91 protein-coding genes and 2 pseudogenes (2 of these 93 only partly in view) are annotated in these 115343 nt (G+C 72.3%); 38 read left to right on the top strand and 55 right to left on the bottom strand.

Features of this window, described 5'->3' with window-relative positions; genetic code table 11:
* The 7 genes from ACTVAJ_RS03095 to ACTVAJ_RS03065 form a co-directional block, all read right to left on the bottom strand.
* Positions 1-1513, bottom strand: the 5' portion of a protein-coding gene (locus ACTVAJ_RS03095; RefSeq protein WP_470386474.1) for a pyridoxal-dependent decarboxylase. The gene continues 215 nt to the left of window position 1, outside the view; only the first 1513 of its 1728 coding nucleotides appear in the window; the start codon lies at positions 1511-1513; its stop codon lies beyond the left edge, outside the window.
* Between the two features lie 171 nt (positions 1514-1684).
* Entirely contained in the window at positions 1685-2158 is a 474-nt protein-coding gene (locus ACTVAJ_RS03090) for an SRPBCC family protein (RefSeq protein WP_470386473.1), read from the bottom strand.
* 237 nt (positions 2159-2395) lie between these two features.
* Positions 2396-3193 carry an FAD-dependent thymidylate synthase gene (thyX, locus tag ACTVAJ_RS03085; protein ID WP_470386472.1) on the bottom strand — a complete coding sequence of 266 codons (798 nt, stop codon included), beginning with the start codon at positions 3191-3193 and terminating at the stop codon, positions 2396-2398.
* Positions 3194-3335: 142 nt separating this feature from the next.
* On the bottom strand, positions 3336-3476 hold the full coding sequence (locus ACTVAJ_RS03080; protein ID WP_470386471.1) for a GPGG-motif small membrane protein: 141 nt from the start codon (positions 3474-3476) through the stop codon (positions 3336-3338).
* A gap of 139 nt (positions 3477-3615) precedes the next feature.
* On the bottom strand, positions 3616-5835 hold the full coding sequence (locus ACTVAJ_RS03075) for an anthranilate synthase component I (RefSeq protein WP_470386470.1): 2220 nt from the start codon (positions 5833-5835) through the stop codon (positions 3616-3618).
* 306 nt (positions 5836-6141) lie between these two features.
* The gene (locus ACTVAJ_RS03070; RefSeq protein WP_470386469.1) at positions 6142-6924 is read right to left on the bottom strand and encodes a response regulator; all 783 of its coding nucleotides are present in this window, start codon (positions 6922-6924) and stop codon (positions 6142-6144) included.
* Positions 6921-8549, bottom strand: a complete 1629-nt coding sequence (locus ACTVAJ_RS03065) for a sensor histidine kinase (RefSeq protein WP_470386468.1) — start codon at positions 8547-8549, stop codon at positions 6921-6923. Before ACTVAJ_RS03065 ends, ACTVAJ_RS03070 begins: the two co-directional genes overlap by 4 nt.
* Positions 8550-8733: 184 nt before the next feature.
* Here ACTVAJ_RS03065 and ACTVAJ_RS03060 point away from each other — a divergent pair, with 184 nt between their 5' ends.
* The 5 genes from ACTVAJ_RS03060 (at position 8734) to ACTVAJ_RS03040 (ending at position 15618) form a co-directional block, all read left to right on the top strand.
* Positions 8734-9780 carry a tripartite tricarboxylate transporter substrate binding protein gene (locus ACTVAJ_RS03060; protein ID WP_470386467.1) on the top strand — a complete coding sequence of 349 codons (1047 nt, stop codon included), beginning with the start codon at positions 8734-8736 and terminating at the stop codon, positions 9778-9780.
* 14 nt (positions 9781-9794) lie between these two features.
* Positions 9795-10451 carry a tripartite tricarboxylate transporter TctB family protein gene (locus ACTVAJ_RS03055; RefSeq protein WP_470386466.1) on the top strand — a complete coding sequence of 219 codons (657 nt, stop codon included), beginning with the start codon at positions 9795-9797 and terminating at the stop codon, positions 10449-10451.
* Between the two features lie 28 nt (positions 10452-10479).
* Positions 10480-12033, top strand: coding sequence for a tripartite tricarboxylate transporter permease (locus ACTVAJ_RS03050; protein ID WP_470386465.1), 1554 nt, complete (start codon positions 10480-10482; stop codon positions 12031-12033).
* Between the two features lie 16 nt (positions 12034-12049).
* Positions 12050-13042, top strand: coding sequence for a Bug family tripartite tricarboxylate transporter substrate binding protein (locus ACTVAJ_RS03045; protein WP_470386464.1), 993 nt, complete (start codon positions 12050-12052; stop codon positions 13040-13042).
* Between the two features lie 182 nt (positions 13043-13224).
* On the top strand, positions 13225-15618 hold the full coding sequence (locus tag ACTVAJ_RS03040) for a HelD family protein (RefSeq protein ID WP_470386463.1): 2394 nt from the start codon (positions 13225-13227) through the stop codon (positions 15616-15618).
* A 27-nt stretch (positions 15619-15645) separates the two neighbouring features.
* Here the strand turns inward: ACTVAJ_RS03040 and ACTVAJ_RS03035 are convergent, their stop codons facing one another.
* Complete coding sequence (locus ACTVAJ_RS03035; RefSeq protein WP_470386462.1) at positions 15646-16962, bottom strand: DUF4241 domain-containing protein; 1317 nt, start codon at positions 16960-16962, stop codon at positions 15646-15648.
* A 564-nt stretch (positions 16963-17526) separates the two neighbouring features.
* On the opposite strand from ACTVAJ_RS03035, the gene ACTVAJ_RS03030 reads away from it, so the two are divergent.
* Positions 17527-18435, top strand: coding sequence for a hypothetical protein (locus ACTVAJ_RS03030; protein ID WP_470386461.1), 909 nt, complete (start codon positions 17527-17529; stop codon positions 18433-18435).
* Between the two features lie 73 nt (positions 18436-18508).
* Here ACTVAJ_RS03030 and ACTVAJ_RS03025 read toward each other — a convergent pair whose 3' ends face one another.
* Both ACTVAJ_RS03025 and ACTVAJ_RS03020 read right to left on the bottom strand, forming a co-directional pair.
* A complete protein-coding gene (locus ACTVAJ_RS03025) occupies positions 18509-20119 on the bottom strand; it encodes a BCCT family transporter (RefSeq protein ID WP_470386460.1) in 1611 nt (536 codons plus the stop codon).
* A gap of 359 nt (positions 20120-20478) precedes the next feature.
* Positions 20479-21993 carry a DUF4241 domain-containing protein gene (locus ACTVAJ_RS03020; protein WP_470386459.1) on the bottom strand — a complete coding sequence of 505 codons (1515 nt, stop codon included), beginning with the start codon at positions 21991-21993 and terminating at the stop codon, positions 20479-20481.
* 245 nt (positions 21994-22238) lie between these two features.
* Between ACTVAJ_RS03020 and ACTVAJ_RS03015 the strand changes: the two genes are divergently transcribed.
* Both ACTVAJ_RS03015 and ACTVAJ_RS03010 read left to right on the top strand, forming a co-directional pair.
* Entirely contained in the window at positions 22239-24323 is a 2085-nt protein-coding gene (locus ACTVAJ_RS03015; RefSeq protein WP_470386458.1) for a plasmid pRiA4b ORF-3 family protein, read from the top strand.
* Between the two features lie 501 nt (positions 24324-24824).
* Entirely contained in the window at positions 24825-25823 is a 999-nt protein-coding gene (locus ACTVAJ_RS03010) for an HNH endonuclease (RefSeq protein WP_470386457.1), read from the top strand.
* An 88-nt stretch (positions 25824-25911) separates the two neighbouring features.
* Here the strand turns inward: ACTVAJ_RS03010 and ACTVAJ_RS03005 are convergent, their stop codons facing one another.
* The 5 genes from ACTVAJ_RS03005 to ACTVAJ_RS02985 form a co-directional block, all read right to left on the bottom strand.
* Positions 25912-26973, bottom strand: a complete 1062-nt coding sequence (locus tag ACTVAJ_RS03005) for a restriction endonuclease (RefSeq protein ID WP_470386456.1) — start codon at positions 26971-26973, stop codon at positions 25912-25914.
* Between the two features lie 85 nt (positions 26974-27058).
* Positions 27059-27874: a hypothetical protein gene (locus ACTVAJ_RS03000; RefSeq protein WP_470386455.1), complete on the bottom strand. Its 816-nt coding sequence runs from the start codon at positions 27872-27874 to the stop codon at positions 27059-27061.
* A 279-nt stretch (positions 27875-28153) separates the two neighbouring features.
* Entirely contained in the window at positions 28154-29104 is a 951-nt protein-coding gene (locus ACTVAJ_RS02995; protein WP_470386454.1) for a mechanosensitive ion channel family protein, read from the bottom strand.
* A 122-nt stretch (positions 29105-29226) separates the two neighbouring features.
* A complete protein-coding gene (locus tag ACTVAJ_RS02990; RefSeq protein WP_470386453.1) occupies positions 29227-29565 on the bottom strand; it encodes a hypothetical protein in 339 nt (112 codons plus the stop codon).
* A gap of 129 nt (positions 29566-29694) precedes the next feature.
* Complete coding sequence (locus ACTVAJ_RS02985; RefSeq protein WP_470386452.1) at positions 29695-30258, bottom strand: ATP-binding protein; 564 nt, start codon at positions 30256-30258, stop codon at positions 29695-29697.
* A 232-nt stretch (positions 30259-30490) separates the two neighbouring features.
* On the opposite strand from ACTVAJ_RS02985, the gene ACTVAJ_RS02980 reads away from it, so the two are divergent.
* Both ACTVAJ_RS02980 and ACTVAJ_RS02975 read left to right on the top strand, forming a co-directional pair.
* Entirely contained in the window at positions 30491-31351 is an 861-nt protein-coding gene (locus ACTVAJ_RS02980) for a DUF5753 domain-containing protein (protein WP_470386451.1), read from the top strand.
* The gene (locus ACTVAJ_RS02975; RefSeq protein WP_470386598.1) at positions 31345-31587 is read left to right on the top strand and encodes a DUF397 domain-containing protein; all 243 of its coding nucleotides are present in this window, start codon (positions 31345-31347) and stop codon (positions 31585-31587) included. Before ACTVAJ_RS02980 ends, ACTVAJ_RS02975 begins: the two co-directional genes overlap by 7 nt.
* 60 nt (positions 31588-31647) lie before the next feature.
* Here the strand turns inward: ACTVAJ_RS02975 and ACTVAJ_RS02970 are convergent, their stop codons facing one another.
* The 6 genes from ACTVAJ_RS02970 to ACTVAJ_RS02945 form a co-directional block, all read right to left on the bottom strand.
* The gene (locus tag ACTVAJ_RS02970; protein WP_470386450.1) at positions 31648-32181 is read right to left on the bottom strand and encodes a hypothetical protein; all 534 of its coding nucleotides are present in this window, start codon (positions 32179-32181) and stop codon (positions 31648-31650) included.
* Positions 32182-32303: 122 nt separating this feature from the next.
* The gene (locus ACTVAJ_RS02965; RefSeq protein ID WP_470386449.1) at positions 32304-34682 is read right to left on the bottom strand and encodes a UvrD-helicase domain-containing protein; all 2379 of its coding nucleotides are present in this window, start codon (positions 34680-34682) and stop codon (positions 32304-32306) included.
* Positions 34679-41287, bottom strand: coding sequence for a DEAD/DEAH box helicase (locus ACTVAJ_RS02960; RefSeq protein WP_470386448.1), 6609 nt, complete (start codon positions 41285-41287; stop codon positions 34679-34681). The genes ACTVAJ_RS02965 and ACTVAJ_RS02960 overlap by 4 nt, the downstream gene beginning before the upstream one ends.
* 5 nt (positions 41288-41292) lie before the next feature.
* Positions 41293-46254: an Eco57I restriction-modification methylase domain-containing protein gene (locus tag ACTVAJ_RS02955; protein ID WP_470386447.1), complete on the bottom strand. Its 4962-nt coding sequence runs from the start codon at positions 46252-46254 to the stop codon at positions 41293-41295.
* Positions 46255-46256: 2 nt separating this feature from the next.
* Positions 46257-49091 (bottom strand): helicase-related protein, encoded by a 2835-nt coding sequence (locus ACTVAJ_RS02950; RefSeq protein ID WP_470386446.1) that lies wholly within the window; start codon positions 49089-49091, stop codon positions 46257-46259.
* 115 nt (positions 49092-49206) lie between these two features.
* Entirely contained in the window at positions 49207-50244 is a 1038-nt protein-coding gene (locus ACTVAJ_RS02945) for a serine/threonine-protein kinase (protein ID WP_470386445.1), read from the bottom strand.
* 193 nt (positions 50245-50437) lie between these two features.
* Here ACTVAJ_RS02945 and ACTVAJ_RS02940 point away from each other — a divergent pair, with 193 nt between their 5' ends.
* Positions 50438-50575 (top strand): hypothetical protein, encoded by a 138-nt coding sequence (locus tag ACTVAJ_RS02940; RefSeq protein WP_470386444.1) that lies wholly within the window; start codon positions 50438-50440, stop codon positions 50573-50575.
* A 502-nt stretch (positions 50576-51077) separates the two neighbouring features.
* Here the strand turns inward: ACTVAJ_RS02940 and ACTVAJ_RS02935 are convergent.
* The 5 genes and pseudogenes from ACTVAJ_RS02935 to ACTVAJ_RS02915 form a co-directional block, all read right to left on the bottom strand.
* Positions 51078-51854: a hypothetical protein gene (locus ACTVAJ_RS02935; protein ID WP_470386443.1), complete on the bottom strand. Its 777-nt coding sequence runs from the start codon at positions 51852-51854 to the stop codon at positions 51078-51080.
* Positions 51851-53905, bottom strand: coding sequence for a hypothetical protein (locus ACTVAJ_RS02930; protein WP_470386442.1), 2055 nt, complete (start codon positions 53903-53905; stop codon positions 51851-51853). The genes ACTVAJ_RS02935 and ACTVAJ_RS02930 overlap by 4 nt, the downstream gene beginning before the upstream one ends.
* Positions 53895-54755 carry a hypothetical protein gene (locus ACTVAJ_RS02925; RefSeq protein WP_470386441.1) on the bottom strand — a complete coding sequence of 287 codons (861 nt, stop codon included), beginning with the start codon at positions 54753-54755 and terminating at the stop codon, positions 53895-53897. The genes ACTVAJ_RS02930 and ACTVAJ_RS02925 overlap by 11 nt, the downstream gene beginning before the upstream one ends.
* A gap of 118 nt (positions 54756-54873) precedes the next feature.
* Positions 54874-55575 carry a Crp/Fnr family transcriptional regulator gene (locus ACTVAJ_RS02920; protein ID WP_470386440.1) on the bottom strand — a complete coding sequence of 234 codons (702 nt, stop codon included), beginning with the start codon at positions 55573-55575 and terminating at the stop codon, positions 54874-54876.
* A gap of 236 nt (positions 55576-55811) precedes the next feature.
* A pseudogene (locus ACTVAJ_RS02915) lies at positions 55812-56520 on the bottom strand (DUF5710 domain-containing protein).
* Positions 56521-56953: 433 nt separating this feature from the next.
* Here ACTVAJ_RS02915 and ACTVAJ_RS02910 point away from each other — a divergent pair.
* From ACTVAJ_RS02910 to ACTVAJ_RS02900, 3 genes are all read left to right on the top strand, one after another.
* Complete coding sequence (locus ACTVAJ_RS02910; protein WP_470386597.1) at positions 56954-57223, top strand: hypothetical protein; 270 nt, start codon at positions 56954-56956, stop codon at positions 57221-57223.
* Complete coding sequence (locus ACTVAJ_RS02905) at positions 57216-57827, top strand: DUF6879 family protein (protein ID WP_470386439.1); 612 nt, start codon at positions 57216-57218, stop codon at positions 57825-57827. The genes ACTVAJ_RS02910 and ACTVAJ_RS02905 overlap by 8 nt, the downstream gene beginning before the upstream one ends.
* A gap of 191 nt (positions 57828-58018) precedes the next feature.
* A complete protein-coding gene (locus ACTVAJ_RS02900; protein WP_470386438.1) occupies positions 58019-60298 on the top strand; it encodes an ATP-binding protein in 2280 nt (759 codons plus the stop codon).
* A gap of 57 nt (positions 60299-60355) precedes the next feature.
* Here ACTVAJ_RS02900 and ACTVAJ_RS02895 read toward each other — a convergent pair whose 3' ends face one another.
* Positions 60356-61540, bottom strand: coding sequence for a lycopene cyclase family protein (locus tag ACTVAJ_RS02895; protein ID WP_470386437.1), 1185 nt, complete (start codon positions 61538-61540; stop codon positions 60356-60358).
* 76 nt (positions 61541-61616) lie between these two features.
* Here ACTVAJ_RS02895 and ACTVAJ_RS02890 point away from each other — a divergent pair, with 76 nt between their 5' ends.
* Together ACTVAJ_RS02890 and ACTVAJ_RS02885 are read left to right on the top strand one after the other, a co-directional pair.
* Positions 61617-62333: a class I SAM-dependent methyltransferase gene (locus ACTVAJ_RS02890; protein ID WP_470386436.1), complete on the top strand. Its 717-nt coding sequence runs from the start codon at positions 61617-61619 to the stop codon at positions 62331-62333.
* Positions 62330-63904: an FAD-dependent oxidoreductase gene (locus tag ACTVAJ_RS02885; protein ID WP_470386435.1), complete on the top strand. Its 1575-nt coding sequence runs from the start codon at positions 62330-62332 to the stop codon at positions 63902-63904. The genes ACTVAJ_RS02890 and ACTVAJ_RS02885 overlap by 4 nt, the downstream gene beginning before the upstream one ends.
* Here the strand turns inward: ACTVAJ_RS02885 and ACTVAJ_RS02880 are convergent.
* The 4 genes from ACTVAJ_RS02880 to ACTVAJ_RS02865 all read right to left on the bottom strand — a co-directional run bounded on the left by ACTVAJ_RS02880 (position 63868) and on the right by ACTVAJ_RS02865 (position 68659).
* Positions 63868-64872: a DUF5914 domain-containing protein gene (locus ACTVAJ_RS02880; protein ID WP_470386434.1), complete on the bottom strand. Its 1005-nt coding sequence runs from the start codon at positions 64870-64872 to the stop codon at positions 63868-63870. The genes ACTVAJ_RS02885 and ACTVAJ_RS02880 overlap by 37 nt on opposite strands.
* 63 nt (positions 64873-64935) lie before the next feature.
* Complete coding sequence (locus ACTVAJ_RS02875) at positions 64936-65877, bottom strand: phytoene/squalene synthase family protein (RefSeq protein WP_470386596.1); 942 nt, start codon at positions 65875-65877, stop codon at positions 64936-64938.
* Positions 65874-67394: a phytoene desaturase family protein gene (crtI, locus tag ACTVAJ_RS02870; RefSeq protein WP_470386433.1), complete on the bottom strand. Its 1521-nt coding sequence runs from the start codon at positions 67392-67394 to the stop codon at positions 65874-65876. Before crtI ends, ACTVAJ_RS02875 begins: the two co-directional genes overlap by 4 nt.
* Before the next feature lie 107 nt (positions 67395-67501).
* Positions 67502-68659, bottom strand: a complete 1158-nt coding sequence (locus ACTVAJ_RS02865; RefSeq protein WP_470386432.1) for a polyprenyl synthetase family protein — start codon at positions 68657-68659, stop codon at positions 67502-67504.
* A gap of 358 nt (positions 68660-69017) precedes the next feature.
* Here ACTVAJ_RS02865 and ACTVAJ_RS02860 point away from each other — a divergent pair, with 358 nt between their 5' ends.
* Positions 69018-70067: an STM4015 family protein gene (locus ACTVAJ_RS02860; protein ID WP_470386431.1), complete on the top strand. Its 1050-nt coding sequence runs from the start codon at positions 69018-69020 to the stop codon at positions 70065-70067.
* Between the two features lie 43 nt (positions 70068-70110).
* Here ACTVAJ_RS02860 and ACTVAJ_RS02855 read toward each other — a convergent pair whose 3' ends face one another.
* The gene (locus ACTVAJ_RS02855) at positions 70111-70875 is read right to left on the bottom strand and encodes an enoyl-CoA hydratase/isomerase family protein (RefSeq protein ID WP_470386430.1); all 765 of its coding nucleotides are present in this window, start codon (positions 70873-70875) and stop codon (positions 70111-70113) included.
* A 194-nt stretch (positions 70876-71069) separates the two neighbouring features.
* On the opposite strand from ACTVAJ_RS02855, the gene ACTVAJ_RS02850 reads away from it, so the two are divergent.
* A complete protein-coding gene (locus ACTVAJ_RS02850) occupies positions 71070-71801 on the top strand; it encodes an SWIM zinc finger family protein (protein ID WP_470386429.1) in 732 nt (243 codons plus the stop codon).
* Between the two features lie 230 nt (positions 71802-72031).
* Here ACTVAJ_RS02850 and ACTVAJ_RS02845 read toward each other — a convergent pair whose 3' ends face one another.
* A complete protein-coding gene (locus tag ACTVAJ_RS02845) occupies positions 72032-74116 on the bottom strand; it encodes a hypothetical protein (protein WP_470386428.1) in 2085 nt (694 codons plus the stop codon).
* A gap of 394 nt (positions 74117-74510) precedes the next feature.
* Between ACTVAJ_RS02845 and ACTVAJ_RS02840 the strand changes: the two genes are divergently transcribed.
* Positions 74511-75149 (top strand): flavin reductase family protein, encoded by a 639-nt coding sequence (locus ACTVAJ_RS02840; RefSeq protein ID WP_470386427.1) that lies wholly within the window; start codon positions 74511-74513, stop codon positions 75147-75149.
* 67 nt (positions 75150-75216) lie between these two features.
* Positions 75217-75566: pseudogene (locus ACTVAJ_RS02835) on the top strand (hypothetical protein); the annotation flags it as partial.
* Between the two features lie 231 nt (positions 75567-75797).
* On the opposite strand, the gene ACTVAJ_RS02830 reads toward ACTVAJ_RS02835, so the two are convergent.
* From ACTVAJ_RS02830 to ACTVAJ_RS02810, 5 genes are all read right to left on the bottom strand, one after another.
* Positions 75798-76769 (bottom strand): aldo/keto reductase, encoded by a 972-nt coding sequence (locus tag ACTVAJ_RS02830; RefSeq protein WP_470386426.1) that lies wholly within the window; start codon positions 76767-76769, stop codon positions 75798-75800.
* Positions 76769-77167 carry a MerR family transcriptional regulator gene (locus ACTVAJ_RS02825; RefSeq protein WP_470386425.1) on the bottom strand — a complete coding sequence of 133 codons (399 nt, stop codon included), beginning with the start codon at positions 77165-77167 and terminating at the stop codon, positions 76769-76771. The genes ACTVAJ_RS02830 and ACTVAJ_RS02825 overlap by 1 nt, the downstream gene beginning before the upstream one ends.
* A gap of 71 nt (positions 77168-77238) precedes the next feature.
* Positions 77239-77919, bottom strand: coding sequence for a TetR/AcrR family transcriptional regulator (locus ACTVAJ_RS02820; protein WP_470386424.1), 681 nt, complete (start codon positions 77917-77919; stop codon positions 77239-77241).
* 38 nt (positions 77920-77957) lie between these two features.
* Complete coding sequence (locus ACTVAJ_RS02815; protein WP_470386423.1) at positions 77958-78737, bottom strand: hotdog family protein; 780 nt, start codon at positions 78735-78737, stop codon at positions 77958-77960.
* 294 nt (positions 78738-79031) lie between these two features.
* Positions 79032-79562, bottom strand: coding sequence for an SRPBCC family protein (locus ACTVAJ_RS02810; RefSeq protein ID WP_470386422.1), 531 nt, complete (start codon positions 79560-79562; stop codon positions 79032-79034).
* Positions 79563-79627: 65 nt separating this feature from the next.
* Between ACTVAJ_RS02810 and ACTVAJ_RS02805 the strand changes: the two genes are divergently transcribed.
* From ACTVAJ_RS02805 to ACTVAJ_RS02795, 3 genes are all read left to right on the top strand, one after another.
* Complete coding sequence (locus ACTVAJ_RS02805) at positions 79628-80233, top strand: TetR/AcrR family transcriptional regulator (protein ID WP_470386421.1); 606 nt, start codon at positions 79628-79630, stop codon at positions 80231-80233.
* Positions 80234-80457: 224 nt separating this feature from the next.
* A complete protein-coding gene (locus tag ACTVAJ_RS02800) occupies positions 80458-81069 on the top strand; it encodes a hypothetical protein (RefSeq protein ID WP_470386420.1) in 612 nt (203 codons plus the stop codon).
* Between the two features lie 74 nt (positions 81070-81143).
* Positions 81144-82013, top strand: coding sequence for an alpha/beta fold hydrolase (locus tag ACTVAJ_RS02795; protein WP_470386419.1), 870 nt, complete (start codon positions 81144-81146; stop codon positions 82011-82013).
* 47 nt (positions 82014-82060) lie between these two features.
* Here ACTVAJ_RS02795 and ACTVAJ_RS02790 read toward each other — a convergent pair whose 3' ends face one another.
* Both ACTVAJ_RS02790 and aceA read right to left on the bottom strand, forming a co-directional pair.
* Positions 82061-82888, bottom strand: coding sequence for a CPBP family intramembrane glutamic endopeptidase (locus tag ACTVAJ_RS02790; RefSeq protein WP_470386418.1), 828 nt, complete (start codon positions 82886-82888; stop codon positions 82061-82063).
* Between the two features lie 176 nt (positions 82889-83064).
* Complete coding sequence (gene aceA / locus ACTVAJ_RS02785; RefSeq protein WP_470386417.1) at positions 83065-84363, bottom strand: isocitrate lyase; 1299 nt, start codon at positions 84361-84363, stop codon at positions 83065-83067.
* Between the two features lie 220 nt (positions 84364-84583).
* Between aceA and ACTVAJ_RS02780 the strand changes: the two genes are divergently transcribed.
* Positions 84584-86023, top strand: coding sequence for a helix-turn-helix domain-containing protein (locus ACTVAJ_RS02780; RefSeq protein ID WP_470386416.1), 1440 nt, complete (start codon positions 84584-84586; stop codon positions 86021-86023).
* A gap of 82 nt (positions 86024-86105) precedes the next feature.
* Here ACTVAJ_RS02780 and ACTVAJ_RS02775 read toward each other — a convergent pair whose 3' ends face one another.
* Positions 86106-86462, bottom strand: coding sequence for an immunity 51 family protein (locus tag ACTVAJ_RS02775; protein ID WP_470386415.1), 357 nt, complete (start codon positions 86460-86462; stop codon positions 86106-86108).
* Positions 86463-86638: 176 nt separating this feature from the next.
* Between ACTVAJ_RS02775 and ACTVAJ_RS02770 the strand changes: the two genes are divergently transcribed.
* The gene (locus tag ACTVAJ_RS02770; protein ID WP_470386414.1) at positions 86639-87868 is read left to right on the top strand and encodes an acyl-CoA dehydrogenase family protein; all 1230 of its coding nucleotides are present in this window, start codon (positions 86639-86641) and stop codon (positions 87866-87868) included.
* Between the two features lie 111 nt (positions 87869-87979).
* On the opposite strand, the gene ACTVAJ_RS02765 is transcribed toward ACTVAJ_RS02770, so the two are convergent.
* Positions 87980-88540 (bottom strand): barstar family protein, encoded by a 561-nt coding sequence (locus ACTVAJ_RS02765; RefSeq protein WP_470386413.1) that lies wholly within the window; start codon positions 88538-88540, stop codon positions 87980-87982.
* A gap of 2 nt (positions 88541-88542) precedes the next feature.
* Positions 88543-89118 carry a CGNR zinc finger domain-containing protein gene (locus ACTVAJ_RS02760; RefSeq protein ID WP_470386412.1) on the bottom strand — a complete coding sequence of 192 codons (576 nt, stop codon included), beginning with the start codon at positions 89116-89118 and terminating at the stop codon, positions 88543-88545.
* 82 nt (positions 89119-89200) lie between these two features.
* On the opposite strand from ACTVAJ_RS02760, the gene ACTVAJ_RS02755 reads away from it, so the two are divergent.
* Positions 89201-90373 carry an epoxide hydrolase family protein gene (locus ACTVAJ_RS02755; RefSeq protein ID WP_470386411.1) on the top strand — a complete coding sequence of 391 codons (1173 nt, stop codon included), beginning with the start codon at positions 89201-89203 and terminating at the stop codon, positions 90371-90373.
* 208 nt (positions 90374-90581) lie between these two features.
* Positions 90582-90866: a hypothetical protein gene (locus tag ACTVAJ_RS02750; protein WP_470386410.1), complete on the top strand. Its 285-nt coding sequence runs from the start codon at positions 90582-90584 to the stop codon at positions 90864-90866.
* Here ACTVAJ_RS02750 and soxR read toward each other — a convergent pair.
* Complete coding sequence (gene soxR / locus ACTVAJ_RS02745) at positions 90846-91319, bottom strand: redox-sensitive transcriptional activator SoxR (RefSeq protein WP_470386409.1); 474 nt, start codon at positions 91317-91319, stop codon at positions 90846-90848. The two genes, ACTVAJ_RS02750 and soxR, sit on opposite strands and share 21 nt — an antisense overlap.
* A 92-nt stretch (positions 91320-91411) precedes the next feature.
* On the opposite strand from soxR, the gene ACTVAJ_RS02740 reads away from it, so the two are divergent.
* Genes ACTVAJ_RS02740 through ACTVAJ_RS02730 form a run of 3 tightly spaced genes read left to right on the top strand, consistent with a single transcriptional unit; the run spans position 91412 to position 94364 of the window.
* A complete protein-coding gene (locus ACTVAJ_RS02740; protein WP_470386408.1) occupies positions 91412-92047 on the top strand; it encodes a DsbA family oxidoreductase in 636 nt (211 codons plus the stop codon).
* 5 nt (positions 92048-92052) lie between these two features.
* Positions 92053-92982, top strand: coding sequence for an NADP-dependent oxidoreductase (locus ACTVAJ_RS02735; protein ID WP_470386595.1), 930 nt, complete (start codon positions 92053-92055; stop codon positions 92980-92982).
* The gene (locus tag ACTVAJ_RS02730) at positions 92979-94364 is read left to right on the top strand and encodes an MFS transporter (protein ID WP_470386407.1); all 1386 of its coding nucleotides are present in this window, start codon (positions 92979-92981) and stop codon (positions 94362-94364) included. The genes ACTVAJ_RS02735 and ACTVAJ_RS02730 overlap by 4 nt, the downstream gene beginning before the upstream one ends.
* A 196-nt stretch (positions 94365-94560) precedes the next feature.
* On the opposite strand, the gene ACTVAJ_RS02725 is transcribed toward ACTVAJ_RS02730, so the two are convergent.
* A complete protein-coding gene (locus tag ACTVAJ_RS02725) occupies positions 94561-95844 on the bottom strand; it encodes a CynX/NimT family MFS transporter (RefSeq protein ID WP_470386406.1) in 1284 nt (427 codons plus the stop codon).
* Between the two features lie 166 nt (positions 95845-96010).
* Between ACTVAJ_RS02725 and ACTVAJ_RS02720 the strand changes: the two genes are divergently transcribed.
* The gene (locus ACTVAJ_RS02720) at positions 96011-96712 is read left to right on the top strand and encodes a FadR/GntR family transcriptional regulator (protein ID WP_470386405.1); all 702 of its coding nucleotides are present in this window, start codon (positions 96011-96013) and stop codon (positions 96710-96712) included.
* Between the two features lie 78 nt (positions 96713-96790).
* Here ACTVAJ_RS02720 and ACTVAJ_RS02715 read toward each other — a convergent pair whose 3' ends face one another.
* Positions 96791-97558 (bottom strand): RraA family protein, encoded by a 768-nt coding sequence (locus tag ACTVAJ_RS02715; RefSeq protein WP_470386594.1) that lies wholly within the window; start codon positions 97556-97558, stop codon positions 96791-96793.
* A 230-nt stretch (positions 97559-97788) separates the two neighbouring features.
* Positions 97789-98697 (bottom strand): Lrp/AsnC family transcriptional regulator, encoded by a 909-nt coding sequence (locus ACTVAJ_RS02710; protein ID WP_470386593.1) that lies wholly within the window; start codon positions 98695-98697, stop codon positions 97789-97791.
* 501 nt (positions 98698-99198) lie between these two features.
* On the opposite strand from ACTVAJ_RS02710, the gene ACTVAJ_RS02705 reads away from it, so the two are divergent.
* Together ACTVAJ_RS02705 and ACTVAJ_RS02700 are read left to right on the top strand one after the other, a co-directional pair.
* The gene (locus ACTVAJ_RS02705; protein ID WP_470386404.1) at positions 99199-100710 is read left to right on the top strand and encodes an LCP family protein; all 1512 of its coding nucleotides are present in this window, start codon (positions 99199-99201) and stop codon (positions 100708-100710) included.
* Positions 100711-101008: 298 nt separating this feature from the next.
* Positions 101009-101797: a VldE C-terminal domain-containing protein gene (locus ACTVAJ_RS02700; protein ID WP_470386403.1), complete on the top strand. Its 789-nt coding sequence runs from the start codon at positions 101009-101011 to the stop codon at positions 101795-101797.
* Between the two features lie 142 nt (positions 101798-101939).
* Here the strand turns inward: ACTVAJ_RS02700 and ACTVAJ_RS02695 are convergent, their stop codons facing one another.
* Positions 101940-102149, bottom strand: coding sequence for a dodecin (locus tag ACTVAJ_RS02695; RefSeq protein ID WP_470386402.1), 210 nt, complete (start codon positions 102147-102149; stop codon positions 101940-101942).
* Between the two features lie 535 nt (positions 102150-102684).
* Here ACTVAJ_RS02695 and ACTVAJ_RS02690 point away from each other — a divergent pair.
* A complete protein-coding gene (locus ACTVAJ_RS02690; protein WP_470386401.1) occupies positions 102685-102900 on the top strand; it encodes a hypothetical protein in 216 nt (71 codons plus the stop codon).
* Between the two features lie 54 nt (positions 102901-102954).
* Here the strand turns inward: ACTVAJ_RS02690 and ACTVAJ_RS02685 are convergent, their stop codons facing one another.
* Positions 102955-105381, bottom strand: coding sequence for a HEAT repeat domain-containing protein (locus ACTVAJ_RS02685; protein WP_470386400.1), 2427 nt, complete (start codon positions 105379-105381; stop codon positions 102955-102957).
* Between the two features lie 10 nt (positions 105382-105391).
* Here ACTVAJ_RS02685 and ACTVAJ_RS02680 point away from each other — a divergent pair, with 10 nt between their 5' ends.
* Positions 105392-105718, top strand: coding sequence for a zinc ribbon domain-containing protein (locus ACTVAJ_RS02680; protein WP_470386399.1), 327 nt, complete (start codon positions 105392-105394; stop codon positions 105716-105718).
* 310 nt (positions 105719-106028) lie between these two features.
* Here the strand turns inward: ACTVAJ_RS02680 and mobA are convergent, their stop codons facing one another.
* The 5 genes from mobA to moaA form a co-directional block, all read right to left on the bottom strand.
* Entirely contained in the window at positions 106029-106625 is a 597-nt protein-coding gene (mobA, locus tag ACTVAJ_RS02675) for a molybdenum cofactor guanylyltransferase (protein ID WP_470386398.1), read from the bottom strand.
* Positions 106626-106683: 58 nt separating this feature from the next.
* Positions 106684-107871, bottom strand: coding sequence for an RtcB family protein (locus ACTVAJ_RS02670; RefSeq protein ID WP_470386397.1), 1188 nt, complete (start codon positions 107869-107871; stop codon positions 106684-106686).
* Positions 107872-108144: 273 nt separating this feature from the next.
* A complete protein-coding gene (locus ACTVAJ_RS02665) occupies positions 108145-109563 on the bottom strand; it encodes an RtcB family protein (RefSeq protein WP_470386396.1) in 1419 nt (472 codons plus the stop codon).
* Between the two features lie 63 nt (positions 109564-109626).
* Positions 109627-110049 carry an archease gene (locus tag ACTVAJ_RS02660; RefSeq protein ID WP_470386395.1) on the bottom strand — a complete coding sequence of 141 codons (423 nt, stop codon included), beginning with the start codon at positions 110047-110049 and terminating at the stop codon, positions 109627-109629.
* An 81-nt stretch (positions 110050-110130) separates the two neighbouring features.
* On the bottom strand, positions 110131-111138 hold the full coding sequence (gene moaA / locus ACTVAJ_RS02655) for a GTP 3',8-cyclase MoaA (protein WP_470386592.1): 1008 nt from the start codon (positions 111136-111138) through the stop codon (positions 110131-110133).
* Between the two features lie 282 nt (positions 111139-111420).
* Between moaA and ACTVAJ_RS02650 the strand changes: the two genes are divergently transcribed.
* Positions 111421-112254 (top strand): alpha/beta hydrolase, encoded by an 834-nt coding sequence (locus ACTVAJ_RS02650; protein ID WP_470386394.1) that lies wholly within the window; start codon positions 111421-111423, stop codon positions 112252-112254.
* A gap of 58 nt (positions 112255-112312) precedes the next feature.
* Here the strand turns inward: ACTVAJ_RS02650 and yczR are convergent, their stop codons facing one another.
* Positions 112313-113785 carry a MocR-like transcription factor YczR gene (yczR, locus tag ACTVAJ_RS02645; RefSeq protein WP_470386393.1) on the bottom strand — a complete coding sequence of 491 codons (1473 nt, stop codon included), beginning with the start codon at positions 113783-113785 and terminating at the stop codon, positions 112313-112315.
* Between the two features lie 216 nt (positions 113786-114001).
* Between yczR and yczE the strand changes: the two genes are divergently transcribed.
* Together yczE and ACTVAJ_RS02635 are read left to right on the top strand one after the other, a co-directional pair.
* Positions 114002-114631 (top strand): membrane protein YczE, encoded by a 630-nt coding sequence (yczE, locus tag ACTVAJ_RS02640; RefSeq protein WP_470386591.1) that lies wholly within the window; start codon positions 114002-114004, stop codon positions 114629-114631.
* A gap of 464 nt (positions 114632-115095) precedes the next feature.
* Positions 115096-115343: the start of a glycoside hydrolase family 15 protein gene (locus ACTVAJ_RS02635; RefSeq protein ID WP_470386590.1), read on the top strand. 1558 nt of this gene lie beyond the right edge of the window; only the first 248 of its 1806 coding nucleotides appear in the window; it begins with the start codon at positions 115096-115098; the stop codon falls past the right edge of the window.

The following is a 115343-nucleotide window of genomic DNA, read 5'->3' as shown; positions in this document are numbered from 1 at the left end:
TCCGCCCGGCCGGAACGGTGACCCTGGCCAGGGAGTACTTCTCGATGATGCTCTGGACGGGCGCACGGAACCGGACGCTGAGCGTGTGACCGGTCAGGTCGCACTCCAACGGATCCCAGCCCCTCTGCCGGAGCTTGGGGTCCACCTTCTCCCTCAGACACCTCAGGGTGTACTCGGCCCTCTCGTGACAGCTCCTGGCCATCTCCGTCTGCTCCGCGTGGGAGTGCTTGGCGAAGAAGTTCCACAGCACCGCCGCGGAGAAACCGTTGCGCGAACCGGCGAAGGTGGTGTCGGGAGAGCCGACGTAGTCCGCCATGGGCGGCGGCTGGAGCTGGAGCTTGCGCCGGGTCATGAACACCCCGCACGGCCACGGGCAGCCGGGGTACTTGTGCCCGCTGGCCACGATCGAGCTCACACCCGGCCTGTCCAGCCGGAAGTCGAACCTGGGGACCCTGATCCCGGCCTTGGCCAGGAACGGCACGTAGTTGGCGCCCAGCGCACCGTCGACGTGGATCCAGAACCCGTCGCGTGTGATCGTCTTCTCCGTGCCGCCCCTCCTGACCGTGAACTCGCGGTCGTAGAGGCCGTGTTCGGTGAACACCCCGTGCAGTTTCGGCAGCGCCGCCTCGACGTCATCGTAGGCGCCCTTGAAGGTGGTGCCCAGGTTGAGCACGATCACCACGGGATGGCCCTTGCCCGCGAAGTAGTCCACCGCGGCCGCGAGCTTGCCGATGTCGATACTGCCGTCGTCGTGGGAGGGGACCTCGGTCGGCCAGCTCTCGGTGCCCATGACCCGCCTGGCGTCCTTCTTGTAGTCCCGCTCCGGGTCGTTGCCCGTCTCACCGAACGTCGGGATGCCGAGCGTGTGCGCGCTCTTGGCGACCGAGTAGTGGGAGTCCTGCGAGAAGAAGGCGACCGGGGCGGTGGCGTTCGGGTTGTCCTCGACCGGTGCCGCCTGGCCCATGGCCAACTGCGGCACCCGGGTCTGCGCCTCCTTCGGCTCCAGCAGCAGGTACTTGCCGGACACGAAGTCGCGGGCGTTGAGCAGGCCGTAGATGTTGCCCTCCGACGAGCCCATGCTCAGCACGTAGCCCCACGCGCTCTCACGGTCGTTCTCGTCGTGGGGCCTGAGCCCCCACAGGTCGGCGTAGTAGGCCAGCACCGCACGCTCCATGGGCTTGGTGTGGGTGCGCAGGTTGCCGTCCCTGAACGGGTCGCCGATGTTGTTGGTGTGCACCCCGAGCAGTGTGACCAGGTCGGAGCTGACGTCGCTGAGGTTCTGGTTGACCTGGTAGCCGAGGAAGTTGCGGTGGTAGTAGTCGAGGTACCGCTCGAACTCGCCCAGGACCTTGGCGCGCTCCGCGCCGAGCCCCTCGGGTTTGAGCTCGAATCTGGACTCGACCAAATCGGGCGGCGCCTGGTCCGTACGGCCTTCGGCGCTCGTGCCCGGGGCCGCGGTGGCGGTCGGTCCCGTCATCTGTCGGGTGGCCGGGCTGCGCGTGCTGTCGTCCATGTCGTCTCCGGGACGGTGGGAACAGGAAAAATGACCGGCGGAGAAACCGCCGGTCACGTTCATTGCCCCGATGGGGTGCGGCCGCACCCACTGGAACTCAATACCATGTGTAACTTCTCGCAAACCGAACGTGATCATCCGCTCGGGGGGCGCCCGGTACCCCCGCCGGGATCAGGACTCCACGTGTGCCGCCAGGTTGGCCAGGGACGACGTGAGCCCCGCCTCGTGGTCGGCCGGTGCGATCCCCTCGGGGACACCGGTCGCCTCGACGGTCACCAGTGTGCCCCCGGGATGGTCGGCCAGGCTCCAGGTCATCGTCATCGTCCCGGCGAACGCGGGGTCCGGTGCGTCGAACACGGCGCGCTGCACGACCCTCTCCTGAGGCGCCAGTTCGACGAACTCGACCTCGACGACGTCACTGGCCGCCGACGTCTTGCCCCGTCCGGCCCCGGGGTCGTCGTAGGTCAGTTCCATCCGGAACCCTCCCCCGGGCCACGGTTGGAACCGGTCGATCCGCCCGGTCATCCCCTCCGGCGGCAGCCACCGCACAAGCGCCGCCGGCTGGGTCATCGCCGCGTAGACGGCCCCGGCGGACGCCCGGACGAGTCTGGACGCCCGGTCGACGCGCCGCTCATCTTCGACCACCGCTACCTCCCGTGCACGCTCCTCCGTTCCGGCCCACGCTAGCGGGGACCGGCGACGGACCGAGGGCGGCCACGGCCCGGAGGCATGACCCGCGGACACCGTCGCGGCACGGCGGGGAATCCCGGTTCCGTGACCGTGAGGGGAACCGGCCGGGCATCGGTGAACCGGTCCCGTGAACACGGCGCCGCCCGCCCCGGAGCGTCCGGGGCGGGCGGCGCCGTTGGTCAGGCCGGGGGATCAGACCTTGCGCCAGCGGGGCACCCAGGCTCCGTCGGTGACCTCGTAGTCGCCGAACAGCGCGGGCGCCTCCTTGCGGAGGGTCTCGCCGATGCTGTTGAACAGCAGGCGGATCTCCTCCTCCGCGCCCGGAGCCGTGCGCGCCTCCAGCGTGTGGCGCAGGGTCCGTACGTTCGCGGTCCACACCAGCCCGGTGGCGACGCCCTCGGGGGCGAAGCGGCGCATGAACGAGGTCTTGTGCTTCTTCTCCGCGAACTTGACGCCCTCGTCGTCGAGGCCGAAGTGGTCCGCCATCCAGAGCTGGAACTCCTCCATCCTCCGGAGCATCTCCTCGGCGCGCTCCATCAGCTCCGGGTCCTTCTCCGCCCACTCCGGGAACCAGAACGGCAGGTCGGCCAGGCGCACGAAGCGCAGCGACTCCTGCGACACGGCCACGCCGGGGCGGTGGCGGATGAGTTCGTGGGTGAGCACCCGGGACACGTTGTGCAGCACGAAGCTGAAGCTGATGTGCTCCAGCACGGACCCGTGCATGCTCGCCAGGATGTTGCCCAGGTACTGGTCCTGGTCCCGGCGCACGCGGGTCACGTTCGGGTTCAGCCCCGGTTCCCAGGAGCGGTAGCAGAGCCGGCCGGCGAACTCGGCGAGGTTCTGCGGGTCGTTGAGGTGGGCGTCCAGCTCACCGCGGTCGAAGCGCTCCAGCCACGCCTCTCCCCCGACCTCCTGGAGGTAGTCGGCGATCGCGTCGTAGTCCACCTGCGGACTGGCGACCAGACGTACCTGCGGCTCGACCTTCTTCACAGCACCCTCTCCTCATGGCTCCCCGTCCCCGGGCACGCGTCAACACCGTGACCTGGGGATTTCGCGGACCACGGGGGCGTGTACGGGGTTGGGCCGATTGGCCTTCCCCGAGGGTACACGTCCGGCGCCCGAACCCCGCTCCTCAGATGCCGTAGAAGTACCCGGGCGCGATGATCAACCCGACCACGATCGCCGCGATGCCCCAGAGCAACTGGCCGCGCAGAACACCCAGCACACCGCCGACGACGAGGATGAGCCCGAGAACAGTCAGCACGATACCCATACCGGTCCCCTGACCGGGAACGTGTGCGACCAACACCAGCCGGGCGTAACGTTTGGGCCTTGCGGGCCGCGGCCCGCGCGTGAGCCATCCCACGCACGGGCCGCCGCGGACCACCCCGTCGCTGTCGGGGCGGCCCCGGTCAGCCGCGGGCCAGTCGCAGCATCCGCGCCACGATGCCCTCGCCCACGGTCGCCGTCAGGATCGACTCGGGGTGGAACTGCACCCCGTACCACCGCGCCTCGGTGTCCTCGATCGCCATCACCACGGGGTGCTCCCCGTCCAGGACGGCGGTGACGTCGAAGTTCTTCACCAGCTCGGGCAGCGTGTAGGTGGAGTGGTAGCGGGCGGCGGGGAAGGCTTCCTGGCCGCCGATCCCCTCCAGCAGGCGTCCGCCGCAGACGCGCACCGGTCCCGGCTTGCCGTGCACGGGTTCGTCGAGCGTACGCAGCTCGCCCCCGGCGTGCTCGACCATGGCTTGGAGCCCCAGGCACACCCCGAACACCGGAAGTTTCCGGGCGGCCAGCTCGTCCAGCAGCGCGGCCATCCCGAAGTCCTCGGGCAGGCCCGGCCCGGGCGAGAGCACCACCAGGTCGGGCGCGAACCGGTCGAGCAGGGAGGGGTCGAACCCGTAGCGGACGGTGGTCACCTCGGCGCCGTGCCTGCGGACGTAGTCGGCCAGGGTGTTGACGAACGAGTCCTCGTGGTCGACCAGCAGGACCCGCATCCCCTCGCCGGGGAGTGCGGCGGCGGGTCCGCCGGCGTCGTCGGCGGAGGCGTCGCGGGGCGCCTCGGCCCCGCCCTCCCGCTCACCCAGCGCGAGCGTCTCCAGCAGGGCGCGCGCCTTGAGGAAGGTCTCGCGCTCCTCGGCCTCGGGGTCGGAGTCGTAGAGCAGGGTCGCCCCGGCCCGGACCGCGGCCACGCCGTCGCGGATGTGCGCGGTGCGCAGGGTCAGACCGGTGTTCATCGAACCGTCGAAGTTGATGACGCCGACGGCGCCGCCGTACCAGCGGCGCGGGCTGGTCTCGTGCTGCTCGATGAACCGCATCGCCCACGTCTTGGGCGCCCCGGTGACGGTGACGGCCCACATGTGGGTGAGGAAGGCGTCCAGGGCGTCGAACTCGCGCCGCAGGGTGCCCTCGATGTGGTCGACGGTGTGGATCAGACGCGAGTACATCTCGATCTGGCGGCGGCCGATGACCCGCACGCTGCCCGGTTCGCACACCCGCGACTTGTCGTTGCGGTCGACGTCGGTGCACATGGTCAGCTCGGACTTCTCCTTGACCGAGGAGAGCAGCTCCTGGATGTTCTCCGCGTCGCCGAGCGCGTCCTCCCCGCGGCCGATGGTGCCGGAGATCGGGCAGGTCTCCACCCGCTGGCCGGTTCCGGGCTCGCCGGTGACGCGGACGAACATCTCCGGGGAGGCGCCGACCAGGTACTCCCCCCCGCCCAGGTTGAAGAAGAACTCGTAGGGCGCGGGGTTGCGCTCGCGCAGCAGTTCGTAGAAGCGGGCCGGGGAGGAGCAGCGGGCGTAGGTGCGGTGGCCGGGCACGACCTCGAACAGGTCGCCGCGCCGGAACTTCTCCTTGGCCTCGGCGACGATGCGGGCGTAGGAGCCGGGCACGGGCCCCTCGGGGACCTCGGCGTCGACCACCTGCGGGGTCGGCTCGGTGGCGCGCTCAAGCCCGTCGGTGGCGGCCTCGGGGCGGTCGCCGTCGGCGGGGACGGTGAACTCGTAGGTGTAGCGCACACAGGTCTCGCGCTTGCGGTCGCGGACGACGACGGCGTCGGGCAGGTGCAGGACCAGGTCGCGGTCGGCGGGGTCGCGGTCGATGTGCGGTTCGACGGGCTCGAACTGGAAGGCCAGGTCGTAGCCGAACGCGCCGTACAGCCCCAGGTTGGCGTCCTCGGGGCTGCTCATGGCGGCGATGACGGCCCGGATCGCGGTGAAGACGCTGGGGCGGCGGCTGCGCTCCTCCTCGGTGAAGAACTCCCCCGCGTCGGGTTCGGGAACGGTGACCGCCACCCGGTCGGCGTCCCGCTCGCGGTCCCCGTCGGCCCCGACGGAGACCAGCGCGTCGGCGACGACGGGCAGCAGCACACGGCCGCGGGCGTTGAGGGCGGTGGCGGTGACGCGGCGGCCGCGCGCGGTGACCTCCAGGCACGGGTCCACGTACCCCAGGTGCCAGCGGTCGTAGCGGCCCGGATACTCCATTCCGGAGGAGAGGACGCCGCCGCGCCGGTACTCCACCGACCGGACGAGGTCGGTGAGCAGCTCGGGATCGCAGTCGGTGGCGGTGCGGCGGACGGTCACGCCGCCCTGGGTGCGGTACGTGGTGGTCGAGGCGTCGCTGGAGTTCACGGCCGGTCCTTCGGGCGCTGTGTCGGTCGGGTGGGTCACACCGGCCGGGGCCGTGGGAAAAGCAAAACGACCGCCGGTCCGGGGCGGTCGCTGGTCTCGGGTATACGAACCGGGTGCACCGCCTAGGAGCGGCGCCACCACTGGGTGTGACGGGTGGTCTCGGTTCGCATGGCACCGAGTGTAGCGGCTCACGCGGCCCCCGACCACCACCACGGGCGGCGAACGCGGCCCCCGTTCCCGTGCGGGGAGGCCTGTTCCCCGGCACGGTCGCCCCAAGCGCAGCGGAGGACCAAAGCGAACACGACCTCAGCCGCCCAGCCACCGGTAGCGGCGCTCGGGCCGCCCGGCGGTCCCGTACCGCAGCCGCACCTCGGCGCGCCCCTGCTCGGCGAAGTACTCCAGGTAGCGGCGGGCGCTGACCCGCGACACCCCCGTCTCCGACGCGCACTCGGCGGCCGACAGGTCCGCCGCGGCGCCGCCCTCGGACACGGCCCGGGTGAGCGCGGCGCGGACGAGGTCGGCGGTCTCGGGGGTCAGGCCCTTGGGCATGTTCCGGGTGGCGGCGGCGCGCTCCGGCGGCCGGGCGGCCCCGAAGGCGCGGTCGACGGCGTCCTGGTCGGGCGCGGTGTCGGCGGCCAGGTCGCGGCGGAGCCGGGAGTACCCTCGCAGGCGCTCGACCAGTTCGGCGGGTTCGAAGGGCTTGATGAGGTACTGCACCGCGCCGCCGCGCAGCGCCTGGCGGACGGTGGCGCTGTCCCGGGCGGCCGTGATGACCAGGACGTCGACCTCCGGCAGGTCGGTGCCCGCGTCGGGACCGCGCAGGCGGCGCAGGACGTCGATGCCGTTCATGTCGGGGAGGTAGACGTCCAGGAGCACCAGGTCGGGACGGGTCCGGGCGACCATCTCCAGGGCCTCGGCCCCCGTCCGCGCCTCCCCGACCACGGTGAAGCCGGGCAGGCGCTCGACCAGGGCCCGGTGGACGCGCGCCACCATGAAGTCGTCGTCGACGATGAGCGTGCGCACCGTCGGCTCCCCGCCCCGTTCAGCACCGTCGCCGTCCCGGCCGTCGGCGGCTCGGCTCGTGCTCATGAACTGTTCTCCTCGTCGTCGTGGCGGTCGTACAGGACTGCGGTGAACTCGGAGCCCGAGACGGTGACCTCGCCACCGCAGCGCGCGCACACCAGGCTCACGATGGCCAGGCCGAGGCCGCGTTTGCGGCCCGGGCCGCCCTTGGTCGTGTACCCGTGCTGGAACACCTCGTCGGCGAGTTCGCTCGGTACGCCCGGCCCCGAGTCGCGCACGGACACGTGCACCGGGTCGCCGTCTCCGCCGACCACGTCCACCTCCACCCAGGCGGGCCGGTCGGGCCCGGCGTTCTGGGTGGCCGCGTCCAGCGCATTGTCCACCAGGTTGGCCACGACCGTGACCAGGTCGGCGGCCAACTCCTCGGAGAGCTGGCCGAGGCGGGCCTCGGCGGCCACCCTGAGCTGGGCGCCCTGTTCGGCGGCCAGGCTCGCCTTGGCGATGAGCAGGGCGGCCAGCGAGGGGTCCTGGATGCGCTCGGTGACCTGGGCGCTCAACCGGGCGCGGGCGCCGCCGATCTGGCTGACGTAGCGGGCCGCCTCGTCGTACTCGGACAGCTCCAGCAGACCGGAGATGACGTGCAGCCGGTTGGCGAACTCGTGGGCCTGTGCGCGCAGGGTGTCGGTGGTGGTCTTGCTGGCGTCCAGTTCGTGCTGGAGCTCGGCCAGGTCGGTGCGGTCGCGCATGGTGGTGACCGACCCGACCGCGCGGCCCTCGGTCGCCAGCGGCATCCGGTTGAGCGCGACCAGCCGGGCCCCGATGGCCACGACGGTGTCGCGGCCGCGCACCCGCCCGACCAGGACGTCGCGCAGCCCCCGGGGCACGTCGAGGTCGGCCAGCGCGGTGCCGACGCTGTCGGGCGGCAGGTCGAGCAGGCGGACGGCGGCGTCGTTGACCAGGGTGACGCGGTCGTCGGCGTCCAGGCCCAGGACGCCCTCCTTGAGGCCGTGCAGCATGGCCTCGCGGTGCTCCACCAGCCGGGTGATCTGCTCGGGCTCCAGGCCCAGGGTCTGGCGTTTGACCCGGCGGGACAGCAGCAGCGATCCGACCACGCCGAGCACGCTGGCGATGCCGAGGTAGACGAGCAGGTTCGGGGTGGCCAGCACGAGCAGCTCGCCGGGGCCCGGGTAGTCGCTGCCCGCGACGACGACGCCGAGGATCGTCCCGCCCTCGCCGATGACGGGGACGGCGGCGGCGACCGTGCGCTGGCCGCCGACGTCGGTCACCCCGGTCCAGGCGCGGCCGTCCAGCGCGGTGGCCACGCCCGGCAGGTCGGCCTCGCCGGTCCCGTCGACGGGTCCGGGGCCGAGGGTGATCGGGCGCCCCCGGTCGTCGTGGACCACGACCAGGTCGGCTCCGGACAGGGCGCGGATGCTCTCGGCGAGGGGTGCCAGGACCTCCTCGCGCCCGGGATCGCCCAGCCCGACCCGGATGGTGTCGCGGGCGGCGGTGCTCTCGGCGACGGCGAGCATGCGTCTGCTCTCGGTCTGGCGCAGGCGGGCGTCGGACTGGGCGAGGGACACGGCACCCACCATGACCAGGACGGTGACGATGATGCCGAGCTGAAGGGCGAGGAACTGTCCGGCGAGGGTGAGCCGCCGCCCCGGGGTTCCGTCGCCGGCCCCGCTCACGGCCGCCCCGCCGTGGTCGGCGCGGGCTCGGGAGCCGCCGTGAACACTACGAACACAACGTCCGTTACCTCCGTTGTCCGCACAACCATCACAACACTTCTCACTGGTGTTTCCGTCTGTTTGCCTGTGTGTTGCCTCACAAGAGATCCGGAACACACCCGGTGGCATCCCCTACGGAGACACTATGCGGCGCATCACATCCCACCTCCCCTCCACACTCGGTGCCGGGCTGACCCGGGCCCGCGCGCTGCGGCTGGCCGCGGCCGCCGCCGTCCTGCCGCTGGCCCTGGCGGCCTGCGGTGAGAACGGCGGAGGCACCACCAGCGCCGACGGCACGTGGCAGCCGGACGGCCCGATCGAGATCACCGCGCCCGCCGGGACCGGTGGCGGCTGGGACACGCTCGCCCGCACGAGCGCCCGGCTGCTGGAGTCGGAGGGCCTGGTCGACCAGTCGGTCCAGGTGGTCAACAAGCCGGGCGCGGGCGGCGCGATCGGCTGGGCCTACGTCGCGGGCCACGAGGGCGACCCGCAGAAGCTGTTCGTGACCAGCCCGCCCATCCTGCTGGTGCCGATGGCGGGCGACTCCGAGTACGACCACGAGGACTTCACCCCGATCTCGCGGCTGGCCACCGACTACATCGTCTACCTGGTTCCCGCCGACTCGGAGCTGGAGAGCTTCGCCGACCTGGTCGAGACGGTGGACGGGGGCGAGGCCAACATCGGCGGCGGCTCCGCGCCCGGCAGCATGGACCACGTCGCGCTGGCGGGTGCGATCGACGCCGCGGGCGGCAACGCGGCCGCGGCCAGCTACGTGCCCTTCGACGGCGGCGGCGAGGCCATGACCGCCCTGCTCGGCGGACACGTGGACGCGGCGGTCGTCGGTGTCAGCGAGGCCGCGGGGATGCTCGAGGCCGGTGAGCTCCGCGCGCTGGCCGTCTCCTCGCCGGAGCCGGTGGAGGCCATCGCGGACGTGCCCACGCTCCTGGACCAGGACGTCGACTTCACCTTCGACATCTGGCGCGGTGTGATGGCCCCCTCGGGGCTGGACGAGGCCCAGGTCAGCTACTACGAGGACCTGTTCGCCGACCTGATGGAGACGCAGGCCTGGCAGGAGGAGTCGGCCTCGCTCGGCTGGACCGACGCCTACCAGAACAGCGCGGACTTCGGCGCGTTCCTCGACGAGAAGCGCTCCGAGTTCGCCGAGATCCTGACCGAGGTCGGGCTCCAGTGACGACGGAGGACACCATGACCCCGCGCACGACGGGCTCCGAGGGGGCGGCCCCGCTCCGCCCCCTCCGGGGGTCCGCCAACCGGCGGACCTTCGGGTTCGGCAACCGCACGGTGGCGATCGCGCTCGCCGTGTTCGCGATCGGCTACCTGGTCCTCGCCTTCCAGGTACCCGAGTACACGGCGGTGAACGTCCCCGTGCAGCCGGGCACCCTGCCGCGTTGGCTCGGTGTGGTGCTGCTGGTGCTGGCGGCTCTGCTGTTCTTCCAGCGCACCCCGGAGGCGACGGACGACGAGGCGGCCCCGGAGGCCGACGGGACGACCGCCGACGAGGCGGGCACGCAGGACGGCGGTTCGGACGGAGCCGAACCGGGACCCGCGGCCGCCGCGGACGGCGACTCCGCCGGTACCGGCGCGGCCGCGCTCGGGCGGCTGAAGGACCCGCGCCTGGAGGTCGCGCTGTTCGTCGGCGCGCTCATCGTCTACGTGGCGCTGTTCGAACCCCTCGGGTTCGTCCTGTCCACGGCCCTGTACCTGGGTGCGATGACCTTCTACCTGGGCTACCGCCGCCACGTGGCGACCGCCGCGGTCGCGGTCGGCGTGCCCCTGACCCTGTACCTGGCCATGTCCGAGGGGCTGGGCGTCGTCCTGCCGAGCGGGCCGCTCCCGTTCTGACCCCACCGAGGCGAAAGACACCCTCACCATGCTCGACCAACTCGTCCAGGGGTTCGCGGTAGCGATCACCCCGGAGAACCTGCTCTTCGTCTTCATCGGCGTACTCGCCGGCACGGTCATCGGCATCCTGCCGGGGCTGGGTCCGATGAGCGCGATCGCGCTGATGATCCCCATCGCCTACGGTATGGACCCGACCTCGGCGATCATCATGCTGGCCGGGGTCTACTACGGGGCGATCTTCGGCGGCTCCACGTCGTCCATCCTGCTCAACGCGCCGGGCGTGGCCGGTACCGTCGCCACGTCGTTCGACGGCTACCCCATGGCCCGCCAGGGCAGGGCGGGCAAGGCGCTGGCGATCGCCGCGCTGTCGTCCTTCACCGGCGGCACGATCGGCGTCATCGGCCTGATGCTGATCGCGCCCAGCCTGGCCTCGTTCGCGGTCAGCTTCGGCCCAACCGAGTACTTCGCGCTGATGGTGCTGGGCCTGACCGCCGTGGTCTCCCTGGCCGGGCGCAACCTCGTCAAGGGGCTCGTCTCGGCGGTCGTGGGTGTGATGATCGCGCTCGTGGGCATCGACTCCCAGACCGCGATCACCCGGTTCACCTTCGACCTTCCCGAACTGTTCGAGGGCGTGGAGTTCCTCATCGTGGCGCTGGGCGTGTTCGCCCTGGCCGAGGTGTTCGTGATGCTCAACCGCCGCGGCCGGGGCGGCGCCCAGGGCGGTGTCACCTCGCTCCGGCTGAGCGGGCGGGAGATCGCCCGGATCACCCCGCCGACGCTGCGTTCGGGTGTGCTGGGCTTCTTCACCGGCGTGCTGCCGGGCGCGGGCGCGACCGTGGCGTCCTTCCTCTCCTACTCGGCGGAGAAGCGCATCGCCAGGGACGGTGACACGTTCGGTCAGGGCAACCCCAAGGGCGTGGCCGCCCCGGAGTCGGCCAACAACGCCGCCGCCGTGGGCTCGTTCGTGCCGCTGATGACGCTGGGCGTGCCCGGTTCGGGTACGACGGCGATCCTGCTCGGCGCGCTGCTGGTGCTGGGTGTGCAGCCGGGTCCGCTGATGCTGACCGACAACCCGGACATGTTCTGGGGCCTGGTCGCGTCGATGTACATCGGCAGCGCGGTGCTGCTGGTGCTGAACCTGCCGCTGATCCCGGTGTTCGCCAAGGTGCTCAAGACGCCGAAGGCGGTCCTGATCCCGCTGGTCGTCGTATTCTGCGTGGTGGGGGTGTACGGGCTCAGCTTCAGCGTGTTCGACCTGGGCCTGCTGACCGCGTTCGGCGTGATCGGGTTCCTCATGCGGCAGAACGACTTCCCGGCCGCGCCGATGATCCTGGGGCTGATCCTGGGCGGGCTCATGGAGAAGTCCATGCGCCAGGCTCTGCAGATCTCCGGCGGCGACTGGTCGGTGTTCGTGACCGAGCCGATCTCCGCGGGGCTCATCGCCCTGGCGGTGCTGTCGATGGTCCCGTCGCTGGTCCGGGCGGTCCGGGAGCGCGCGGACGGCCGGTCCGCGGCCGGTGCCGGGGCCGTCGGCCCGGGCGCCGGGGAGGACCCCGAGCGCGCGGAGTCGCCGAAGAGCTGACGGAGAGGCGGATCGGATGAGGGGCACGAACCGGCGCGCCGTACTGGCCGCCGGTTTCGTGCTGCCGTTGGCGGCCTGCCTGCCGCTGACCGGCCGCCTGCCCGTGCGCGGCCCCGCGGAGTTGCGGATCATGGTGCCGACACCGCCCGGAGGCGGGTTCGACCACACCGCCAGGACGATCAAGGCGGTCCTGGAGGAGACCGGGGCGGTCCCGGAGGTGACGGTGTTCAACCTGCCCGGGGTGTCGGGGACCGCGGCCCTGGCGCGGTTGGTGTACGAGCGCGGCAACCCCGGCCTGGTCCTCCAGATGGGGCTGGGGGTGCTGGCCAACTCCCACATCGAGTCGGCCTCGCACTCGGCGACGGAGGCCACGCCCCTGGCCCGGCTGATCGAGGAGCCCGAGGCGCTGCTGGTGCCGCCGGACTCGCCGTTCGACACGATCGACGACATGGTGCGCGCCTGGCGTGCCGACCCCTCCAGCGTGCTGATCGGCGGGGGCTCGACCCCGGGGGGCCCCGACCACATGGTGACCATGCTGCTGGCCGAGAAGCTGGGGATCGACCCGGCGGAGGTGAACTACCGCACCTACGACGGGGGCGGTCCGATGCAGGCGGCGCTGCTCAGTCACGAGGTGAACGTGGCGGCGGCCGGGCCGAGCGAGCAGCGCGCGGCGATCGACTCGGGGCAGTTGCGGGTCCTGGCGGTGACCGGCGCGGACCCCGATCCGAAGACGGGTGCGCCGACGCTGGCGGAGGCGGGGATCCCGCTGCACTTCCTCAACTGGCGCGGGCTGCTGGCGCCGCCGGGGCTGACCGGGCCGGACCGCGAGGAACTGCTCGCGATGGTCGCCGAGCTGCACGACTCGGCCCAGTGGCGGGCGGAGCTGGAGCGCAACCGGTGGACGGACGCGTATCTGGAGGGTGCGGAGTTCGCCGTGTTCCTGGCCGAGGAGGAGGAACGCGTGGGTGCGGCGCTGAACCGCCTGGGGCTGACCGGCGGGGCCGACTGAGCGTCGGCGGTCGGGCGGTGCGCGTCGGGGGCTGTCCCGGTGGGAACCGCCGGACGGGGTGGACTCCACCGCCGTCGCGTGTGCGTTCACGCCACACGAGGGAGAATGCGTGCTACGATACGGATTTCGCAATTCCTGAATTAAGCACACAAAAAACCATTCAACTAAAGGATAGCAAGTTGATGGAGCTCCGTCAAGCGGACGCCGCACCGGACCCGACGCCGGACCGCGCCGCGCACCACTCCCCCTCCGCCGAGAGCACGTCCCCGGAGCACGCCGCCCTGGCCGAGGAGCAGGGCCGGGTCAGCGCCATGTACGCGCGGCTGGACACTCTGCGGGCCCACACCGACGACCGGCTCTCCGCCGCCCACCTCCAGGAACGGGCCGGATACGCGGCGCTGGTGGAGCGTGAGGACCGGTCGTACGCGCAGGCCAGGCGCCGCTCCCAGCTGGGCTCGGTCGAGGAGGGGCTGTGCTTCGGCCGGATCGACCTGGCCGCCGGGGACGACGGCCGCGCCGGAGACGACGAAGCCGAGACCCTGTACGTCGGCCGGATCGGGCTGCGCGACGCCGACCACGAGACCATCCTCGTCGACTGGCGCGCCCCCGCCGCCCGCCCCTTCTACGCCGCCACCCCCGGTGACCCGGCCGGACTCACCCGCCGCCGCCACCTGCGGGTGCGCCGCCGCCGCGTCGTGGGCCTGGACGACGAGGTCTTCGACCCCGACGGCCTCACCGAGACGGACCGCCGCCAACTGGTCGGCGAGGCGGCGCTGCTCGCCTCGCTGCGCCGGGGCCGGACCGGGCGGATGGGCGACATCGTGGCCACCATCCAGTCCGAACAGGACCGGGTGATCCGGGCCGGGCTGTCCGGGGCCCTCGTGGTCCAGGGCGGACCCGGTACCGGCAAGACCGTCGCCGCCCTGCACCGGGCCGCCTACCTGCTCTACACGCACCGGCGCGTGCTGGAGCGGCGCGGAGTGCTCGTGGTCGGACCGAACCCGGCGTTCCTGCGCTACATCGGCGACGTGCTGCCCTCGCTCGGGGAGAGCGACGTGGTGATGCGCACGGTCGGCGCCCTGCTCCCCGGTGTGGAGGCGCACGCGCACGATCCGCACGCGAGCGCGCTCGTCAAGGGCTCCACGCGGATGGTCGACCTGGTGCGGGCCGCCGTACGCGACCGCCAGCGCACGCCGGCGGAGGCGTTCGGGTCGTCCGGCCTGCGGGTGGAGACCGACGCGGGCCCGCTGGTCGTGCCCGGCCCCGCGTGCGAGCGCGTCCTGTCCGCCGCGCGCGGCCCGCGGCGAACGCACAACGCTGCCCGCACGTACGTGGTGAACGCGCTGCTCACCGAACTCGCGCGGGCCGAGGCCGAGCTGTTGCGGCGACCGGCCGACGAGGAGGATCTGCCCGTCCACGGACAGCGGCTCTGGCACGAGGACCCGGTGCGCGCGGCGATCGACGCGCTGTGGCCGCTGCTGACACCGCAGCGGCTGCTGGAGGACCTGTTCGCGGACCCCGAGGCGCTGGAACGCGTGGGGGAACGGGCCGGGCTGGACCCCGGGGAGCGCGCCGCGCTGGCCCGCACCCGGGGCGCGGAGTGGACGGTCGAGGACGTGCCGCTCCTGGACGAGGCCGCCGAACTCCTGGGCCGGGACGGCGGCGCCGACCGGGCACGGGCTCGGCGGGAGGCGGCCGAGCGGGCGGAGGAGCAGCGCTACGCCCAGGGCGTGCTGGAGGCCACCGGGCTGTCCGAGGTCAGGGTCTGGGACGGGTCCAAGCTCATCGAGGGGTCGACGCTGGCGGAGCGCCACCGCGACTCCGGTCCCCGGCTGACCACCGCCGACCGCGCGGGGGCGGACCGGGAGTGGACCTACGGGCACGTGATCGTGGACGAGGCCCAGGAACTGTCCCCCATGGCCTGGCGCGCGGTGATGCGGCGGGTGCCCACGCGGTCGTTGACCGTGGTGGGCGACCTCGCCCAGACCGGCAGCGCGATGGGCACGCGGTCGTGGGTGGCGGCGCTGGAGCCCTACGTACGGGAGAAGATGCACGTGGAGCGGCTGCGGGTGAACTACCGGACCCCGGCGCCGATCATGGCGGTGGCCGCCGACGTGCTCCGCGAGGCGGCGCCGGAGGAGGAGCCGCCGGAGTCGGTCCGGGAGGAGGGCGACGCGCCGCGCGCCGTCCGGGTCGGCGGGCCGTGGGCGGTGGAGCTGCCCGCGCTGGTGGCGGAGGAGACCGGGGCGATCGGGGAGGGACGGGTCGCGGTGGTCACGGGCGACCGGAGCGTGGACGGGGCCGCCGCGGCCCTGCCGGAGGCCGGTCGGGCCGGGCGCGGGGGCGACGACCTTCCGGTGGTGGTGCTGACCGCGACCGAGGCCAAGGGGTTGGAGTTCGACGCGGTGGTGGTCGTGGAGCCGGGCCTGATCCTGGAGCAGCCGCGCGGCGCCAACGACCTGTACGTGGCGCTCACCCGCGCCACCCGGCGCCTGACGGTGGCGTACACCGGTGAGCTGCCGCGCGTGCTGGGCCGGTTGGCCGCCCCGGACGGGCACGCGCCCGCCGGGGAGTGAACGGTCCCGGCGGGCGGCGCCGCGCGGTCAGGTGACGGGGCCCGCGGCGGCATCGGCGTCCCCCGCGGAATCGGCGGGGTCGGCGGGTTCGGCGTCGCGGAGGACCCCGGTGTCCACGACCAGCGCCGCCACGTCACCGTCGGCGCCCCGGCCGACCCACACCGGGTACACGCCGTCGCCCTGGCCGGTGGACGCGACCACCAGGTTCCCCCCGCCGAGGGGTTCGGTCAGGGTCCTGGACCACGGTCCGGTCACCTCGACCCGCCCCCGCAGGTCCGGCGGGAGCGGGTGCCCGGGGCCGGAGAGGAGGAGGTGCCCGGCGCCCTGGAGCGCCTCGGCCAGGGCGGGCAGGCCGGAGGCGTCGCACAGGCTGATCACGCCGCCGTCGGCGCCGACCCCGTAGTGGCCGCCGTCGTCGAGGTCGCGCGGGTCCTGGTCGGGGCGCAGGGCCATGTCCCAGCGGGTGACGGGGGTGTCGGCGACGTCCACCCTCACCCCCGCCACCGGGGAGGCGTCGCCGTCCAGACGCAGCACGGACAGCCGGACCGGATGCTCGCCGGGGGGCAGGGCCACCGTCAGCTCCCGGTCGGCGGTCGGGGCCGGGAGGGAGGGGTCGGTGACGACCGCCCGGCCGGTCGGCAGCGCGAGGGTGCCGGCGGGGTGGACCTCGACCGTGCCGACGGCGTCGGACCGGCCGTCCCGGAAGCGTCCCCCGGGGCGGAACAGGGCGTCGACGCCGACCGGGGACAGGGGCTCGGGAGGGCGCCAGGGGGCGGGCACCGGTTCGGGGTCGGGATCCACGGCGTCCACCCGGAGGGCCGGGGCGGCGTCAGCGAACAGGGGGTGCAGGTCGAGCAGGCCGTCCCAATCTCCGAAGACGGGCGCGGGGCGGGCGGTGAACGGCGCCAGGTCGGCGTCCGGCCCGCGGTTGACGTGGCCCGTCGAGCCCTCGAACCCGTAGCGGTACTGGTAGGTCGCCGTGTCCTCGTCGAGCAGCCGGACGGCGATCTCGCGGACCGGTCTGCCCCGTACCGTGCGCTCCCGCGCCGGGCGCCACCGGGCGCGGGTGAGCGAGAGGCCGCCGTGGCTCCGGCGGACGTAGCGGTAGCGGGCGTCGATCCGGCGGTCGGCGCCGAACCGGAGGACCGCGCAGTGGTCGTGCGACCAGGCGACCTGCACCAGCAGGAGCGGGGCGGCCGCCTCGTCGCGGACCAGCACGGCGTACTGCTCGCCCGCGGCGTCGCGGGCGCGGGCGGTGTCCGCGTCCAGGACGCCGACGGGGCGCGCCGCGTCGGCGTCCCAGCCCTCGCAGTAGAGGATGCGGCACGTGTCGGGGGAGGTCATGGCGGTTCCTCGGGGTCAGGGGAGAACTCGCGAGGAAGATACACCGGCACGGCGGCGCGGCGCAGAGCGGGACGCGTGCCGCGCTCGCCGCGCATCCCCCGCATCCGGCCCCCGCCACCGCGGACCGCAGGCCCGGAAATGCCGGAAAAAATGAAATGACGGAAATATACATTCACCGTCAACCTGGTGGCCAGGAATGGACACGTGCGCACGGAATTCGTACCGTGGAACACACGGGGAAGCACCGGCTCCCCACGCGACCACCCCGCCCCGACCGAGACGAACGGCGTTGTTGGGAAAGGGCCGACGACACCCGGAACAGCGCGGAAAAGCCACCTTCGACCAGGCGCCGAGGATGCCGTTGTTCGCACGTCGGCGCGGACCGCACCGCACCGCGAACCGGCCAGGACCACCCTACCGCGATTCCCGCCGACCCGAGCACGCACCCCATTTTGCGGAATCGACCCCGGACCCGGACCACGCATTCCCGCCGCGCAGAACACCCGCGGCACGACCCGGCACGGAAACCGGAACACACCAACAAAAATCATTGGAGGAGAACCCGTGAGTGAACTCGTCACCGTTCTGGGCGAAGCCGCCCTGGACCGGATCACCACCCTGGACGCCCGGGTCCTGGACCTGGACAGCCGGGTGTCGGCGCTGGAGGCCGGGGGCCGGGCACCGGTGGCGGCGACGGGACTGGCGGTCGGCTGGAGGGCGGGCGGCACCTCCTGGCCCCAGGTCATCGACCAGGCCCAGGAGGCGACGGGGCGCCCCGTCCAGGTGCGGCGGGTGTACGACTCCGGCGTCCCCGACTCGTTCTCGGCGTCGCAACTGCGCCACGACAACGGCGTCCGGGTGCAGGTGTGGTCGTTCAAGCCCGCACCGACGACACCGGTCGAGGCCCTGGTGACCCTGTTCTCCTCGATCCCGGACCGGTCGAACGTGTGGGTCGTCCCCCACCACGAGCCCCGGGACAACATGCCGCCCGAGGACTACCACGCCCTGTACCGCACCGTCCACCGGGCCTACACCGAGGTCGGCGGGTTCGCCGGGATCGGCCCCTGCCTGACGAACTGGGGCGTGCGCAACCTGAACGAGCTGGAGTACGCGCTTCCGGAGCTGTCCGACTTCCTGGCCGTGGACACCTACGTCGACCTGGAGGGGACCCCCGAGCAGTCCGCCGGCGAGCACATGCGCACGGCGCTGGAGTTCGCGAACGCGAACGGCCTGGCCTTCGGGGTCGGTGAGTTCGGGGTCGACCAGGACCGCACGGAGGTCTCCGACGCCGACAAGACCGCGTGGATGCGCTCCTTCACCGAACTCGCCGCGCTGGCCGAACACGGGTTGGCCTGGCTGTGCTACTTCCACTCCGACGTGGGCGGCAACTTCTGGCTGGACAACCAGCAGGACCGGGTCGAGGCCTACCGGCACGTGTGGGACGTGTACGCGATGCTGGCGCCCCAGCGCTAGGAACACAGGCGAGGCGTCCGCGCCCGGTCGGACAGGCGCGCGTCCGACCGGGCGGCCGGGTGGCCGGACGGCCTCAGCCCACCGGCGCTCCGGCCTCAGCCTCCCGGGAACCCTCCCGCTCCGAGGGCGCGGACGGGGACCGGGGGGCGGCGACAATGCCCTGCTCGACGGCCATGGCGCGCAGCAGGCGGGGCGTGGTCCACAGCGTCGGCAGCATGATCAGGCCCACCGGAACCGCGGTCACCACGATGAAGGACTGCAACGCCCCGATACCGCCGTCCCCGACCAGGAGCAGCGCCACGGCGGCCAGGCCCATCCCCACGCACCAGACCGCGCGGACCAGCCCCGAGGGCTCGCCCTCACGCATGCTGGAGGCCGCGATGGCGTACGACATCGAGTCGAGCGTGGACGCCAGGAAGATCAGCGCCACCAGGACCGTCAGCACGCCCAGCACCGTGGTCATCGGCAGCGCCTCCAGGATGGACAGCGCCGCCGCGGGCAGGCCGTCCTCGGCGTAGGGACCGGTGATCGACCCCGGGTCGCGCTGCTCCAGCCAGATGCCGGTACCGCCCAGCGCGGTGAACCAGACCGTGGTGACCACCGAGGGCAGGACGGTCGCCCCGACGTAGATGTCGCGCACGGTGCGGCCCCGGGAGATACGGGCGAAGAAGATCGCCATCATGGGCCCGAAGCCCAGGAACCAGCCGAAGAAGAACAGGGTCCAGTACCCCAGCCACACCTCGTCGCCCCGGTACAGGCTCATGGCCAGGAACTCCCGGGCGTGCACGGTACTCGCCTGGAGGTAGAGGTCCACGACGAAGGGCAGCGACGCCATACCGACCACGGCGGCGATGAGCAGCAGGGCCAGCCAGACGTTGGCCCGGCTCAGCAGCTGGATGCCCCGGTGGATGCCGCTCAGCACCGAGATCGCGGCCACGACGGTCAGGCCCAGGATGATCGTCGCCTGGACGGCGTAGGTGTCGGGCAGACCGAACAGCGCGCCGGTGATGTAGGAGATCTGGAGTCCGAGGAAGCCGATCGGCCCCACCGTCCCGGCGACCACGGCGAGCACGCAGCTGATGTCGACGACCGCGCCGATCCAGTGCGTGCGCACCCGCTCGCCCATGAGCGGCCACAGCAGGGTGCGCGGACGCAGCGGCATGCCCTTCTCGACACCGCGCATCATCACCAGGGTGGCCAGCGATCCGCCGGCGGCCCAGGCGACGAAACCCCAGTGCGCGAAGCTCTGCGCCAGCGCGACGGCCGCGCCCTCGGCTCCGCCCGCCGCGTCGGCGTACTGCGGCGGCGGCGAGGCGTAGTGCGCGACGGGTTCGGCCGCCGCCCAGAACACCCCGCCCGCGGCCAGCAGGGTGGTCGCGATCATCGCCACCCAGGTGAACCGGCCGAACTCGGGGGCCTGGGGACCGCCCATCCGGACCCTGCCGTAGCGGGAGAAGGCCAGGACGGTGACGATGACGAAGGTGGCCAGCATCAAAAGCTGCCAGTAGGCGCCGAACCAGCGCGCGGACCAGGCGAAGGCCGTGTCCACGACGGCCCCGACCGTACGGGGTGAGAGCAGGGACGCGAGGACGAAGACGGCCAGGAAGGCGCCGGTCACGCCCGTGACCCAGCGGTCGGAACGTCTGCCTGGTGCGGACGCGCGTGCACGCAGCGTGGAGAACATGGAGTGGAGGAGGCCCCTCGGGTGGAAGCACCGGCGCGCCTGGGCCGGTATCGGAAGGCTCCGGCCGACGTGCCCGTACGGCGTCCGACGGCGACGGGGTCGCAGCGACGGCCGTCGTGTGGAACCGGCACGCGGTGGAGCGGGGCGGGGCGTCGTACGCGATCCGCCGGGCCGTCGGAACGGGCCTGGGGTGGACGGGGCGACCCCGGACACACAGCGGCCCACGCGACAACGAGGCCCCACACTACCGCAGCTCAGCAGGGGTTTCCGTGTGAGCGTGACCACCACCGGCGGACACGGTGACCGACCCCTCGCCGGTACGTGCCCGACCGCACCAGCGGGGGGGCGGGCCCGGGCGGCTACACCTCCAGGGGCCGGTCGATGACCCGGGTGTCGACGACCAGGGCCGCGACGCGGCCGTCGGCGGTGCGTCCCAGCCACATCGGGCAGGGGTCGGCACCGTAGCCGGCGGGAACGGTCACCAGGTTCCCGCCGCTGACGGGCTCGGCCAGGGTCCTGGACCAGCGGCTGGTGTCCGCGGCCCGCTCCCGGGGGTCGGCGGAGGTGACGGGACCGGGGTCCTGCGTGTGGACGATCGCGTGCGCCAGCCGCCTCAGCAGCCACATACCTTTCCGGGTGTGCGCCTCCCCGCCCAGGGAGTCGCCGACGGTCACCGCGAACGTCTGGGCCGTGTGGGAGCCGGGGGCGTCGAGGAAGGCCCGGGCGGCCTCCCCCATCAGCCGGTCCCGGTCCGCGAAGCGCGCCAGCTCCTCCTCCGTGTGGCCGATGACGAGGTGGTGGTCGCGCTCCGGGTCCAGGAACAGTTCGCTCAGGTGCGGCAGGCACGCCGCGTCGCAGACGCCGACCACGCCGCTGCCGCCGTCGACCAGCACGCCGAAGAACTGGCCCTCACCGAGGACGTGGAAGTCCTGGCCGGGGCACAGGGCCATCTCCCAGGAGTCGACCGGGGTTCCCACCAGGTCGGCGACGTCGATCCTCAGACCCGCCACCAGGGCGAACTCCCGGTCCGGGTCGGTGGAACGCAGCACGGACAGCCGCACGGGGTGCTCCCCGACCGGCAGGGCGACCGACAGGGCCTGCCGCTCCGTGGCACCCGCCAGCCCGGAGGGATCGCAGACCAGGACCCGTCCGGTGGGCAGGGCGAGCGTCCCGATGTCGTGCACCTCGATCGTGCCCGCGCTCTTCCACTGCGCGTCCCGGTGCTCCGTCCCCGGCCGGAAGAGCTCGTCGACGCCGTCCGGGGCCAGCGGACCCGGCGGGCGCCAGGGCGCGGGTACGGAAACGGGGTCGGGCTCGACGTCGGCGTCGCTCAGCCGGACGGCCATGCCGTGCAGCCGGGGGTGCAGGGCCAGGAGCTCCTCCCACCGGCCGAACCCGGGCGCCGGGCGGCTCGCGACGGCCACGAGCTCCTCGTCGGGCCGCCGGTTGACGGTGGTGCGGTCGCCGCCGAGGTAGTCGTGGTGGTGGCTGGCCCACTCCGGTCCCATCAGCACCACGGTGGTCAGGGTGAGCCTCCGGTCCGCGTCGGCGCCCTCCGCGGCGGGGTCCGGCCAGCGTCGGCTGTGGGTGAGCGTGAGGCCGTCCTCCTCCCCGCGCGCGTAGCGGTGGTGGGTGCGCCGCTCGCCGTCGGCGTCGAACAGCCAGACCCCGCAGTGGTCGTGCGACCAGGCGATCTCCAGCAGGACGAGCGGATCGCCCCCGGGATCGCGGACGAGGACGGCGTACTGCTCACCGGCCTCGTCGCGCTCCCGGGCGGTGTCCGGGCTCAGCAGGCCCACGGGACGGGCGGCTGCGGGGTCCCAGCCCTCGCAGTAGACGACGCGGCAGAGGGCGGGGGACGCCGGTGAGGGCACAGGGGTTCTCCGATACTTCGCGGGGGTGTGCCAGTGGAACCTATCGCCCTCCTGCGACACGGACGGCCGGGGGCGGCACCGGCCACCTCGTGACCGGTGGCGGCCGTGTCCGTTCCGCGTGCCCCCTGCGCGCGACGCCCGTGTCGTGCCCGCCTCCGTGTCGATTTCCCGAAACCGCCGTGCTCGGCCGAGGCCGACCGCTAGAACTGGGAGCACCGAACCGCAGCAAGCCTCAGGGAGAGGGCATGGCACGCCGCGCACCGTCGCATCGGGTCCACCGACTCATGATCGTCCTCGACGACACCGAACCTCCGGTCTGGCGCCGTGTCGACGTGCCCTCCGTCACCCGCCTCGACGGTCTGCACGCGATCATCCAGGCGGTCATGGGCTGGAACAGCGAGCACCTGCACATCTTCGAGTTCGGCGGACGGCGCTACAGCGACCGGTCCGAGGACTACCACGGGTTCGGCCCGCCCGACCGCGACGAGCGCGCGGTCAGGGTCGGCGACGTCCTGCGGCGCACCGGTTCCCAGGGCACCTACACCTACGACCTCGGCGGCGAATGGCGGCACGTCATCACCGTCGAGGACGTCGGCGACCCCCAGGCCGACACCGCCTACCCCCGGTTCCTGGACGGCCACGGCGGCTGCCCGCCCGAGGACTGCGGCGGCGCCGAGGGGTACGAACACCTGCGCCGCCTGCGCGACCACCCCGAGGAGATCCAGGACGGGCCCCAGGACGAGGCCGAGGAACAGCGGGCCTGGGTGCGGCTGCTCGTCCCCGACGACCTCGATACCGACAGGCTCCGCGAGGGCCTTCGGAGGAGGGTCGGGGCGCTGCCCCTGACCGACCCCGCCGACGAGGCCGCACGCGCCGACCCCGCGCGGCCGGTGGTGCTGCCCCCGGAGGACGAGCTCGCCCGCGCCGCCCTGGACGCACCGCTGTTCCGCGGCGCCGTCCGGCTGGCCCGGTGGACCGCCCCGAGCCGGAAACTGACCGGCACCGGGGTGCCCCGGCCCGGCGAGGCCCGTGCGGCGGTCGAGGAACTTGGCCTGTGGCCGGTGGACTCCGAGGAGGAGGCCGCCGCACGCGCCGAGCGTCTGCGGCACGTCCGTTCGGCCAGGGACCTCCTCGACTTCCTGCTTCCGTGGGAGGCCGCCGTCGAACTGGGCCTGGTCCGGTTGCGGTCCACCACCGCGCGTCCCAGCGACGCGGTCCAGGGGCTGGAGGAGGATCCCGAACGGGTGCTGGGCCTGTGGACGGACCTGTTCGAGTCGGCCGTCGACGGCCCGCCCGTCCCCGACGGGTACTACGGCTCGGGGATCGACAGGTCCGACGTCCTTCCCCCGACCCTGCGCTCCCTCTACGAGGCGCCCGACGGCACCGGTCTCCCGATCGGTGAGCTGGCGCGGGCCCTGGTCCCCCAGGAGAACGGGGTGAGCGCCTTCCCCGCCCCGGAGGCGGAGAGGTGGGAGGGTCTCATGACCGAGATCCTCTACGACGCGGTGCACGAACTCGCCGAGATCGGCGCGGTGCGCCTGACCGACCGCACTCCCCCGCGGCTCACCGCCCTCTACCACCCCGGACACATCCGGTCGCCGATCCCCGACCAGGACGAGGAGGAGGCCGCGCACGCCAGCGGGACGATCGACTGCTCGATCGCGCTCACCCCGCTGGGCCGGTTCGGGACCCGGGAACTCCTGCTCGGCCTGGGGGTCCCGGCTCCGCTCAGCGGCTCCCTGGCCGCGGCCGGGGCGGACGAACTCCTCGACGCGCTGGCGGCGCTGCCCCGGGAGTACCACGCCGCCGAGGTCATGCCGTGGGCGGCCAACCGCACGGCGGAGGAGGCGGTGCGGGAGATCGCGGAGGCCGCCGCGGCGCCCACCGGCCGGGGCGCCGCGCGCCGCGCCCTGGGCGCGATGGTGGTCAACTCGCTGGGTGAGCGGACCGCGCCCGCGCTGCGCGCCCTGCTCGGATCGGACCGGCCGACCATGGTCGGCATGGCCGCCAGCGCGCTGCTCAGTTCCGACGCGCTCACCGGTGAGGAGGGGCGGCGGATGTTCACCGAGCACGGTCCGTGGATGGTCATCGACACCGTCGCGGGACCGATGGAGCTGGGCGAGTACCAGGTCAGCACGTTGTTCGCGCTCAACGAGGAGTCGGACGGAGGGTCCATCGGGCGGATGGTGCTCGAAACCGCCGACGAGCTGTGGCGGGTGGAGCACCCCCAGGCCGTCCCGGCGCTGGAGACCCTGGGGCGGCTGCACCCGGACAAGCGGGTGGCCAAGGCGGCGCGGCGGGCCGCCCACAAGGCCCGCAGCCGGGGGTGAGGCGTGGGGCCGGTAGGGCCCAGGAGGAACAGGGGCTCCGGGCGGTACGACCGCCGCCCGGGCCTTCGGGCTGACGACAGGTGGAGGTCGCATCCGGGCGACCCTGTGGTGGTCTCCTCGCGACCGCCGTTCAGGAGCGAACCGGCCCGCGCCTACCGGCCCAACCGCGTCACCTCGACCCCAACTCCGCGGTTTGCGTTGTGCGCCCGGACCACGACGCCGCGCTGAGTTCTGATGCTTCTTCGGCCCGGGATCGTGCGTCCACCAGCCGCCTCCGCTACGCGATGGCCTTCCCCGACTTCACCATCGGCCCGCACCCTCCGGGAAGAGACACCCGCCGCACCGCACGGTGACGCTGCCCTCTCCCTCGTCATCCTCCCGAGAGCGTCGGGGCGGAAGGCAGCGGTGACGTGTGGCCGCTTCCGGCCATCTGCGGTCATCAGGAGCACGGAACGCCTTTTCGGGCTACCCCGCAAACGCTGATAAGCAATCATGTCGGACATGAAGGCTTTTGTCGGCGTGACCGATCAGGACTGGGCCGAGTTCATCGCGCAGCGCCCCCAGCTGACCGAGATCAACTTCTGGCGGCCCTCGTCAGAGTCCGTCTTCGGGCGGATCGGCCTGGGCGACCTGTTCCTGTTCAAGACCCGCTATCCCCACAACAGAATCGTGGGCGGCGCCGTCTTCAGCGGTTTCGCACGTGTTCCGCTCTCCCAGGCGTGGGCCGCCTTCGGAGAGGGCAACGGCAGGCGCAGCCTCGGTGAACTGCGTGAGGCGCTCAACATGTACCGCGTGAAGGAGAAGAAACCCCCGATCCGCGCCGGCGATGACCCTCTCATCGGCTGCATCATGCTGCGCGACCCCGTCTTCTTCGCCGAAGAGGGAACCTTCCCCCCTCCCCCGGACTTCCGGAAGAACCTCGTCCAGGGGAAGGGCTACGACGGGATCGAGTCCTCCGCCCTGGCGGGCTACTTCGCCCCGATCGTCGAACGTGTGCTGTCCGCGGGCGGGGGCACCCCGGTCGAGGATGCCGCCCTCTCGACCGCCACCTGGTCATACGACGGGCCCACACGCGGCGAGAAGCGCCTCGTACGTCAGCGCCTCGGGCAGGAGGCGTTCAAACTCAGGCTCCTGGACGCCTACGAGGGCCGGTGCGCGATCACCGGGGTCGACGTGCGGCCCGCTCTGGAGGCCGCGCACATCCACCCGGTCAGCCACGGCGGTCTGCACCGGCTCGACAACGGTCTGCTGCTGCGCGCGGACGTCCACAAGCTCTTCGACCAGGGATATCTGGCGATCTCACCCTCGCTGACCGTGCAGGTGAGCCCGCACCTGCACAGACACTCCTCCAACGGGGTGAAGGAGTACACCGGCCTGGAGGGACGACCGTTGGACCTGCCCCAGGCGAAGGCCGACCAACCCGCCCCAGCCGCGCTCTCCTGGCACAGGGAAAAGGTGTTCCGGCAGGGCCCGCACGATGCGGACCGAAGCCCAACGTAGTCCGGATCCGTGCGCTCTCGTCTCCTGCCCGAAGGAACCATGTCAGGGCAGGGAGAACACGGTTCGGGCCGTCTTGGCGACGCCTCTGTCAGCCGGACTCCTCCACGAGGGTCCACACGCGCTTGAGCGGCAGGTCCTTGACGATCTCCTCGGGCAGACGGTCGTAGGTACGGAAGATCGCGTCCATGAGGTCCTTGTCCTGCCAGATCCGCAGGGTGAAGTACTGGTGCCCCATGAGCATGCGGTCGACCTCCCTGGTGACCCCGCCCCAGGCGACGAGGAGGCCGTGGTCGGCGTTGTGCTGGCCCACCGCGCCGAGCAATTGCTGGACGACGGGCGCGCCCACCGGCTTGGCCTCGCTCTTGACCTGGACGACGATGCGCGGCGACCCCAGCCCCAGCGGACCGGTCCCGGCCAGGACGTCGATGCCGCCGTCCGGACCCATGGGGGGAGTCGTGCAGTGGAAACCCTCGGCCGCCAGGACCGCCGCCACGAGGTCCTGCATCCGGTGACCGGCGAAGGTCTCGATCAGGTGGCTGCGCAGCCGGTCGGTGGCCTGCTGCTCGATGTCGAAGGCCACGGCGGTCACGTCGCTGGTCTCGCCCTCGTCGGCGTCGCCGTTCGGTTCGGCACCCGGCACGATCCCCTTCCCCGTACGCGCCCCGGGGTCGCTCCCCCGCCGGGCGACCTGGTCGATCCGCCACGCGCCGTCGTTGCGCCTGACCTGGCAGACGGTGAGAAAGGCACCGAGCGAGTACAGCAGGTCCTGGCGGACCGCGGAGCGGGGGACGTCGTCACGCAGCCACTCGACCCGGCGCACGTGGCGGCATCCGGACTCGTTCGCAGAGCGGTACTCGTAGTCGCCCGTGACCCGGCCGACGGCGATCGCCGACCGGGTCTTGAGCGGAAGCACGATGAGGTCGCCCAGCTGGATACGGGAGCGGAACGCCCAGAGCTGGGCCGCCAGGGTACGCAGCCGGTTCTCCCCGTCCGTCGGGAAGGCGCGGGAGAGGAGCTGGAAGACGTCCTCACGGGAGCCCGCGGGGCAAAGGTCGGGGACGCCCGTGAAACTGACGGCGGCGCAGCCGTTCTCCAGGGCCCACGACTCCCACTCGCCCTTGGACCCGGCCCGGACGATCCATGCCCTCATATACGCTCCCGTGTCGGTGCTCGGCCCCAAAGGTCTACCACGCGACACCTGTGTGGGGACGCGGTTCGGGCGAGCCCAACGGGTGCTAGGACGCGGGGCCGCCCCGGTCCGGAACCGGCCTCAGGACTTCCTGCCCCCACAGCCAGCCGGGTTCCAGGTTGACCCCGAGCGTCCCACCCAGGGTGTCCAGTACCAGCGGGCGGAGAGCGCACTGGGCGACCCTGGGGTGCCCGCCGGTATCGGGGCAGATGAGCACCGCGAGGACGCGTGAGCCCAGGGCCAGGGATCGCGGATCGGCGTCGAAGAGCCATCGGAAACACGCGCAGAGGGATCCGAGGGCGACCACGGCCAGTTCCGTCCGCGCCCGGTCCCAGGAAGGAACATCCCAGCCCTGGAACAACGCGTCCCGGGCGGCCTGCGGCACCCGGTCGAGTTGGTCGGCGCCCAGGTCGAGCGCCCTCGCGATCTCCACGAGCAGGTCGCACCAGAAGTGGCCGACGATCGCCTTTCCGACATCGGCGAACGCGGGATCGGTCGCGGCGCGCCGCGAGGCGTACCGGCGCAGGTCCCGGTCGAAGACCTCGCCGTGGAGTCCGGCTCCGAGTTCACCGATCCGCTTCCGTGTCGCCGCCTCGTCCGCGAGCCAGGCGACCAGGGCGGCGAGGACCACGGTTCCCCCGGCCCGCTGGAGGTACAGGGCGGGCGCCCTGCGACCGTTGTCCCTGTGCCGCCTCCTCCGCTCCCACCACAACCGTTCGGCGGCCTCACCCAGATCCCTGATCGTCTCCGGGTCTCCCCCCGCACGCGCGAGATGGCCGGGCCATCCGTGTCGGCTTCCTCCGCAGGCGGTGCAGACACACCTGGGCCTGGTCGCCAGTTCACACCGTTCACTGTGACGCACGAAACCTCCGCGGGGGTGGCGGTGAATCGAACACACCGCCACCCACAGTGACCCCACGGAGGTGGAACCCGGTACCCCGGATGCGGTCAGTCTGCGGTGTCCGGTCGGAGAGGGTTCCCTGACCGCGAGGGGACGTGTGGGGAGGTGTCGGCCTTGCGCGATGACGTCCAGGACGAGCCCGGTGGCCGGGCTCGGGCGGGAACACGGCGATGGCCGCGCACGCCTGTCCGTCGTGCGCGGCCATCGCGTCGCGGCCCCTCGCCGTGGCGAGCGGACCCGTCAGGCGGTGGAACCGTCGTCGGTGCGCATCCAGACGGTGCGCTGGGGGAACGGAATCTCGATTCCCGCGGCGTCCAGGGACGCCTTCACGCGGCGGCGCAGTTCACGGGTCACGGCCCACTGCTCAAGCGGAACGGTCTTGACGACGAAGCGCACGACGACGCCGTCCGCGTCCAGCGACTGCACACCCCAGATCGACGGGTCCTCCAGGAGGACGCCCTCGAACTGCGGGTCCTTGCGCATGCTGCGGCCGGTCTCCTCCAAGGCCTCGTAGACCTTCTCCAGGTTGGACTCGTAGGACACGGAGACGTCGAGGACGGCGCGGGCCCAGTCCTGGCTGTCGTTGCGCACCCGCTGGATCTCACCGTTGCGGATGTGCCACAGGCCGCCGTTGATGTCGCGGACCTGGGTGAGCCGCAGACCCACGCTCTCGACCGTGCCGACCGCCTCGCCGAGGTCGACGACGTCACCGACGCCGTACTGGTCCTCGATCATGATGAGCATGCCGGCCAGGTAGTCGGCCACCAGGCTCTGGGCGCCGAAGCCGATCGCCAGGCCGACCACGCCCGCGCTGGCCAGCAGGGGGCCGAGGGCGATGCCGACCTGGTCGAGGACCATCGCCAGGGCCGTTCCCACGACGACGATGGTCGTGAAGCTGCTGAGCACCGAACCGATGGTGCGGGCCCGCTGCTGGCGCCTCTCGCTGGCCCGGGACGCGTCGCGCTGGAGGACCGCGGGTCCCCGGGCGGAGCGGTTGGGCGCGTTCTCCCCTTCGGAGGGCTGCAGGAGGCGTTCCACGGCGCGGGAGATCGCGCGCCTGGCCACCGCCCGGACGATCAGCGCGCCGATGATGATGAGGAGGATCCGCAGGGGGACGCCGACCAGCAGATCGAGGTTGTCCTGAAACCATCCGGGGACGGCGGCCGCCTGCTCGACGGCTTCACTGTTCACTTTGATGCTCCACTGGGTTGGACGGACATAGGCGACGATCGACGTAGAACGTACTTGTGGTTCTCCGCACAGGTCAAAGCCGGTGAAGCGCAGCTCTGTGTCGTCACCGGGATCGCAGCCGTTCAGAGGCGGACCGGGGCTCGTTCGAGGAGACGTGCGAGGGATTCGGGCTCGGGAGCCTCAACAAGGCCGCTGGGGCCCGCGATCCAGTAGGAGAGCGTGGACTCCCCGAACCAGATGAGCAGGTGCGGGTGGCGGGCCTGGAGGGAGGCCGCACGCAGGTGTTCGCGGGCGAACTCCGCGCGGTGGCCACCGAGGCGCGGCAGCCGTGCCGCGCGACCGCGACGGCAGGAGGGGTGCGCGCAGGACAGGCAGAGCGGGCCGGGGACCGCGCCGGATCGGGCGGAGGAGTCGGGGAAAACGTCGACGGGTGGGCGGGGTGCGGGGATAGGATGCGTCATCGATCCTGCTTTCTCACTTTGGTCAGTTGGAAACAGGGATTGGTGGGCCCGGAAGAGCGCGGCATCGCTCTCCCGGGCCTCTGTCGGTTCTGTCGTGATGACTGGCGGCCGAGGAGCCGGGGTGTCCTGCTACCGCGGGTCGTTCCAGTGGCTTCCGGCGAGGTCGTAGGCGAGGAAGAACCACACCTGCCGGTGTCCGGTGAAGCCGTTGTCACCCCAGTCGGTGGCCAGGGCGTCGACCAGGGCCAGGCCGCGCCCGGATTCGGCGTCGGGGTCGAGCCCTGCGGAGTCGGCGACCAGGTGGTGGCTGCCCGCCTTGTCCCGGGTGTGGGCTCGCCTGGCTCCCTCGTCGCGACAGGTGAGGTGGAGGCCGTCGCGGCGGCGCACGCACCGCAGCGTGTAGAACCCGAACCGCTCCCCCGACCTGGAGTGGCACAGCGCGTTGTTGGCGAGCTCGGACCCGAGCAGAGTGAACACGAAGCGGTAGTCCTCGTCCCGCCCGGCGGCGCAGGCGTTGAGGAACGCACGGACCAGCGGCATGTACTGGGGCGAGGAGCCGAAGTCGTAGCGGCGGGTGCGGTAGTGGGGGCGGCCGGACCGGTGGTTGAAGTAGTGGCGGCAGCGGGGCGGGACGAGCTCGCTGAGGGAGACGGTGATCTCCGGCAGCACGGGCATGGGGGCGGTTGCGGGCATGACGAACAGACTCCTTGCGTGCGTGGAGCGGACGGGGGTTCGGTGTGCCCGCAGGGGTGAGACCTTCGCGTTTCCCGGGCAGCGGGAAGGGGCACGGCGTAGCCTGACCAGCACCAACATCGTTGACGCTCAGTGAGATGCCGATCACTGGCCACGCATCCATCATGTGACAGAGATTCTCCAAGGTCAAGCTTTCTAGAGAATCTCCATAACGCCTTGGTAGGTTTGCCCTATGAAGCGCTCCTTCAGCCCCACCATCAGGCGTCGACGCCTCGCCCGCATCCTGCGCGACCTCAGGGAGGCATCCGGAGACACGCTTGACATCGCTGCGAAGAAGTCAGGCGTCCCACGCGCAACCCTCGGCAAGATGGAAACCGCTGGCCTCAAACGCATCCGCCCTGCACATCTCGATGCGCTCGCCAAGCTCTATGCAGTGGACAAGGACGCGTGGGAGAGCATGCACCAGCTCGCCAAGGACGCATCCGAACCGGGCTGGTGGTCCAAGTACAAGGACGTCTTCAACTCCAGCGGGCTCCCGTCCTTCGAGGTCGAAGCCTCCTTCATCCGCACCTACGAGGCCCAGGTCATCCCCGGCCTATTGCAGATCCCTGACTACACTCGCGCGGTGTTCATGGGAGCGAACGCCTACTCAGAAGAGCGCATCCAGCGCCACATCCAAGCACGCATGGAGCGGCAGGAGATCCTGGAGCGGCTACACCCTCCCGAGTACGCGGCGATTATCGACGAGGCCGCGCTCCGCCGCCATGCGGGCGGGATCGAAACCATGCGGACACAGCTTGAGCACCTCATACACATGGCGACCAGGGCCAACATCGCCATTCAGATTCTGCCGTTCTCCGCAGGCATGCACGCTGCCAACCTCGGAAGCTTTCAGATCATGGAGTTTCCCGAGCCCAGCGATCCCACTATCGGGTACGCCGAGACTCCCACCTCGACCCTGTTCGTGGAGGGCACCGACGAGATACGCCGCTACGATGCCATGTGGCGTGAGGCCAGCAGCGCGGCGCTCACTGTGGCCCAGTCCGTAGACTTTATTCGCGATGTGGTCGCATCACTAGAAGGTGGATCGTGACAGAGCTAGTGTTCCGGAAGAGCAGCTACAGCGGCGCAGGAGAGAACTGTGTAGAAGTCGCGCACATCCCCACGGGCTTCCGGAAGAGCAGCTACAGCGGGCAGGCCCCGAACTGCGTCGAGGTCGCCGACCTGCCCTGCGGTGCGGCCGTCCGGGACTCGAAGAACCCCGCCAAGGGCCACATCCCGTTCCCCGCCCGCGAGTGGGACGCCTTCCTCACCGCTGCCCGCCGCTGACCTCCGCTGACAAACACCAACGGCCCCGGCTTCCCTTCCGAAACCGGGGCCGCCGCACGTCTACCCCGACGCGACCGGGCGGATCCTCTCCAGGTACTCCGGCACCGACTCCCCCGGATCCTCCGCGACCCGGTCCAGCTCACCGGTCAACAGGTCCGCATCCGCCTGCCCCAGCCTCAGCAGAGGCCGACGCAGCCGGATCGCCCACGCACCGGCCCGTGTGTCGGGAAACGCCTCCAGCCGAGACAGGAGTGGTACCAACTCCACCCCCGTCCGGTACGGAGCGACCTTCTCCACCCGGAGGTCGCAGCCGCGGGTGAAGTCCCGTCCGGCGATGGTCACCGGCTCCTCGTACTCCCGCACCGGCGAGGTGACCTCCGCCAGACCGATCAGCCTCGTCCGGTCCCGCGTGGGGTTGTGCCAGCATCCCCGGGTCGTGAGCAGGATCAGTTGATCGCCCACGCCCAACCGTTCCACCTCTCGGCGCCGTCGCGCCGGAAAGGCCATCAGCGAGTTCCGCAGCACCCACGCCACGGCCTCGCGCTCGCTGAGGATCAACAGGTACGTGCTGACGGGATCAGGTTCTGTGTTCATGCCCGCACCAGAATCGCACACCGGAACCCCTGAGCGGCCCTCACTGACGACCGCTCCGGCCGGGTGTCCCGTCCTCACGAGGCCACCTGACCGGAGCGGTCGTCACCGCCGTACCCGGACCGCTACAGCAGCGCGCCCGGCGGCTTGAACAGCCCGTCCCCCAGCTCGGGCGACTCGTCCGCCACCCGCTTCGCGCTCGTGGCCGCCAACTCCGCCGCGTTCGGCGGCAGGAACCGGCTCGGCTCGGCGTGCCAGGACACCAGCAGCGAGTCCCGCGCACGCGTGGCCGCCACGAACAGCAGTGACCGCGCCTGCTGAAGCTCCTTGCGGTACCGGGGACCGTCCGTGTCCCTGTACCGCTCCACGTTCGCGTTGGGCACCAGCCCGTCCGCGACACCCGCGATCACCACGTGCTGGTACTCCAGCCCCTTGTACCGGTGCAGGGTGCCCACGTGCACGGACTCCTCGTGCCCCTGCGGCGGCCCCTCCGAACCGAGCGAGGCGGCGCGCACACCGGCCCGCACCAGCTCCCGCTCCACCTCGCCGACCATGTCGCGGGTGGGCACGGCCACGGCGATCGACGTCGCCCTGCCCTCCTCCTGGGCGCGTTCGCGCAGGCCGCCGACCCGCTTCACCAACGCCCCGATCTCGTCCTCCCACGTGGCCGCGCCGTGGAAGTCGGGGCGCGGCCCGCGCAGCACCGACCGGTACCCGCGCAGCGTGTCGGTGCCCTCGTCCAGGTCGTCCCAGGTCTCCTCACCCAGCAGCCCGAGCGCCGAACCCAGGATCTCCCGGGTGGTGCGGTAGCTCAGGGTCAGCCGGGAGGACCGCCCCACGATGTTGATCCCCAGGCTGCCCAGGGACACCTGGTTGCCGTAGATGCGCTGGTGGGTGTCGCCGACGAGGAAGATGTCGTCGTCCTTGCGGTCGACCATCGCGCGCAGCAGCGTCCAGTGGGCGGGGTTGAGGTCCTGGGCCTCGTCGACCACCACGTGCTCGTACCGGAACCGCAGACTGGCGTAGGACTGGTCCATCCGGTGCAGCATCTGGCCGCCGTGCTCGGCCTCGCGTCGGCGGTTCTCCGCGATCTTGTGGGCCCGGTCGGTCTCGGCCTGGGCGGCGGCCTCGGCCACCTGGCGGAAGGTCCACAGGCCCTTCTCCTGGAGGCGCATGGTGAACCGCTCGACCAGCTGCCAGATCTGCGCGCGCTGCGCGCGGCTGACCCGCTGGCCACGTCCGGCCCGGCGGGCGCGGAAGTACTCGGCGCGGGTCCGGGCCCCCTGGCCGAGGATCACCTCGCTCCACTCGGCGTTGAGGAAGTCGGCGTCCCAGTCCTGTTCCCCGAGTTCGAGCAGCATGTCCCGCCACTCGCGGAGCACCTGGGCGTCGCCGACCGTGCGGCGGCGCTGGCGTCCCTGGCCGGACTCGTTGACGATCCGGGAGGCCAGCTGGTCGATGTTGACCACGTCGACCCGGTCCAGGAGCTGGGGTCCGCCCAGTTCGCTCAGGCGGGAGCGCAGGTCGGCGGCGAGGTTCTTGTTGAACGTGGTCAGCAGGACGGGCTTGGTGACGCCGGGGCCGAGCCGGTCGACCAGGTACTTGACCCGGTGCAGGGCGACGATGGTCTTGCCGGTGCCGGGGCCGCCGCTGACCCGGGCCGGGCCCTTGTAGGTGCGGCGGACGAGCCTGCGCTGGGTGGGGTGGAGGAAGACCTTCCACGCGGCGAAGTCGTCCTCCAGGATGACCTGGAGATCGGTGTCGGAGGTGGTGACCCGGGTGGCGGGGCGGGCCAGGGCCGCGGAGTAGTCGGTGGTGTCGACCGGTTCGGCGGCGGCGACGGGTCGGGTGACCTCGTCCATGACCTCGTCGTAGCCTCGGCCGTCCGCGAGGGCGAGCAGGACCTCCTCGGTGTGCCGGGGGGCGTACTCGACCAGGCCGAGGAGCCGGGTCTCGGTGGTGATCGACAGCGCGAGGGAGACCAGACCGTCCGCGACGCCCAGGTCGCGGAGCTGGTCGGCGGTGTAGTCGGCCAGCAGGGGTCGGGGCCGCGGCTCGGCGGACTCGGGCTCCGCTTCGGCCGCCGGTTCCTCGGGCCGGGCCGGGGCGGCCTGGACGGGAGCGGGCTCCTCGGCCGGTTCGGGTCCGGTCGCCTCGGCCGAGGCGACGAGGTCGAAGATCTCCAGGGCACCGGTCACCTGGTTGATCTCGAACCGGAACCGCTCCAGGTGCTCGTAGACCTGCCCTCGGGGGCGCAGGGCCACCAGGATGTAGTCCTGCCCGCCGACGTGGAACAGGATCGCCCGGTAGTCGTCGGTGACCCGTGCGGAGAACAGCCGGTCGTGGCCCTTGAGCGCCTTGAAGCGGAGCCCGGGGGCGTCGGGGTTCTCCCGGAACTTGTACTGGAAGTCGTACAGCGCGCCCTTGACGTTGCGCGGGAGCTTGCGGATCTCCTTGTCCGCCTTGTCGAGCAGCCTCAGTGTGGCCTTGTCCTGCACGCTCATCCCCTCGCACTCGTCTCGTCGTCAGCGGCCAGTATGCGGACCAGTTCGGACACGTCCCACCGGGCGGCCTCGGCCACCTGCCAGCCGTCCTGGGCGTAGGCGGCCTCTCCCCGCTCCTTGTCGGTGGGGTTGCCGTGGATCTCCGCCGACAGCACCACCGCCACCTTGTGGTCGGGCCAGGCGAGTTCGGCGGGCCACAACCCGCCGCCCAGCTCGTAGCCGACCTCGGGGGCGGGCACGCCGCGGTCGGCGAGTTTCCTGGCCAGGCTGTTCAGGCCGGGCTCCTCCGGGTCCATGAGCTCGTTGACCTGGACCCAGGCGGGGTCGATGGTGATCTCCACCGCGGGTTCGCCGGTATCGGTGCCGGCCCCGGACGCCGCGCTCTCGGAGATGGTCTCGACGAGGGTGGCCAGCCCCTCCTCCAGCTCGCTGGACTGGGCGCGGGTGCTGACGAGGGTGTCGCCGAACAGCTCCTCGGTGACGTCGTCGTCCATCGGCTGCCGGGCGATCGTGTCGTCGAGTCCGTCCCCGCCGACCGCCGACAGCACGGACACGTCGAGCCGGTCCAGGGCGCTGAGCGCGAACTGTCCTCCGTCGCCGCCCTCCGCGGCGAGGAACTGCACGAGGTTGCCCCAGTACAGCCACGCCTTCCACCGCTGCCTGTGCGCGTCGAGGTCGGCGGTGAGCGCCTCCGGCCGGTCGTCGAGGACCGTGAAGGCACTCAGAGCGACCTCCTTGTCCTGGCGGGCCATGACCACCAGTGCGCACCCGGCGTCGTCGGTGCCTCGCACCAGAGCGCACCCCTTCCCGGGCAGCGGCCCCGGCATCGGTTCACCGCGCAGCACGGGGACGATGTGCGGGACGACGTCGATCGCTCCGCCGCGCGTGTTCTCCGTCCCGGGCTTGCGCATGATCCCGGAGACGGCCATCTCGACCCGCTTCCTCCACGCCTCTCGGTCAGGGGCGCCGAGATAGCAGAACAGGGCTTCGGCCGGGCTGTTCCACACCACCGACGCCAGTTCCTCGGGGTCGCCGCCGCGCTTGCGGTAGGCCTCCCGCAGCGGTTTGCGCACGTTGAGGCCGTACGGCGGCCAGACCGGGTGTTTGACGTCCTTCTTGTCCAGGTGGTCCAGGTCGTCCCAGGTGAGCTGGAAGACGGTGATGCCGTGGGCACGCAGGCGGGCGCGCTTGTCGGCGTCGTCGGCGATCCGGTTGTGCTCGGGGGAGGCGTGGTAGGTGTAGCCGTCCAGGTACACGGCCACCTGTTCGCCGCTGGTGTCCAGTCGGCGGAAGACCACGTCGGGTCGGGTGAACTTGATGGTGTTCTGGAACAGCACCTGCCAGCCGACGACGTCGCCGTCCGGGCCGACCAGGCGCAGGGTGCCGGTGCGGCGGCCGTCGACCCTGCCGCCGAGTTCGAACGAGCGGCCGGAGCCGGGCACCCTGGCCCATCGCTGGAGCGCGCTGAGGAAGCGCGCCTCCAGTTCGCTCTCGACCTGGTCCCAGAGCGAGATGTCGTCGGTGCGGGCGATGCTGTCGGTCCGCCAGTCCTGGAGGAGGTCGTCGAGCATCTCCTCGGCCAGCGCCCGGTCGGCGTAGGGGAAGCCCCGGTCGTTGACGTGGGCGAGCAGGCAGCGGTGGCAGGCCGCCCGGCCCTCGCTCTCCTTGCAGGGGCACTCGGCGACGACCCGGTGGGCGGCGGTGAGGATCTCGCGGATGCCGTCGGCCCCCGAGCGCGGGTTGAGGTAGCCGCTGCCGCCGGGCAGGGTGTCGTGGATGACCAGGTAGCGGCGCTGGTGGCCGGTCTCCCGGTCGGGCATGGTCGCGATGGTGGCGTCCAGGTGGTCGAGGGACCCGCCGTAGACGCGCGCGAACCCGGCCATGAGCGCGGCCTTGAAGCTGACGATCCGCTCGTCGGTGTGCACGGTGGCCACCGGCAGCAGGATGCGCAGCGCCTCGGTGCGCAGGGTGTGGGCGAGGACGATCCGCTCGTGCTCGACCCCGTCGCCCCGGCGCTGGGGGCACCACGGCCGGTGGTAGCCGGGCCGGGCGTCGTAGGAGCTGCCGAGCAGGTCGCTGACGGCCTCGCGGGGCTCGTCGGCGGTGGCGCCGCCGCAGGCGCGGCACACGTGGAACGGGGTGGGGATGACCTCGTTGCCCGCGAAGGTGGTGGTGGCGGTCCGGTTCATGCGCAGCGCGCCCAGGTTGAACCGCCGGATCACGGCCTCGCGGGTGAACTCCACACCGAACACGCGGCCCGCGTGCCGCCAGGCCCCGGGGGCGATCGCCTCGTCGGGGATGTCCACGGCGGTGACGGTCTCGTAGTAGACGCGCTGGCGTTCGTCGTGCTCGTCGCGGATGAGGGCGTCCTCGCGCCGGTCGCGCGCGTAGACGCGGGTGGGCTCCAGCACCCGGTACAGGCTGCCCCGGTCGGCGATGACGGGGTTGTCGCAGCGCGGGCAGGGCGAGGTGTCCGCCGCCGCGTTGGAGGTGCGCACATACCCGCAGGCGGGGCAGACCCGCCAGTCCCGCCAGGCGGGTCGGTGCATGGAGCCGATGTCGAGGCCGTTGACCTCGTGCCGGTAGCCGCGCACGTAGTAGTAGTTGCCGGGGGCGAAGTCGGTGAGGGCGCGCACGGCGGGGCGCCGGTACTCGCGCACCTCGCTGCGGAACTCGCGGTCGCCCTCAGCGCTGCGCTCGTCCCAGGTGAGGGTGGCCTCCAGTTCGGTGGCGCTGTCGACGAGGGAGTAGTTGGGCAGCAGTCCGAGGTCGATCAGCGCGCCGTGGGCGCTGGTGCGGCCGATCTCGCCGATGCGCTTCTGCACGGCGGAGCGTTCGGCGCGCAGGGCGCGCTTGCGGCGCTTCTGCTCGGGGTCGGAGTCGATGAGGGCGTCGATGGAGGCGCTGACGGTCTCGACGCGTTCGCGCAGGTCGCGGAGGCGTTCGGCCCAGACCTCCTCGATCCGGGCGACGGCCTCCTTCAACCCGACGGCGGCGTAGTGGCGCAGCTGGTTGGCGGCGTCGTCGTCCACGCCCCGCCCGGCCCCGTCGAACAGGTCGAGGAAACCGGCGACGAACCGGTCGCCGTGGGCGAGGGCGCTCTCGGTGAAACCGCGCAGCCAGCCCACGTCGCCGAAGAGGTCGGCGGCGCGGCCGGGCAGGGCGGGCACCCCGGGGAGTTCGCCGCGGGCGGCGAGGTCGAGCAGGTGGGCGGCGTACTGGCGGCGCAGGATCTCGACGGCGGAGGGAAAGCTGCCGGGCGGGGCGATCTGCCCCGCGATCATGTCGAGGGGCTCCTCCAGGTAGTAGCGTTCGCGGGCGCGCCGACCGACGAGGGTGAGCAGGAAGGCGTTGCCGGAGCGGCGTCCGGCGCGACCGGCGCGCTGGACGTAGTTGGCCGGTCCGGTCGGCAGCGAGCCGAGGATGACGGCGGACAGCGCGCCGATGTCGATGCCGAGTTCGAGGGTGGGCGTGGCGGACAGGACGTTGGGGTCGGTGTAGCGGGTGCCGCGCTTGAACGACTCCTCGACCCGTTCGCGCTGGGCGCGGGTGAGCTGGCCGGTGTGCTCGGCGGTGGTGACCCGGAAGGGCTCGGCCTCCCGGTAGAGGCGGCGGTAGTAGTCGTCGACGAAGCGGCGGTCCTCGTCGATGGTGAGGCGGCCGGTGCAGCGGTAGCGCGGGCAGGCGACGGCCTCCCAGTCGGCGGTCTCGTCGGGGTGGACGGTCTGGCGCCAGTTGCACACGTGGCAGCGCAGGCCGCCGCTGATGACCGCGTTCTCGTCGGCCAGGGCGCGAACCTGGACGTGGCCGGGGGTGAGCCCGTAGACGCGGGTGGAGCCGTCGTCGGCGGTGGTGCGGGTGACGACGCCCTCATCGTGGAGGAGGTCGAGGAGCCGGCCGAGGTAGCCGGTGGCCATGTCCGGCTTGACCTGGAGGCAGCGCACGGTCCAGTCCTGGTACCAGTTGCCGCGCCCGGCGATGGAGTCGAACTCGCTGCGTTCCTTGCGCTGGTCGGTGAGGAAGCGCGGGGCCGGGAGCCCGCCGCCGCCCTTGGGCTTGGGGAAGGCGGGCATGCCGTCCGGGCGCTGGCCCCAGATGGTGCGGAAGCGGCGGGTGCCGACGTTCCTGATCCAGGGCTCCAGCCAGTGGTGGCTGATGCCGCCGCGGGTGCGCAGGCGTTCGAGGAGGCCGCGCACGTAGCCGCGGAGGACGGCGGGGGCAGGCCGTCCGCCGAGCTGGGCGCCGCTGTGCTGGAGGACGTCGGCGGCCAGCTCGGCGATGTGATCGGGCCGGTCGAGATGGACCCGGGGGGCGCAGGTGCGGGTGAGTTCGAGGGTGCGGCCCTGGCGGGAGCGCAGGCCGAACTCCAGGACGGCGGTGAAGGCGAGGCGTTCGCCCACCAGGTCCCACTCGCGGGTGCCGCCTGCGGACTCCCCGGCCAGGAGGCGGTCCATGCCGGGCAGGTCGTGCATGTCCGGGGGGACGACGCAGGCCAGGTAGGCGGGGTCGGCGGCGCGTTCGACGGTGTCGGCGATGAGGTCGTTGAGGTCGACCGGGGTGCCGTCGGTTGGGAGTTGGGAGGCGAGGAGGGAGCGGGCGGAGAAGGTGTAGGAGCGGTTGGAGACGAACCCGGCGCGGTGGGCGGCGTCCTGCACCGAGTCGCTGAACATCAGCGTCCTGGGGGTCTCGCCGTCGTGGGCGAGCTGGCCGCCGGTGAAGAGTTCGGTGACGGCGACCGAGGCGAGCGCGGCCAGGCCGGAGCCGAGGAAGCGGGTGCCCTGGTCGGCGTCGCAGGCGGGGCAGCGGTCGCTCTCGGCGTTGCGGAAGGACTCCTTGGTGTGCGCGATGTCGGCGAGGACGAACACGCCGTCGAGGTCTCCGGCCTCGTGCTTGGCGATGTCGTCGGCGTCCACGGGGCGCACGTGCGAGCCGGAGGCGCGCAGGACGAGGGTTCCGGCGGGGTTCTGCGCGGCCTCGGCGCGGGTGGCGCGGATGAGGGGGCGCAGGTACTTCTTGCTGGCGATCGCGCTGCGGTAGATCTTGTCCGGGTCGGTGACCAGGTCGGCCGGGGAGGACTCGGGGGAGATCGCGGCCCAGCCGGAGCGTCCGCAGTGGCGGCAGTAGACGGCGGGCAGGCTGACCCGGCCGATGTTCGTGGTGGTGGTCTCCGCGCCGAGGGCGGGGAGGGTCTCGCCGTGCCAGGCGAAGGAGGGTCGGTCGGCGACGGCCCGGAGGAGGCGGGAGACGGAGCGGACCCACATGTGGGACTCGATGGTGACCAGGGGGCGGGCCTTGTCGCCGTCGGGGCCGTCGGGGTCGCGGGCGACGGAGAGCAGGGCGACGTAGCGGGCGAGGGCCTCGGCGGTGAGTTCGGGGGCGCTGCGCAGAGCGCGGCCCCAGGCGTAGGCGCCCCGGTCGGGGAGTTCGTCGAGGATGGCGGTCATGGGGGCGACCGATCCGTCCAGGATGCCGAGCACGGCCTTGGTGAGGATGTGCTGGCGGAGGAGGCCGCCGAGTTCGCGCGGGGTGAGGTCGTCGCGGCCGGTGAACTCGCGCATGATGCGGCCCATGGCTGCGGGATCGCCGTGCGGGTCGGTGATCCGGCCGACCACGACCGGGTCGGGGACGGGGAGGTCGTATTCGAGCTTGGGGATGAACTCGTCGATGGCCAGGCGGTCCTCACCGACGACCGAGTCGGGGCCGAACTCGGTGGCGAAGACGGTGGCGGCGACCTCGCGGATACGGGCTCCGGGGTCGGTGGGGGTGGTGCTGTTCGCGGCGTCCGGGCCGTCCTGGCCGAGGGTGGCGCTGGTGGCGACCGGGCAGATGTCGCCGAGCGGGCGGCCGGGGCGCGCGTTGCCGGTGGCGGCGGACAGGCGGCGCAGCAGCATGGCCACGTCGGTGCCCTGCGCGCCGTCGTAGGTGTGGAACTCGTCGACGACGACGTAGGTGAGCGCCGCGTCCTTCCACAGGGGCAGGTCCTGCTCGCGCTGGAGGAGCAGGTCGAGCATCTTGTAGTTGGTGATGAGGATGTCGGGGCGCTGGCGGCGGATCTGGCCCCGGGCGGTCATCACCCGGTCGTAGCCGGTCTCGGGGGTGTCGCCGATGTAGAGGCCCACGGTGACCTGGGAGAGGGCGGGGTCGGCGAGGTAGTCGTTGAGCCGCTGGGCCTGGTCGGTGGCCAGGGCGTTCATCGGGTAAAGCAGGACGGCCTTGATGCCGGTGTTGCCGTTGGCGCGTTCGCGACGGCAGTGGTCCAGGAGCGGGATGAGGAAGGACTCGGTCTTGCCGGAGCCGGTGCCCGTGGTGATGAGGGTGGGTTCGGCGGGGCCGTGGAGGGTGGAGAGGCGCTCCCAGGCTTTGGCCTGGTGGAGGAAGGGCGTGAAGGCGGCCGGGCGCCATTCCAGGTGTTCCTGCCACCCGTCGTCGGAAGTACGGAAGGGCGTGCGGACGCGCAGGTAGGGGCCACGGAAGATGCCCTGGACGGGGTCGTTGAAGAAGGCTTCCAGGCCTTCGCGGACGGGTTCGTCAGCGAGCGCGAAGGTGGTGGAGAGGTACTGGGTGATGTTGCGGCGTACCTCGGCGGCGGCGAGCGTGGGCTGCATGGCGATCAGACCTCCCCGTCCCAGGTGCCGTCGCGCTTGGCGCGCTCGACGATCTCGGTGAAGTGGGCGTGGGCCTCGCGGTACTCGCGTTCCCGGTCGGCCTTGTAGAAGGGCGCGGAGTAGCCCTCGGGGATGTCGGCGGGGTTGTTGGTCTCCAGGTACTTCTGGAGCTGAAGGAAGTCTTCCTTCGTCTGACCGTGGCCGAACGCATAGCTGTTCTGAGCAATCCTTCGGCCAGCGGAGTCGAACCACATCTTGGCTTCGCGTTCCATCAGCACCGGATATCGGGCTCGGTAGATCGCAGTGAGATGGTCCTCGGCCATACCAAGCCAGACGGAGACAAGGGCGTCGAGCTCGACGAGGGCCGCGCGCCGCTCCCGATCAGTGCGCAGGGGTGTGCTGTACTCCCAGTCGGAGCTCTCTGCCCCCAAAGGCAAAATCCCGGGCCGGCACACAGCCCAAGTCTCATTCCCCCAAGACTCGTTGTGAAGCTCGCTCCAGAGGGATGCATACGCGTTCGTGAGGCAGTTGAGCCTCATGGTACGCACAAGAAGTGCGGTTTCGAGAGGGTGTCCAGATGCGGGCGCTGGCATCTTATTCGCCTCAGCCACCTGGAGGTGTGAACGACCAGTGATGCGCAGCAGGTAGTCCAGTGGGAGTGAGGCCCAGAAACCGGAATTTAGAACCGTTATTCTGTTGTCCTGAACTTGCATCGAGTTAACAGCGTGCACATGTGTGAGACCAGAAGGAATCACCGAAGCAAAGAGGCTCCGCTCTGTGTTGAACGGAATCATACATCGCCAAGCAAGCCGGAAACGGTTGTCCTCAAATCCTGATAGCTGCACCCCTTCGACCCGCTCAGCTTGAATACGAAGATCTGACATTTGGTAGTTCGCATCAGGAACCACATCTTCAGGAAGGACAGTAAGATCCCAGGAGGACCAATCCTGGTTATTCTTACAAGGATTGTTTGGATACTTAGAGAAGGGGTTTGCCAAACCAAAATGAGGCCCTTGAAGGACAAGTTGCTTGAGTGATTCAACTGGCCCAGTTTCCCGCCAGATCAGCCCTTCCCTCTTCGCATTCGCTTCATGCAAACCACTAGAAATCAGTGGTTCATCCGATTCCAGTCGATGCCTGTATGCCCCAAGCACAGCAACAGCCCCCGACTCTGCCGTAGTCACCGGATACAGCATTGGGTTTCTTTGGGCTTGATCTCCATCGCGTGCAGCCAGCCTCCCCCAGGCCTCCAACAGAGGTTCATCAACGCGAATGACACGTGCCGCGTGGGGCCTGAGATCCCAGGAACCTTCAAATCTCGCCGTGGGTACCTCCCCTTTACCGTCATGCGCCAGAGAAGGAATAACCACCGAGGATGCATACAGCCAGTGGAGACTCTTAAACTTGATCGGTCCAGCCAAGCCGTAAATATGAACACCGAACTCAGTATTACGACTCACCGGATTCTCAAAGGCCCAGTTTCCTACGTTCACGAAGTGGGCATGCACCCTGAGGCGCCGATAGGCCGAAGAACGAAGAGCCCCTTCCCTTGTTCCCCCAAGGTGAGTGTCGGGATGCACAAGACCAGAGATCCCCACGTTAGAAAGATTTCCCCACACACGACACATGAAAGCACGGTAAAGGTCCGGCTGCGTTCCCAACAAAAGACGGTATGTCGCTACACTCGACAGGAACTCACTCAAAGCAGCCACGCCAGAAAGCTCTTCGAGAAAATAATCCAGCTGGGCAAGCGATTGCAGTCGCCCTGCTTTCCTTTCCCGTTTCACCTCGATCGCAGAGTTGGCCGAAAGTTTAAACCAGGGATCAATCTCCGCAAGGGCTCCATCTTCGTCCCAACTGGGCCGAACCCAAGGCGGATTCCCTACCTGAATATCGAAACCACCGCTGTTCGTGAAGAGGTGTGCAAACTGGAGCTCCCAGTGGAAGAAGCCGTGCTGCTCAGCCAGGCGCTCGACCTCGCGCAGCCATGGGAAGGTCTCACCCAAGCGCAGTTCACCCTTCATCCCCATGAGGTCGGGGATCGTGTCCTCTGCATCGTCGAGATCTGACAGAGTCTCGATCTCTCCGAACAGCGAATCAGCCGGGATGTCGTGAGTCCCCAGTAGAGCCTCAGCAAACTTGATCCAGCTCTCTACCTCGGACAGCGGCAGACTCTCCCGCGCCGCGCCAAAGAGCGAACCGTCGCCCCCGACCCCACTGACCTCCAGCGTGTTGCCCAGCCGCTCATAATGCTCATCGCTGCCATCGAGCATCCCGGCTTGCTGCACCGGCCAGAACCACAGCGCGCACCACGCGTCCATCAGCGTCTTGAGCCGCCAGTACGGAGTGCCCTTCTCCGTCAGGTTCGCCAACACTTCCTCACGTGGGATCGCGTTCGCGGGCTGGTCGATCCAGTCAGCCCCGTACACGTCCACATGCCGACTGATCTCCCGCTCCGACAGCTCCAGCCGCCGAACCACCAGCCCCCACAGGAACTCGGCACGCCTCGACAAGGCCTGCAATCGGTCGAATTGAGAAGGCTTCTGGTTCTTCCCACGGCCCGGTCGTTTCTGTGAGGGTGTCTTGCGCATCGCGCGCCGCCACGCGGCCAGCTTCGCCGTGTCCTCCGGCGCGAGCGCCTTGGCCTCCCGCTCAGCCGCAACACTCCCCCACCCCTGCGCGGGCAGCAGGAAGTGGTGGATGTACCCCTCCGGGATCTTTCCGTCCCGGAACGGCACGTCCTCCGGCGCGGACTTGAGCCACTCGCCCTTCTTCACCGTCTCCGGCGAATACAACCTCCGCCCGGCACCGATCAGCGAGTTACCCCGCCGCAGGTGCAGACCGAACCACGGCGCCTGCAACCCCGGGTACATGACGTTCAGCCACAGCGACACCTCCGCCAGCTCCACCGCCGTGCCGTTGAGGTCCACCCCGTAGGCCCGGTGCAGCGCGATGTACGCCTTGACCTTCTGCAACTCCTCCGCGTAGCGCTCGGGGTCCAGCTCCTCGCCCTGCTCGGCCTGCGCCCGTTTGAGGTACTCGGCGGCGACCTGGTTGATCGCCTCGTTGAGGAACGCCCCCGAGCCCAGCGCGGGCTCGCAGATCGTCCACTCCAGCAGCTCCTTCGCCGGGGTGGTCGTCCCGTCCTGGTCCAACCGCTCCCGCAGGGTCAGCTGCACGGTCAACTGGGTCAGCGATTCAGGTGTGTAGTACGACGCACTGGTCTCCCGGTCGCGCCCGGCCAGCCGGTAGACGAACGACCCCGGCCGGTACTTCTTCCGCTCCTCGGTCGGGTTACCGTTCTCGTCCTTGACCCGCACCCACACCTCGTCGGCGTAGTCGTCGACCTTGGAGGCCGGAACCAGCCACGAGCCACCCGACGGGTCGCCGTTCTTGGCCGCCTCGTACAGCTCCTCCTCGGCGATGCGCCCGGTGTAGGACATCAGCCCCTCGTACACCGCGCCCAGCTGGTTGATGCCGAGTTGCGCGTAGGAGATGAACCCGCCGCGCCCCTTCCGGTTCCCGCGCGAGATCATCAGCCGCCGCAGCACCTGGTGCAGGGCCTCGTTGCGCAGCCGGGTGTCGAGCGTGCGGGCGACCGGCTCGTCCGGGTCGTCGGCGTCATCGTCGGGGTGCAGCAGGGAGGTACCGATCAACCGCGTCCGTTCGGGGTCGAACAGGTCGGCGCGCAGCGGCTCGAACCTCAAGCCCTCGCCCTCCGACACCCCCTCCGCCTGGGCCTCCTCATCCGAGAGCATCCGCCCGCGCGGGTTGTGGCCCTCGTTGACCATCCGGAACAGCAGGTCCAGCGACTGGTACAGGTGGGTGCTGCGCCGGGCCTCCTCCCCCACCAGGTCGTTGACGACCAGGTCGCCGAGCCGGGCCATGCTGTACCCGCGCACGTACGCCTCGTCGTCGGCGGGCACCACGCCCAACTCGGGCCGCGCCTCGGCGTAGAGCAGGAACAGGATCCGGTACAGGTAGCGCAGCGACTGGCGGGCCAGCTCGTCGGCGAACGACCGGTTGGACTTCGTTTCGATCCGCGCCGGGTCCGCACCCTGCTCACGCAGCCGGGCGAGCACCTCGTTGGCGATGATCTCGACCGAACGCTGGAGCCCCTCGCGCAGTTCCTTGGACACCCCCACCGCGTGCTGGCGGGAGGCGTCGACGAGCGCGGCGATGGCCTCGGTGCCGCCGTCCTCCGACGGTGTCAGCGCCTGGGCGCCGAAGAGCGCGGCGATCGTGCCGAGCTCCTCGCCCTTGTCGGCGTTGCTGCGGCCCAGGGCGATGTCCAGGCTCACCGCGAGGTAACGGCCCTCGCCCCACACCGACCGGTCGGCGAGAACAACCACACCACCCGCGAGGATCAGGATGTAACGCAGCTGCTCGTCGCGGGCGAACAACCAGGACACCAGTTTGGTGCCCTGGTCGATCCACTCGCGCGTGCCGAGCTGCACCCGGTCGAGCAGCCAGCCCGCACCGTCGGGGTCCAGGGCGGCGTCGACGTCGGGCGCCCACCCGCACTCGATCGCGGCCACGGTGGGCTCGTGCAGGGCCAGGCGGACCGGCACCGGCTCGTCGCCGTGCTCGAACAGCGACTCGACCGGCTCGTCCTTGGGGGTGAAGCCCAGCGCCGTGAGCACGTCGCGGTGCAGGGCGTGCAGCCGGTCCCGGTAGGCGTCCACCTCGGTATCGCTGAATCGACCGCCCTCGCGCACCGTCTCGACGTGGTCGGCGAAAGCGGAGCGGTCGGCGAAGTAGCGGGAGCGCAGCTGACGCAGCCCCATGCGCGGGGTCACCGGTTCGGGGCGGCGCCCCTCCTCCTTGGCGCGCGCGTTCTCCTGCTTCTCGCGCTCGGCCCAGTCCTTGAACGGCCCGTCCTTGCCCTTGAGGTTCTTGGGCAGCACCTCGGCCAGGTAGTGGGCGGAGAAGTACTCACCCCGGTTGACCAGAGAGTCGTACGCCATGATCAGTTCTCCCCCTTCACCACGGCCAGGACGCGCAACAGCGGCTCGCCCGCCGTCCGCATCCTCAGCATCAACCGCTCCTGCTCGGCGACGGTGTCGTGCACCTCGCCCTTCCTGCGCTGCGCGCGCGGATCCTCGCCCAGGCCGTCCAGGCTGAGCTGCCGCCACTGCTCCAACCGCCGCTGGGGATCGGCCAGGGCCTCCCTGATCCGGGCGTCGTACTCCTCGCGCCGGGTCTCCAGATGGGATCTGGCCACCCGCACGGCGGCGGGCACCAGCTCCTGGAGGGCGGACAGGTCCTCGTCCCGCCCGGTGTTGACCATGCCGGGGCCGATGCCCGCCCGCCGGACGGCATCGAACATGTCCTCCACACGCGGGGCGTCGGGCAGGCCGGTGACGGCCATCCACTCCACGACGGTGGGCTGGCCGAGTTCGTTGGAGTAGGTGCCCTGGACGAGGAAGACGGGCGCCTGGACGTCGGCGCGGATGACCCGGGCCTGGTTGCGGTGGGTCTGGACCTGCACCTTGTCCACCAGCCAGTCGACCATCGGGTGCAGGTCGCTGACGTAGCCGGTGTCGGGCCAGGTGGTCTTGGTGGCGCGGGCCTCGTCGAGCCGCCTGTGGGCGTGCTCGGCGTCGAAGGTGACGCGCAGGCGCTCCTTGACCTTGAGGCTGCGCACGTAGTCGCTGGGCAGGGCGTCCAGCCGCTGTTGCAGGTCGCGGGGCGGCTCGAAGGCGAGGATGAGCCCGTCGTCGTCGACGTGCACGTCGCGGGCGACCGTGTCCAGGGCGGCGCGGACGAACTGCTCGGTGGAGTCGAACAGCTGGGGTTCGGGGGCGCGCTCGGGGGCGGCGGCCTCGTCGGGGACGCCGACGTCACCGAAGAACACCTCGCCCAGCCAGTCGTCCCCGGTGTCCTCCTGCTGGGCGTCGAGGGACTCCTCCACGGTGCGGCCCGCCAGGAGGTCCTGGATCAGCCGGTCCTCCTCCTTCTTGGCGGTGAACTGGCCGGTGACCGCCTCGGCGGTGCCGATGGCGCGGTGGGCCTGCTCCTCACGCTTGAGCAGCTTCTCGGCGACGGTGGTGTCGTCCTTGGCCCCCTCGGTGGCCGAGGTGAGGATGAGCGCCTTGAACCGGGGCTCGTGCTCCTGTCCGTAGCGGTCGATACGGCCGTTGCGCTGTTCGATCCGGATGAGCGACCAGGGCAGGTCGTAGTGGACCAGGTGGTGGCACTGGCGGTGCAGGTTGACGCCCTCGGAGGCGACGTCGCCGGTGACGAGCACCCGGACCCTGCTGTCGGAGAGGGCGAAGTCGCCGATGATGCGCTGCTGCTCGGTGTCGGACAGGCCCCCGTGCATGAGCGCGACCTGGTCGGCCCTGAGCCCCAGTGCGCCGGGCAGGTTCTCGTGCAGCCACTCCAGGGTGGGCACGGACTCGGAGAAGACGACGGCGCGGGTGGGGCTGTTCTTCGCGACGCCGATCTCGCGCAGCTGGGTGAGCAACCCCTGGAACTTGGCGGAGCTGGGCGCGTCGATCTTCTCCGCGAGTTCGGCCAGGTCGAGCAGGGCGGCGTGCTCGCGCGCGTCCTCGCCGTCCCTGAGGCTGCCGTCGGCCTTGTCGGTGATCGACTTCAGCCGGTTGGTGACGGTGGCGGACAGGGCCACGTGCGAGGACAGGAACGCCTTGAGCAGGGTGAAGGGGAACAGTCGGCGTTCCCTGCGCACCACCGGTCCGCCCTCGCGGGCGTCCCCGGCCAGCCACACCTGGGCGAGTTCGGCGAAGACGGCCTCCTCGGGCGGGGTGGCGGCGCAGCGCACCGACTCCGAAGGGCCGCGGTCGGGCCAGTCGTCGCCCATCTCGGCGCGCACCTCGGGGTGGACCTTGGTGCGGCGGATGTAGAGGTGGGCGATGTCCTGGGCGCCGTAGTCGGTGGGGTCGGCGATGGCGGCCGGGTCGAGCAGGCGGATGAGTTCGGCGAAGGACCTGGGGTCGCCGTTGTGCGGGGTGGCACTGGCCAGCAGCAGGGCGTCGGTCTGGGCGGCGAGCAGCCGGGCGAGCTGGTTGCGCAGGTTGCCCTCGTTGATGAGGTTGTGCGACTCGTCGATGACGACCGCGTCCCACTGCATGTTGCGCAGGTGCTGGCCGTACTTGCCCTGGTTCTTGAGGGTGTCGACGGAGATGATGGCGCGTTTGAAGTACAGGAAGGGGTTGCGTCCGGCGGGGATGTCGCGCTGGATGCGCTCCAGGCCCACCGAGTCCAGGCGCACGAGCGGGATCGCGAAGCGGGTCCACAGCTCCTGCTGGAACTGCTCCAGGACCTGCTGGGGGGTGACGACGAGGATGCGCTCACCGCGGCCCCGGCGGATGAGTTCGGCGAGGGTGAGGCCGATCTCCAGGGTCTTGCCCAGGCCGACGACGTCGGCGATGAGCACGCGCGGGCGCAGCGCTTTGAGGGCCAGTTCGGCGGGGCGCTGCTGGTAGACGAGGTCGTTGAGGAGGAACTTGCCGGGCATGGCCAGGCGGCGTTCGGACTGGGGCAGCGGGGTGCGGCGCAGCACCGACTCCAGGTAGAGGCGGGTCTGGGCGAACTCGGAGGAGGGGTCGTGGACCAGGTGGGTGTCCTCCGGGTCCAGGAGGGTGACGTCGTCGATCCCGGTGAAGAACACCGCGTCCTCGCCGCGGACGAACTCCGACACCCCGACGGCCCGGATCATGTGGCCGTCCAACCTCGAAGTGGCCGGGGTGCAGGTGCGCACCATCCACTCGGCGTCCCGCACCTCCACGCGGGCCCCCGGGGCGAACGGGGTCGCCTGTGTCGCGCCTTCGCCTTGGGTCACTGAACGAGCCTCACTGTCCACTGGGAATGTCGTGTTCGGTCGGTGTCGGGACGACGCGCGTACCGGGGTGGGGACACCCGGGGGCACGCGATCGTCGGCGATCGGGAAGGGGCCGTCAGGCCGCGGCCGGGCGCGCGTAGGCCCGGCGTAGTCGCTCGGCGGTGCGCCCCGCGAGTCCGGTGCCCGTCGTGGTCGGACGGGTGGCGGCCGCCGCGGGCCGGGTGGGAGAAGCCTGGCGTCTGGCGGCCGGTACCGCGTCGGTGATCCCGGTTCCGGGGACGTAGGTGCGCTCGGCCAGGAGGGCGCGGGCGGCGCCCGGCGACAGGTGCGCGGCGGCGAGCTGTTCGGTCAGCCGTGCGCGCACGTCGGCCAGGGCGGGGCGGTCCTGCGGTGTGACGGCCATCAGGGCGGCGACGAGCGGGGCCAGTTCCCCGGGCACACCGGACAGGTCGGGCGCCTTGTCGGGGTTGACCACGGCGAAGCCGAGGGCGTCCGGGGTGGGGCCGTCGTAGGGGTAGCGCTTGGAGGTGGCGTAGGCCAGGACCACGCCGAGCGCGTACACGTCGGCCGCGCCCGTGACCCTGGTGGGTGCGGTGAACTGCTCGGGGGCCATGAAGCGGGGCGTGCCCAGGCGCATGTTGGTCATGGTCAGGTCGCCTCCGGCGCCGCCGATGGCGACCAGGCCGAAGTCGACGACCTTGGGGCCGTCGGGGCCGAGCATGACGTTGCCGGGTTTGAGATCGCGGTGCAGCAGGCCCGCCGCGTGGATGTCGGTGAGGGCGTTGGCCAGGACCAGGCCGAGGGCGGCCCCGGCGACGGCGTCCAGGGGGTCGTGGCGGTCCAGGTAGGTGGCCAGGTCCAGACCCGGGACGTACTCCAGGGCCAGCCAGGGGACCTCGTCGGGCGCCTCGGAGACGGCGAGCAGGGCGGCGACGCCCGGCCCCTGCACCATGCCCAGGGCGGTGGCCTCGCGGTCGAAGCGCTCGCGCAGGTCGTCGCGGTCCAACCCGTCGGCGTGCAGGGTCTTGACGGCGACCAGGGTGTCGTCGTCGGTGCGGCCCGCGTAGACCACTCCCATACCGCCCCTGCCGAGTCTGCGAAGGATCTCGATCGCACCGAGCCGCCGGGGGTCGGTCGGGGTCAGGGGTTTCACTCGGGGCCTGCCAAGGGGTCGTGTGTGCGGTCAGGGGAGTGCGGGGTGTCAGACCAGGTTATCGGCAGTGGGACCGCGACCCGCGGGCCATAAGTCCCATTCAAGGCATTGGCCACATGCGGTCATCGGTCCGTTCCCCACGGGCCCTGTCGGACGCGGCCCGCGGATGTCCTGTGCCTGAGATCCTGGGCTCATGCCGCAGATCGACGTCTCCGGTGAGGACCACCGGGCGCTCGGCGCCATCGCCTCCCTGCTCGGAACCGACCGCGCGGGTGCGGTGCGTCGGCTGCTGTGGTGGGCGAACACGGCAGCGGACTCCCACTCCTCCTGAAGGACCGAGACTCTCCCGGTGTCGGTGTGCACACCGCCTATCTGAGGCACCGCGTGGAGGGTGTTCGCGATCCCGGGACCGGTCGGCTCAGCATCACCTCCTCCCTCTGGGACGGAGAGGGGTTCGCATCCCCCAGCAGCGCGGCCGGTGCCGTGATCGCGCATCTCAATCCCGATCTGGCCAGGGACGAGAAGGGCGACGCGATCACCCCATCGCGCAATGGTTGGGACTTCTGGCGTGTGACGGAGACCGGACAGCCCATCCAGTCCGTACGCCCGGATGTACCCGCCCGGGGACGGGTGCCCCGCATCTGACCGTGGGAACTCGGCCCTCCGGCGTTCGGGACGGTGGCCGGGGACGCAGGCCCCGTGCGGGCACGAGATCAACCGTCGGCGGTGCGAGAGAGGTGGAACACTCATCCAGGACCTGTGGTGAAGGGCTGCACCCGAAGGTCTCCGGGGCGCCGGCGCCGTCCCACCGACGCCCCGGCATCCGGTCCCGGTCAGGCCGGGGCCCACCGCTGCCGCAGCCGGTCAGCCAGGTCGTCCCGGTCGAGGCCCTCCATCATGGTCGTCAGACGGTCCAGGACGTCAGAGACCTCCCACTCATCGAGACCGTGCAGGAAGGCGTCCAGGACCGGATCGCCATACGAGGCGGCGGGGGCGGGGCGCTCCGGGGGCACGACGTCCTCGGGCCGGGTGACCATGAGGTCGAGTGCCAGGCCCGCGCTCTCCAGTTCGTTCAGGCGGCCCGGATGTTGTTCGAACCACCACACGCGTGCGACGACCGGGTCGCTGAGGACGTCCCGGCGCAGCTCCGCCACACGGCGCATGCGCGCCCTGTGCAGGGCCGTGTGCACCTCGTTGCGCTGCCCGACCCGTTCCCTCTCCCGTTCCAGGGCCAGGTCCTCGGGATCGGCTGACAGCCCCACGCCCACCGCGACCTCCCGTATCTCCCGTTGCCCGAAGGTTCCCTCATCGATCAACGCACAGGCGATGTCCGCTCCGGCCTGGCCCCGGTCCCCCAACGCGAACACCGCACTGCGTTCGGAGGCCGACCGGATGATCTCGCGCTGGACACGTGCCAGCGCACGCGTCCGCTCGGCGGCGCCCACCCCGTTCCACGCCACCGTCATCTCGAAGGACGCGTCGAACCACATTCCCTCGGTGCTGCTCGGCAGCCTGGCCTGGAAGGTCCGTGTCTCGTCCGGGACACGGAACGCGATGTTCCACGCGGGAGTCTCCACTCCCCACCACCGACGCAGGAGTCGACCGATCACTGCTCCTCCTCAGTTCGCATGGTCTCCAGCACACGCCACAGTTCCTCGATCACGGGTGCGCTGGCCTCGTGCACGTGTCGCCACCGCCGCACCGAACGCCTCAGCGCGCGACCGAAATCCTGGTCAGCCCCGGCCGCGTGCAGCAACACCACAGCTCCCCGGGCGTCGGCGGGGCCCACCTCCGACAGGGCGTCGCACCAGGCCCACACGGCCTTCCCCACCCGGGGGTCGGAACCGCCCGCGGCGACCCACGCCGCCGCCACCGTCTCCGTACCGACCTCGCCCGACCGGAGCGCCCCCAGGACTCCGGGGCCCCCGTCCCTCTGGCACAGGATCCGGGTCAGGGCCCGTCCCGCGACGGCCGCCCTGCGCGCCCTCTCCTCCTGACCGGCCCACGCGGACAGCTCCTCCAGCACCACCGCGTGGTTCCCGGGCTCGGCGGCGATGTCCTCCAGCGCCTGGAGCAACGACTCCTCCCACGTCTGGGGTGCCTTGTCCGCCACATGCCCCAGCCGGGTCAGCGCGGTGCCGGGCTGGACGCGTCCGTACACCCGGCACACCTCCACGACCAGGCGGTCGCGCAGGGACACCCCGCGGGACGTCGCGCGGCGGTACAGCCGGGACCGGACCGCGGGGCCCAGTTCGGGGCTGACCGCGGCCTCGGCGACGGCTGGGACAGCGGCCAACATCAGGGAGTGCCTGCCACCCCAGTGGTCGATCATCGCCTCGATCGGTTCCGGGGCCCGGTGCCGAATCGCCACGTCCAGCCAGCGGCGCGCCATTTCCGCCCTGAGCTGCCAGTCGAGGTCGGGAGCGACCTCCCAGCTCCAGTCCTGGAGGAAGGCACGCGCGTCCGGGTGTTCCCGCCACAGGTAGTCGAGGGCGTCGGCGCCGCGGCCGGGACGGTCGAACCACACGCGGTCCGCGCGCGTATGGGCCCCGATCTCCTTCAGGTGCGAGCTGAGCCCCTCACCGGAGATGGGTGTGCGCCACACCGAGGGCACCCGCCACCGCTCCGCGAGCCGGTGGGCCTGGTGCACGACGGTCGTGGTGGAGGCCCCCTCCAGCGCGGCCACGGCCTCCATCAGCACCCGTCGGAACTCGGTCTCCTGATCGTGCCGTTTGAACCAGTCGCGCAGCTCCTCCGTGGCGTCGGAGAACCCCTTGAGGGTCCGCTCGATCCAGGCGGACAGGTCGTTCTCCGTGCAGGGGGACGCCGGTGGCGTCGACCGCTCCGCCGTGCGGACGAGTTCGATGGCGTGAACGGGACCCGCTCCCTCCAGGGCAGCCCGGACGCCAGGATCACGGGACCAGCGGTCCGCACGCACCGGCCCCTGGGAACGGGACATGGCACGGTGGAAGACGTCCTCCGTCCTGGCGGGCGCCTCGATCCGAAGGCGCGCACGGTGCTCGCTCTCCTCCGGCTGCCATTCGCGCGGGCGCGCGACGACGACCAGGAGGGCGCCGACCCTGCGGAGCTCCTCCGCCAGTGCCCTGACCCCCGCCTTCTGGAGGTGCGTGGGCTCGCGCAGGTGCGTCAGGTCGAGCAGGCGTGAGTGCGCGGACTTGGCCACCAGCCCCGTCAGCCCGGCGTCGCGGGCGTCGGGGTCGGCCACGACCTCCTGGACCCGTGCGTCCGGACGGAGCGTGGCCAGCGCGTGGATGGCGGTCATGGCCCTGCCCGTGCCCGGTTCACCGGTGATGACGCCGGTGTGATGGCGGCCCAGCTCGGCCTTGAACGCCGCGTAGGCTCGCGTGTCGGCGGGGCAGAAGGTCTCCACGACGTCGTCGATCCTGGCCTGGCTGACCCTGGTGGCCCTGCGGAGTCGACGAGTCGTCTCCTCCCCCGTGTAGTCGCGGTACTCGTGGAAGTGGGCGCCACCGTTGATGTTCCCCGCGTTGACGGACTGCCCGTGGTTCTGGTCGACGCGTTGGCCGGACGGCCACTCCTGGCGCGGGTCCTCCGGCGGCTGGTCGGCAGAGGAGTCGGGCGCGCCATCCGGCTCCTCGGGCGGCACGCCCTCCGGGGGCAGGGGTTGGTCACCGCTCACCGGTGCCGCTCCCGAAGGTGGCGCCGCCGTTCAGGACCCCGGCCTGGACCGCCTGGCCGTGGTTGACACCGATGGAGCCCGCGGTGCCAGGTGCGGCGGGGTTCTGGCCGCCGACGGGTCGCCGTGGAGTGGTGTCCTCCTCGGTCACGTGTCGGCCCGAACCGTCCTCGGCCGGTTCCTGGTCTTCTCCGGTCACGGCGGTCCAGGAGGGCGTGGGAACGAAGAGGTAGCCCTCGGCGCGGTACTCCTTGTCGGGCAGGTTGACGTGGACCGGGCGCCAGCGGCTCTCGTTGACGGACGCGAAACCGCCCAGGACCACGTCCTCGTAGACGCGTCGGGAGATGATCGCGGCCAGCAGCGTGGTGTCGGGATGCGATGTGGCGAGTTCGCGTTTGACCGGGTCGGAGTCGAGGAGGCGGTGGGTGGTGATCATCGCCTCCCCCATCGCGTCGATGGCGCTTCGGCCGCCGGTGTCGGGCAGGGGACCGACGTCGATGCTCGCGCGCAGCCGCATCCGCAGTTCCCTGTCGAACACGGCCAACTGGGGTTGGACCTCCTCCAGGACCGTCTGGAGGGTTTCGAGGAACGGGCTGATCAGGAACGGAAGGTGTTCCGGGTCGGCTCCCAGGACGTAACCGTCGCCGCTGTGCCGGGGAAATCGCGCGTCCTCCCAGACACGTGCCATGCCCGCACGGATCAGGGCCTCCTGGAGAACCTGCGGGATCACCTCGCCGACGATCTGCTGGTGTCGCGGCCTGCTCCGGCTGAACTTCTCCATGTCCACGGCGAGAACGGCGCGGTAGGGCGGCAGCGGGGCACTCTGACCGAGCCGGGACACGTCCAGTTCCATGGGGGCTCCCTCGCCTCTGCCCGGCCGTCCGCCGGGCGTGTGCCCTCAGGTTCCCGGTCACAGGTGTGGGACTGTGTTCAGTTCTGAACACAGGGAGAGGAACGTGGCGCAGACCACATCACGCGTTGGCGTCGCCGCGTGCCAGGGCCTTGAGGGCAGCCAGGTCCCGGATCGCGACGTACTGCCTCCCCGTACGGATCAGCCCGCTCTCCTTCAACCGGGTGTAGGCGAGATGGACCGAGGTCCGGGACATGCCGACGAAGTCCGCGATCTCCCGTTGCGCGAGAGAGATACGCAGCAGGCTCCCCTCCCCGGCTCTCCCCGGCCCGTCGGTGATCGCCGGTGGGACCGGCTCTCCGAGCACCTCCGCCAGATGGACCAGGGCCGCGGGCAGGCGGCGCTCGGCGGGCAGGAGTGAGCGCCGGACCATCTGATCGCTCTCGCGCTGGCGCATGAGGACGCTCCGCCACAGGGCCGTCTCCAGACCGAGGTCGTCCAGGAGCCGGCGGAAGCGGTGGGAGGTCAGGAACGCCGTGGTCGTCGGCCCCAGTGCCGTGACCGTGGCACCACGCTCTCCCCCGGCCAGAAAGCCCTCGCCCAGGACCTCACCGCGCGCCCGGAACGCCAGCGGCACCGACGTTCCGTCCTCCTGGACGGAGACCACCCGCGTGCGACCGCTCAGCACGAGGTGAACGCCCCCGTCGGTACCGCCCTGGTGGAGCAGGGTCTCTCCCTCCGCGAACGGTCTCCGCACGGCTTCGGACACCAGTCGAGTCCACTGGGCCTCGGTGACCATTCCGCCGAATCCGCGCCTGTCCATACAGCCCGTCCCCTAGTCCGTGACGAGAGCTCCGATGTCACACGGAGTTCTCACCACCGGGACGGAGAGCCACCCCGCCGTGGCCGGACCTGGCCACGAGGCCGTACTGAACCGGGCGGGACCCGAACAGTGACGGCACCAAGTGCCGGACCGGCGAGGTGATCAGCGGTGGGCCGCCGATCCTGGGCTCGTCGGGTGCGCGCGGCCCGGACCGTGCGGACCGGTGGCGGCCGCCGTCACCACGGCGAACGTTGGCGCTGGAGTTCGGTTCGGGCCGCCTCGGCGCGGCGCAGCGCGCCGGGCGGGGGCTGGACGGTGACGCCCGCGCCCGTCAGGATGCCCAGGTCCAGCTCCCACACCACCCCCGAGCGACGCTTCCACAGCGCGAACGCCTCGCGGACGTGGCGCCGGGCCGCCTCGGGCGAGGCGCCGGTCACCGCGATCAGGTGGGCCATCGCCTCGTCGGCGATCCCCTTCACCCGCGCGAGGCCGAAATGGTGACCGTGTGGCAGGGCGTGCAGACGCAGATCAGCCGCCGCAGTGTCTGCGTCCTGGAGCGTTCGTCGTAGGTCCACCGTTCGTGCACCTCCAACCAGCGCCGCGCCTCTCGGTCGGCGGCGGCCCCGCAGATCTCGCACACCTGACCGGCACGGTTCACGACCATGCGGCGCAGCCGCTCCCAGTCCCGCTGCGACACGCACGAGCGCACGTTGGTGAACCAGCAGGTGCTGGGGACCAGGTCGACGATCAGCCCCGAACCGAGCGAGCGGTCCTCACCCGGGAGCAGGTCGGGAATGTCGGGCTGGATCGCCCAGCGCTCCAGCCCGGCGATCCCCGGTCGGGGCGCGTACCAGCGGCGCGCACGCGGATCCCAGCGCGCCCCTCCGCCTTCGCCAGGTCCTTCTCCGCGTACGGGACGTCGAGCCAGATCCGCTCAACAGGCACCGTGCTCCTCGCTCCGGGTAGGGGGTGGGTCACCGGACAGTGACACCAACGGTTCACGCGAGCGCAAGTCAGTACCGACGAGTGGCCGGAAAGGCCACCGCATGCCCCCAGCTCCGAAAATCAAGGGACCAAGGACTCTTGCGCTCTTCTGTCCACACCACTGGTTCGAACACATGGCGCAGCAGGCGGGGAAAGGCCACCAACAAACAGCACCACGGCACCAAAAAGAGAATCGTGCCCTTGCCATCACAGACCTCATGACCTGCACTTTTCGTGACATAATCAACTGTGGTCACACGAATGGCGACACGCCGTGCATCCAGGAGAGGCAAGAGTAACCACGGGAAACGTCATCATCACCCAAGGAATGGATGTTGTCGTGTTATTTTTGACGGGCGCATGCACCCCCGAACAGTGCACGGAAGGGCTCATGATGTCACGTTCCTGGGAGGCGGATCCGACTGCGGCCATGACCCGGCGGCTGGGCAGCTCACCAGCGGAGCTGGGCAACACCGACAACGTCGACGGCTGCCCTGACATCTGGGAGCTCTCCAATGGCGACATAGCCGTGATCGGCCGTGACCTGACCCGCTGCTACGCCCGTCAGCTCCCGGGCGGCGCCGCCATCGCCGAAGACGAGCGACTCGTCGTCATCCCCCGCTCGACACTGATCTCAGCGAAATCGGACATCCCCGATGCTTGACACCATCGACTCCCTTCCCGGTGATCACCTGGCGCTCACCGACTACTCCGCCGACTTCCGGAACCGCTTCCTTTCGCTCAGGGACACCGACGTCTACAAGCTCGAACGGCAGCAGGAGTTCCACCAGCCGGAAAGCAGGAGCTGGACGGCCTTTCTCGACGGGCGCCGGGATGAGTCCCTGCGCCTGTTGGAGGACAACCGCCCCGCCCTTCGGAAGGAATTCGCCCGACTCGCCCAGGCGGGATGCGGTGTTCGCCGGGTCCGGGTCGTGGAGAAGCCCTTCCCCACCTACCTCCTCTGGGAACTGCACTCACTGCGGGTACGGGCCCAGTGCGGCGAGGACATCCGTGTCGTCTCCCCGGGACGGCTCGCCTCCTTCGAGCGGCGCCGTCCCGTTCCGGAGATCGTCACCCTCGGAGACGAGGTGACCTACAAGATCCTCTACGACGCACAGGGCGTGCTCGAAGGGGCGGTCCGGTTCACCGACCCGGTCGTCACCGCACGGTGCCGGTCCGAGATCGCCACCCTCCACGCGACCGCCGAAGCTCTGGAGGACTACTTCATCCGCGAGGTGGGCGGGGCGGAAGTCGCCTGTGCCCGATAGCGGACCGCCTCGCCCCGGCGAGGAGTCGGAGGAAAGCACACCGGGCGGCACACACTCCCGGATGGCGGAGGTATCCGGCCACGCGATTCAGGCACGGGACGTCCGGGGAGGGGTCCACTTCCATGGGCAGGAGGCGAACCGCCCTCCCACCCCCCGTACCCCGACAGCTACCCGGTGACGTGCGCGGATTCGTGAACCGTACCGGTGAGTTCGACGTCCTCAGCACCCACATGCGGGCGGGCGGGGGCGACTCGGGCGAAGGTTCCGCTGCGGCGATCCACGTCATCGCCGGTACCGCGGGCGTGGGAAAGACGGCCCTCGCACTGCACTGGGCCCACCGGGTCCGCGATCACTTCCCCGACGGTCAGCTGTACGTCGACCTCCAAGGCTACGGGCCCGGGCTGCCCCTGTCCCCCGACCATGTGTTGGACCGGTTCCTACGGGCGTTCGGGGTCGCCGCCGAGTCGATTCCCCCCGACACCGACAGCAGGGCCGCCCTCCACCGGTCCCTCCTGGCCGACAAACGCGTCCTGATCCTGCTGGACAACGCCTCGACGGCGGCGCAGGTACGCCCGCTGCTCGCGGGGTCCCCCGACTGCGCCGTCGTGATCACGAGCAGGGACCGACTGTCCGGACTGGTCGTCAGGGATGGCGCGCGGCGCCTGACCGTGCGCTCCCTGGAGCCCGCCGAGGCCGTGGAACTCCTGGAGCACATCACGGTCCACCACCGACCGCGGGACAACCCGCAGGAGGTGGCCGAGCTGGCCCGACTCTGCGGACAACTCCCGTTGGCCCTGCGCATCGCCGCCGAACGCGCGGCGAGCCGTCCGCACATGCCGCTCAACGACCTCATCCAGGATCTGCGTGACGAGTCCGCGCTGTGGGACGCCCTCGCCACCGATGACGAGGAGGAGGCGGGCACGGTCCGTTCCGTGTTCGCCTGGTCCTACCGGGCCCTGCCCAAGGACGCCGCCCGCCTGTTCCGGCTGCTCGGCCTGCATCCCGGCCGGGACTTCGGAACCGCAGCGGCGGCGGCTCTCGCGGATCTGCCGGCCCGTCGGGCCCGGCGCACCCTGGACATCCTCGTCGGAGCCCACCTGCTGGAACAGACCGGCCCCGACCGGTACCGGTTCCATGACCTCATCCGCTCCTACGCGACGGAGCAGGTCCGCGACGAGGAGGGGCCGGACCGCCAGCGCGAAGCCCTGAACCGGCTGCTGAACCGGTATCTGGGCACAGCGCACGCCGCGCTCCGCGTGGTGGACTCCAACCTGCGACGTCCCGAGGCGGACGAGGTCCTCCCCGGTGGGGCACCTGACGGTCTCGGCGTGTTCACGGACCACACCGACGCCGTCCGGTGGTTCGAGGTGGAGGGGAGGAACCTGATGACCGCGGCCGAAACGGCCGCCGCCAGCGGTGCGGACGGCATCGCCTGGCGTCTCCCCGTCGTCCTACGGCACTTCCCCGCCTTCCACACCCTCGGGGCGGAGTGGATGGACACCGTTCGGCTGGGGCTGGAGGCGGTGCGACGGGAGCATCGGCCCTCAGCCGAGGCCGACCTGTGGGAGAGCCTGGGCATCGCCTGCCTCCAGGCCAACCGTCCCGATGAGGGACTCGCCCACCACGGGCGCGCCCTGGAGCTGCGGAGGGAGCTGGGGGACGGCCTCGGCGTGGTCATGTCCATGAACGCGCTGGGGCTGGCGCACCTGCGCGGGCACCGGCTCGACGAGGCGCGCGACCACTTCGAGCGGACCCTGGAGGCCGCGGGAGGTCTGGGTGACCGGCTCTGGGAGGGGATCGCTCTGGGGAACCTGGTCCGCTGCCACCTCGAACTGGGCGGGCCGGAGGAGGCCACGGCCCTGGCCGAACGGGCGATCGGCCTCCACCGGGAGACCGGCAACCGGATGAGCGAGTTCGCCTGCCTGACCTCGCTGAGCGCCGCCTGGCGGGAACTCGGCCGGGCAGACCGCTCCCTGACCTTCGCACAGCAGGCCCTGGAGATCGGCCAGGATCTCGACCAGCCGGTCCGGGAGGGGTTCGCGCTCCTCGAACTCGGCAGGGTCCACGTGCTGCTCGGGCACGCGGAGGAGGCTCTCACCTCCTTCCACGAGGCGGCCGGCCTGCACCGCAGGATCTCCGACCACGTGCGCGAGGCCGAGGCGTTCGAGGGCGTGGGCGAGGTCTACCAGGAGCTCGACCGACCGGGAGAGGCGGCGCACTTCTACCGACAGGCGGCGAGCGTCTACCGCAGGTACCGGGACCGGTGGAGGCTGGCGGTCTGCCTGGACCGGCTGGCCGCCGCCGTGGGCGCCACCGGTGACGCGGAGACGGCCCGGGAGCACTGGCGCGAGGCGGCGGAGATCGTCGAGGACTTCGCCGACCCCCGGGCGGTGCGTCTTCGCCAGGAGATCAGCGCCAGGTGCGGGGGCGGGCCGGGCCACCCGGGTCATGCTGGACCGGTTGTCGGCTGAGGGGCTGGGACGACCCGCCCCCGTGGTGCACGCGGTGACGCCCCCTCGATCCTGGTGTCAGCGCCGCGGCCACAGCGGTGCCAACGCCCGCCCGGCGACCGCCGCCGACATCGCCGCGACGGGGGTGGTCAGGCCCATGGCCAGTTCGCGGCCGAGCGCCGACCCGCCGTCGAGGAACTCCAGGACGTGGCGTGTGTCGTTGCGGGCGAAGAGGCGGGCGAAGAACTCCGCGCCGTCCAGCCGCCCGGAGTCCAGGGCGTGCAGCAGGACCGCGTCCATGGCCAGGTGCCGCCGCCGGTGCGGGACCGGCGGCACCGGGTCCCGGCCCCGTTCCAGCGAGCGGACCACCGAGGCCGCCTGGCGCTGGATGCCGCCGAAGGTGTAGCCGGTGGAGGGCCGGGTGGCGCCGCCCGCCGCGCCGATCCGGAACACCCGCCGCCCGGCGCGCGTGCGGAAGCGCCCGTCCGTCATGGGGATGACGCCCTGTTCGCTGGCCGTGACGGTGAACCGCTCCAGGCCCAGCACCTGCCCGGTGTACCGGCGCAGGGCGGCCTCGTAGCCGTCCTCGTCCAGGACGTCGCGGTTGAACTCGGTGTACTCCACCAGGGCCTCCCGCGGGGACGTCGGGAGCACGTAGCCGAACGAGACGCCGGTGCGCGGCCGGGGGGTGCGCAGGTCCATCAGCGAGGCCGTGCCGGGGTCGAAGGCGTCGTCCTCGGTGCGGACGAACCAGCCGCGGAAGTGCTGGAGCAGCGTGGTGCGCGCGTCGGTGGGCACCGGGCGCGGGCGGGAGTCGAAGACGTGCCCGGCGCTGAGCGGGAGCGGTGCGCCGTCGGGCCGGGTGGCGTGCACCGTCGCGTGGTCGGCGCCGTCGTCGATCGCGGTGACCGTGGCGGTGTACTCGTGGACGCGGGGGCCCAGCCCGGCGCGGACGTGCGCCTCGAAGTCCCGGGAGCGGAGCATCTTGTAGGACAGCGGGCCGATCGCCTGCTCGTGCCTGGCTCCGGAGGGGCCGGTGACCGAGAGCGTGTCCCACCGGGCGGCGAGGATCTGGTCCCACGGGCCCGGGCCGCGTTCCCAGAAGCACCAGGTCCGCTCCCCCGGGCGGTGCGGCCCCTCGGGCGGTTCGACCAGCGCGATCCGCGGGGTGCCGGTCCCGGGGAGGGCGATTGTCGCGGCAAAGTGCGCCAACGTGAGACCGGCCGCGCCGGCTCCGACGATGACCAGATCGAATTCCCGCATGGCGGTTAGCATGTCATGGAATCCGACTCCGGTTCGATGCCGTCTCTGGGGGATCATGGCGCGGTCAGTTCTCGGAATGAAGTCCGGTCCGGTCACCGACGAGTTCGATCACGCGGCGGCCTCCTACGACCTGCTCGTCGCGGGCAGTCCGGGGTACCACCGGCACCTGCGCCTGTCGGCGCGGCGGCTGGCGCTCCCGCGGGGCGGCGAGGGCATGCGGGTGCTCGATCTGGGCTGCGGGACCGGGGCCTCGACGGCGGCTCTGGCGCGCCTTTTCCCGCGCGCGCGGATCATCGGTGTGGACGCCTCCGAGGGCATGCTCGCCCGGGCGCGCGCGAAACAATGGAACCAGAATGTCCGGTTTATTCACGCCCGTGTCGAGGAATTGTCCGTCGACCGCCTGGGCGGCCCCTCGGACGCGGTGTTCGCCGCCTATCTGCTGCGCAACTGCCCGGACGCCGACGCCGCCCTGGCGACGATGGGCGGCCTGCTCCGGCCCGGGGGCCGGATGGTCCTGCACGAGTACTCCGTGGCCGACTCACCGGCCGCGCGCCTGGTGTGGTCGCTCGTGTGCTGGGGCGTGATCATCCCGTTCGGGCGCCTGGCCACCGGCCGGTCCGACCTCTACCGCTACCTGTGGCGCAGCGTCCTGGACTTCGACGGCGTGCGGGCGCTGCGTCGGCGCATGGTCCGGGCGGGGCTGGAGAACGTCCGCTCCCTTCCGCTGCCCGGCTGGCAGCGGGGCGTCACGCACACCTTCCTGGGCAGGGTTCGGTCCGGGAGCGGCTCATGACGTGGTCGCCCGCCGACCCCCGGGCCGAGGTGATCGACCCCGCGCCTCCCTCGGGCCCCGGACCCGCCGACACACCGCGGGCGGCGGTCGTGGGCGGGGGCATCGCCGGGCTGGCCGCGGCCACGGCGCTGTCGGAGCGCGGTGTGCGCACCACGGTGTTCGAGCGCGAGCCCGACCTGGGCGGACGCCTGCGGGGGTGGCCGACCGTCCTGGCCGACGGCCGCGCCGCGACGATGAGCCGCGGCTTCCACGCCTTCTTCCGCCAGTACTACAACCTGCGGGCGCTGCTGGCCCGCCTGGACCCCGACCTGGGCATGCTCAGCCCGGTGCCCGACTACCCGCTCGTGCACGCCCGGGGCGGGCGCGACGTGTTCACCGGACTCCCCTCGCGGCCTCCGCTGAACGCGCTCGCGCTGGCGGCGCGCAGCCCCAGTTTTCCGGCGGGCGAGCTGGCCAGGGTGAACATCGCCGCCGCCGTGCAGTTGCTGGACGTGGACGTCCCCGGCGTCTACACGCGGCTGGACGACCGGGACGCGCCCGCGCTGCTGGAGGCGATCCGCTTCCCCCCGCGCGCCCGGCACCTGGCCTTCGAGGTGTTCTCGCGCAGTTTCTTCGCCGACCCCGCCCAGCTGTCGGCGGCCGAACTCGCCGTGATGTTCCACCTGTACTTCCTGGGCTCCAGCGAGGGGCTGCTGTTCGACGTCGCCAACGCGCCCTTCCCCCAGGCGGTCTGGAACCCCTGGTCGGCCTACCTGACCCGGCACGGGGTGGGCGAACGCCTCACGGCGCCGGTGTCCGCCGTCGCCCCGGGAGAGCGGCGCCGCTTCGCCGTGCACACGGCGGGCCGGGCGGCCGAGGAGTTCGACGCCGTCGTCCTGGCCACGGACGTGCCCGGCCTGCGCGACCTGGTCGCCGGGTCCCCGCGGCTGGGCGACCGGGACTGGCGCGGCCGGGCCCTGGCCCTGGCGAGCGCCCCGCCCTTCCTGGTCAGCCGGCTGTGGCTGGACCGGCCCGTCCGCCCGGACCGGCCCGCGTTCCTGGGCACCGCCGGATACCCGACGCTGGACAACGTCAGCGTGCTGGAGCGGTTCGAGGACGAGGCCGCCCGCTGGGCGCGGGCGACCGGGGGGTCGGTGGTGGAGCTGCACGCCTACGCGCTGCCCGCCTCCTGCGACGAACACGTCGAGCGCAAGCGGCTGATCGCGCAGATGCACCGGGTCTTCCCGGAGACCGCGCACGCGACCATCGTCGACCAGCGGCACGAGATGCGCGCGGACTGCGCGCTCTTCCCGCCGGGGGGATACGGGCGCCGGCTGACGCCCGCCACGCCCGACCCCTGGCTGGTCGTGGCGGGCGACCATGTGCGTGTGGACCTGCCCGTGGCCCTGATGGAACGCGCCGCGGCCAGCGGTCTGATGGCCGCCAACGCACTGCTGAGCCGCTGGGGCCTGCCGGGGCACCGGCTCTGGAGCGTGCCCCGGCGGGGGCGGTGGGCGCCGGCGCGGGCGCTGGCCCGCTGGGCGCGCTCGGGGGGTCAGCCGGGCCGGCGTCCGGAGGCGCGCAACGCGTAGCGCCGCTCGGCGTAGGCGACGTCGTCGCGCCACAGGCGCCGGGCCGCGGCGCGCATGAAGGGCCGCACCACCGGGGCCACGCGCGTGGCCAGCCGGAACCCGGCGCGCTCGGAGGAGGCCACGGTCGCCTCGATGATGGCCGTCGAGGGGACGCCGTCGCGCACGCCCAGGGGGGTGGCGTGGGTCTCCACCACGCTCCCCTGCCCCTCGCCCTCGATGATGTGCATGACCACGGTGCGCGGTTCGGGGCACGAGAACGCCGCCCGCACGGGCACCCCCCACCTTCCGGCCACCCTGAACGCCACCTCGGCGACCATCCGGTCGGGGTCGGGGGCGCCCTCCGGCGGAGTCTCGGTGACGCGCAGCCCCACGAAGGAGTAGGGGTGGAACCACGACCCGTGCCACGGGTCGAGCCTGTTGGCCACCACGTCCTCGGGTTCGCAGCGACCGACGAGGCTCTCCACCGCCGTGAGCGCGATCGCCGCGGCGGGGCGTTCGGGCAGCACCGGCCGGGGCAGCGGCTCCTCGCCGCCGACGTCGTCCAGGCGGACCCAGGCCAGGACCCCGTCGTCGTGGCAGGGGTAGGGCCGCCACCCGGGGAAGCCCTCGGGTCCCAGGGCCAGGCCGTGCCAGCGGCACACCAGGCGTCCGGTGTCGACGGCGCCCCGGCACAGCGGAGCCCCCAGGTGCGGGCACGCGCCGGGGGCCGCGTGCAGGTTCCCCTCCCCGTCCCGCCACGCGACGATCTCCGTACCGGCGACCACCCGCCCGAAGGGCCGGTCCGCGCGGACCTCGTCGCTGGCGGCGAACACGTACCAGTTGCCGGAGGGGCGGGCCAGGGCGCGTTTGAGGGCGGCGCCGATCACCGCGGGCGAGGCCTCCCGCCAGGTGGGCGTCTGTCGGCTCCAGCGTGTGGCGGGCAGGCGGCGCAGGGGAGACCACCCGGGTCCGGGAACGGGCTGCGGCATAGCTGACTTCCTCGGTGTCGTCGGAACGGATGAGGACGGACGGGGACGGGACGTGTCGCGCGCTCAGGCGCCGAGGGCGCGTGCCATCAGGGCCCTGCCCAGTGCGGGCACCGCGACACGCGCCCGCTGGGTGCCGGGGACCCGGTGCCGCCGGGACCACACGTCGTAGTCGGCCTCCTCGATCCGGTCGAGGATGCCGCGGTACAGGTGCAGGGCGGTCTCGACGCACGGGCGCGCGACCGGGGAGAGCATGGCGCACCCCGGCTCGGCCTCGCGGTAGACGGCGCGGTTGAGGTCGACCAGCTCGGCCAGGGCCTTGCGCACCCGGCCGTCCTGGGTGCGGCGGCGCCGGCAGTGCCGGAGGAGCTCGCGGTCGACGCCGTGCCGGGCCAGGACGTCGGCGGGCAGGTAGACCCGGTCCCGGTCGAGGTCCTCGGCGACGTCGCGCAGGAAGTTGGTCAGCTGGAAGGCGGTGCCCAGCGCCGCGGCGTGCGGTTCCGCCTCGGACCGGGGGACGACGGTGCCCAGGACGGGGAGCACCTGCAGGCCGATCACGGCGGCCGAGCCGTACATGTAGCCGCTGAGTGCGGCGTGGTCGGCGTAGTCGGTGACGGTCAGGTCGGCGCGCATCGAGCCCATGAACGCGGTGAAGTACTCCTTGGGGATCGCGTACCGGCGCGCGGTGTCGGCCAGGGACCGCACCTGCGGGGCGCGGGCCCGGCCTCCGGCCATGGCCGCGTCCAGTTCGCGCTCGACGCCGTCGAGGAGCGCGGCGGTCCGCTCGGGCGTCTGCCCCGGGGCGGGTTCGTCGACGATGTCGTCCACCCATCGGGCGAAGCCGTACAGGGCGTGCACGGCCGGTCTGCGCGCGGGCGGAAGCACCCGCGTGGCCAGGTAGTAGGTGCGTCCGTGCCGGGCGTGCAGCGCGCGGCTGGCGGCGTAGTCCCGGCGCAGCGCGGATCCGGTGATGCCCGCCGCGTCGAGTTCGGAGTCGGTGCCCATCAGCGCCTCCCCGTGGCCACGGCCGCCGGGCCCGCGATCCGGGCCGCGGCGAGTTTGCCGGAGACCAGGGCGGTGGGCAGGCCGACGCCCGGGGTGGTGCCGCATCCGGCCAGGACCGCGTTGCCCGTGCCCGCGACGAGGTTGCGCGGCCGGAACGGCCCCGTCTGGGCGAAGGTGTGCGAGACGGCGAACGGGGTGCCGAAGGCCATCCCCTGGCGCGACCAGTCCAGCGGGGTGGTCAGCCGCTCGGTCACGACCGCGGAGCCGAACCCGTCCATCCCCCGCTTCTCCAGGGTCTGGACGAGGCTGTCGCGGTAGCCGTCGGCCTCGCGCTCCCAGTCGATCCGGCCGGTGCGCAGGTTGGGGCACGGCGCCAGGACGTAGTACAGCTGGTGTCCGGGGGGCGCCAGAGCGGGGTCGGTGGCCGTGGGGCGGGTGATGAGCAGGGAGGGGTCGCTCATGGTGGTTCCCCGTCGGCAGATCTCGTCGAAGGTGCGCTCCCACGCGGCGCCGAAGGAGATGGTGTGGTGGTGGTCCCCCTCCCACGCGCGGTCGACCCCGGCGTGCAGGACCACGGCCGAGGGTGAGAAGCGCAGCGGCACCGGCCGCCAGGGGGTGCGTCCCAGCAGCCGGTAGGCCATCGGCAGGTCCGGGGTGAGCACCACCGCGTCGCAGTCGAACCGGGCGCCGTCACGGGTGCGGACCGCGGTGACCCGGTCGCCGCGGCGCTCCAGGTGCCCTACCTCCCGCCCGTAGTGGACGGTGCCTCCGGCGTCGGTCACGGCGGCGGCGAGCGCGTCGCCCAGCGCACGCATCCCGCCCCTGGGGAAGTACACGCCCGCCACCGTGTCCATGTAGGCGATCACCGCGTAGGCGGCCAGCGCCTGCTGGGGGGTCACACCGGCGTAGAGGGCCTGGAAGGAGAAGATCCGGCGCAGCCGCTCGTCGGCGACGAAGCGCCCGATCGTCGGTCCGAGGCGCCCGAACCCGCCCATGGCGGCCAGCCGGGCGAGTTCCGGGGTGAGCAGGCGCAGCGGCGAGTCGTAGTTGGCGTCGATGAACGTGCGCATCTGGAGCCGGTAGAGGCGGGTCAGCCAGTCGCGCAGGCGCAGGTAGCCCCGGGCGTCGCGGCCGCCGGCCTTGTCGTTGATCTCCTCGGCCATGGCCTCGGGGTCGGTGTGCACGTCGATGGCGGAGCCGTCGGCGAACCGGGCGCGGTAGGCCGGGTCGAGCCTGACCAGGTCCAGTCGGCGGCTGAGGGAGTCGCCCACCGCGGACAGGGCCTCGTCGATCAGGTCGGGCATGGTCAGCACGGTGGGTCCGGTGTCCATGAGGAAGCCGTCGGCGTCGTCCCGGCCCGCGCGGCCTCCCGGGTGCTCGTCGCGTTCGACGACCGTGACGGACCGGCCGGCGCCCAACAGGTACAGGGCGGCGGCCAGGCCGGACACCCCGGCCCCCACGACGACGACGTGGTCGGTGGGTCCTGTGACAGTGCGCGGTGCGCCTGCGTGCGGTTTCACGGGCTCTCTTCTCCGTCGGTCGGTGGTGGGGGCACGGATCCCGCGCGGCGGCTCGCACCCTTCGCCGGGTGGGCCGCCGACCTGTTCCCAGGGGGACGCGGGTCCGTTCAGTTCAGGCGGTTGGTCGCCTCGGCGGCTCTGCGCCGCAGTTCCTCGCGCGCTCGGGCCGTGATCGGCGCGTCCGCCACGGCGCGTGTTCCCTCATCGACGAGGTCGTGCAGCCGTCGTTCCACGTCCTGCCTGGCTCCGAGGTCGATCAGCAGGTCGGCGACGGCGGCCACGTCCGCGTCGGTGAGGCCGGGGTCCCCGATCGCCGAGGTCAGGGTCCGGACCGCGTCGGGACCGCCGATCTCGCGGGCCCGACGCAGGCCCACGGCCGCGAGCAGGGTGCGTTTGCCCTGGCGCAGGTCGCCGCCGACCGCCTTGCCCGTGCGTTCGGGGTCGCCGTACAGGTCCAGCAGGTCGTCGCGCAGCTGGTAGGCGGAGCCGATCGCCGCGCCGTACCGGCGCAGGCCCGCGACGGCCGCCTCGGTCGCCCCGGCGATCTCCGCCCCGAGGTGCAGGGGGCGCGCGACGCTGTAGGAGGCCGTCTTGAGCAGGTTGACCCGCGTGGGGGTGGTCTCGGTCTCGTCCGCGCTGGCCTGGGAGCGCAGGTCCAGGAACTGGCCGACCACCATCTCGGCGTGCATGGAGCGCCAGTGGGGCCGGGCCCGCTCCCGAGCGTCGGGCATGCCCGCCAGTGCCTCGGTGAACATGTCCTCGGCCCAGACCAGTGCGAGGTCGGCGGCGAGCAGGGCGGCGCTGTCCCCGTAGCGCCGGGGGTCGCCCGACCAGCCCGCGCGGCGGTGGTCGTCGGCGAAGTCCACGTGCAGGGCGGGCCTTCCCCGGCGTGCGGGTGACTGGTCCATGACGTCGTCCTGGAACAGGGCGAACGCCTGCACGAGCTCCAGCGCCGAGGCGGCACGCAGCGCGGCGGTCGCCTCGGGGCCGTCGTCCGCGCCGCCCCCGGCACGCCATCCCCACCAGGAGAAGACCGGCCGGGTCCGTTTGCCTCCGTCGAGCACGAACCCGGCCAGGCGGCGCAGGACCTCGTCGGCGAAGTCCGCGTCCAGCTGCTCGACGTCGCGGCCCCGCGTGGCGAGGAAGTCCGCCAGGTGCCGGGTGATCGCCTCGTGCAGGAGACCGTCGGCGTGTGCCGCGCGGGCGGGCGGTCCGGGGTGTTCGCGGGCGTCGAGCTCCCGTGCCGTCGTTCGCGGCGTCGTCATGCCATCCTCCTGGGCCGTCGGGTGACGCGCGCTGACCGGTCTTCCCACAATGCGAAGTAACTCTATTTCCGTGCTTCTCGTTTTTCAAGGTTTATTCGGGTACAGAACGTGCCCCGCCGGTGACTCTGACGGCGTGGTGGGGGTGCGGAGCTGATACGAGGGTACGAGCGACGCGCTTCCGTTTCACGCTGCGCGTATCCGTCGGCGAGTCTCCCTCAGCGGCTGTGGTGGCGCCCCCTCCGAAGCAGCGGCGACCGGGCCGCCCGCCGGGTTCGGGCGGGGTGGCACCGCACCCCGGTGTCGTCGGCCGATGGTACGCAGGAGCCTGCCTCCGTCTCCCCCACCAGGAAGTACGCACGTGCCCAACAACGAGCACCTCACCCGGTTCGCGGGTTCACCCGTCATCGAGTTCACCGGCCCAGACACCTTTGACAGCCGGGCCCGCGGAGCCCGGGGGCCGGAACCGGACGGAGCACTGTCGCGCGCGATCGACGAGCCCGGGGCGTTCGCCTGGCGGTTGCGCATGGAACCGGACGGGCCCCTGCCCGACATCGGGGCGCGGACGGAACCGTTCGAGGAGCTGGACGCCTACCTGGACCGGTTCACCCGGACGGTGGACACCCGGACGATCACCGCCCTGATCGTGGGAAAGTTCCCGTTCGTCCCCCCCTTCGATCCCACCGGGTCGGACGCGCTCCGCGACCGGCTCGTCGCGCTCGCGCCGTCTCTGCCCGGCCTGCGCGCGCTCTTCTTCGGTGAGATCCTCCGGGAGGAGTGCGAGGTCTCCTGGATCCGGCACGGTGACCTGGGTCCCCTGCTCGCCGCCCACCCCCGGCTGACCGAGTTCACCGTGCGCGGGAGCGGCGGCCTCCGACTCGACATCGGCGAGCACCGGTCGCTGCGACGGCTCACCGTCCAGAGCAGCGGGATCACCCCCGAGGTCGTCGAGAGCATCGCCGCCTGCTCACTGCCCGGACTCCGACACCTGGAGCTGTGGCCGGGGGTGGCGGAGGACGGGGCGGCCGCCCCCGGGGACTGCGGTGCCCTGCTGTCGGGCACGGCCTTTCCCGGCCTGCCCCACCTGGGGCTGCGCAACGCGGAGTTCACCGACGACTGGGTCCGGGCGCTGGCGGAGGCACCCGTCACGCCCACCCTGCGCACCCTCGACCTCTCCCTGGGCGCCCTCACCGACGAGGGCGCCCGGGTGCTCCTGGACGCCCCGGCCTTCCGGTCGCTCGAACGGCTCGACCTGCACCACCACTACATGTCCGAGGACATGACCGCGCGGGTAGGCGAGGCGTTCACCGCGGCCGGGGTCGGCGTCGACGTCTCGGACCGGCGGGAACCGGACCGGGAGGGGTACGCGGACGACGAGGACCCCTGGCTGTATCCGGCCGTCGCCGAGTGAGCCGACCGCCCTGGACGGGGGCCGCCCCGGACGGTTCGGGCCGTCAGCGGCCGGTGAACACGGGTGTGGCGCGGGCCAGGGAGGCGGTGACCCCGGCCTCGTGGTCCTTGGTGTCCATCAGGCGGGTCTGCTCGACGATCTCGCGGTCCAGGGCGGCGGGCAGCGCGGCCAGCAGGTCCGCCCGCATGGTCGCCTTCATCGAACGCACCGCGAGCGGAGCCCGGGTGGCGATCAGACGGGCCCGTTCCAGGGCCCCCTCCCGGACCTGGCCGTCCCCGACCAGGTGGTCGGCCAGACCGATCGCGTGCGCCTCCTCGCCGGGGACCCGGCGGGCGGTGTAGAGCATCTCGGCCGCCTTCTGCGCGCCCACGATCCGGGGCAGGGAGACGCTCAGCCCGAACCCCTGGTGCAGGCCGAGCAGCCCGAAGTTGGCGTGGAAACGCGTGGCGGGCGAAGCCACCCGGAAGTCCGCGGCGCAGGCCAGACCGAGCCCGCCGCCCACCGCGGCGCCCTGGACCGCGGCCACCACCGGCACCGGCAGCGAGTACAGGCGCAGCCCCTGCCCGTAGATGGCGCTGAGCGTGTGCACCGGGCTCCGGCCGACCCCGTCACCGGCGAAGTCCACCCCGGCACAGAAGTTCTTGCCCTCCGAGCACCAGACCAGGGCGCGGCACCCGTCGGCGGCCAACTCCTCCGAGGCGTCGGCGAGCTCGGTGAGCACGTCGAGGGAGAAGTGGTTGTGGGGCGGGCGGTGGATCTCCAGCACGCCGACGTGACCGTCGACGCGCACGGACAGCTCCTCCGACATGGGAGCCTCTTTCCTTCGGTGCGGAGCGGGACGAACGGCACCGAGGTTATCGGGACGCCGCGCCGGAACGGCGGCCGGGTGAGGCGGAGTCGGGAGGGTCATCGGGGTTCCGGTACCGGAGGCGGGCGCGGACGGTGTGGACGGTCCGCCCGAAAACGCGCCGACGGTGTGCCCGCGGCGTGTTGGATGGCCTCATGCGCGACTTCTCGAAGAACAGCCTCCTCGAACTGGCCGGGCAGACATCCTACGAGCGCGGCACCGACTACGTCTCCCGCGTCCGTGGGCTGACCGTCGACGGTGCGACCGTGCGCGGCACGGTCACCGGAACCTCCGTCTACCGAGTGGAACTGACCCCCGGGAGGAACGGCCTGGACTGGGACTGCACCTGCCCGTGGGCGGCGGACGGCAACTTCTGCAAGCACTGCGTGGCCGTGGGTCTGGTCCACCTGTTCAACCTCGAACACGGTCTGCCGACCCCCGAGGCGCCCGACCCGCGGTCCTATCTCCGCTCGCGCAACCGCGACGAACTCCTGGCGCTGCTCCTGGAGGCGGTCGACACGTTTCCCGGGCTGCGCCGCCGGGTGGAACTGCGCGCCGCGGCGTCGGGGGCGGGAACGGGGGACGTCGACACCCTCCGGGCGCTGATCGAGGACACCCTGCGCGTCGGGGAGTCCGAGTACATGGAGTACGACCGGGTGCGGGCGTACGCGGTCGCGGCCCACGGGGTGGCCGACGAGCTGGCCGAGCTCCTCGAACGAGGGCTGTCCGCGCAGGTGGCGGAGCTGAGCCGACACGCGATCGCGCTCCTGGAGGAACAGGTTGACATGATCGACGACTCCGCCGGACACGTGGACGGGGCCGTGCACCGGTTCGACGGGATCCACGCCGAAGCGTGCTCGGCGGCGGGTCGGGGCCCCGGACTCTGACCGAGCGCGGAGCCTCCCGGTGTCGGTGCGGCTCCGGTGGGCCGGGGGTGGAGTCCGATACCGGTGGAGGCCTGTATCCGCGTGGATCGGCCGGATCGTGAGCCGTGGAGTGCGTGATCCGCGTTCGGCGACGGCGGACCAACGGCCGCCCCGGGTGGAAGGGAACGCGCCGTGCTCGCGGTTCGCGTGCCGCTCTCCGGAGATGTCGCGCGTCCGGACCGCCGCGGGTCTCAGCCGAACGGAAGCGCTCCCCAGACGAGGGCGAGGAGGTCGGTGACGCCCGTTCCCGAACGCGCGCCCGCCTCAAGACCGAGGAGGAGGACGACCGCCACCAGGAGCACCACCGCCCACGCTCGCCGCCGCGCGGGAGGCTCGGTCGGGGCGGAGGGCTCCTCCTGGGTGTCCAGCCAGGGCCGGTCCAGGCGGGCGACCTCCCGGCGCAGGTCCTGGACCTCGGTGTGGTAGCGGTCGCGTTCGTCCAGGACGCGCTGGAGTTCGGCGCGTTCGGCCCGGATGGCGGCGCGGGCGTCGAGCACGTCCCGCCGCGCGCCCTCGGGACCGCGGCGGGAGTGCCACCGTTCCAGGCGGGCCAGGGGGATGTCGGCGTAGTGGGTCGGCCAGTTGTCGTCGGGGCTCTCGTCGCCGCCGATCTCGTCCGGGACGAGGGCGGTCTCGGTGGAGTAGTCGGGTTCGGGGGCCAGGTCCAGAGGCGGTGCGTCCTCGGGGGAACGGGGGTCGGGGGTGGCTGGTGGCGGGGCGGAGGATTCGTGGGGTTCTGGTTCCGGGCGGGGTTCGCGTTCGGCGAGCGGCCACAGGGGCGGTGGTTGGGGCTGGTCGGAGTCCTCGGTCTCCGGCGCCTCCACCTCGGGCAGGTCCGGCAGGTCGTCGGGCTCGGCGGGGGCCTCGGGGCCGGTGAGACAGCCGGGTTCGATGAGGTCGTCGGGCGCGGGGGGTGTGTCGGGACTCGGTGGGGCGGTGGGCTCCAGAAAGCCGCCGGGTTGCGTGAGGTCGTCAGGCTCGGCGGGGGCGTCGAGCCCGGGCAGTTCGGTGGGCTCCGGGAGGTCGGCGGAGTCCGGCGGGTTCGCGGGTTCCGGCGGCTCCGGCGGCTCCGGCGGCTCGACGGTGTCGAGGTCGGCCGGGGGTTCGTACTCGGGGGGCAGCCACTCCGGCTCGGGGACGTCGTCGAGGTCCGGCAGGTCGGTCGCGGTAGGGACGTCGTCGACGGTGGCGCTCTCCCCGGGCGGTCCGACCGTCGCCCCGAACCCGTCCGCCGGTCCCGGCCGCACCGCCGCCCGCGGCGCGTCGTGTCCCGGAGCCTCCTCGACCGCCGGTACCGGCGCCTCACCCGGTCCCGCGTGCAGGACCCGGGCGCGCGGGTCGAGCCAGTCGCAGAGCAGGGCGCGGCGGTCGGCGAAGGTCGGCGCCTCGGGCACACCGCGCTCGCGCAGGTGGTCGGCGAGCACGTCGCCGCCCTCGTCCCGCAGGAGCGCGACCAGCGACTCGGCCACCGCGAGGTGGTCGGGGGCGGGCGGGTGGAGGAAGGTCGTCCGGGTGTCGGCCATGGGCGGGCCGAACGCCAGGTGCTGGCCGTCGGGGGTGCCCAGCACGGGGTCGTAGGTGGAGAAGGACCAGCGCCACCCGGCGGCGGGGATGGCCCGGGGCGGGGTGAGGACGTCGCGCAGGATGCGGTGGACACCCCACAGGAAGCGGAGTTGGACCGCCTGCCACAGGTCGGCCCGCTCGGGGTCCAGGCCGACGTGGATCGGCAGGTCGGGGCGGGCCAGGGCGGCGGCCACGGCGCCGACGAGGACGGGTTCGCCCGCGACGGCGGTCTCCGCGGCGCGGCGGTCGCGGGTGCGCACGGCTCCGGGGGCGGCGGTGCGCTCCCAGGGGTCGGGGGCGGACAGCGCGTCGACGGCCGCCCATCCGGGGCCGGGCGGCCGGGTGGGCGAGGGCCGGGTGTGCGGGTTCTCGTGGAGCGAGAGCACCCGCGGGAACGTGAGCCCGCGCGCCGGTCCCACGATCGCCCAGGCGTGCGCGTCGCGGACCTCGCCGGGCCAGCGGTAGACGAGGGCCGCCCGCCCGTCGGGGTAGGCGCGCGCCCAGAGGGTCTCGGGGTAGTCGGCGGGGTCGGTACCGGGGAGGGCGGAGCGGTAGTCGGCGGTGAGCGCCGGGAGGAGCCGGTCGCGCCAGGAACGCAGGGCGGGTTGGTCCTCCTCCGTGAGGGAGGTGGCGGCCGGTCCCGGACCGACCCGACCGAGGAGGGTCGGTTCGGCCCAGGCGAAGTGGATCTGGTGGTAGGTGTCGTCGGGCAACTCGCCCCTCCCACGGGTCGGCGGACCGCGGCGGCGCGGCCCCGCCCGCCACCACAAGGAAGGTATCCGGTCACCCCACGGTGAAAACACCGCGTTGACACCCATGGGATGAATTGCGAGGTTTGCCCTGTTTTCGGCTTCCCGGAGCGCGCCCCGAGGGGTCGCCGTCCGGACACCGGCCGGGCCGGGGCACGGCGAAGGCCCGGAGCGGGGCCGTCCAGGGGCGCGTCCCGGTCATCAACACCGGGCCTGTCAACGGACGCTCGCTCCACTCGTCCCGAACGCGATGTCGTATTACCGCCAGCGTCGGCGCCTGGCTCACGAGAGAGTCAGCAACGGTTCGTGTTCCTGATCGCGGACCTGTCCGTCTGGCACTCCACGAAAGGCACCGCGCATGCACGTCGTCCCCGGACTCAAGGTCCTGTACTTCGGAACTCCGGTGGTGCTGATCAGCTCACTCAACGAGGACGGCACGGCGAACCTCGCACCGATGTCCTCGGTGTGGTGGCTGGGTCAGTCCTGCATGCTCGGTCTCGGCAACAGCGCCCAGACCACCGCGAACCTACGTCGGGAAGGCGAGTGCGTGCTCAACCTGCCCTCGTCGGCGATGGTCGATGCCGTCGACCGGATCGCGCTCACCACCGGAACGCCGGCCGTGTCGGACCGCAAGGTGGAGCAGGGCTACCGGTACGACCCGGACAAGTTCTCGACCGCGCGGCTGACCGAGCAGGCATCGGACCTGGTCCGGGCCCCCAGGGTTGCCGAATGCCCGGTCCAGCTGGAGTGCCGGGTAGTCTCGGCCCGTCCGTTCGGCGGCCCCGAACCGCACGCCACCGCCTTCGAGGTCGAGGTCCTTCGCGCGCATGTCGAGGAGAAGCTGGTCATCCCGGGGACGCACTACGTGGACCCGCTCGGATGGGACCCGCTGATCATGAAGTTCTGCGAGTTCTTCGGCGGAGGACACAACGTCCACCCCTCGCGACTCGCCGAGGGCTGGAACATGCCGCACCAACTCCAGTCGACGACCACCTGAGCAGCCACGGGGCCGGTCCGAGGCCGAGCCGGTCGGGAAGAATCGGCCGCGGACGCGTGCGGCAGCGGTGGACCAGCGGTTCCGGGCGTTCGACCCGCATCCGGTTCCGCTGCCGCCGCCGTCGCTGGACGACTGGCTGCCCGGGGCACACCTCACCCGGTTCGCCGCGGACCTGGCCCACGAGGTGCTCGACCTTGGACCGGTCCCGGCCGACGACACCGAGCGGCGGGGCTGCCCGCCGCACCCGACCACCGCGGGAAAAGCCTCGCCAGAGTGCGGGCCGCCCGCGCCCAGACCGAGGCCGAAGCCGCCGACAGGGCCCGCCGCCACGCCCAAGACAAGGAGCGACGGCGCCAGGCACGTGCGGGCGGCAGCAACGAGCGGGCCGTCACCGCCGCCGACTCCTCCTGTGCGGCGACGAGGGCGGCCGAGGAGAGCGGAGCCTGCCCGCCGCCTGCCATCACCTCCGTCAGATCTTCCGGCACGCTGGGACAGCAGGGATCGCCGCCCTGACGGGCTGACCGGCTGGGCCTCCCCGGACACACCGCGGGCGGCCCCACCGGAGTCCCGCAGACCCCGACAGGGCCGCCTCGACCGATCCGCCGGCCGCAGGAAGCCGAGCCGCCTGCCCGTCACCGACCCAGGCTCCTAGTTCGCGTCGGCGAGGCGCTGCCACTGCTCCTTCGTGAGTGTCAGGTCGGTGGCCTCGACCGCCTCGTCGAGCTGGGCCGCGGTGCTCACGCCGACCAGCGGCACGACCGCGGGGTCGCTGTCCATGAGCCAGGCGAGGACGACCTGGTTGCGGGTGGCACCGGTCTGGGCGGCCACCTCGTCGAGCGCGGCCAGGCGGGCGGCCGTCCCGGGGTGGTCGTAGGCGCGTTCCAGCTCCTTGTCCGGCCTCGTGTAGGCGCCCCACAGCAGCGACGTGTAGGCCACGACCGTGTACTCCCGGCCCTCAGCCGCCTCGGCGCGGACGAAGTCCAGCAGCTCGGGGGTGACGTGTACGTGGGCCGCGGAGTCCAGCGGCATGTCCAGGCGGGGCTGGAGGTAGCTGTACCGGTACTGGAGCAGCCGGGGGCGCGGCCAGGCGTGGGCCCCGGCGACGGCGCGGGCGCGCTCCAGGCGCCAGGTGCGGTGGTTGCTCAGGCCCACCTCGCCGACCGAGCCCTGCCCGACGAGCTCGGCGAAGGCGCCCAGGGTCTCCTCCAGCGGCACCGAGCGGTCCTCGATGTGGGCGTACAGGGCGTCGATCCGGTCCACACCGAGGCGTTCCCGGCTGCGTTCGGCGGCCCGCGCGACGACCCCGGCGGACAGCCCCTCCGCCGTCTCCAGGCCGGTACCGGGCACGGTCGGCATCGCGCCGAGCTTGGTCGCGACGAACACCTCGTCGGTGATGCCGCGTTCACGGCGCCAGCGGCCGAGGAAGGTCTCGCTCTCGTGTCCCTCGAAGCCCTCGACCCAGAACTGGTAGTTGTCGGCGGTGTCGACGAACGTCCCGCCCGCCTCGACGAAGCGGTCCAGCAGCGCCGAGGCGGTGGCGTCGTCGGTCTGGCTGCCGAACTTCATCGCGCCCAGGCACAGGGCGCTGACGCGGCGGTCGCCGATGGTGGTGTAGCGCATCAGGAGGTCTCCTCGACCGGTCGGGGGGCGTTGTCGGCGAGCACGCCGACGTAGTAGTCGATCTTGTGCTGGATGGCGGCCTGGTTGGCGCGGAGTTCGGCGATGCGCTGGTCCAGCCGGTCCTGGTGCCGCTGGAGGACGTCCAGCCGGTCGTGGACGGTGTGGTCCCCGGCCTGGACGAGTTCGGCGAACTCGCGCAGACGGGCGATGGGCATGTCGGTGTCGCGCAGGCAGCGGATGAGGCCGAGGAGTTCGACGTCGTCGGCGCGGTAGCGCCGGTGACCGCTGGGGGCGCGGTCGACCCGGCGCAGCAGGCCCTCCCGTTCGTAGTAGCGGAGGGTGTCGAGTGTGAGGTCGAACCGTTCGGCGACCTCACCGGGCGTGTAGTAGTCCCTCATGGGAAAGAGCATGAGGCCTGGAGTGCACTCCAGGTCAAGCGGAATCCGCGCGCGGATTCCCGGCGCGGGGGTCAGCCGCCGCGGATCGCGCCGACGACGGCCTGGGTGAGGTCCTCGATGATCTCGTCCTCGCTGACCTCGGGGTGCTCCAGCCACCACTCCCCCGCCGCCTGGACCATGCCGACGACGGCGTGCGCGACGATCTGGGCGTGCGGCCGACCGGTGACGCGCCCCTCGCTGGCGAGCTGCTCGGCGAGTTCCTCCCCCAGGCGGCGGACCATGAGCCCCAGGTCACCGCGGGTGCGCGGGTCCTCGGAGGTGGCCCGGTCCATCAGGAACCGGTAGAGGTTGAGGTTCTGCGAGATCATCGACAGGTAGGCGCCGACCGTGGCGCGGGCGCGGACCTCCAGCTCGGTGTGCTCGTGCAGCTCGGCGCGGATGCGCTCGATGAGCGGGTCGACGTGGCGCTGGGCCAGGGCCCGGTAGAGGCCGCCCTTGTCGCCGAAGTGCCGGTACAGGATCGGTTTGCTGATCCCCGCCTCCGCCGCGATGGCGAGCATGGGGGCGTCGGGTCCGTCGCGTTGGATCACCCGGTCGGCGGCGTCCAGGATGGTGCGGCGCCGTTCGGGGTCGCGCCCGCCCCGGCCGCGCCCGCCGCGTCCGGGCGTGGGGTTGGGAGCCTCCGGCACGGGTGTGCCGGAGGTGTCGTTGCCGTCGGTCGGGGCCGTCCGCCGTGTGTAGTCGATCGCCACAAGGGTTCACCGTAGCGCCTCGGCGGGTGCACCGCTGCTCAGGGGCGGATCGCGATCCAGGTCGCGTGGGCCTCGGCGAGGAGGTCGCCGTCGGAGTCATAGATCGCGCTGCCGGTGTGCGTCTTGCGGCCGTCGACGGACTCCAGGTGGCCCATCACCACGTACGTGTGCCCCGCACGGGGCGCGCGGTCGACGCGGGCGGTGAGGCGGCCGAGGACGCTGGGGCGGCCGACGACGTCGCTGGACCAGCCGCCGGGGCAGTCGAGCGCGGCCCAGGTCTGGGGCAGGGTGACGGCTCCGGTGTCGTCGCCGAGGTCGGCGTGCGGGGTCCAGGTGCAGGCGACGGTGTTGCCCCGGCCGTCGGGGCCGGTGGCCGGGCGCACGGATCCGGCGAACAGGCGCAGGCCGTCGCCCTCGGGGCGGGCGGGACCGCAGCTGTAGCAGTGCGGGAAGGGGTGTTCGACCAGGCCGGGGTAGCGGTTCTCGGCGTCCTTGGCCTCGGCGGGGGTCACCGGGCCGCCGGGGACGGCGGGGCGGTCGGGGAGCTGGGCGGTCTGGGCCTCGGCCACCAGGTGCGCCCGGTCGGTGTGCTCGGGGTCGGTGAGGCGCAGGCCGGTGTCGGGGTCCCCCTCCACCGTGAGCGGGCGGTCCAGGGGCGGCGGTGTGCGCAGCGTGACCGTGACCGCGGGCCCGCCCTCGGCGGTCAGACGGGCGGCGAGCAGTCCCGAGGTGTAGCCGCCGTTGCCCGACCCGTCGGGGCCGTTGAACCTCGCGGGGATGGTGAGGGTGGGGGCGCCGTTGCCCGGAGTGTCGTTCATACCGCCAGCGTAGGGGAGGCACCTGGCCGGGTTCGTGCCGACCGGTCGGTCGGGGCCGGTCGGGGGTCCCCCGGCGCCGTGGTCCGCGACCGCCCGCGCCCCACCACCGGTCCCGCTTTCCGTCCGCATGCCGGAGGACGCCGGGGCGTTCTCGTCGAAGGGCGCGAGGGCGGCGGCCGGGTCCTCGGCGCGTTTCACGGCGGCCGGCGGTGAGACGTGCGCGGTTTCCTCCGATGCCGGTGCGCCCGGTGTGCCGACGCACATGGTGGTGCGCGCCGGGGTCGGCGCACCGGCCTATCCGACCGACGCGACCGGTGCGGCTCTCTCCGGGGCGGAGGGGAGCCGGGTGAGGATCCGGCGCGACAGGCGGACGTAGGGGCTCCACCGGGCCGGGGCTCGGACCCCTCCGGTGATGGCGTGCTCGGCGCGGTCGAGGCAGTCCTCCAGCAGTGCGTCGTGCAGCCGGCGGAAGACGAGGGGCCAGGTGAGGCGGGCGGCACCGCGAGGACGCATGGCGAGCAGGTGGCTCAGGACCGCCCCTCCGGAGCCGTCGGGGCGGACGGTGAACTCGTGGAAGCCGTCGAACCCGCGCGGGGCCAGGAAGCGCAGGCGCACCAGGCGCCCCGGAACGTACTCCTGCACCGTGTAGCGGACGGGCCCGTGGCCGCCCACCGCCCCGGGCGCGAGCGGCCCGTCCAGGAGCATCGCGGGCCAGTCGCGGTGCGGCCAGAGGGGGTCGTCCGGTGACGAGAGCCGGTCGAGGAGGGCTCCCACCCGTTCGGGCCTGGCCGGGAGGCGGCGTTCGTGGAGGTTGTAGACACCCATGTCCACTCCTTGCGCGTTGTTTTAGAGAGTGCTCTCTAAAACAGAGTAGGGCATAGGCTCCCACCATGGGAAGGCCCGCACGTTTCACGACCGACGACCTGGTCTCGGCCGCCGTCGGCCTGGCCGCCGGGGGCGGACCGGCCGCGGTGACGATGGCGGCGGTCGCGCGCGCCGCCGGAGCGCCCAGCGGTTCGCTCTACCACCGGTTCCCCCACCGGCCCGCGCTGCTGGCCGCCGTGTGGCTGCACGCCCTGGAGTCCTTCCAGGCCGGCTGCCGCACCGCGCTGTCCGCGCCCCGCCCCCTGGCGGCCGCGGTGGGCACCGCCCGGTACGTGCTGGAGTGGAGCGCGGCCCACCCGGACCTGGCCCGGATCCTGCTGCACCGGTCCGCGGACTTCGACGAGACCGCGTGGCCGGAGGCCGACCGCGCGCGCCTGGGTTCGGCCAACGCCGAGGTCGGGGGGCTCCTGGCCGCGGTGGCACGCGGTCTGCGCGAGCCCGGCGAGTCGCAGGAGCGCGCCCTGGACCGGGTCGTCCTGGCCGTGGTGGAGCTGCCCCTGGCGCTGGTCCGTCGCCACCTGACGGGCGGCCGGGGCGTTCCCGCGGACGCCCCGGGGCTGGCCGCCGACGCGGCGGAGCGCCTCCTGGCCCCGCGCCCGTCCCCCGTCTGATCCGACGGACGGGGGCGGAACCGGGACCGCGGCCGAGCCGCCCCAACGCGACCAGGCGTGCCGACCGCGCCCGGACGCCCCTCTCCCCGGCGGCCTGGCGGCGCCCCCGCCCGGCCGCCGCCGGTACGGGGTACGGCTACCCTCGTGCGCGACCATGCCGTGGTCGCGGGGCCTCCCGCCGGGACCCGACGCGACGCGGCGGCACGAACCCGGGAGCCCCGTCCATGCACGAGACCGCCGACACCCGCCGGTGGGCCGACACGGCCGCCCGGATCGTCTCCGAGGCGCTGGCGCCCGCGATCATCGTCACGGCGGTCGTCGCGGCCGTCGCCTGGGACTCCACCGACACGGCCGGCCAGGCGGTGGCGTGGTCGGCGGTCTGCGTCCTGTTCTGCGCGGTGGTCCCCATGGGCTTCGTGCTCGGCGGCGTGCGCACCGGCCGGTGGGAGGACCACCACGTCGCGGACCGGGCGCGCCGCAGGTGGCCCCTGGTCGTGGGTGCGGTGTCCGTGGGGGTCGGAACCGTCCTGGTCCTCGCCCTCGGCGGCCCGACCGACCTGGTCGTGCTGGGGGCGACCATGGGGGCGGTGCTCGCGGTCGTGTGGGTGATCACGGACCGGTGGTCCTGGAAGGTGTCGGTGCACGCCCTGGCGGCGGCGGTCGGAGCGGCCGCGGCCACCGCCCTGGGCGGATGGGCGGGGGCACTGGCCGCCTGGCCGCTCGCGCTCCTGGTCGGCTGGTCACGGGTGCGGCTGCGTGCGCACACGCCCGGTCAGGTCGGGATCGGAGCCCTGCTGGGCGCCGCGGCCATGGCCACGTTCCTCCTGCTGCGCTGAACCCCGGGCACCGGCCCGGCACACACCGCGAAAATCACCTGACAATACAGACAAAGTCCATGAAAATACCCCACATGGATGCTTACGTCACCGCCCCCGAGCGGCTCGGAGAGACCGTACTGACCGACGGCCGCACGCTGGCCTGGGCCGAGTGGGGGCCGCGGGACGGTGTCCCCGTCCTGCTCGTCCCCGGGGCCGCCACGAGTCGGCGGCTGGGGATCGGCGCGGGCGCGGCCGAAGCGCTCGGCGTCCGCCTGGTCAGCGTCGACCGCCCGGGACTGGGCGCGTCATCGCCCTCGCCGGGGCGCACCTTCGCGGACTTCGCCGACGACATCGCCGACCTCGCCCGGCGCCGCGGACTGGGACGCCCGCCGGTCGTCGGCAACTCCCAGGGGGCGCCGTTCGCCCTGGCCTGCACCGTCACCGGTGCCACGGGAGCGGCGGCACTGGTGTCGGCGGCCGACGAGGTGGCCCACCCCGCCTTCGCCGAGGCCCTCCCCGCGGACCTGCGCGCCCTGGTCGGACGCGTCGACGCCGACCCGGAGGGCGCGGAGGCGTTCCTCCGCGGCCTCGGCCCCCAGGCGATGTGGTCGATGGTCGCGGGCGGCGCACCGGAGAGCGACCTGGCGGTCTACCGCTCCCCCGCCTTCGAGGCGGCCTACCTGGCAGCCCTGGAGGAGGGGTTCGCCCGGGGCGGGGACGGCTACGCCCGCGACACCGCGCTGGCGATGGGGCGCTGGCCCTTCGACCTCGGGTCGGTGACCGCGCCGGTCGACCTCTGGTACGGCGCCGAGGACACCGTCCACTCACCGGACCGGGGCGCCACGCTCGCCTCCCGCATCCCGGGTGCCGGGCGGCACGTGGTCCCCGGGATCGGCGGCGCGGTGCTGTGGACGGACGCCGAGCGGATCCTGTCCGTCCTGCTGGGGCGGGCCGGCGCCTGAGCGGGGGCTGGGCGCCCCGCCCGGGGCGCCCGCGGCCCCCTGGCGGTTCAGACGGGGAGCCAGTCCAGTCGGCCGATGAGGTACACCGAGCCGACGAAGGCGACGACGTCGATGACCGTGTGCGCGACCACCAGCGGCATCACCCGCCCGTAGCGGTGGTAGAACCAGCCGAAGACCAGGCCCATCACCAGGTTCCCGAAGAACATCCCCACACCCTGGTACAGGTGGTAGAAGGCGCGCAGGACCGAGCTGACCAGGACCGCGCGCCAGGGCGACCAGCCCAGCTGGCCCAGCCGGTGCAGCAGGTACCCGACCACGATCACCTCCTCCAGCACGCCGTTCTTGGCGGCCTGGAGCACCAGGACGGGGGTGTCCCACCAGTTGCCGTCCAGGGTGCTGGGGTCGATCGTGACCGTCAGCCCGAGGCGCCAGGACACCACGTACACCGCCAGGCCGCCGGTCCCGATGAGCGCGGCGAGCAGGGCGCCGCGCACCAGGTCGGAGCCGGGGCGGCGCACATCGAAGCCGATGGTGCGGGTGTTCTCCCCGGTGCGGTGCAGCAGGTGCACGACGAGCAGGACGGGCACGAACGCGAACGCCACCGCGTAGAGCTGCCAGGTCAGGTCCAGCCAGGGGCGCTGGTCGGCGCGGGGCCGCACCAGGGTCGCGGTCTGCTCGGCCAGGGACTCCGGAGCGGTCAGCGCGCCGAGGAAGTGGATGGTCGCCGACACCGCGGCCGCGCCGAGTGAGAGCGCCAGGACCACCGCGATCTCCCAGCGCAGCAGGCGCGGGGAGGGGAGCGCGGCGTCGGCGGTGGCGGCCGTGCGGGTGTGGCTCGGGGCCGGTGCGGCCCCGTCACGGGTCTCGTCAGTCACGGTTCGACTCTAGGAGGCCCGCCGGGGGTACCGGACGACGGCCGGACACGGAAGGGGCCGTTGGCCATGCGCGTGTGACACGGACCGCGCATGGCCAACGGCCAGGGGGACGGTCGTCCCGCCCCGCCCCAGCCACGAAAGCGGGGAGGGACGACCGTCAGGGAACGAAGACCTACTCAGTGAGCCGCTGAGAACTGGTCTTCCTCGGTGGAGCCGGTGAGAGCCGTGGTGCTGGCCTCGGGGGAGATGGTCGTGCTGATCGCGTCGAAGTACCCGGTGCCGACCTCGCGCTGGTGGCGGGTGGCGGTGTAGCCCTGGGCCTCGGCCGCGAACTCGGCCTCCTGCAGCTCGACGTAGGAGGTCATGCCGTTCTGGGCGTAGCCCTTGGCCAGGTTGAACATCGAGTAGTTCAGCGAGTGGAAGCCGGCCAGGGTGATGAACTGGAACTTGTAGCCCATGTGGCCCAGCTCGCGCTGGAACTTGGCGATGGTCGCGTCGTCCAGGTGGCGCTTCCAGTTGAAGGACGGCGAGCAGTTGTAGGCGAGCATCTGGTCCGGGTACTCGGCCTTGATGCGCTCGGCGAACTGGCGGGCGACCTCAAGGTCGGGGGTCGCGGTCTCCATCCACAGCAGGTCGGAGTGCGGGGCGTAGGCCAGACCGCGGGCCACGCAGGCCTCGACACCGTTGCGGAAGCGGTAGAAGCCCTCGGCGGTGCGCTCGCCCGTGATGAAGGGCTGGTCGCGCTCGTCGATGTCGCTGGTGATCAGGGTCGCGGCCTGGGCGTCGGTCCGCGCGATGACCAGGGACGGGACACCGGCGACGTCAGCGGCCAGGCGGGCGGAGTTCAGCGTCTTGACGTGCTGGCCGGTCGGGATGAGGACCTTGCCGCCCAGGTGACCGCACTTCTTCTCGGAGGCGAGCTGGTCCTCCCAGTGGACGCCCGACGCACCGGAGGCGATCATGCCCTTCATCAGCTCGTAGGCGTTGAGGACGCCGCCGAAGCCGGCCTCGGCGTCGGCCACGATCGGTGCGAGCCACTCGGGGGCGGTGTCGTCACCCTCGGCCCAGGTGATCTGGTCGGCGCGCAGGAGCGCGTTGTTGATCCGACGGACCACGGCCGGGACGGAGTTGGCCGGGTAGAGGCTCTGGTCCGGGTAGGTGCTGCCGGAGAGGTTGGCGTCGGCCGCGACCTGCCAGCCGGACAGGTAGATGGCCTTCAGGCCGGCGCGGACCTGCTGGACCGCCTGGTTGCCGGTGAGGGCGCCGAGGCTGTTGACGTAGTCCTCGGTGTGCAGCAGGTCCCAGAGGCGCTCGGCGCCGCGGCGGGCCAGGGTGTGCTCCTCCTGGACGGAACCGCGGAGCTTGACCACGTCGTCGGCGGAGTAGGTGCGCTCGATACCGGCCCACCGGGGGTTGGTCTCCCAGTCGCGCTGGAGTTCGGCGCTGGCTTCCTGTCGTCGAGCGCTGGTGCCCATGTTCGATCCCGCCTTACGTGTAGTCCCCAAGGTCTTCGCACCGGTCGAGGGAGTCCGATCCAGGGCCGCCGGGGGTGAGCCCTGGGCGGTAAGTTCCCCGCCGGTAACTATGATTCTTGAGCAAGATCCACAGGTTTTCCACTCGAAACCGTGCGAAGAAGCTTGATTCTTTCCGTACTATGAACGCATGGCGTACTTTGGTGCTGAAGAAATACCGTCTTTGACAGGTGACCTAGATCTCGTCACGTTCGGCCAGCGACTCCGTCATCTGCGCCGCGCGCGTGGAATGACCCTCTCTGACCTGGGAGAACGTGTCGGCCGCGCCCCCTCGCAGCTGTCCCTGCTGGAGAACGGCAAACGCGAGCCCAAGCTCTCCCTTCTCACGTCCTTGGCCTCCGCCCTCAACGTCTCGGTCGAGGAACTTCTGTCCAGGCAGCCGCCGAGCCGCCGCGCGCAGCTGGAGATCGCGGTCGAGGAGGCCCAGCGCGACTCCCTCTACCAGCAGCTCAACCTCCCCCACCTGAAGGTCGGCAAGCGGGTCCCCAACGACGTGCTCGAACACATCGTGGGCCTGTACGACGAACTCAAGCGGCGCAGCGCCAAGCCGACCGCCACCCCCGAGGAGGCCCGCCGGGCCAACGCCGACCTGCGGCGCCAGATGCGCGAGCGCGGCAACTACTTCGAGCAGATCGAGAAGGCGGCGGCCGAGACCCTGGCCGCCGTCAACTACAGCGCGGGCGCCCTCTCCCAGGGCCAGATCCTGGCGATCGCCACCCACCACGGCTTCACCCTCCGGTACGTGCAGGACCTGCCCCGGTCGGTGCGCTCCCTGACCGACCACGTCAACCGGCGCATCTACCTCAAGCGCGAGACCTCGCTCGGCATGCACAGCCCCCGGACGATCCTGCTCCAGACCCTGGGCCACGTGATCCTGGGCCACCAGCAGCCCAAGGACTTCGGCGACTTCCTGCGCCAGCGCGTGGAGGCCAACTACTTCGCGGCCGCCGTCCTCATCCCCGAGTCCACCGCCGTCACCTACCTCCAGGAGGCCAAGCAGGCCCGCGACCTGTCGGTGGAGGACCTGCGCGACGTCTACTCCGTCTCCTACGAGATGGCCGCGCACCGGTTCACCAACCTCGCCCACCGGCACCTGGACCTGGTCTGCCACTTCATCCGCAACGACGAGACCGGCATCATCTACAAGGCCTACGAGAACGACGGCCTGGTCTTCCCCACCGACGACACCGGGGCGATCGAGGGCCAGCGCATGTGCCGCCAGTGGTCGGGGCGGCAGGTCTTCGCCTCGCCGGACCGGTACTCGATCTACTACCAGTACACCGACAAGCCCAACGGGACGCACTGGTGCGTGGCGCACGTCGACCCCAGCCGGGAGCGCAACTTCGCGATCACCCTGGGCGTGCCCTACAAGGAGTCGCGCTGGTTCCGCGGTCGCGAGACCACCAACCGCACCCAGTCCAACTGCCCGTCGGGGGAGTGCTGCGTCCGGCCGCCCGCCGACCTGACCGCCCGCTGGGAGGGCAACGTGTGGCCGTCGGCCCGAGCCCACTCCCACGTGCTGTCCGCCCTCCCCTCGGGGACCTTCCCCGGCGTGGACGAGCACGACGTCTACACCTTCCTGGAGAAGCACGGCAGGGACTGACCCGCACACGCGTGGGGCCGGTGCGCGTTCGATGCGCACCGGCCCCACGCGTGTGCGGGCGGCGGCCGTGGCCGCCGCCGGTTCAGTCGAACCAGTCCGGGTCGCCCGCCGCGACGAACTCCGCGAGCACCGCACGGTCGTGCAACGCCTCGTGGAGCAGGGCGCCGAGTCGGCGCAGGGCCTCCTCGTCCCCGCCGAAGGCGACGAACATCCCCGCCTCCGGGTCGTAGCCGAAGCGCCCCTCCAGGTCCGGCGCGCGCATGCGCACGGCGGACCTGGCCACGCCGGTCCACGCGTAGCCGCCGGCGTCGTAGCCGTGCTCCTCCAGGACGTCGCGCGTGTCCAGCATGGCGGTGTCGGTCAGCAGGAGGCAGTGGTTCCCCGGGTCGTGGTCGTACTCGAAGAACAGCAACGGGGCCAAAGCGGTGCGGTCGGTCATGGCCCGACCCTAGGGCGCGGCTCCGACACTTCGGCCCCCTCCGTCCGCGGCTGTTCCGGCCGGGAGGGGTCCGTGGCCCGAGGCCGGTGATTGTGCCCGCCCAGACTCCCTGTTACCGTTGGTAACACCTAACGGTCGACCCTCCCCCGGGAGGGACCACAGAAGGATGTAAGCGCATGAGTGAGGCCACCGCGCCCGCCTTCAGCCTGGAACTGAGCGAGGACGTTCGCGACGTCCGGGACTGGGCACACGGGTTCGCCGCCGACGTCATCCGCCCCGCCGCCGCCGAGTGGGACGAGCGGGAGGAGACGCCCTGGCCGATCATCCAGGAGGCCGCCAAGATCGGCCTGTACTCCCTCGACTTCTTCGCGAACCAGTGGCTGGAACCGAGCGGCCTGGGAATCCCGGTCGCCTTCGAGGAGCTGTACTGGGGCGACCCGGGCATCGCCCTGGCCATCACCGGCACTGGTCTGGCCGCGGTGTCCGTGGCCGCCAACGGCACCCAGGAGCAGCTCCTGGAGTGGACCCCGCAGATGTTCGGTACGGCCGACGACGTCAAGCTCGCCGCGTTCTGCTCCTCCGAGCCCGACGCGGGCAGCGACGTGTCGGCGATCCGCACCCGGGCCGTCTACGACCAGGCCAAGGACGAGTGGGTGCTCAACGGGACCAAGACGTGGGCCACCAACGGCGGCATCGCCGACGTCCACGTCGTCGTCGCCTCGGTGGAGCCGGAGTTCGGCTCACGCGGACAGGCGACGTTCGTCGTGCCGCCGGGCACGCCGGGCCTGAGCCAGGGGCAGAAGTTCGCCAAGCACGGCATCCGCGCCTCGCACACCGCCGAGGTCGTGCTCGACGACGTGCGGATCCCGGGGGCGTGCCTGCTGGGCGGCAAGGAGAAGCTCGACGAGCGGATCGCGCGCGCCCGCGAGGGCAGGCGCTCCAAGGGCCAGGCCGCGATGAAGACCTTCGAGGCCTCGCGCCCGACCGTCGGGGCGATGGCGGTCGGCTGCGCCCGGGCCGCCTACGAGTACGCGCTGGAGTACTCGACGCAGCGCGAGCAGTTCGGACGGCCGATCGGCGACAACCAGGGGGTGGCCTTCACCCTCGCCGAGATGGCCACCCGCATCGACGCCGCGCGCCTGCTGGTCTGGCGGGCCGCGTGGATGGCCCGCAACGGCAAGGACTTCGACAGCGCGCAGGGCTCCATGAGCAAGCTCTACGCCAGTGAGACGGCCACGTTCGTGACCCAGAACGCCGTGCGCATCCTCGGCGGCAACGGGTACACCCGCGACTACCCGGTGGAGCGGTGGCACCGGGACGCCACGATCTTCACCATCTTCGAGGGGGCGAGTGAGATCCAGAAGCTGATCATCGGCCGTACCATCACCGGCCTGCCGATCCGCTGACGTCCTCGCGGTTCGGAGCGGGTCGACCGGACGCGCGTTCGCGATCCCGCGAGGGCGGTGTGCGGCGGGTGAACCCGTGGGACCCACCAGGTTCCACCCGCCGCCTCCCCCTCACTCCTGGCACACCAGACGGAGCGATGGCCTGAGGTCGGACTCGGCCGCGTACCACTCCAGCGGCTCCCGCAGGGCCCGCGCGTCGTCCGGGAGGACGCGCACCAGGTGCGACCAGCCGGTGAGGCGGACGGGTCCCGGCAGCCGCACCAGTCCGGTGACCGCGCCCCGGAACGCGCCCCAGTTGTGTCCGTACATGTCCGGGAAACCCAGCTCCCGCCCCAGCAGGCGGTGGAGCCCGCGTGCCGAGGACACGTCGTGCAGGGCGATGGCCACGTCGAGGCTCTCCGGCGAGTCGTTCGGGGTGAGGACCGGCGAGCCCCACGCGCGCAGCAGCGCGTCCCGTAGGCGGGAGAGGCCCGCCGCGGCCCCGGGGCGGGCCTCCACCAGCCCGTCCCAACCGACGACGTGCACGACCTCGTGCACGGGTCCGGCGTCGAGGACGGCCCGCTCCAGGGTGGGCCAGTCGCCCCGCGCCGACCGCGCAACCCGCAGGGCGTGTCCGAGGACGCGGCGGACGCGTCGCGGGCGCGGGGGCCGCCCGGACGCACCGAACACCACGATCACTCCGCCGGCCGGGGGTTCTTACGCTGGTTGGCGTTGAAGCGCGCCTTCTTCTGGCGGTTCCCGCACGTGTTCATGTCGCACCATCTGCGGGTGCGGCTTCGGCTGGTGTCGAAGAAGGCGGCTCGGCAGGTGGGTGACGCGCACAGGGCCAGCCTTCCGTCCCGTTCGCCCGAGATGACGCTGATCGCATCGGCGGCGATCACGCCGAGGGCGTCCTCCACACCGGAGGCCGAGCCGAGCCGCCAACGCCGCTCACCCCCGGGTGTCAGGACCGCCGCGGCCCGGCCCCGGGCACTGCGGTCATTGATGACCCGGACGGCGGACGCGGGAAGGGCGTCCTGGACCGCGGCCGCCGTCGCGGCGGCGTGGATCGACTCCCTCAGCTCCCGGGCGAGGTCGAGCTGGGCGGTGGTGCAGGAGTCCACCGCGAGGCCGTTCACCGCCAGCCAGTCGGCGAGTCGCCGCGGTGTGGGAATGCGCTCCACGGCGTCGCCGCGGCGCTCCGTCAGAGTCGCCGTGAAGCTGGTCGCCAGCACGCTACCGAGGCGGAAGTCAGGGAACCCAGCACGCATGGAACCACCATAGCCGGTTGCCGGCGGACATGACGCCATGTTAGAACCGTCTTAGCCGGTTCCACTAGGGCCAGGAGGTCCCATGCCCCGTCCCACCAGTGACGTGCACGCGTTCGAAGCCCGCGCGACCGACGCTGATCTCGACGACCTGCGCGCCCGGCTGGCCGCGGCGCGGCTGCCGGAGGCCGAGACGGTCCATCGCGCCGAACCCGGCCCCCGCCGATGGGCCCAGGGCGTTCCCCTCGCCGACCTCACCGACCTCGTGCACTACTGGCGCACCGGGTACGACTGGCGCGCGTTCGAAGCCCGCCTCGACCGGATCGGCCAGTTCCGCACGACCATCGACGATCTGGGAATCCACTTCCTGCACCGCCGATCCGCCCGCGCGGACGCCACGCCCCTGCTCCTGACGCACGGCTGGCCGGGCAGCGTCGCCGAGTTCACCGACGTCGTGGACGAACTGGCCGATCCCGACGACGCGGACGCGCCGGCGTTCCACGTCGTGGCGCCCTCGCTCCCCGGCTTCGGTTACAGCGACAAACCGTCCGCCACCGGGTGGGGGACCGAGAGGATCGCGGCCGCGTGGGTGGAACTGATGGGACGGCTGGGCTACGGCGGGTTCGTCGCCCACGGCGGCGACTGGGGAGGGAACATCACCACGGTTCTCGGCGGCAGGTTCCCGGCGCACGTCCTGGGCATCCACACCACGTTCGCCGAGGCGCCGCCCGGGTTGACCACGGACGGGCTGACGGCGGTCGAGCGCACGTGGACCGAGCAGACCCGCGATTTCTGGCGCCACCGCGCGGCGTACGCCAAACAGCAGGCGACCCGGCCGCAGACCATCGGCTACGCGCTCGTCGACTCGCCGGTCGGGCTGCTCGCCTGGATCCTCGACAAGTTCGCCGAGTGGTCGGACACCGAGGACAGCCCGTTCGAGACGATCGCCAGGGACAGGATTCTCGACGACGTCACCCTCTACTGGCTGACGCGGACCGGCGCATCGGCGGCCCGCATCTACTACGAAAGCCACGACTCGCTCGACCCCGACCTCCGGGTCGACGTCCCGTCGGCCGTCACGATGTACCCCCGCGACATCGAGAAGTGTCCGCGCCCCTGGGCACAGGAGCGGTACCGGCGGATCGTGCGCTGGAGGTCGCCCGAGCGCGGGGGACACTTCCCGTCGCTGGAGGTTCCCGGGTACTTCGTCAAGGATCTGCGGGAAGGCCTCGCGGCGGTACTGGCCGCCCGTCGGTGAGCACGGCTCGGCAGGCCCGCCCCGTTCGGGATCCGCACCGTGCGGGCGGGATACCGGCCCCGGCCGCGCGTCCCTCGGAGATGGGCGCATAGGATGCCCGGGCCCGCGCCAGCGGCCACGCCTGCGCCCACGGCCCCTTCGGAAGGATCCATGCGCCCCCGCCCCAGGAACACCCCGGACCTCACCCTCCCGGCCCGGGGGAGGTGACGTGGGTTTCCTGTACGCCTACCTCACCGCCGGTGCCGTGACGGCGCTGCTCTTCCACCTCGAGGCCGAACGCGCACTGGGTCCTGACCCCGGCACCGAGTGCGCGCCGTGCCGCGACAACCGCGCGTTCTTCCGCCGGGTCGTCGGCGATCTGCCGGTCGTGACCCCCGCGACCTGGGGACTGTCCCTCCTGGTCGCGGCCGTGATCTGGCCCCTGTCCGTGTTCATCGTGGTCGCCCCGGCCAGCCACCGGCCGTTCTGCCCGTCACGGCGACGACGTCCCTGACCGTCGCGGGAAGCGGAGCGCCCCCGTCCCCTCCCGGCCCAGGACGTCGTCCGGGTTCGAGTAGGGGCAGGCGGTCAACGACAGGCACCCGCAGCCGATGCAGTTGGAGAACCGGTCCCGCAGCGCGGTGAGATCCTCGATGCGCTCGGTCAGCTCGTCGTACCACTGCCGCGAGATCCGGGCCCAGTCCCGCTTGGTCGGCAGCCCCTCCTCGGGGAGCTGGTCCAGGGCCTCCTTGATCCGGCTCAGCGAGATGCCCAGGCGTTGGGCCGTGCGGATGAACGCGATGGCCCGAAGCGTGTCCCTGCGGTACTCGCGGCGGTTTCCGGCCGTGCGCCGACTGCGGATGAGGCCGAGGCTCTCGTAGTAGTGCAGCGCCGACACCGCGACCCCCGCCCGATCGGCGACCTGGCCCGGTTTGAGCCACAGCAGATCGGGATCCAGTTGTGGCACCCGTCACCCCCCTGGTCGATGGCTTGACATCAAGTTCACTTGATGAAGTCTGCTGGGCGTCGTACCGATCGCGCAAGGGAGAGTGAGCGAACGTGACGACGGCTATCACCGTGTGGGCCGACATCCGGTGTCCGTGGTGTTGGATGGGGCACCGGCGACTCCGGTCCGTGCTGAACCGCCTCGACCGGGAGGTCGTGGTGGAGCACCGGAGCTTCCTGCTGGAGCCCGCGGGTCGGGAGGGAGCGCCCCGGACCGTCCGCGAGGCGGCCCTGACCTCGTGGGGCGTGGACGAGAGGGGGTGGGAGGCGATCCGGTCCAGGGTCGCGACCGCCGCCGGGGCCCAAGGGCTGACGATCGACATGGACGGGGCCCTGAGCATGGACTCGCGCCCCGTGCACCGGCTGCTGAAGTACGCCACCGCCCGCGGTGTGGACGCCCACGCCGCGTGGGACGACGCCTTCGCCGCCCACCTGGTCGCCAACGACGATCTGACCGACCACGCCGCGCTGCGGCGGCTGGCGGCGGGCTGGGGAATCGGGGGCGCGGAGGTCGACGGCCTCCTGGCGGGCGACGGCCTGCGCGCCGAGGTCGAGGCCGACCACCAGGCCGCGGTCGAGCGCGGAATCAGGTCCGTCCCCACCTTCGTCAGCGGAGGCCGTGCGCTCAGCGGACACCGTTCCGAGGATGAACTGCTCGCGCTCCTGGGCGCCGGGGAGGCCGTCCGATGACCACGATGCGAGCCGCCGCGATCGACCGCTTCGGACCCGCCGACCTGCTCACCGAGCGAGACCTGCCCCGGCCGACCGCGGGCCCCGGAGAGGTGCTGGTGCGCGTCCGGGCGGCGGGCGTGCAGCCCACCGACGCCGCGATCCGGGGCGGGTGGGTTCCCCCGGGCGCCGTGATCGGGTTCCCGCAGATCCTCGGCAACGAGTTCGCGGGCGTGGTCGAGGAGGTCGGCCCCGCGACCGCTGGCTTCGCCACCGGCGACGAGGTGGCGGGGTTCCGGGTCCTGGGCTGCTACGCCGAATACGTCGCCGTGCCCGCGGACCAGGTCGCGCACAAGCCCGCGGGGGTTCCCTGGCCGGTCGCCGGGGCCCTGTCCGCGTCGGGGCAGACCGCGCACACCGCGCTCGAACTCCTGCGCGTGGCGCGCGGGGAGACCCTGCTGGTCCACGGCGCGGCGGGCGGGGTGGGTTCGATGGCCGTCCAACTGGCGGTCGAACGCGGCGCACGGGTGGTCGGCACCGCGAGCCCGGCCAACCTGGAGTACGTGCGTTCCCTCGGCGCCGTCGCGGTCGAGTACGGCGCCGACCAGCTCGAACACATCCGGAAGGCCGCCCCCGAAGGCATCGGCGCCGCCTTCGACACCGCGGGGCACGACAACCTCCGCACCGCGGCGCGCCTGGTGGCGGACCGCGACAGGATCGGCACGATCGTCGACATGGCCCTCGCCCGGAGCCTGGGCTGCCGGTGGATCAGGAGCGACCGGTCGGCGGCACGTCTGCGGGAGCTCCTCGGCCTGTGCTCCCGGGGAAGGCTCCACGTCACCGTCCGGCGCACGCTTCCGCTCTCCGAAGCGGCGGCCGCGCACCGGGACGTGGAGACCGGGCACGGGCGGGGCAAGATCGCCCTGGTGGTCGGGGACGAGGTGCGGCCCCGATGACCGGAACACGCCCGGCACCGTCCCCCGCCCGCCTGTGGCGGCGGGGCAGCGGATCCCTCCTGGCCGGTGTCCTGGGTCTGATGACCTGTATCGCCTTCGAGTCCTTCGCCGTCACCACCGCCCTGCCCGTGGTCGTGCGGGACCTGTCCGCCGACCGGTGGTACGCCCTGGCCTTCGCGGCCACCCTCACCACCGGGCTGATCGGCATGGCGGTCGGCGGCGGTTGGACGGACCGGAGCGGACCCGCCCGGCCCCTGCTCGTCGGGGGCACGGTCTTCCTGACCGGTATCGCGCTGTGCGTCGCGGCCCCGAACATCGGGGTCTTCGTCCTCGGGCGCCTGCTCCAGGGCCTCGGCGGCGGTATCGACTCCGTGGTCCTGTACGTGGTCATCGCGCGCGGCGTCCCCGAGGAGCTGCGTCCGCGGGTGTTCGGCCTGCTCACCGCCGCGTGGCTGCTGCCCTCGGTCATCGGACCGCTGCTCAGCGGGGTCCTGGTCGAGGCACTGCACTGGCGTGTGGTGTTCGTCCTGGTCCTGGCGGGTTCGGCCGCCTCCCTGGCCGTGTTGGCCGGACCCGTGCTGCGGATCCCGTTCACTCCGGTCCCCGGAGGACCACTGGACCGACGCGCGCTCTGGTCCGTCGCCGCCGCGGCGGCCGTCGTGGGACTGCACGTCAGCGGACAGCGGCCGCTGCCGGAGCTCGTGGCGGGCACCGCGCTCAGCGTGGTCGTGCTGGCGCTCGCGGCGACCCGCCTGGTGCCCAGGGGCACGTTCCGCGCGAGTGCGGGCGTACCCCGGTGGATCGCCCTGCGCGGCCTGTTGGGCGGGACGGTCGCGGTCACCGACGTCTGTCTCGCCCTCTACCTCCAGCACGGCCTCGGCCACCCGCCGGCCCTCTCCGGGCTCGTCGTGTCCGTCGGCGCCTTCGGTTGGGCGCTGGGGGCCTGGATCCAGGGGCGTCGCGTCGAGCGCCCGGGGGACCGGCCGGCCCCGCTGTGGCCGGCCGCGGCGCTCGTCCTGTGCGGTCCGGTCGCGGTGCTGGGGTTCGTCGGCGGGCTGCTTCCCCTCACGGGCCTCGCCCTCGGGTGCGTCCTGATGGGGACGGGCATGGGGGTCGCGTATCCGCGGATCTCGTCGACGGTCCTGTCCCTGTCCTCCCCCGACGAGCAGGGCGGTCACAGCTCGGCGCTCCAGGTGCTCGACTCGCTGGGCACGTCCGCCCTGCTCGGCGTCGCCGGGGCCGTGCTCGCCGCGGGCCTGCTGACGGGCTATCCGGTCGTCTTCGCGCTCTCCGCCGGGGTGGGGTCCGTGGCCCTGGCCGTCGCGGGAACACTCGACCGGACAGCGGGAACCGGCTCTGGGAGAACGATCCGCGTTTCGTAGGGGTACGGTACGGTGCGCCACCGCCCGTTGGCTCACCGCCCCGGACGAGGGGCGGGGAGCGGGATCGGACTCACCGACGCCAGCGGGCTGGTGGGCCACGGCCCCGACCGGAGCCGGCCCTGGGCCGACACGCCGCCGGTGATCGCGGGGGCCGTCCCGTTCGGGCGCCCGGACGGCACCCCCGGAGCGACCGCCCCTAGGCCGGGGAACCGGCCGCCCGCCGGGTCTCCCGCTCGGCGATGGCGTCCTCCAGGTAGCGGGGGCGGCCCAGCAGGAGGCCGACGCCCACGTTGACCGCGACCAGGCCGAGCACCAGGGCCAGCGGTGCGCGCCAGCCGCCGGAGAGCTCGTGCAGCAGGCCGAACAGGAAGGGCCCGGCCCCCGCCATGAGGTAGCCCAGGCTCTGGCTGGACGCCGACATGGCGGCGGTGCCCTCACCGGTGCGGGTACGCAGCGCGAAGACGGTCAGGGCGTAGACGAAGCTGCCCATGCCCACGCCGATGAAGGTCGTCCAGACCCACACGCCGGACATCGGGGAGATCCACATGCCGCCGAGGCCGATGAGGTAGGCGAGGGCGAACACGCCGACGAACGGGCGCTGGTCGCGCACGCGGGTCAGCAGGGTCGGCAGGACCAGCGACATGGGGACGCCGAGCGTGGCCAGGTAGGACAGGACCAGTCCCGCGGTCTGGGCGTCCATCCCCTGGTCACGCAGCATCTGCGCGTACCAGCCGAACATGATGTAGGCCACCGAGGACTGTGTCCCGAAGTACAGGACGCTCTGCCAGCCGATGGCGGTGCCCAGGACCTCGCGTACGCCCAGTTCGCGCCCCCCGCGGCCGCCGCGGCGGCCGTGCCGCAGGACGAGCAGCCACGGCAGGACGGCCACGACCCCGAACAGGGCGAAGGAGCCGAGGGCGATCCGCCAGTCCCCCGTGGTCCGCTCCAGCGGAACGGTCGCGGCGGCGGCGATCGCGGTCCCGGCCGCGAGAGCGGTGGTGTACACCGTCGTCATCAGACCGACCCGGTGGGGGAAGTGGTACTTGACGAGGGCGGGCAGGATGACATTTCCGATCGCGCCACCGGCCAGTGCGACCACGCTCAGTGTCAGGAAGGTCCGGGGTCCGGGCGCCGCGGCGCGCCCGACGAGGCCGAGCACGAGCGCCACCAGCGCGTACACCAGGAGCTGGTGGTCGCCCAGGCGGCGCGCCAGGGTCGGGGTGAGGCCGCCGAACAGGGCGAAGCACAGGACGGGAAGCGTGGTCAGGACGCCCGCCCCCACCGCGGTCATGCCCAGGCCCGCGGTCACCTCGTCGAGCACGGGGCCCACGCTGGTGATCGCGGTGCGCAGATTGAGGGCGGCCAGTCCGATACCGGCCGCGACCAGCAGGGGAACCGCCCACCGGGAACGCGAAGGAGCGGTCTCCCGGACCGGGTGACCGCTCGTCGGCGTCTTCAGTGGAGCTGGCGCGGCGCCCATGCGAAGTGCCTCACAAATTCATAGGATGACCCAATGTGCTTCATGAGGATAACGCATTGCCGTTCACCGACGATTCCTCGCTCCGACTGGTCTAAGCTCCCGCCTAACCGATCCGAACACGCGCACTCGCCCTGTCATCCGGCGACCCGCCCCTAGGAGGAAAAGCGTGCCCCTCGCCTCGACACGCCGGACCGGTCTCGTGGACCAGGTCATCAGTCAGTTACGAGCCCAGATCGACTCGGGAGAGTGGGGCGTGGGCGACCGCATCCCCACCGAGTCGGAGCTCTCCGAACAGCTCGAGGTCGGCCGCAACACCGTCCGCGAAGCCGTCCGCGCCCTCGCCCACGCCGGTCTGCTGGAGATCCGCCAGGGCGCCGGGACCTTCGTCCGCGCCTCCAGCGAACTGGGCGGGGCCCTGCGCCGCCGCCTGGAGCGCTCGCGGCTGCGCGAGAACCTGGAGGTCCGCCGCGCGTTGGAGGTCGAGGCCGCACGGCTGGCCGCGCTGCGCCACAGCGACGAGGACATGGCCGACATCGACCGCGCCATGGACCTGCGCGAGGAGGCATGGCGGGCCCGCGACATGAGCGCGTTCGTGGAGGCGGACTTCACCCTGCACCGGGCTGTCGTCAACGCCACACACAACACCCTGCTCATCGACCTGTACGACGACATCGCACAGGTGGTCTACGCGAGCATCGCGCACACCGCCTACGAGCAGAACGAGGAGGCCACGGGGCAGCCCTCCACGGCCGCCGAGGGCATCGACCACTCCAAACTGGTCGAGGCGGTCCGGGCGGCCGACGCGACGGCGGCGGCCCGTGAGGCGACCTGCTACATCGACGAGCTGCTCTCCCTCGCCGAGGAGTGAGGCGGGGCCCGCCCCCGGCGGGTCCCGGGCCCCACACCCGGGCCCCACACCCGGAACCGCGCGTGCGCTCCGCGGCCGTCAGTCGCCGCCGTAGACGTCGCCCGCGACCCGCCGGGACGCCGCGACGCCGGGCCGGAGCGACGAACACCCGTCCGCCCCGCGCGCGGCCTGGTCGAGACGGGCGGTGCGGGAGCGCCCGCGCCCGGCGCCCCGCACCGCGTCGCGGTCGGCCGCGCCCTCCCAGCCCGAGACCCGCGAGGGGTCCAGGCCGAGCAGGTCCAGGGTGCTCTCCCCCGCGTGCACCGCGTCGACGATGGCGCGGTCGCGGGTGATGCCGCTCACGGTCTCGGCGATGATCGCGCTGACCTGGCCGCGCGGCAGGCACACCACACCGTCGTCGTCGGCGACGATCCAGTCACCGCGGCGGACGGGCAGGGGACCCGGGCCGCCGGCGGCCGACATGCTGATCTGCTGCCCGACCGCCCCTCCGGCATCGTGCCCGGCCTCGCGCACGGCGACCCCGGCGCCGAAGACCGGCAGCTCGCTGTGGGCGATGGCGGCGATGTCGCGCACGCAGCCGTCGAGGACGATGCCCACGACGCCGCGCGTGCGCGCGGCCACGGCGATGATCTCGTCCACGTATCCGTACTCGGGCTCGCCCGACACGTCCACGACCAGCGCGGAGCCGGTCGGGGCCTGGGCGACGGCCACGTGGATGGCCAGGTTGTCCCCCGGGACGCAGCGCACCGGAAAGGCGGTCGCGGCGAACGCCGCCCCCGGCCAGACCGAGAACAGGTGCGTCCCGAACGGGCGGCCTCCGTTCCTGGCCAGAGCCGCCGTGCCCACCGCCGTCAACGTCCTCGCAAGCGCCACGTCAGCCTCCCACTACACCCGCGCCTGGTGCGGTCGGCTCGCGCCGACCCGTCTCCATACTCACGGGTAACTTAAGCGTGACGCAAGACATACACCCCGGAAACACGTAAAAATGTTACCGGCGGTTACATTCAGGGCCGCGCCGGGCGCGCACACCCGGGACCGCGACCCCGAAGACGCGCGCGCCGGGTTCCGGCACGGGGTCAGACGGGGACCCACCCCGCCGGGCGCTCACCCCCGCGGCGTTCCTTGCGCACCGACAGGTGGTCCCAGGTCTCCACGTGGGCCACCCCCGGGGCGACCCGGACCGCCTCCAGCGCCTCCACCAGCTGGCAGCGGTCGGGCGCGGTGAGCGTTCCCACCACGTCGTAGCGCCCGAAACCGCTGGCCAGGAAGGACACACGGGGCATGTTGGCCAGCGCCGCGCCCACGGCCTCGGCGTCCCCCCGACACCGCAGACCGAAGCCGAGCTGTTCGTTGGCCCCCACAGCCGACGGCTCCACGATCGCGGTGACGTGCACCACGCCCGAGTTGAGCAGCCGGACCACCCGGGAACGGGCCGCCGCCTGGGACAGGCCCACCTGGCGTGCCAGGTCCGCGTACGAGGCCCGGCCGTCCCTGAGCAGTTGGCGCACCAGGCGCCAGTCCAGGGCGTCCAGCTCCACGTCCCTCAGCTCCCGCACACTGCTGTGGGCGTCCTTGAACACGGCGTTGGCCCGGAAGACCTCCGCCCCGTCCACCCCCGGCAGCGCGCGCAGCTCGGCCAGTTCCTTGGTGAGCGCCCCGTCGTCGGCCACCCTCACCTGCGCGACGGCCGGGAAACGCCCGGCCGAGTGCGCGGCGAAGGTCACGGCCTCACGCTCGTCCAGGGCCTCCATCAACGGACCCACGGGCCCGTTCACCCGGAAGGAGACGTGGCCGAGAACCTCCATGCCGACGACGCCGGCGTGGAGGACCCCCACGATCCTGATCGCGCCTGAGTGCACGAGCTGGCGCACTCTGGCGCGCACCGCCGTCCGGGACAGGCCGACCCCGTCCGCCAGCGCCTGGAACGTCGCTCTGCCGTCCCCCTGCAACGCGCGCATCAGCGCCGCGTCAACCGCATCGAGCACGATGGTGCCTTTCATTCCCATGACGCCACCCTTCTCCCCCGGGTGACGCCCCCTCCTGCGGCCAGATCATCGCAGTTGTCGCGCCGGTTCACTACTGATCGAGAAAGAAAACGACGCTTTCACCCCTTTGATCGGCCCGAAAGCAGCCCCCAACCCCCCACCGGCGACCTCACCACCACATAACAGACTTGTATAGAACATCCCTAATGAGGCAGCGACCGTGCACACAAGTCCGGCAAAGCGCCACACTGAACTCATGGGTACGTCGCGCGCCCGCGCGGAGGGCAGCCGCCCCCCACGCCCGCACGCACGACCCGTGTGACCTGTCCGAAGGCGCGAACAACGTCCCCAGGGAACGGGGCCGCGCCCTCGTACGTGCACGTGACGAAGGCGTTCGGGCCGATCCCCGGGCGCCGCGAGCGCGTCCTCCGCCCGGCGACCGCGGCGGACGCGACCACATGGGGCGGAGGTCTCCGCCCCGCGGCTGGAGAGGAATCGCCGGTGGCAGCCGAAGAAGACCAGCGGGAAGAGGCGCCCGCACAACCGGGCACAGGACGGGCCCTGCTGTGGACCGCGGCGTCGCTCCCCCTGCCGGGCGTGGCGCACCTGCGGATGGGGTTCCGGCGGGCGGGCCTGGTGATCCTGGGCACCTACCTGCTGGGCATCGTCGCGCTCGTGGGCTGGGGACTGTGGCTCTCGGCCAACGACACCAGCACCGCGGCGATCCTCGCCGGTATGGCCGTCCAGAACAGGTGGCTCATGGGAGCCATGGTCACGGTGTTCGCGGTGACGGTGCTGTGGCTGTCGATCATCGTGCACTCCTGGGCGATCACCCGGCCCAAGGAGGCCCCGCTCGGCCGACGGCTGCTCAGCGCGGTGGTCGTCACCGCCCTGTGCCTGACGGTCGCCCTGCCCGCGGCCCTGGCCCTGCACGGCGGGTACACGACGCAGCGCACGCTGTCCGCGGTCTTCGGCGCGCCCCAGCCCGAGGACGAACCGCACGACGCCGCCGACCCCTGGAACGGCGCCGAGCGGATCAACGTCCTGCTCATCGGCGCCGACTCCGCGGACAACCGCTACGGTGCGCGGACCGACTCGATGATGGTCGCCAGCATCGACACCGAGACCGGTGACACGGTCCTCATCGGCCTCCCCCGCAACCTGGAGAACGCGCAGTTCCCCCCGGAGAGCGCCCTGGCCGAGCGCTACCCCGCCCCGTACGGCTTCGACGACCTGCTCAACGAGGTCTACCAGACGGTCGCCGAGGACCCGGGGGCCCTGGCGATCAACCCCACCGTGGCCGACCCGTCCGCCGACACCCTCAAGACCGTCATCGGCTACAACATCGGCCTGGACGTCAAGTACTACGCCATGGTCGACATGATGGGCTTCCGCGACCTGATCGACGCGGTCGGGGGAATCGAGGTCCTCATCGAGGAGCCGATCCCCTACGGGGTGCACGGCGGCGTGCTGGAGCCCGGTCTCCAGCGCCTCGACGGCCACGAGGCGCTCTGGTACGGACGGTCCCGGGTCCTCTCCGACGACTACGGCCGAATGGGCCGCCAGGGCTGCATGATCAAGTATGTGGCCGAGCAGGTCGACCCGGCCACCATCCTGACCAGCTACCGGCGGCTGGCCGGCGCGACCGAGCGCACACTGAGCACGGACATCCCCCAGACCAAGGTCCCCGCGTTCATCGAGCTCGCCGACACGGTCACCGGTGACGGCTCGATGAGCACCCTCCAGCTCTCCCCGCCCCAGGTCAACACGGCCAGCCCGGACTGGGATGCCGTACGTGCCCTGGTCGCGAACGCCATCGGCGGGCAGGCGGAGGGCGACGTGCTGCCCGCCGACCCCTCCCCCTCCCCGTCGGCGGAGGACGCCGAGGGCACCGCGTCCGAGGACGACCGGACCGAGTGGCAGGACTACACCGGTCTGGACGAGCCCGAGCCGGCCGACCCCGGCCGCCAGGTCGGCGCCGACCCCAGCGACCTGGACGCCCTGTGCCCGTGACGTCCCCCCGCGGCTGAGCGCGCGGCGCCAAGCACGGTTCACGGCCCCGTCCGGACGCTTCCGTCCGGACGGGGCCTCGTGCGTTCCACCGCCGCGCCCTCTCCCACCGGGGCACAAGGACTCGTCGCCGGTCACAGACGCCCAACCGCCCCCTCACCGTCGTCAACGGAACGCACGGTCCGCGGAATGAGTCGGCAACGGCGGAAATGCGCGGGCCCCCTCCGTGGTTGAGGATCTACTGGTGTCCCTGTGCCGGGTCCGTGTCCGGGCCCGGCACACGAGTGTGGAGTGTGGGGAGATGGCGGACGCATCGCGGTGGCCGGGTCGTTGGAACGGACTGGTCGTCTCCGTGGCGATCCTGGCGGCCCTGACGGTCGTCATCGTCCTGGCCGCGCGCTGGGTGGTGGAGCGCACCGGCGGACAGGGGGTCTCGGCGCCCTGGGGACCGGAGTGCTCGGCGTGGGTGGGCGAGGAGCGTTTCCCCCTCGACCGGGACCAGGCACGGCGCGCCACCACCGCCGCCGCGGTCGCCGTCCAGGGGGACGCCGCCCCCGTTGAGGCGCCCGACACCGGCGACATCCCCCCGCAGGTGCTGGCCGTGTTGGAGGAGGGGCCGACCGGGGCACCCGGGCCGTCGCTCACCTGCACCTCCACCGCCGACCAGAGCCTGGAGGTCCAGGAGGAACTGGAACCGTCCGGGCTCACCGCGCGCGCGGAGAACCTCCGGGGCGGCATGGAGGAGGTCTTCACCGGCCTGAGTCTGGGCGGGTTCTTCCCCGGCGGTTACGACACCGGGCACGGCGACGACTCGGCGCACTACGAGGGCCGGGCGATCGACGTCTTCTACCGGCCGGTGAGCGAGGACAACCGGCGCGCGGGATGGGTGATGGCGCACTGGCTGATCGCGCACGCGCCCGACTACGACGTGGCCGTGATCATCTTCGACGACCGGATCTGGAGCACCTTCTACCCGTCCCTGGGCTGGCGCGACTACGAGGCGGCGGACCCCGACAACGAGATCCTGCGCCACCTGGACCACGTGCACGTCGACGTCCAGCGCGGCGCCGACCCCGCCGACGCGGGCTGAGCGGACCTCCCGGACCGGGGTTCGGGGACCGCCCCGGCCCCCGAACGCCCGTACCGACGACGCCCCGCAGGCGGGCCCGGAACCGGCCGGACACGGCTCTGCGGGCCCGGACGTGCCGCCCGGACCCCGCTGGGCTCGCCGCTCAGTCCTCCAGACGGAAGCCGAGCTTCATGCCGACCTGGTAGTGCGCGACCACGCCGTCCTCGATGTGCCCGCGGATCTCGGTGACCTCGAACCAGTCGAGGCCCCGGAGCGTCTCCGAGGCCCGGTCGATACCGTTGCGGATGGCCTGGTCGACCCCCTGCGGCGAGGTTCCGACGATCTCCGTGACGCGGTACGTGTGGTGGGACATGAGCGACCCCCTGCGTTGTCCGTTGCCCGGTCGCGCGAACGCGACCCCCCGTGTCCCTGCCTCCCCGTGTTCCCCTGGCGCCACACCGAACGCTCTTCCGTACCACCGTCCGCGCCCGGGAACCCGGTCGTACCGCTTTGCCGTTCCCGGGCGTGTCCCGCACCCCGCCCCAACACGGTGTTGACCCCTCTCCGGCACCGTTCCACCGACAAAGAAGCGGAATCAACGCGAAGTGTCAGATTGCTCCTGACCTGGGACTTAAGACCCTCACCCGGTGGGACTCTCCCGAGACAACGTCGTAACTCACTCTTGACGTACCCCGGGGGGCCTCGGTGTACATTGGGTTCTAGCGCTTCGGTCCCCCGTCGGAGCGCGCGGCGATGTTTCGAGCCCCCGTCGGAACATCGTGAGCGACGCCGGGTGGTTTGCCCCCGTAGCCACCCGGCGTCGCCTTTTCTTTGCCGGTTCCGGCGATGACGACCGATCGTGACCACGGCTTGACCATTCGGGCCGCGTATTCCCCTGGGGGTCAGAATTGGGTAATCCGGCCGTGGAGCCGCGCTGCTCCCGCCGCGGCTGCCAGGCGGACGCCGTCTGGGCGCTGGTGTGGAACAACCCGAAGCTGCACACGCCCGACCGCCGCAAGGTGTGGACCGCCTGCGACGAACACCGCGAGTACCTGTCGAACTTCCTCGACATGCGGGGTTTCCTGCGCGAGGTCGTCCCCATGGACGAGTACCGGAACCGCTGACCCTCCCGGGCCGGTCCCGGGTGGGGACGCCGTCCACGCGCCCCCACCCGGAGTTCACCCGACCGCGGTCCGCCACGCCTCGTGCCGTACCGCGTCGTCACCGATCCCCCCGGCGAGGGCGAGCAGCTCCGGCCAGGGCTCGGCCCACGCCGAGACGCCGCCGAGCCTCCCGACCAGCTCCACGTACAGCAGCCCGGTCACCGTCCGGGCACGGCCGTCCGCCCCGACGGCCGCCGCGCGCACCTCCCGCAGCGCGGCCTCCAGCACCTCCGGGACGACGGCCGGATCACCGCCGTAGCCGACCACGGCCGTGGCCAACCGGTGCAGATCCCTCTCCCGCCACGAGGGGGCGGCGGCCAGCAGCCGGGCCGCGAGCGTCAGCCGCCTGGCCAACCACGACGCGGAGGGGGCTCCGTCCGCTCGGCGGACACCGTCCCCGAGCACGGCCACCACCAGTCCGACGGCCAGGTGGGCGCACTCGGGGCGCTCAGCCAGCCTGGCGAACACCAGGTCGGCCTGCTCACGGACCACGGCGTCGCCCTCGTCGCAGGTACGGCGGAGCCGGGCCAGGAGTGAGACCACCCCGGCCAACCGGTGGTAGGCGGTGTCCGCCCGGGGGAGGGTGGTCGTCGCGACCCCGTGCTCCGGGCCGGGAACCGCCGCGAGCAACCGGGTGGCGGCCTCGCCGAAGCGGTCCCTGCCCCGGCCCCGCCGCACGAGTTCGGTGAACGCGCCCACCGTGAGCTCCCAGGGGCTGTCCGGGTCGCACATCCGCCCGATGACCGCGTCGAGCGCGCCCTCCCGCCAGGGCGCCCACCGTTGCGCCCTCCTGAGCGCCCGCGGGCTCGGCCTCTCCGGCGGAGGAAGGGAGGCGACCGTCTCCGCCGCCCGTGCGCGCCGGTCAGGGGGGCACGTGAGGGGGTCGGTGCCGAGCACGGCGGTCTGGGTCTCCTCGTCGGTGAACCCGGGGGCGTGCCCTGCCAGGGCGGCCAGTGCGGACGGACGGTCGCAGGCGCGCATGAGGGCGCCCGCGACCGCCGCGCGCACGTCCCGGTGCAGGCCGTCGGTGCCGAGCACGCGGGCGAGCGCCTCGACCGCGCCCGGCGGGCGGTGGTGTTCGAGCAGGCGGGCGGCTGCCCTGCGCACGGTCACCTTGGCCGGGCCCTCCAGTGCCGCCGTGAGGATCGGCCCCAGGCGCGACGGCGCCACGCGCAGGGCGCACCGCGACAGCGCGGGTCCGGCCGCCCTGGACTGGGGGCCGTCGCTGTGGGCCAGGATCGTCTCCAACGCGCGTTCGGGCTCGTCGCAGCCGCCGAGCGCGCCCAGGGCGGCCTCGCGCAGCACGATGTCGTCGCCGTCCAGGAAGGGGGCGAGCCGGTCGACGGCCCTGGGGAGGCGGCCGAGTCGGCGTACGGCCGCCTCCCGGTCGTCGGGGGCGCCCCCGGGGTCGGCGGCGACCGCCGCCAGATGCCCGCCGACCCACTCACGCGCCTCATCCGGCCAGTTCCAGGCGAGGGCACCGGTGACCTCCGGGACCCACGCCCGCCCCTCGTCCGGTCGGGGCGGCCCCGCCATGGCCAGGCGCCGGACCGTCCGTCCGGGGTACACCGTGCGGACGAGCAGCCGCCACACGGCGGGAACGGCCACGGACTCGGGGTACTGGGCGAAGAGTTCGTAGGCGTGGGATCGGCGTCCGGCCAGGTACAGCCGGGCGGCGCGGTCCGCGTCCCGCGAGGCGGGGTCGTGCAGGAGCACACCGGCCATGCGGCGCCGGAACGCATCACCCAGGCGGACGGCCCTGCCGCCCAGTTCCTCCACCAGCCGGGCCAGGACCGCGTGGTCGCCGCGGTCGCGTGCCGCGTCCAGGTACGGGACGAGCCGCCGGTACAGGTCCTGCTCGCAGCCCGGCGGCAGGACCTGGTCGAGATGGGGCTCCGGTCGGGTGCCCGTCCGGGTTCTGCGCGGGCGCGACCACCAGGGCGTCCCGTGCCGGGGCCGGTCGGGTTCGCCGAACCCGTCGGCGCCGAACGCCTCGGCCAGCCGGGCGTACACCTCCACGCCCCAGCGCCGGACCGCGTCCTCCGGCGAGGTGTCCGGATGCCGCAGCAGCCGCGCGGCCAGGTCGCGCAGCGCCCGTCGGGTGCCCGCGGAGGTGTCGCGGGCCGTCACGGTGTGGTCGAGGAGCCGGTCGAGGACGCCCGCGCCGGGGGTGTCCGTGTCCAGGAGTCCGGCCGCCCGGGCCAGCGGTACGGGACGCACCCGGCACAGCGCCTTCAGCAGCTCCCGTCGCACGGGATCGCGGTCGGCGCGCAGCCGCGCGACGCGTTCGGTGAGCACGTCGCGCAGAAGCTCGACGTCGCCCGTCCTGGCGGCGGCCGACACGAGCGCGGCTGTTCCCCTGGCCCGCCGCCCGGCGTCACCGGAGGAGGCCGCCCGGGACAGCTGGGCGGCCGACGCGTGCGTCGGCTGGGTGGGGCTCAACACCACGAACATGACCGCCTCGGCCCGGGGCACCGCCCAGGCGCCGGGGCGCAATGTCCGTCAGAAGGCGGGGTTGAACCGGGCGATCCTCGCCAAGGGGTGGCATGGCTTCAAGCTCGCCTGTCAGAACGCGGCTCGGCGGACCGGGACCCGGATCGTGGAGGTCGATCCCGCGTACACGTCGCAGACCTGTCACCCGTGCGGGTATGTGGACCCGAAGTCTCGCGAGAGCCAAGCGAGCTTCCGGTGCACGTCGTGCGGGCACACGGCTCACGCGGACGTGAACGCGGCCCAGAACACCCTTGCGCGCGGATGGACTAGCTCCTTATCGGGGTGAACCGTGCCAGCCTGCGGAGACCTCTGGGGTGCCATGTCGATGAAGCAGGAACCAGCTGCAGCCGTGAGGCAAGCAGCGCCACCGGGCCGCCTGGCCCGGTCGGAGTCCCGGTCCCTTCAGGGCCGGGAGGAAGTCAACGTCATGGCGGACATCCTGGCCCAAGGGTCCGGCACTCCGCACGTGCGCTGGTGGGGGTGGGCACGCCGATATGGGCGGGAGCGGCCTGCCGGACACCGGGACGATCACGCCCAGGCCACGACCGCCCGTCCTCCGCGCTGACGCGGAACCGTCGGCCGGACGGCACGGTGGGTCAGAGGTCGGTCGGGGCGTCCCGTTCGAGGTCGCGTCGGGCGCGGGCGAGGTCCTCGGGGGTGTCGCAGTCGAAGTCGCCGCCGGGCAGGGCGAGAGTACGGGGGTGCAGCGGGCGGAGCAGCCGGTACAGGGACTGGCCCTCGTACCCCGCGAGCGCGGCGCGCACGGTCGCGGTGCGCCACACCCCGGTGAGCCACTGCGCGCGACCTCCCGCGTCCACGTACACGGCCCCGGTGTCGCCCTCGGAGAGCGCGTCGGACAGGGCCGCCAGGTGGGCGGCGGTCAGGTACGGCAGGTCGGCGGCCAACAGCGCGAACCGGGGCGCCCGCACGTACGCGAGCCCGGCCCGCAGGGCGGACAGCGGCCCCGAACCGGCGGGATCCTCCCGGACGTAGAGCGCGGGCGGGCTCTCCCGGGGCGGGCCGACGACGATGACGCGGGCGTCCGGGACGTGGGCGCGGACCGCGTCGGCGACCCGCTCCAGCATCGTGCGTCCCGCGACGGCCAGACCGGGTTTGTCGGCGCCGCCCATGCGGCGGGCGGCGCCTCCGGCGAGGATCACCGCGTCCAGGCGCGGAGGAGGTGTGGCGGTCACACCTCCAGGATGGACCACCCGGGGCGCCCCGCCCCGCGCGGGGGCGCCCCGGCGCCGGTCAGCCCTTGACGCACACCACCTGGCGCAGGCGGTGGACCACCTCGACCAGGTCGGTCTGGGCCTCGATCACCGACTCCAGGTCCTTGTAGGCGCCGGGGATCTCGTCCACGACACCGATGTCCTTGCGGCACTCCACGCCCCTGGTCTGCTCCTCCAGGTCCGCCCTGGTGAAGGTCCTGCGGGCCTTGGTCCGGCTCATCCGGCGGCCCGCCCCGTGCGAGGCGGAGTTGAACGAGGCCGGGTTGCCCAGACCGCGCACGATGTAGGTCCCGGTCGCCATGGAACCGGGGATGATCCCGAGGTCGCCCTTGCCCGCGCGGATGGCGCCCTTGCGGGTGACCAGCACGTCCACACCGTCGTAGGTCTCCTCGGCCACGTAGTTGTGGTGGCAGGAGATCCACTGCCCGAACCCGGTGCCCGGGATCTGGTCGGCCAGGGTCCGGCACGCCAGGCCCATCATGACGTCGCGGTTGCGCCGCGCGTAGTCCTGGGCCCAGAACAGGTCGCGGCGGTAGTCGGCCATCTCGGGCGTGCGGGCGAGGAACACCGCCAAGTCGCGGTCGACCAGGCCCTGGTTGTGCGCCAGGGACCGTGCCCTGCCGATGTGGTGGTCGGCCAGTTCCTTGCCGATGTTGCGCGACCCGGAGTGCAGGACGAGCCAGACCGCGCCGTCGTCGTCCAGGCACACCTCCAGGAAGTGGTTGCCGCCGCCGAGGGTGCCCATCTGGCGACGGGCCCTGGTCAGCCTCGGGTGCACGGACTCGGCGAGGTCGTCGAAGCCGCTCCAGAACCGGCCCCAGTCCGAGCTGCGCAGGCCGGGCACCGTTTCGGGGTCGACCGGCTCGTCGTGGGCGTGGAACCCGACGGGGATCGCCGCCTCCAGCGCCGAGCGCAGGCGGCCCAGGTCGTCGGGGAGCCGCTCGGCGGTCAGGTCCGTGCGCACCGCGGTCATGCCGCAGCCGATGTCCACGCCGACGGCGGCGGGGCTGACGGCGTCACGCATGGCGATGACGGAGCCCACCGTGGCGCCCTTGCCGTAGTGCACGTCGGGCATCACGGCCAGGCCGTGGATCCAGGGCATCCGGGTGACGTTGCGCAGCTGCTCCATCGCCTGGGCCTCGACCCGGTCCGGGTCGGCCCACATGCGGATGGGCACGCGTTCACCGGCAACCTCGGTGTAGGGCATGACAGGCCACCTCCCTTTCCTGATCGGCCTGGTGCGCTTCTTCTGGGACGGTCGCCCCAGGGGGTTGGTTCGGGCGCCGCCAGGGTTCTGCAAGACGAGGCGAGCCGCTAGCGAGGAACGAGCGTCAGGCGCCGCCGAGGATGAAGAATCCCTGGCTTCCGGGGCGCCCGAACACGGGCCGAAGCGAAGCGGAGGCCCCGAAAAACACAACCCCGGAACATCCAGCCAGAGTCGGTGCAGGGAGGCAACCGGATTTCCCGGTCGGCGGCGGGGTCACCCCTTGACCACGCCCAGGGGCACCAGCCGGGCCACCCTGCGGCACAGGCCCGCGCCGACGCTGGCGTCCACCACGTCGGCGACGTCCTTGTACGCGGAGGGCGCCTCCTCGGCCAGCCCCCTCCACGACACCGCGCGCACCGCGACCCCGCGCGCCTCCAGGTCGTCCCTGAGCGCCTCGCCCCGCACCCTGCGCACGGCCTCGTGGCGGCTCATCACCCGGCCCGCCCCGTGGCAGGTGGAGTGGAACGCGGGCCCGCCCCGGACACCGGCCAGGACGTAGGAGGCGGTCCCCATCGTGCCGGGGATGAGTGCGGGCTGTCCGACCTCGGACAGGTCGGCGGGGAGCCCGGGGTGGCCGGGCGGCCACGCCCGGGTGGCGCCCTTGCGGTGCACGCACAGTCGGCGCCGCCGCCCGTCGACGACGTGGGTCTCCACCATGGCGAGGTTGTGGGACACGTCGTAGACGAGGTCGAGACCGCAGCCCGCGTGGGCCTCGAAGGCCCGGCGGGCGGCCTCGCCGAGCAGCTGCCGGTTGACCCGCGCGAAGTTGGTCGCGGCCGCCATCGCCCCCAGGTAGGCGTGCCCCTCCCCAGACTCGACCGGGACGCAGGCCAACTGCCGGTCGGGGACCGAGATCCCGTGGCGCGCCATCGCCCGTTCCATCACGCGCATCTGGTCGGAGCAGACCTGGTGCCCGAGTCCGCGCGACCCGGTGTGGATCATCACGCAGACCTGGCGCGGCCGCAGCCCGAAGACCTCCGCCGCCCGCGCGTCGTAGACCTCGTCGACCGCCTGGACCTCCAGGAAGTGGTTGCCCGAGCCGAGGCTGCCGACCTGCCCGAGCCCGCGTTCCAGCGCCCGGGGGCTGATCCCGCCCGGGTCGGCGCCGGCCATCCGCCCGCCGTCCTCGCACCGCAGCAGGTCCCGCCGCACACCGTGACCCACGTCCACCGCGTGGCACACCCCGCCCTCCAGGACGTCGCGGAGCCGCCGGGCGTCGGGCATCCGCCACACGCCGCCGCGTCTCATGCCGCGCGGGACGCTGCGGTCGAGGGCGTCCATGACCGCGCCGGTCCTCGGCGCGAACGCCTCCCGGTCGAGGTCCGCGGTCAGGAGCCGCACGCCGCAGGAGATGTCGAACCCGACGCCGCCCGGCGAGACCACACCGGCCTCGTCCAGGTCGGTGGCGGCGACGCCGCCGATGGGGAAGCCGTAGCCCCAGTGCATGTCCGGCATCGCGTAGGAGGCCGCCACGATGCCCGGCAGCGTCGCCACGTTGGCCACCTGGCGCAGCGACTCGTCCACGGCGGGGTCGGGCAGCAGCCGTCGCGAGGCGAAGACGATGCCCGGTACCCGCATCCCTCCCTCGCGTTCGACACGGAACCGGTACGGGGTCTCCTCGGTGATGCGCATGGCGCGCTCCCGGGTGCGTCGAAGGGACCACTTCTCGTGGTCGGGCCCCTCCCGGGCCCGATCTCAGACGTCGACCGTCACGGCGCACCACCATCCCTCCGGGCCGCGTTCGCAGCGCAGCCGGTGCAGGGAGGCCGCCTTGGGGACCGCGCCGACGGGTTCGAGCGCCTCGGCGTCGACCATCGCGAACCGCACCCGGAGTCCGGTGGGCGTGGCCCGCACCTCGGTGGCGGACGGGAGCATCCCCCTGGTCTCCAGGAGGTAGACGACCTCGTCGACCACGGCGGCGAGGAGGTCCGCGTCGGTCGCGCCCCCGATGTCGCGTTCGACGGTCGTCGTCGCGGGCGGCGGTTGGGCTCCGACGACACTCTCCACCACCCCGGCCACGGCGTGCTCGACGCACCGTTCCCGGGTCGGCGCCCACGCCTCCACCCGGAGGTCCGCGGTGTGGGGCGCGCTCCGGTGACCGGCGTCGGTTCTGGGCATGCTCACGGCTTCCTGGTCCGCTGCGGCCGTACTCCTCCCCTTCCACTGTCGTGCCCGCTCGGACCGTGCGGCTACCGGGCCTCAGCCGCCGATCGCCGACATCGGGCGGGCCGGCTGCAGGAAGGAGGGGTCGTTGATGCCGTGTCCGGGGAGCTTGGTGGCCACGGCCGCCCGCCAGCTGTCGGCGATCTCCTCGTCGGTCGCGCCGCCGCGCAGCAGGGAGCGAAGGTCGGACTCCTCCCGGGCGAAGAGGCAGTTGCGGATCTGGCCGTCGGCGGTGAGGCGTACGCGGTCGCACGCGCCGCAGAAGGGCCGGGTCACGGAACCGATCACGCCGACCGTGGCCTGCCCGCCGTCGGGGAAGCGGGCGCCGCGCACGTGGAAGAGTTCGGCGGGGGCGCTGCCGCGCGTCCCGGCGTCGGCGGGCTCCAGGGTGAACTCGGCCTCCAGACGGGCGAGGATCTCGTCGGCGGTGACCATGGTGTCGCGGCGCCAGCCGTGCTGGGCGTCCAGCGGCATCTGTTCGATGAACCGCAGCTCGTAGCCGCGCTCGACGCAGTAGCGGAGGAGGTCGGCGGCCTCGTCGTCGTTGACGTCGCGCATGAGCACGGCGTTGACCTTGACGGGGGTCAGCCCGGCCTCGGCCGCACCGGCCATGCCGTCGAGGACGTCCTGGAGGCGGCGCCTGCGGGCGAGCTGCTCGAAGCGGTCGTGGCGCAGGGTGTCGAGGGAGACGTTGACGCGGTCGAGACCGGCCTCGGCCAGGGCGGGGGCCATGCGGGCCAGGCCGATGCCGTTCGTGGTGAGGGCGGTCTGCGGTCGGGGGCTGAGGGCGGTGGTCCCGGCGACGAGGCCGGGCAGGCCGCGGCGGAGGAGGGGTTCGCCGCCGGTGAAGCGGACCTCGGTGATGCCGAGGCGGGTGACCCCGACGCGGATCAGGCGCAGGAGTTCGTCGTCGGTGAGCAGTTCCGGTTTGGGCAGCCATTCCAGGCCCTCTGGCGGCATGCAGTAGGTGCACCTGAGGTTGCAGCGGTCGGTGAGCGACACGCGGAGGTCGGTCGCCACTCGTCCGTAGGAGTCGGCCAGCACGAGCGTCACCCTCTCCAGTCTGAGGTACCGGACGGGTCGGACTCGGTTGGGCCCGTCCGAGGGATACCCAGTGGTTAGGGATACCCAGTGGTTAGCGTAGAAGATCACCTTTTATGTGGAGTAGATAACATCGCACCTTATGCCGTATTTCGTTCCCGCCTACGAACGGAGGGTCCCCCACCTGGGGTGCGACTACGAACGGTCGTCTCGATCGTTACACGCCTGATGCCCGTCATAGGGTGTCCCTCCCAGAGATCGTCGCAGACGAGGAGGCGAAGCGCCGTGATCACCACACGCGAGTGGGCCCTGGCGGGCGGACCGGACGGGTCGGGGAGACTGGCGGCACGGGCGTGGGCGCCCGCGGAGGGCGAACCGACGTGGCTGGCGGTACTGGTCCACGGCTACGGTGAACACCTCGGACGCTACGAGCGGGTGGCGGCGGACCTGGTGGCGGCGGGGGCGGTGGTCTACGGGGCCGACCACCGCGGCCACGGGCGCTCCTCGGGCGAGCGCGTCCTCATCGACGACTTCGCCGGTGTGGTGGAGGACGTCCACCGCGTCATCACCCAGGCGCGGACCGCCTACCGCTCGCTCCCGCTGGTCCTCATCGGCCACTCGATGGGCGGCCTCGTCGCCGCACGCTACGCCCAGACCCACCCCGAGGTGCCCAGGGCACTGGTCGTGGCCTCCCCGGTCCTCGGACGGTGGGAGGTCCTGGAGGCGCTGCGCGACCTGGAGGAGATCCCGGACGTGCCGATCGACCCCGCCACGCTCTCCCGGGACTCCGGCGTCGGCGCCGCCTACGCCGCCGACGAACTCGTCTGGCACGGTCCCTTCAAACGGCCCACGATCCACGCCATGCTCACCGAACTGGACCGGATCGAGGCGGCGGGCTGTGTGGGGGAGATGCCGATGCTGTGGCTGCACGGCTCCGACGACAGCCTCGTGCCGCTCGCCGGGAGCAAGCGGGGCGTCGACGTCCTGGCGGGCTCGGACCTGACCGTCCGGATCTTCCCCGAGGCCCGGCACGAACTGTTCAACGAGACCAACCGGGACGAGGCGCTGGCCGAGGTGATCCGCTTCGCCCACCGGTTCACCGGCACCCCGCGGGGCTGACCCCGGCACGGTGGAGGCCGTGCGGCGGCTCCGCGCAGAGCCCCGCGGGGCCGCTCCCTCAGACGAAGAGCTGGCCGCGCGGCTGGAGGGGGTGCGCGAGGGTGTCCGCGTAGGCCGCGGCCAACCGGTCCACCGCGTCGGACAGCACGTCCGGCGGCTGGGTGTAGGCCAGGCGCACGTACCGCTCCAGGGTGCCGTCGACGCCGAACACCGGTCCCGCCGCCGGGTGCACGCCGTGCCGGGTCGCCGCCGCCGCCAGAGCGCCCGCGACGGGGTGGGGCAGCGTGGCCCACAGCACCAGGCCGCCCCCGGGCACGCTGGGCCGCCAGTCCGGCAGGCGCTCGCGCAGCGCGTGCACCAGGGCGTCGCGGTTGCGCCGCAGCTGGCGGCTGCGCTCGGCGCGGATCCGCATCACGTCGGCCAGCAGGTGTGTCACGGTGAGCTGGTCGAGCACCGCTCCGGCCAGGTCGAAGCGCTGGCGCGCGGACATCAGCCGCGCCACCATCGGCGCCGTGGCGCGGATCCAGCCCACCCTCAGCCCGCCCCACAGGAGCTTGGCCACCGAGCCGACGGTCAGCACCCGGCCGTCGGTGTCGTGGGCGGCCACCGGGGCGGGCAGGTCGCCGGAGTCGATGGCCAGTTCGGCGACGGACTCGTCGATGATCAGGTGGGTGTCCGCCCGGCGGGCCTCACGGACCAGGATCCGGCGTTCCTCGTCGTGCATGAGCGCGCCCGTGGGGTTCTGGAAGTCGGGGATGAGGTAGGCCAGCCCCGGCTTCCACTGGCGGAAGGCGTCGGCCAGGTACTCCATGTCCCACCCCTGGGGGGTGACGCCGACGGTCCGGATCCGGGCCCCCGCCCTGCGGGCCGCGTCCACCGCGTGCGGATAGGTGGGCGACTCGACCAGGACCTCGTCACCGGGTTGCAGCAGCAGGTCCAGGGCGAGTGCGATCCCCTGCTGGGCGCCGTTGGTGACGAAGATCTGCTCGGGGGTGGTGGGCAGGCCGCGCTCGACGTAGCGGCGGGCGATCGCGTGCCGCAGCTCCGGCAGGCCGTAGGGGTAGTAGCCGAGCCCGCCCACGTGCGCGGCGAGCTGTTCGGCGGCCCGGAAGGAGGCGGCGCGCAGGCCCTCCACAGCGGGTGGCGCGGCCACCCCGAGGTCGATGTGCTCGGCGACGGGGGTGAACGGTGACAGCTCGCTGGTGCCGGTGTCGGGCAGGACGGTCCAGCTGCCCGCGCCCTGGCGGCTGTCCAGGAAGCGGTTGTCGCGCAGCCAGGCGTAGGCGGCGGTGACGGTGTTGCGGCTGACGCCGAGGGCGGCGGCCAGGTCGCGTTCGGCCGGCAGGCGGGTGTTGGTGGGAACCCGGCCGTCCAGGACCAGTCCGCTGACGGACCGGGCGATGGCCAGGTAGTAGGGGCGTTCGACGGGCGCCTCCCCGATGAGGCGGGCCAGCAGGCGACCGTTGATCCGTCTGCTGCCGCCCCCGGTGGGGGTTCGCTCCGCTGCGCGGTGACCGCTCTGCCTCGCCATGCCGCCTCCCCCACCCACCCGCGTTTCGGGCCAGTTGCCTGCGATTGGCGCTTCACCACGGGCGCCACCTTGGCCACGATACCGATGTGGCACCGTTCCCGGACCCGTCGAACGGTCCACCACCCCCGCCGCCGACCGGAAGACCAGGAGATCCACGTGACCGACCGCCCTCGACGCCCCGACCGTGGACCGGCCTCCGCGAAGGGGTGGCACCGGCTGGCCCGCATCGTGCCGCGGCCGCGGGCACGGCGCCTCGCGCAGCTGTATCTGGGACTGGTGCTGTACGGCCTCAGCGGCGCCCTGCTGGTCAGGGCCGAACTGGGCGCGATGCCCTGGGACGTGCTGCACCAGGGGCTGGCGCTGCGGACCGGGCTGTCGATCGGCACGTGGAGCGTGATCGTCGGCGCGGCGCTGATGCTGCTGTGGATCCCGCTGCGGCAGCGCCCCGGCCTGGGGACGCTGAGCAACGTGGTCGTCGTCGGCACGACGGTGGACCTGTTCCTGTGGCTGCTCCCCTCCCCCGGCTCCCTGCTCCTGCGGGTGGGAACACTGCTGCTGGGTGTGCTGGTGTGCGCTGTCGCCACCGGGTGCTACATCGGGGCCCGGCTCGGCCCCGGTCCGCGCGACGGCCTGATGACCGGGCTCGCCGAGCGCGGTTGGTCGGTGCGGCTGGCCCGCACGGTGATCGAGGTGGCCGTCGTGGTCACCGGGACCCTGCTCGGTGGAACGCTGGGAGTGGGGACGGTCGTGTTCGCGCTGGCGATCGGCCCGCTCGCCCAGGTGTTCCTACCGCTGATGCGCGTACCGGACCCGGCACCGCGGGTCCAGGCACCGCCTCACCGTTAGCCCGGCCGCCACGGGTACCGCCTCACCGCCGACCCGGCCGTCATTCGCGATTGATCACCACGTCATAACTTCTGGAACCACAAACTCCACAATTGACTACATAACACCCTGCGCGTTCACATGCACGTGCAATTGCGGGTAGCGCGCACCCCGGGAAGAGGGGAAGATGGGGACCGCGGTGAACGACAGGAAGACGGGTTCGGCCCCTTCCTCAGGTCCGCCTCTTTAGCCTGCCCTCACCTGGGCACATAACCGGGTATACGGGAGGCAAGCGACGGCCGGGGAGGTGAGCCGATGACCCGCACGGCGCCCCTTCCCGACCCTGGACCACGTCCGGCGCCGGGGCGGGCCGAAGACCCCCGACGGGGCGCGTACACGGGCGTGCGTGGTGCGATCGCGAAGGCGCGGCGCAACCCCGTCCCCACACGGGTTCTCGCGCCAACCGCACAAACCATGACGACGTGTTGGGGGTGAGCCGCGTGCCCGGCTGGATTGAGGACTACGCACTGATCGGCGACATGCAGACCGCCGCGCTGGTCGGGCGGGACGGCTCCATCGACTGGGCGTGTCTGCCGGACTTCGACTCCTCCGCCTGTTTCGCCGCCCTCCTGGGCGACGACCAGAACGGCAGCTGGGCGCTCCGGCCCGCCGACGGCGAGGCCAACGCCACCCGGCGCCGGTACCGGGGGGAGACGCTGATCCTGGAGTCGGA

The organism is Nocardiopsis sp. KDC1DS13DA1, assembly GCF_055632325.1.
The sequence above is the reverse complement of the archived record's forward strand: the minus strand, read 5'-3'. Positions and strand labels throughout refer to the sequence as shown.

What these genes read in the sequence shown, in the direction of transcription:
- ACTVAJ_RS03015 (WP_470386458.1), top strand. Translation starts at nt 22,239, where the DNA reads ATGGCACGCCGCGCACCGTCGCATCGGGTCCACCGACTCATGATCGTC.
- ACTVAJ_RS02770 (WP_470386414.1), top strand. Translation starts at nt 86,639, where the DNA reads ATGAGTGAGGCCACCGCGCCCGCCTTCAGCCTGGAACTGAGCGAGGAC.
- ACTVAJ_RS02865 (WP_470386432.1), bottom strand. Translation starts at nt 68,659, where the DNA reads ATGACGACGCCGCGAACGACGGCACGGGAGCTCGACGCCCGCGAACAC.
- ACTVAJ_RS03045 (WP_470386464.1), top strand. Translation starts at nt 12,050, where the DNA reads ATGAGGGGCACGAACCGGCGCGCCGTACTGGCCGCCGGTTTCGTGCTG.
- ACTVAJ_RS02830 (WP_470386426.1), bottom strand. Translation starts at nt 76,769, where the DNA reads ATGCGCTACACCACCATCGGCGACCGCCGCGTCAGCGCCCTGTGCCTG.
- ACTVAJ_RS02890 (WP_470386436.1), top strand. Translation starts at nt 61,617, where the DNA reads ATGAAGTCCGGTCCGGTCACCGACGAGTTCGATCACGCGGCGGCCTCC.
- ACTVAJ_RS03040 (WP_470386463.1), top strand. Translation starts at nt 13,225, where the DNA reads ATGGAGCTCCGTCAAGCGGACGCCGCACCGGACCCGACGCCGGACCGC.
- ACTVAJ_RS02810 (WP_470386422.1), bottom strand. Translation starts at nt 79,562, where the DNA reads ATGGGTGTCTACAACCTCCACGAACGCCGCCTCCCGGCCAGGCCCGAA.
- ACTVAJ_RS02880 (WP_470386434.1), bottom strand. Translation starts at nt 64,872, where the DNA reads ATGCCGCAGCCCGTTCCCGGACCCGGGTGGTCTCCCCTGCGCCGCCTG.
- ACTVAJ_RS02885 (WP_470386435.1), top strand. Translation starts at nt 62,330, where the DNA reads ATGACGTGGTCGCCCGCCGACCCCCGGGCCGAGGTGATCGACCCCGCG.
- ACTVAJ_RS02990 (WP_470386453.1), bottom strand. Translation starts at nt 29,565, where the DNA reads ATGACGCATCCTATCCCCGCACCCCGCCCACCCGTCGACGTTTTCCCC.
- ACTVAJ_RS02755 (WP_470386411.1), top strand. Translation starts at nt 89,201, where the DNA reads ATGCCCCGTCCCACCAGTGACGTGCACGCGTTCGAAGCCCGCGCGACC.
- ACTVAJ_RS03050 (WP_470386465.1), top strand. Translation starts at nt 10,480, where the DNA reads ATGCTCGACCAACTCGTCCAGGGGTTCGCGGTAGCGATCACCCCGGAG.
- ACTVAJ_RS02825 (WP_470386425.1), bottom strand. Translation starts at nt 77,167, where the DNA reads ATGAGGGACTACTACACGCCCGGTGAGGTCGCCGAACGGTTCGACCTC.
- ACTVAJ_RS02680 (WP_470386399.1), top strand. Translation starts at nt 105,392, where the DNA reads ATGACCGCCTCGGCCCGGGGCACCGCCCAGGCGCCGGGGCGCAATGTC.
- ACTVAJ_RS02910 (WP_470386597.1), top strand. Translation starts at nt 56,954, where the DNA reads ATGTCACGTTCCTGGGAGGCGGATCCGACTGCGGCCATGACCCGGCGG.
- ACTVAJ_RS03060 (WP_470386467.1), top strand. Translation starts at nt 8,734, where the DNA reads ATGCGGCGCATCACATCCCACCTCCCCTCCACACTCGGTGCCGGGCTG.
- ACTVAJ_RS02700 (WP_470386403.1), top strand. Translation starts at nt 101,009, where the DNA reads ATGGCGGACGCATCGCGGTGGCCGGGTCGTTGGAACGGACTGGTCGTC.
- ACTVAJ_RS02985 (WP_470386452.1), bottom strand. Translation starts at nt 30,258, where the DNA reads ATGCCCGCAACCGCCCCCATGCCCGTGCTGCCGGAGATCACCGTCTCC.
- ACTVAJ_RS02850 (WP_470386429.1), top strand. Translation starts at nt 71,070, where the DNA reads ATGCGCGACTTCTCGAAGAACAGCCTCCTCGAACTGGCCGGGCAGACA.
- ACTVAJ_RS02660 (WP_470386395.1), bottom strand. Translation starts at nt 110,049, where the DNA reads ATGCCCAGAACCGACGCCGGTCACCGGAGCGCGCCCCACACCGCGGAC.
- aceA (WP_470386417.1), bottom strand. Translation starts at nt 84,363, where the DNA reads ATGGGCACCAGCGCTCGACGACAGGAAGCCAGCGCCGAACTCCAGCGC.
- ACTVAJ_RS03035 (WP_470386462.1), bottom strand. Translation starts at nt 16,962, where the DNA reads ATGACCTCCCCCGACACGTGCCGCATCCTCTACTGCGAGGGCTGGGAC.
- ACTVAJ_RS02730 (WP_470386407.1), top strand. Translation starts at nt 92,979, where the DNA reads ATGACCGGAACACGCCCGGCACCGTCCCCCGCCCGCCTGTGGCGGCGG.
- ACTVAJ_RS03005 (WP_470386456.1), bottom strand. Translation starts at nt 26,973, where the DNA reads ATGAGGGCATGGATCGTCCGGGCCGGGTCCAAGGGCGAGTGGGAGTCG.
- ACTVAJ_RS02955 (WP_470386447.1), bottom strand. Translation starts at nt 46,254, where the DNA reads ATGGCGTACGACTCTCTGGTCAACCGGGGTGAGTACTTCTCCGCCCAC.
- ACTVAJ_RS02940 (WP_470386444.1), top strand. Translation starts at nt 50,438, where the DNA reads ATGCCGCAGATCGACGTCTCCGGTGAGGACCACCGGGCGCTCGGCGCC.
- ACTVAJ_RS02895 (WP_470386437.1), bottom strand. Translation starts at nt 61,540, where the DNA reads ATGCGGGAATTCGATCTGGTCATCGTCGGAGCCGGCGCGGCCGGTCTC.
- ACTVAJ_RS02920 (WP_470386440.1), bottom strand. Translation starts at nt 55,575, where the DNA reads ATGGACAGGCGCGGATTCGGCGGAATGGTCACCGAGGCCCAGTGGACT.
- ACTVAJ_RS02665 (WP_470386396.1), bottom strand. Translation starts at nt 109,563, where the DNA reads ATGCGCATCACCGAGGAGACCCCGTACCGGTTCCGTGTCGAACGCGAG.
- ACTVAJ_RS02965 (WP_470386449.1), bottom strand. Translation starts at nt 34,682, where the DNA reads ATGAGCGTGCAGGACAAGGCCACACTGAGGCTGCTCGACAAGGCGGAC.
- ACTVAJ_RS03080 (WP_470386471.1), bottom strand. Translation starts at nt 3,476, where the DNA reads ATGGGTATCGTGCTGACTGTTCTCGGGCTCATCCTCGTCGTCGGCGGT.
- ACTVAJ_RS03025 (WP_470386460.1), bottom strand. Translation starts at nt 20,119, where the DNA reads ATGTTCTCCACGCTGCGTGCACGCGCGTCCGCACCAGGCAGACGTTCC.
- ACTVAJ_RS03055 (WP_470386466.1), top strand. Translation starts at nt 9,795, where the DNA reads ATGACCCCGCGCACGACGGGCTCCGAGGGGGCGGCCCCGCTCCGCCCC.
- ACTVAJ_RS02670 (WP_470386397.1), bottom strand. Translation starts at nt 107,871, where the DNA reads ATGCCCTACACCGAGGTTGCCGGTGAACGCGTGCCCATCCGCATGTGG.
- ACTVAJ_RS02905 (WP_470386439.1), top strand. Translation starts at nt 57,216, where the DNA reads ATGCTTGACACCATCGACTCCCTTCCCGGTGATCACCTGGCGCTCACC.
- ACTVAJ_RS02815 (WP_470386423.1), bottom strand. Translation starts at nt 78,737, where the DNA reads ATGAACGACACTCCGGGCAACGGCGCCCCCACCCTCACCATCCCCGCG.
- ACTVAJ_RS02795 (WP_470386419.1), top strand. Translation starts at nt 81,144, where the DNA reads ATGGATGCTTACGTCACCGCCCCCGAGCGGCTCGGAGAGACCGTACTG.
- ACTVAJ_RS03070 (WP_470386469.1), bottom strand. Translation starts at nt 6,924, where the DNA reads ATGAGCACGAGCCGAGCCGCCGACGGCCGGGACGGCGACGGTGCTGAA.
- ACTVAJ_RS02735 (WP_470386595.1), top strand. Translation starts at nt 92,053, where the DNA reads ATGCGAGCCGCCGCGATCGACCGCTTCGGACCCGCCGACCTGCTCACC.
- ACTVAJ_RS02840 (WP_470386427.1), top strand. Translation starts at nt 74,511, where the DNA reads ATGCACGTCGTCCCCGGACTCAAGGTCCTGTACTTCGGAACTCCGGTG.
- ACTVAJ_RS02960 (WP_470386448.1), bottom strand. Translation starts at nt 41,287, where the DNA reads ATGCAGCCCACGCTCGCCGCCGCCGAGGTACGCCGCAACATCACCCAG.
- ACTVAJ_RS03010 (WP_470386457.1), top strand. Translation starts at nt 24,825, where the DNA reads ATGAAGGCTTTTGTCGGCGTGACCGATCAGGACTGGGCCGAGTTCATC.
- ACTVAJ_RS02970 (WP_470386450.1), bottom strand. Translation starts at nt 32,181, where the DNA reads ATGAACACAGAACCTGATCCCGTCAGCACGTACCTGTTGATCCTCAGC.
- ACTVAJ_RS02980 (WP_470386451.1), top strand. Translation starts at nt 30,491, where the DNA reads ATGAAGCGCTCCTTCAGCCCCACCATCAGGCGTCGACGCCTCGCCCGC.
- ACTVAJ_RS02725 (WP_470386406.1), bottom strand. Translation starts at nt 95,844, where the DNA reads ATGGGCGCCGCGCCAGCTCCACTGAAGACGCCGACGAGCGGTCACCCG.
- ACTVAJ_RS02925 (WP_470386441.1), bottom strand. Translation starts at nt 54,755, where the DNA reads ATGGAACTGGACGTGTCCCGGCTCGGTCAGAGTGCCCCGCTGCCGCCC.
- ACTVAJ_RS02760 (WP_470386412.1), bottom strand. Translation starts at nt 89,118, where the DNA reads ATGCGTGCTGGGTTCCCTGACTTCCGCCTCGGTAGCGTGCTGGCGACC.
- ACTVAJ_RS02805 (WP_470386421.1), top strand. Translation starts at nt 79,628, where the DNA reads ATGGGAAGGCCCGCACGTTTCACGACCGACGACCTGGTCTCGGCCGCC.
- ACTVAJ_RS02775 (WP_470386415.1), bottom strand. Translation starts at nt 86,462, where the DNA reads ATGACCGACCGCACCGCTTTGGCCCCGTTGCTGTTCTTCGAGTACGAC.
- ACTVAJ_RS02855 (WP_470386430.1), bottom strand. Translation starts at nt 70,875, where the DNA reads ATGTCGGAGGAGCTGTCCGTGCGCGTCGACGGTCACGTCGGCGTGCTG.
- ACTVAJ_RS02800 (WP_470386420.1), top strand. Translation starts at nt 80,458, where the DNA reads ATGCACGAGACCGCCGACACCCGCCGGTGGGCCGACACGGCCGCCCGG.
- ACTVAJ_RS02695 (WP_470386402.1), bottom strand. Translation starts at nt 102,149, where the DNA reads ATGTCCCACCACACGTACCGCGTCACGGAGATCGTCGGAACCTCGCCG.
- yczR (WP_470386393.1), bottom strand. Translation starts at nt 113,785, where the DNA reads ATGGCGAGGCAGAGCGGTCACCGCGCAGCGGAGCGAACCCCCACCGGG.